Source organism: Ruegeria sp. SAZA006 (assembly GCF_059613465.1).
Window position 1 is genome coordinate 169,154 of sequence record NZ_JBXWSO010000004.1, and the last position, 110,952, is coordinate 280,105.

At 59.9% G+C, this 110,952-nt stretch carries 111 protein-coding genes and 2 tRNA genes (2 of these 113 only partly in view); 54 read left to right on the forward strand and 59 right to left on the reverse strand.

What is annotated here, in order from left to right:
- Positions 1-248, reverse strand: partial view of a GNAT family N-acetyltransferase gene (locus AC2FNZ_RS03475; protein WP_093962703.1) — the 5' portion only. Its footprint begins 238 nt before the window's first position; the window shows 248 of its 486 coding nt (coding positions 1-248); it begins with the start codon at positions 246-248; its stop codon lies beyond the left edge, outside the window.
- Between the two features lie 456 nt (positions 249-704).
- Between AC2FNZ_RS03475 and AC2FNZ_RS03480 the strand changes: the two genes are divergently transcribed.
- Both AC2FNZ_RS03480 and AC2FNZ_RS03485 read left to right on the forward strand, forming a co-directional pair.
- Entirely contained in the window at positions 705-1,055 is a 351-nt protein-coding gene (locus AC2FNZ_RS03480; protein ID WP_496839550.1) for a hypothetical protein, read from the forward strand.
- 43 nt (positions 1,056-1,098) lie between these two features.
- Positions 1,099-1,572, forward strand: coding sequence for a copper chaperone PCu(A)C (locus AC2FNZ_RS03485; protein WP_170368792.1), 474 nt, complete (start codon positions 1,099-1,101; stop codon positions 1,570-1,572).
- Positions 1,573-1,673: 101 nt separating this feature from the next.
- Here the strand turns inward: AC2FNZ_RS03485 and AC2FNZ_RS03490 are convergent, their stop codons facing one another.
- Positions 1,674-2,282 carry an HdeD family acid-resistance protein gene (locus AC2FNZ_RS03490; RefSeq protein WP_496839552.1) on the reverse strand — a complete coding sequence of 203 codons (609 nt, stop codon included), beginning with the start codon at positions 2,280-2,282 and terminating at the stop codon, positions 1,674-1,676.
- A 52-nt stretch (positions 2,283-2,334) separates the two neighbouring features.
- Complete coding sequence (locus AC2FNZ_RS03495) at positions 2,335-3,030, reverse strand: NAD-dependent deacylase (RefSeq protein WP_496832562.1); 696 nt, start codon at positions 3,028-3,030, stop codon at positions 2,335-2,337.
- A 27-nt stretch (positions 3,031-3,057) separates the two neighbouring features.
- Here AC2FNZ_RS03495 and AC2FNZ_RS03500 point away from each other — a divergent pair, with 27 nt between their 5' ends.
- Positions 3,058-3,501 (forward strand): low molecular weight protein-tyrosine-phosphatase, encoded by a 444-nt coding sequence (locus tag AC2FNZ_RS03500; RefSeq protein ID WP_496839553.1) that lies wholly within the window; start codon positions 3,058-3,060, stop codon positions 3,499-3,501.
- Here AC2FNZ_RS03500 and AC2FNZ_RS03505 read toward each other — a convergent pair.
- Positions 3,498-4,460 carry a LysR family transcriptional regulator gene (locus tag AC2FNZ_RS03505; RefSeq protein ID WP_093962697.1) on the reverse strand — a complete coding sequence of 321 codons (963 nt, stop codon included), beginning with the start codon at positions 4,458-4,460 and terminating at the stop codon, positions 3,498-3,500. The genes AC2FNZ_RS03500 and AC2FNZ_RS03505 overlap by 4 nt on opposite strands.
- Positions 4,461-4,527: 67 nt before the next feature.
- Positions 4,528-4,839 (reverse strand): hypothetical protein, encoded by a 312-nt coding sequence (locus tag AC2FNZ_RS03510; protein WP_496832566.1) that lies wholly within the window; start codon positions 4,837-4,839, stop codon positions 4,528-4,530.
- Positions 4,840-5,184: 345 nt separating this feature from the next.
- On the opposite strand from AC2FNZ_RS03510, the gene lepA reads away from it, so the two are divergent.
- The 4 genes from lepA to AC2FNZ_RS03530 all read left to right on the forward strand — a co-directional run bounded on the left by lepA (position 5,185) and on the right by AC2FNZ_RS03530 (position 9,251).
- Positions 5,185-6,984, forward strand: a complete 1,800-nt coding sequence (lepA, locus tag AC2FNZ_RS03515; protein ID WP_496839554.1) for a translation elongation factor 4 — start codon at positions 5,185-5,187, stop codon at positions 6,982-6,984.
- 69 nt (positions 6,985-7,053) lie between these two features.
- Positions 7,054-8,103: a hypothetical protein gene (locus AC2FNZ_RS03520; protein ID WP_496839555.1), complete on the forward strand. Its 1,050-nt coding sequence runs from the start codon at positions 7,054-7,056 to the stop codon at positions 8,101-8,103.
- 257 nt (positions 8,104-8,360) lie between these two features.
- Positions 8,361-8,675, forward strand: coding sequence for a hypothetical protein (locus tag AC2FNZ_RS03525; protein WP_496839557.1), 315 nt, complete (start codon positions 8,361-8,363; stop codon positions 8,673-8,675).
- A gap of 123 nt (positions 8,676-8,798) precedes the next feature.
- Positions 8,799-9,251 (forward strand): hypothetical protein, encoded by a 453-nt coding sequence (locus AC2FNZ_RS03530; RefSeq protein WP_093962693.1) that lies wholly within the window; start codon positions 8,799-8,801, stop codon positions 9,249-9,251.
- Positions 9,252-10,205: 954 nt separating this feature from the next.
- Here AC2FNZ_RS03530 and AC2FNZ_RS03535 read toward each other — a convergent pair.
- The 4 genes from AC2FNZ_RS03535 to AC2FNZ_RS03550 all read right to left on the reverse strand — a co-directional run bounded on the left by AC2FNZ_RS03535 (position 10,206) and on the right by AC2FNZ_RS03550 (position 12,430).
- Positions 10,206-10,343, reverse strand: coding sequence for an entericidin A/B family lipoprotein (locus AC2FNZ_RS03535; RefSeq protein WP_093962692.1), 138 nt, complete (start codon positions 10,341-10,343; stop codon positions 10,206-10,208).
- A 73-nt stretch (positions 10,344-10,416) separates the two neighbouring features.
- Positions 10,417-11,211, reverse strand: a complete 795-nt coding sequence (locus AC2FNZ_RS03540; RefSeq protein WP_093962691.1) for an iron chelate uptake ABC transporter family permease subunit — start codon at positions 11,209-11,211, stop codon at positions 10,417-10,419.
- Entirely contained in the window at positions 11,211-11,954 is a 744-nt protein-coding gene (locus AC2FNZ_RS03545; protein WP_480753721.1) for a metal ABC transporter ATP-binding protein, read from the reverse strand. Before AC2FNZ_RS03545 ends, AC2FNZ_RS03540 begins: the two co-directional genes overlap by 1 nt.
- Positions 11,951-12,430, reverse strand: a complete 480-nt coding sequence (locus tag AC2FNZ_RS03550; protein ID WP_093962689.1) for a transcriptional repressor — start codon at positions 12,428-12,430, stop codon at positions 11,951-11,953. Before AC2FNZ_RS03550 ends, AC2FNZ_RS03545 begins: the two co-directional genes overlap by 4 nt.
- Positions 12,431-12,521: 91 nt before the next feature.
- On the opposite strand from AC2FNZ_RS03550, the gene AC2FNZ_RS03555 reads away from it, so the two are divergent.
- A complete protein-coding gene (locus AC2FNZ_RS03555; RefSeq protein ID WP_496839559.1) occupies positions 12,522-13,592 on the forward strand; it encodes a zinc ABC transporter substrate-binding protein in 1,071 nt (356 codons plus the stop codon).
- A 56-nt stretch (positions 13,593-13,648) separates the two neighbouring features.
- Here AC2FNZ_RS03555 and AC2FNZ_RS03560 read toward each other — a convergent pair whose 3' ends face one another.
- Positions 13,649-13,984, reverse strand: a complete 336-nt coding sequence (locus AC2FNZ_RS03560; RefSeq protein ID WP_093962687.1) for an ArsR/SmtB family transcription factor — start codon at positions 13,982-13,984, stop codon at positions 13,649-13,651.
- 353 nt (positions 13,985-14,337) lie between these two features.
- Between AC2FNZ_RS03560 and AC2FNZ_RS03565 the strand changes: the two genes are divergently transcribed.
- The 6 genes from AC2FNZ_RS03565 (at position 14,338) to AC2FNZ_RS03590 (ending at position 18,085) form a co-directional block, all read left to right on the forward strand.
- Entirely contained in the window at positions 14,338-14,970 is a 633-nt protein-coding gene (locus AC2FNZ_RS03565) for an ATP-dependent Clp protease proteolytic subunit (RefSeq protein ID WP_093962686.1), read from the forward strand.
- Between the two features lie 136 nt (positions 14,971-15,106).
- A complete protein-coding gene (gene clpX, locus AC2FNZ_RS03570) occupies positions 15,107-16,375 on the forward strand; it encodes an ATP-dependent Clp protease ATP-binding subunit ClpX (protein WP_170337591.1) in 1,269 nt (422 codons plus the stop codon).
- A 64-nt stretch (positions 16,376-16,439) separates the two neighbouring features.
- Positions 16,440-16,802, forward strand: coding sequence for a RidA family protein (locus tag AC2FNZ_RS03575; RefSeq protein ID WP_170338037.1), 363 nt, complete (start codon positions 16,440-16,442; stop codon positions 16,800-16,802).
- A 79-nt stretch (positions 16,803-16,881) separates the two neighbouring features.
- Complete coding sequence (locus AC2FNZ_RS03580; protein ID WP_093962683.1) at positions 16,882-17,265, forward strand: NADH:ubiquinone oxidoreductase subunit NDUFA12; 384 nt, start codon at positions 16,882-16,884, stop codon at positions 17,263-17,265.
- 11 nt (positions 17,266-17,276) lie between these two features.
- Positions 17,277-17,729 carry an outer membrane lipid asymmetry maintenance protein MlaD gene (mlaD, locus tag AC2FNZ_RS03585; RefSeq protein WP_496839560.1) on the forward strand — a complete coding sequence of 151 codons (453 nt, stop codon included), beginning with the start codon at positions 17,277-17,279 and terminating at the stop codon, positions 17,727-17,729.
- Positions 17,726-18,085 (forward strand): DUF2155 domain-containing protein, encoded by a 360-nt coding sequence (locus AC2FNZ_RS03590; RefSeq protein WP_170337593.1) that lies wholly within the window; start codon positions 17,726-17,728, stop codon positions 18,083-18,085. Before mlaD ends, AC2FNZ_RS03590 begins: the two co-directional genes overlap by 4 nt.
- On the opposite strand, the gene aat is transcribed toward AC2FNZ_RS03590, so the two are convergent.
- The 4 genes from aat to AC2FNZ_RS03610 all read right to left on the reverse strand — a co-directional run bounded on the left by aat (position 18,049) and on the right by AC2FNZ_RS03610 (position 21,276).
- A complete protein-coding gene (aat, locus tag AC2FNZ_RS03595; protein ID WP_093962680.1) occupies positions 18,049-18,681 on the reverse strand; it encodes a leucyl/phenylalanyl-tRNA--protein transferase in 633 nt (210 codons plus the stop codon). The two genes, AC2FNZ_RS03590 and aat, sit on opposite strands and share 37 nt — an antisense overlap.
- Positions 18,682-18,736: 55 nt before the next feature.
- The gene (gene accC, locus AC2FNZ_RS03600; protein WP_496839561.1) at positions 18,737-20,083 is read right to left on the reverse strand and encodes an acetyl-CoA carboxylase biotin carboxylase subunit; all 1,347 of its coding nucleotides are present in this window, start codon (positions 20,081-20,083) and stop codon (positions 18,737-18,739) included.
- 9 nt (positions 20,084-20,092) lie between these two features.
- A complete protein-coding gene (accB, locus tag AC2FNZ_RS03605) occupies positions 20,093-20,590 on the reverse strand; it encodes an acetyl-CoA carboxylase biotin carboxyl carrier protein (RefSeq protein WP_170337596.1) in 498 nt (165 codons plus the stop codon).
- A 149-nt stretch (positions 20,591-20,739) separates the two neighbouring features.
- Positions 20,740-21,276 (reverse strand): LuxR C-terminal-related transcriptional regulator, encoded by a 537-nt coding sequence (locus tag AC2FNZ_RS03610; RefSeq protein ID WP_093962677.1) that lies wholly within the window; start codon positions 21,274-21,276, stop codon positions 20,740-20,742.
- 220 nt (positions 21,277-21,496) lie between these two features.
- Between AC2FNZ_RS03610 and AC2FNZ_RS03615 the strand changes: the two genes are divergently transcribed.
- The 5 genes from AC2FNZ_RS03615 (at position 21,497) to AC2FNZ_RS03635 (ending at position 27,409) form a co-directional block, all read left to right on the forward strand.
- Entirely contained in the window at positions 21,497-22,792 is a 1,296-nt protein-coding gene (locus AC2FNZ_RS03615; protein WP_496839562.1) for a helix-turn-helix domain-containing protein, read from the forward strand.
- Between the two features lie 78 nt (positions 22,793-22,870).
- The gene (locus AC2FNZ_RS03620) at positions 22,871-23,251 is read left to right on the forward strand and encodes a response regulator transcription factor (protein ID WP_093962675.1); all 381 of its coding nucleotides are present in this window, start codon (positions 22,871-22,873) and stop codon (positions 23,249-23,251) included.
- A complete protein-coding gene (locus AC2FNZ_RS03625; RefSeq protein ID WP_496832589.1) occupies positions 23,248-23,568 on the forward strand; it encodes a hypothetical protein in 321 nt (106 codons plus the stop codon). The genes AC2FNZ_RS03620 and AC2FNZ_RS03625 overlap by 4 nt, the downstream gene beginning before the upstream one ends.
- Positions 23,556-26,234: an ATP-binding protein gene (locus AC2FNZ_RS03630; RefSeq protein ID WP_496839563.1), complete on the forward strand. Its 2,679-nt coding sequence runs from the start codon at positions 23,556-23,558 to the stop codon at positions 26,232-26,234. Before AC2FNZ_RS03625 ends, AC2FNZ_RS03630 begins: the two co-directional genes overlap by 13 nt.
- 77 nt (positions 26,235-26,311) lie before the next feature.
- A complete protein-coding gene (locus AC2FNZ_RS03635; protein ID WP_496839564.1) occupies positions 26,312-27,409 on the forward strand; it encodes a FliM/FliN family flagellar motor switch protein in 1,098 nt (365 codons plus the stop codon).
- A gap of 9 nt (positions 27,410-27,418) precedes the next feature.
- On the opposite strand, the gene AC2FNZ_RS03640 is transcribed toward AC2FNZ_RS03635, so the two are convergent.
- A complete protein-coding gene (locus tag AC2FNZ_RS03640; protein WP_170337602.1) occupies positions 27,419-27,850 on the reverse strand; it encodes a protein tyrosine phosphatase family protein in 432 nt (143 codons plus the stop codon).
- Positions 27,851-28,119: 269 nt separating this feature from the next.
- Here AC2FNZ_RS03640 and AC2FNZ_RS03645 point away from each other — a divergent pair, with 269 nt between their 5' ends.
- Positions 28,120-28,335 (forward strand): hypothetical protein, encoded by a 216-nt coding sequence (locus tag AC2FNZ_RS03645; protein WP_170337604.1) that lies wholly within the window; start codon positions 28,120-28,122, stop codon positions 28,333-28,335.
- 9 nt (positions 28,336-28,344) lie between these two features.
- Here the strand turns inward: AC2FNZ_RS03645 and AC2FNZ_RS03650 are convergent, their stop codons facing one another.
- Positions 28,345-28,563 (reverse strand): hypothetical protein, encoded by a 219-nt coding sequence (locus tag AC2FNZ_RS03650; protein ID WP_093962670.1) that lies wholly within the window; start codon positions 28,561-28,563, stop codon positions 28,345-28,347.
- A gap of 165 nt (positions 28,564-28,728) precedes the next feature.
- On the opposite strand from AC2FNZ_RS03650, the gene AC2FNZ_RS03655 reads away from it, so the two are divergent.
- Entirely contained in the window at positions 28,729-28,995 is a 267-nt protein-coding gene (locus AC2FNZ_RS03655) for a DUF2312 domain-containing protein (protein ID WP_093962669.1), read from the forward strand.
- A gap of 24 nt (positions 28,996-29,019) precedes the next feature.
- Here the strand turns inward: AC2FNZ_RS03655 and AC2FNZ_RS03660 are convergent, their stop codons facing one another.
- A complete protein-coding gene (locus AC2FNZ_RS03660) occupies positions 29,020-29,895 on the reverse strand; it encodes a hypothetical protein (RefSeq protein ID WP_496839565.1) in 876 nt (291 codons plus the stop codon).
- Positions 29,896-30,340: 445 nt separating this feature from the next.
- Between AC2FNZ_RS03660 and AC2FNZ_RS03665 the strand changes: the two genes are divergently transcribed.
- Positions 30,341-30,416, forward strand: a tRNA-Thr gene (locus AC2FNZ_RS03665).
- 536 nt (positions 30,417-30,952) lie between these two features.
- Here AC2FNZ_RS03665 and AC2FNZ_RS03670 read toward each other — a convergent pair.
- The 6 genes from AC2FNZ_RS03670 to AC2FNZ_RS03695 all read right to left on the reverse strand — a co-directional run bounded on the left by AC2FNZ_RS03670 (position 30,953) and on the right by AC2FNZ_RS03695 (position 38,102).
- Positions 30,953-32,242 carry a carbohydrate porin gene (locus AC2FNZ_RS03670; RefSeq protein WP_496839567.1) on the reverse strand — a complete coding sequence of 430 codons (1,290 nt, stop codon included), beginning with the start codon at positions 32,240-32,242 and terminating at the stop codon, positions 30,953-30,955.
- A complete protein-coding gene (locus AC2FNZ_RS03675; RefSeq protein ID WP_496674189.1) occupies positions 32,239-32,640 on the reverse strand; it encodes a hypothetical protein in 402 nt (133 codons plus the stop codon). The genes AC2FNZ_RS03670 and AC2FNZ_RS03675 overlap by 4 nt, the downstream gene beginning before the upstream one ends.
- Positions 32,641-32,701: 61 nt before the next feature.
- Positions 32,702-33,466 carry a DUF3299 domain-containing protein gene (locus tag AC2FNZ_RS03680; protein ID WP_496674192.1) on the reverse strand — a complete coding sequence of 255 codons (765 nt, stop codon included), beginning with the start codon at positions 33,464-33,466 and terminating at the stop codon, positions 32,702-32,704.
- A gap of 62 nt (positions 33,467-33,528) precedes the next feature.
- A complete protein-coding gene (locus AC2FNZ_RS03685) occupies positions 33,529-35,181 on the reverse strand; it encodes an amidohydrolase (protein WP_496674195.1) in 1,653 nt (550 codons plus the stop codon).
- Positions 35,182-35,286: 105 nt separating this feature from the next.
- Positions 35,287-36,678 (reverse strand): metal-dependent hydrolase family protein, encoded by a 1,392-nt coding sequence (locus tag AC2FNZ_RS03690; RefSeq protein WP_496674198.1) that lies wholly within the window; start codon positions 36,676-36,678, stop codon positions 35,287-35,289.
- A 65-nt stretch (positions 36,679-36,743) separates the two neighbouring features.
- Positions 36,744-38,102 carry a metal-dependent hydrolase family protein gene (locus tag AC2FNZ_RS03695; protein WP_496674201.1) on the reverse strand — a complete coding sequence of 453 codons (1,359 nt, stop codon included), beginning with the start codon at positions 38,100-38,102 and terminating at the stop codon, positions 36,744-36,746.
- 184 nt (positions 38,103-38,286) lie between these two features.
- Here AC2FNZ_RS03695 and AC2FNZ_RS03700 point away from each other — a divergent pair, with 184 nt between their 5' ends.
- The 3 genes from AC2FNZ_RS03700 (at position 38,287) to AC2FNZ_RS03710 (ending at position 40,381) form a co-directional block, all read left to right on the forward strand.
- The gene (locus AC2FNZ_RS03700; RefSeq protein ID WP_496674204.1) at positions 38,287-39,312 is read left to right on the forward strand and encodes a helix-turn-helix domain-containing protein; all 1,026 of its coding nucleotides are present in this window, start codon (positions 38,287-38,289) and stop codon (positions 39,310-39,312) included.
- 2 nt (positions 39,313-39,314) lie between these two features.
- Positions 39,315-39,680 carry a DoxX family protein gene (locus AC2FNZ_RS03705; protein WP_496839569.1) on the forward strand — a complete coding sequence of 122 codons (366 nt, stop codon included), beginning with the start codon at positions 39,315-39,317 and terminating at the stop codon, positions 39,678-39,680.
- A gap of 551 nt (positions 39,681-40,231) precedes the next feature.
- Positions 40,232-40,381 carry a type I restriction enzyme endonuclease domain-containing protein gene (locus tag AC2FNZ_RS03710; RefSeq protein ID WP_271950525.1) on the forward strand — a complete coding sequence of 50 codons (150 nt, stop codon included), beginning with the start codon at positions 40,232-40,234 and terminating at the stop codon, positions 40,379-40,381.
- A 245-nt stretch (positions 40,382-40,626) separates the two neighbouring features.
- On the opposite strand, the gene AC2FNZ_RS03715 is transcribed toward AC2FNZ_RS03710, so the two are convergent.
- The 6 genes from AC2FNZ_RS03715 to AC2FNZ_RS03740 all read right to left on the reverse strand — a co-directional run bounded on the left by AC2FNZ_RS03715 (position 40,627) and on the right by AC2FNZ_RS03740 (position 46,436).
- Positions 40,627-40,890 carry a hypothetical protein gene (locus AC2FNZ_RS03715; RefSeq protein WP_496839570.1) on the reverse strand — a complete coding sequence of 88 codons (264 nt, stop codon included), beginning with the start codon at positions 40,888-40,890 and terminating at the stop codon, positions 40,627-40,629.
- Positions 40,891-40,893: 3 nt separating this feature from the next.
- Positions 40,894-42,393, reverse strand: coding sequence for a YfjI family protein (locus AC2FNZ_RS03720; protein ID WP_271950320.1), 1,500 nt, complete (start codon positions 42,391-42,393; stop codon positions 40,894-40,896).
- Entirely contained in the window at positions 42,390-43,283 is an 894-nt protein-coding gene (locus AC2FNZ_RS03725; protein WP_271950318.1) for a DUF7146 domain-containing protein, read from the reverse strand. Before AC2FNZ_RS03725 ends, AC2FNZ_RS03720 begins: the two co-directional genes overlap by 4 nt.
- 119 nt (positions 43,284-43,402) lie before the next feature.
- On the reverse strand, positions 43,403-43,597 hold the full coding sequence (locus tag AC2FNZ_RS03730) for a helix-turn-helix transcriptional regulator (protein WP_271950316.1): 195 nt from the start codon (positions 43,595-43,597) through the stop codon (positions 43,403-43,405).
- Between the two features lie 418 nt (positions 43,598-44,015).
- The gene (locus tag AC2FNZ_RS03735; RefSeq protein WP_271950314.1) at positions 44,016-45,242 is read right to left on the reverse strand and encodes a tyrosine-type recombinase/integrase; all 1,227 of its coding nucleotides are present in this window, start codon (positions 45,240-45,242) and stop codon (positions 44,016-44,018) included.
- A gap of 339 nt (positions 45,243-45,581) precedes the next feature.
- Entirely contained in the window at positions 45,582-46,436 is an 855-nt protein-coding gene (locus AC2FNZ_RS03740; RefSeq protein ID WP_496839571.1) for a LysR family transcriptional regulator, read from the reverse strand.
- A gap of 151 nt (positions 46,437-46,587) precedes the next feature.
- On the opposite strand from AC2FNZ_RS03740, the gene AC2FNZ_RS03745 reads away from it, so the two are divergent.
- From AC2FNZ_RS03745 to AC2FNZ_RS03765, 5 genes are read left to right on the forward strand one after another with little or no spacing between them, the layout of a single operon-like run.
- Positions 46,588-48,000, forward strand: a complete 1,413-nt coding sequence (locus tag AC2FNZ_RS03745; RefSeq protein ID WP_496839908.1) for an aldehyde dehydrogenase family protein — start codon at positions 46,588-46,590, stop codon at positions 47,998-48,000.
- Entirely contained in the window at positions 48,000-48,977 is a 978-nt protein-coding gene (locus AC2FNZ_RS03750; RefSeq protein WP_496839572.1) for a membrane dipeptidase, read from the forward strand. The genes AC2FNZ_RS03745 and AC2FNZ_RS03750 overlap by 1 nt, the downstream gene beginning before the upstream one ends.
- A gap of 44 nt (positions 48,978-49,021) precedes the next feature.
- The gene (locus AC2FNZ_RS03755; RefSeq protein WP_496839909.1) at positions 49,022-50,659 is read left to right on the forward strand and encodes a hypothetical protein; all 1,638 of its coding nucleotides are present in this window, start codon (positions 49,022-49,024) and stop codon (positions 50,657-50,659) included.
- On the forward strand, positions 50,656-51,285 hold the full coding sequence (locus AC2FNZ_RS03760) for a DUF3726 domain-containing protein (protein ID WP_093962663.1): 630 nt from the start codon (positions 50,656-50,658) through the stop codon (positions 51,283-51,285). Before AC2FNZ_RS03755 ends, AC2FNZ_RS03760 begins: the two co-directional genes overlap by 4 nt.
- A 10-nt stretch (positions 51,286-51,295) precedes the next feature.
- The gene (locus AC2FNZ_RS03765; RefSeq protein ID WP_480725890.1) at positions 51,296-52,306 is read left to right on the forward strand and encodes an Ldh family oxidoreductase; all 1,011 of its coding nucleotides are present in this window, start codon (positions 51,296-51,298) and stop codon (positions 52,304-52,306) included.
- Between the two features lie 51 nt (positions 52,307-52,357).
- On the opposite strand, the gene AC2FNZ_RS03770 is transcribed toward AC2FNZ_RS03765, so the two are convergent.
- From AC2FNZ_RS03770 to AC2FNZ_RS03805, 8 genes are all read right to left on the reverse strand, one after another.
- Positions 52,358-53,578: an aminopeptidase P family protein gene (locus tag AC2FNZ_RS03770; protein WP_496839574.1), complete on the reverse strand. Its 1,221-nt coding sequence runs from the start codon at positions 53,576-53,578 to the stop codon at positions 52,358-52,360.
- 163 nt (positions 53,579-53,741) lie between these two features.
- Complete coding sequence (locus AC2FNZ_RS03775) at positions 53,742-54,953, reverse strand: ABC transporter permease (RefSeq protein WP_093962661.1); 1,212 nt, start codon at positions 54,951-54,953, stop codon at positions 53,742-53,744.
- A 5-nt stretch (positions 54,954-54,958) separates the two neighbouring features.
- Positions 54,959-56,233, reverse strand: a complete 1,275-nt coding sequence (locus tag AC2FNZ_RS03780; RefSeq protein WP_496839575.1) for an ABC transporter permease — start codon at positions 56,231-56,233, stop codon at positions 54,959-54,961.
- A gap of 73 nt (positions 56,234-56,306) precedes the next feature.
- A complete protein-coding gene (locus AC2FNZ_RS03785) occupies positions 56,307-57,398 on the reverse strand; it encodes an extracellular solute-binding protein (RefSeq protein ID WP_496839576.1) in 1,092 nt (363 codons plus the stop codon).
- A gap of 103 nt (positions 57,399-57,501) precedes the next feature.
- On the reverse strand, positions 57,502-58,650 hold the full coding sequence (locus AC2FNZ_RS03790; protein ID WP_370797589.1) for an ABC transporter ATP-binding protein: 1,149 nt from the start codon (positions 58,648-58,650) through the stop codon (positions 57,502-57,504).
- Between the two features lie 81 nt (positions 58,651-58,731).
- Complete coding sequence (locus tag AC2FNZ_RS03795) at positions 58,732-59,448, reverse strand: maleate cis-trans isomerase family protein (RefSeq protein ID WP_496839577.1); 717 nt, start codon at positions 59,446-59,448, stop codon at positions 58,732-58,734.
- Positions 59,445-60,590: a M24 family metallopeptidase gene (locus tag AC2FNZ_RS03800; RefSeq protein ID WP_496839578.1), complete on the reverse strand. Its 1,146-nt coding sequence runs from the start codon at positions 60,588-60,590 to the stop codon at positions 59,445-59,447. The genes AC2FNZ_RS03795 and AC2FNZ_RS03800 overlap by 4 nt, the downstream gene beginning before the upstream one ends.
- The gene (locus AC2FNZ_RS03805; RefSeq protein WP_496839579.1) at positions 60,587-61,630 is read right to left on the reverse strand and encodes a pyridoxal-phosphate dependent enzyme; all 1,044 of its coding nucleotides are present in this window, start codon (positions 61,628-61,630) and stop codon (positions 60,587-60,589) included. Before AC2FNZ_RS03805 ends, AC2FNZ_RS03800 begins: the two co-directional genes overlap by 4 nt.
- Positions 61,631-61,867: 237 nt before the next feature.
- Here AC2FNZ_RS03805 and AC2FNZ_RS03810 point away from each other — a divergent pair.
- Positions 61,868-61,953: transfer RNA gene (locus AC2FNZ_RS03810), tRNA-Leu, on the forward strand.
- A gap of 32 nt (positions 61,954-61,985) precedes the next feature.
- Here the strand turns inward: AC2FNZ_RS03810 and AC2FNZ_RS03815 are convergent.
- Both AC2FNZ_RS03815 and AC2FNZ_RS03820 read right to left on the reverse strand, forming a co-directional pair.
- Positions 61,986-62,483: a hypothetical protein gene (locus tag AC2FNZ_RS03815; RefSeq protein WP_496839580.1), complete on the reverse strand. Its 498-nt coding sequence runs from the start codon at positions 62,481-62,483 to the stop codon at positions 61,986-61,988.
- Positions 62,476-63,228 (reverse strand): helix-turn-helix transcriptional regulator, encoded by a 753-nt coding sequence (locus AC2FNZ_RS03820; protein ID WP_496839581.1) that lies wholly within the window; start codon positions 63,226-63,228, stop codon positions 62,476-62,478. Before AC2FNZ_RS03820 ends, AC2FNZ_RS03815 begins: the two co-directional genes overlap by 8 nt.
- 603 nt (positions 63,229-63,831) lie before the next feature.
- On the opposite strand from AC2FNZ_RS03820, the gene AC2FNZ_RS03825 reads away from it, so the two are divergent.
- The 6 genes from AC2FNZ_RS03825 (at position 63,832) to AC2FNZ_RS03850 (ending at position 72,687) form a co-directional block, all read left to right on the forward strand.
- A complete protein-coding gene (locus tag AC2FNZ_RS03825; RefSeq protein WP_170587555.1) occupies positions 63,832-66,186 on the forward strand; it encodes a hypothetical protein in 2,355 nt (784 codons plus the stop codon).
- Between the two features lie 133 nt (positions 66,187-66,319).
- Positions 66,320-68,275: a type I secretion protein gene (locus tag AC2FNZ_RS03830; protein ID WP_496839582.1), complete on the forward strand. Its 1,956-nt coding sequence runs from the start codon at positions 66,320-66,322 to the stop codon at positions 68,273-68,275.
- A gap of 36 nt (positions 68,276-68,311) precedes the next feature.
- Complete coding sequence (locus AC2FNZ_RS03835; RefSeq protein WP_496839583.1) at positions 68,312-70,603, forward strand: type I secretion system permease/ATPase; 2,292 nt, start codon at positions 68,312-68,314, stop codon at positions 70,601-70,603.
- 12 nt (positions 70,604-70,615) lie between these two features.
- Complete coding sequence (locus tag AC2FNZ_RS03840) at positions 70,616-71,956, forward strand: HlyD family type I secretion periplasmic adaptor subunit (RefSeq protein ID WP_093962650.1); 1,341 nt, start codon at positions 70,616-70,618, stop codon at positions 71,954-71,956.
- A gap of 74 nt (positions 71,957-72,030) precedes the next feature.
- Positions 72,031-72,423, forward strand: a complete 393-nt coding sequence (locus AC2FNZ_RS03845; RefSeq protein ID WP_093962649.1) for a rhodanese-like domain-containing protein — start codon at positions 72,031-72,033, stop codon at positions 72,421-72,423.
- Between the two features lie 84 nt (positions 72,424-72,507).
- On the forward strand, positions 72,508-72,687 hold the full coding sequence (locus tag AC2FNZ_RS03850; RefSeq protein WP_496839584.1) for a hypothetical protein: 180 nt from the start codon (positions 72,508-72,510) through the stop codon (positions 72,685-72,687).
- 5 nt (positions 72,688-72,692) lie between these two features.
- Here AC2FNZ_RS03850 and AC2FNZ_RS03855 read toward each other — a convergent pair whose 3' ends face one another.
- The gene (locus tag AC2FNZ_RS03855) at positions 72,693-73,496 is read right to left on the reverse strand and encodes an alpha/beta fold hydrolase (protein WP_254438905.1); all 804 of its coding nucleotides are present in this window, start codon (positions 73,494-73,496) and stop codon (positions 72,693-72,695) included.
- Between the two features lie 47 nt (positions 73,497-73,543).
- Here AC2FNZ_RS03855 and AC2FNZ_RS03860 point away from each other — a divergent pair, with 47 nt between their 5' ends.
- The gene (locus AC2FNZ_RS03860) at positions 73,544-73,918 is read left to right on the forward strand and encodes a hypothetical protein (RefSeq protein ID WP_260063334.1); all 375 of its coding nucleotides are present in this window, start codon (positions 73,544-73,546) and stop codon (positions 73,916-73,918) included.
- A gap of 72 nt (positions 73,919-73,990) precedes the next feature.
- Here the strand turns inward: AC2FNZ_RS03860 and glyA are convergent, their stop codons facing one another.
- Positions 73,991-75,286 (reverse strand): serine hydroxymethyltransferase, encoded by a 1,296-nt coding sequence (gene glyA / locus AC2FNZ_RS03865; protein WP_170458431.1) that lies wholly within the window; start codon positions 75,284-75,286, stop codon positions 73,991-73,993.
- A gap of 168 nt (positions 75,287-75,454) precedes the next feature.
- Between glyA and AC2FNZ_RS03870 the strand changes: the two genes are divergently transcribed.
- Entirely contained in the window at positions 75,455-76,216 is a 762-nt protein-coding gene (locus AC2FNZ_RS03870; RefSeq protein ID WP_170363030.1) for an NAD kinase, read from the forward strand.
- 263 nt (positions 76,217-76,479) lie between these two features.
- Here the strand turns inward: AC2FNZ_RS03870 and AC2FNZ_RS03875 are convergent, their stop codons facing one another.
- The 4 genes from AC2FNZ_RS03875 to AC2FNZ_RS03890 all read right to left on the reverse strand — a co-directional run bounded on the left by AC2FNZ_RS03875 (position 76,480) and on the right by AC2FNZ_RS03890 (position 82,837).
- Positions 76,480-77,919: an amidase family protein gene (locus tag AC2FNZ_RS03875; protein ID WP_496839585.1), complete on the reverse strand. Its 1,440-nt coding sequence runs from the start codon at positions 77,917-77,919 to the stop codon at positions 76,480-76,482.
- Positions 77,920-78,009: 90 nt separating this feature from the next.
- Positions 78,010-79,899, reverse strand: a complete 1,890-nt coding sequence (gene prpE / locus AC2FNZ_RS03880) for a propionate-CoA ligase PrpE (protein WP_496839586.1) — start codon at positions 79,897-79,899, stop codon at positions 78,010-78,012.
- Positions 79,900-80,127: 228 nt separating this feature from the next.
- The gene (locus tag AC2FNZ_RS03885; RefSeq protein ID WP_496839587.1) at positions 80,128-80,517 is read right to left on the reverse strand and encodes a GFA family protein; all 390 of its coding nucleotides are present in this window, start codon (positions 80,515-80,517) and stop codon (positions 80,128-80,130) included.
- A gap of 46 nt (positions 80,518-80,563) precedes the next feature.
- Positions 80,564-82,837, reverse strand: coding sequence for an NADP-dependent malic enzyme (locus AC2FNZ_RS03890; RefSeq protein WP_496839588.1), 2,274 nt, complete (start codon positions 82,835-82,837; stop codon positions 80,564-80,566).
- Between the two features lie 143 nt (positions 82,838-82,980).
- Here AC2FNZ_RS03890 and AC2FNZ_RS03895 point away from each other — a divergent pair, with 143 nt between their 5' ends.
- The 6 genes from AC2FNZ_RS03895 to upp all read left to right on the forward strand — a co-directional run bounded on the left by AC2FNZ_RS03895 (position 82,981) and on the right by upp (position 88,695).
- Positions 82,981-84,066, forward strand: coding sequence for a cupin domain-containing protein (locus AC2FNZ_RS03895; RefSeq protein WP_496839590.1), 1,086 nt, complete (start codon positions 82,981-82,983; stop codon positions 84,064-84,066).
- Positions 84,067-84,172: 106 nt separating this feature from the next.
- Positions 84,173-84,556, forward strand: a complete 384-nt coding sequence (locus AC2FNZ_RS03900) for a cytidine deaminase (RefSeq protein ID WP_170366569.1) — start codon at positions 84,173-84,175, stop codon at positions 84,554-84,556.
- Positions 84,557-84,567: 11 nt separating this feature from the next.
- Entirely contained in the window at positions 84,568-85,875 is a 1,308-nt protein-coding gene (locus tag AC2FNZ_RS03905; RefSeq protein WP_496839591.1) for a thymidine phosphorylase, read from the forward strand.
- Positions 85,872-87,083 carry a phosphopentomutase gene (locus AC2FNZ_RS03910; protein ID WP_496839592.1) on the forward strand — a complete coding sequence of 404 codons (1,212 nt, stop codon included), beginning with the start codon at positions 85,872-85,874 and terminating at the stop codon, positions 87,081-87,083. Before AC2FNZ_RS03905 ends, AC2FNZ_RS03910 begins: the two co-directional genes overlap by 4 nt.
- Positions 87,080-88,066, forward strand: coding sequence for an adenosine deaminase (locus tag AC2FNZ_RS03915; protein WP_496839594.1), 987 nt, complete (start codon positions 87,080-87,082; stop codon positions 88,064-88,066). The genes AC2FNZ_RS03910 and AC2FNZ_RS03915 overlap by 4 nt, the downstream gene beginning before the upstream one ends.
- Positions 88,063-88,695: a uracil phosphoribosyltransferase gene (upp, locus tag AC2FNZ_RS03920; RefSeq protein ID WP_093962638.1), complete on the forward strand. Its 633-nt coding sequence runs from the start codon at positions 88,063-88,065 to the stop codon at positions 88,693-88,695. Before AC2FNZ_RS03915 ends, upp begins: the two co-directional genes overlap by 4 nt.
- A 6-nt stretch (positions 88,696-88,701) precedes the next feature.
- Here upp and AC2FNZ_RS03925 read toward each other — a convergent pair whose 3' ends face one another.
- Positions 88,702-89,715 (reverse strand): hypothetical protein, encoded by a 1,014-nt coding sequence (locus AC2FNZ_RS03925; RefSeq protein WP_496839596.1) that lies wholly within the window; start codon positions 89,713-89,715, stop codon positions 88,702-88,704.
- A 145-nt stretch (positions 89,716-89,860) separates the two neighbouring features.
- Here AC2FNZ_RS03925 and AC2FNZ_RS03930 point away from each other — a divergent pair, with 145 nt between their 5' ends.
- The 3 genes from AC2FNZ_RS03930 (at position 89,861) to AC2FNZ_RS03940 (ending at position 92,390) form a co-directional block, all read left to right on the forward strand.
- Positions 89,861-90,796 carry a DMT family transporter gene (locus tag AC2FNZ_RS03930; protein ID WP_496839597.1) on the forward strand — a complete coding sequence of 312 codons (936 nt, stop codon included), beginning with the start codon at positions 89,861-89,863 and terminating at the stop codon, positions 90,794-90,796.
- Positions 90,793-91,440 carry a sulfotransferase family 2 domain-containing protein gene (locus AC2FNZ_RS03935; protein WP_496839599.1) on the forward strand — a complete coding sequence of 216 codons (648 nt, stop codon included), beginning with the start codon at positions 90,793-90,795 and terminating at the stop codon, positions 91,438-91,440. The genes AC2FNZ_RS03930 and AC2FNZ_RS03935 overlap by 4 nt, the downstream gene beginning before the upstream one ends.
- Positions 91,441-91,625: 185 nt before the next feature.
- Positions 91,626-92,390, forward strand: a complete 765-nt coding sequence (locus tag AC2FNZ_RS03940; protein WP_496839600.1) for a Hint domain-containing protein — start codon at positions 91,626-91,628, stop codon at positions 92,388-92,390.
- A 55-nt stretch (positions 92,391-92,445) separates the two neighbouring features.
- On the opposite strand, the gene AC2FNZ_RS03945 is transcribed toward AC2FNZ_RS03940, so the two are convergent.
- The 7 genes from AC2FNZ_RS03945 to AC2FNZ_RS03975 form a co-directional block, all read right to left on the reverse strand.
- A complete protein-coding gene (locus AC2FNZ_RS03945; protein WP_093962634.1) occupies positions 92,446-94,647 on the reverse strand; it encodes a 3-hydroxyacyl-CoA dehydrogenase NAD-binding domain-containing protein in 2,202 nt (733 codons plus the stop codon).
- 23 nt (positions 94,648-94,670) lie between these two features.
- Positions 94,671-95,882, reverse strand: coding sequence for an acetyl-CoA C-acetyltransferase (locus AC2FNZ_RS03950; protein WP_093962633.1), 1,212 nt, complete (start codon positions 95,880-95,882; stop codon positions 94,671-94,673).
- Between the two features lie 10 nt (positions 95,883-95,892).
- Complete coding sequence (locus tag AC2FNZ_RS03955; protein WP_093962632.1) at positions 95,893-96,531, reverse strand: glutathione S-transferase family protein; 639 nt, start codon at positions 96,529-96,531, stop codon at positions 95,893-95,895.
- A 137-nt stretch (positions 96,532-96,668) separates the two neighbouring features.
- Positions 96,669-96,881, reverse strand: a complete 213-nt coding sequence (locus AC2FNZ_RS03960; protein WP_005981899.1) for a hypothetical protein — start codon at positions 96,879-96,881, stop codon at positions 96,669-96,671.
- A 56-nt stretch (positions 96,882-96,937) separates the two neighbouring features.
- Positions 96,938-98,719: an acyl-CoA dehydrogenase C-terminal domain-containing protein gene (locus tag AC2FNZ_RS03965; RefSeq protein ID WP_496832652.1), complete on the reverse strand. Its 1,782-nt coding sequence runs from the start codon at positions 98,717-98,719 to the stop codon at positions 96,938-96,940.
- Between the two features lie 47 nt (positions 98,720-98,766).
- A complete protein-coding gene (locus AC2FNZ_RS03970; protein WP_093962630.1) occupies positions 98,767-99,168 on the reverse strand; it encodes a MerR family transcriptional regulator in 402 nt (133 codons plus the stop codon).
- A gap of 283 nt (positions 99,169-99,451) precedes the next feature.
- Positions 99,452-99,820 (reverse strand): MerR family transcriptional regulator, encoded by a 369-nt coding sequence (locus AC2FNZ_RS03975; protein WP_093962629.1) that lies wholly within the window; start codon positions 99,818-99,820, stop codon positions 99,452-99,454.
- A gap of 113 nt (positions 99,821-99,933) precedes the next feature.
- On the opposite strand from AC2FNZ_RS03975, the gene AC2FNZ_RS03980 reads away from it, so the two are divergent.
- From AC2FNZ_RS03980 to AC2FNZ_RS03990, 3 genes are read left to right on the forward strand one after another with little or no spacing between them, the layout of a single operon-like run.
- On the forward strand, positions 99,934-100,353 hold the full coding sequence (locus AC2FNZ_RS03980; protein WP_005981910.1) for a PaaI family thioesterase: 420 nt from the start codon (positions 99,934-99,936) through the stop codon (positions 100,351-100,353).
- 1 nt (position 100,354) lies between these two features.
- Complete coding sequence (locus AC2FNZ_RS03985) at positions 100,355-100,873, forward strand: PaaI family thioesterase (RefSeq protein ID WP_496839601.1); 519 nt, start codon at positions 100,355-100,357, stop codon at positions 100,871-100,873.
- A gap of 5 nt (positions 100,874-100,878) precedes the next feature.
- Positions 100,879-102,195, forward strand: a complete 1,317-nt coding sequence (locus tag AC2FNZ_RS03990; RefSeq protein ID WP_496839602.1) for an MATE family efflux transporter — start codon at positions 100,879-100,881, stop codon at positions 102,193-102,195.
- On the opposite strand, the gene arsC is transcribed toward AC2FNZ_RS03990, so the two are convergent.
- The 4 genes from arsC to AC2FNZ_RS04010 are packed head-to-tail and all read right to left on the reverse strand — an operon-like array spanning position 102,192 to position 104,351.
- Positions 102,192-102,533: an arsenate reductase (glutaredoxin) gene (arsC, locus tag AC2FNZ_RS03995; RefSeq protein WP_496839603.1), complete on the reverse strand. Its 342-nt coding sequence runs from the start codon at positions 102,531-102,533 to the stop codon at positions 102,192-102,194. The genes AC2FNZ_RS03990 and arsC overlap by 4 nt on opposite strands.
- Positions 102,530-103,588, reverse strand: coding sequence for a quinone-dependent dihydroorotate dehydrogenase (locus tag AC2FNZ_RS04000; protein ID WP_496839604.1), 1,059 nt, complete (start codon positions 103,586-103,588; stop codon positions 102,530-102,532). The genes arsC and AC2FNZ_RS04000 overlap by 4 nt, the downstream gene beginning before the upstream one ends.
- Entirely contained in the window at positions 103,585-104,016 is a 432-nt protein-coding gene (locus AC2FNZ_RS04005; protein WP_496839605.1) for a DUF1330 domain-containing protein, read from the reverse strand. The genes AC2FNZ_RS04000 and AC2FNZ_RS04005 overlap by 4 nt, the downstream gene beginning before the upstream one ends.
- A complete protein-coding gene (locus AC2FNZ_RS04010; protein WP_496839910.1) occupies positions 104,013-104,351 on the reverse strand; it encodes a DUF952 domain-containing protein in 339 nt (112 codons plus the stop codon). Before AC2FNZ_RS04010 ends, AC2FNZ_RS04005 begins: the two co-directional genes overlap by 4 nt.
- 107 nt (positions 104,352-104,458) lie before the next feature.
- On the opposite strand from AC2FNZ_RS04010, the gene AC2FNZ_RS04015 reads away from it, so the two are divergent.
- Positions 104,459-106,036, forward strand: coding sequence for a bifunctional metallophosphatase/5'-nucleotidase (locus AC2FNZ_RS04015; RefSeq protein ID WP_496839606.1), 1,578 nt, complete (start codon positions 104,459-104,461; stop codon positions 106,034-106,036).
- A 63-nt stretch (positions 106,037-106,099) separates the two neighbouring features.
- Here the strand turns inward: AC2FNZ_RS04015 and AC2FNZ_RS04020 are convergent, their stop codons facing one another.
- On the reverse strand, positions 106,100-107,752 hold the full coding sequence (locus AC2FNZ_RS04020) for a tetratricopeptide repeat-containing sulfotransferase family protein (protein WP_093962622.1): 1,653 nt from the start codon (positions 107,750-107,752) through the stop codon (positions 106,100-106,102).
- Positions 107,753-107,807: 55 nt separating this feature from the next.
- Here AC2FNZ_RS04020 and AC2FNZ_RS04025 point away from each other — a divergent pair, with 55 nt between their 5' ends.
- Together AC2FNZ_RS04025 and mnmH are read left to right on the forward strand one after the other, a co-directional pair.
- Entirely contained in the window at positions 107,808-108,476 is a 669-nt protein-coding gene (locus AC2FNZ_RS04025; RefSeq protein WP_496839607.1) for an SOS response-associated peptidase, read from the forward strand.
- Positions 108,477-108,527: 51 nt separating this feature from the next.
- A complete protein-coding gene (gene mnmH, locus AC2FNZ_RS04030) occupies positions 108,528-109,580 on the forward strand; it encodes a tRNA 2-selenouridine(34) synthase MnmH (protein ID WP_496839608.1) in 1,053 nt (350 codons plus the stop codon).
- Here the strand turns inward: mnmH and selD are convergent.
- Positions 109,571-110,952: the 3' portion of a selenide, water dikinase SelD gene (gene selD / locus AC2FNZ_RS04035; RefSeq protein WP_496839609.1), read on the reverse strand. It continues 778 nt past the right edge of the window; the window shows 1,382 of its 2,160 coding nt (coding positions 779-2,160); the start codon falls outside the window, past its right edge — the gene reads right to left on this strand; its stop codon occupies positions 109,571-109,573. The genes mnmH and selD overlap by 10 nt on opposite strands.

Genomic DNA, 110,952 nt, shown 5'->3' on the forward strand with positions numbered 1-110,952 from the left:
TCACGCTGGAAGCCGCCCCAGCCGACATAGCAACCGCCGGACGTGATCGCCCAGTGCCCAAGCCCGTCGCGTTCCCAACAGGCCTCTTTTGCGCCTATGAACGCCCGCGCCATTGCGATGTCCCAGGACCCCGTCAGCAAAGGCAGATGCCGAGCAACGCGGGGATCAGACATGTGCCGTGCGATTTCAGTCGGCTCAATCTGTGGCAGCCTGAGGAACTGAATTTCTGTGTGCGCTTTGAGTGGCATGACCGCGATCTACGCTTGAATTTCCGCCCAATCCAGACCATCCGGATCACTTTGCCGTTGGGCTGGTGCCGTGCGCGGTCTCGGTGCGGAAGGCAGAGGGACGCGACTACGTGACATTGTTCACATACAGGGTTTTGAATCTGTTTTATGTATGCGGTTATTCTATGGCGGAGTGTGGTAATGTCTGCGAATACTTCAATTATTATTTCCTTCCTTTCGACTCTTCTGGTCGGCTCATTTTCCAGCTGTGCGCGAATGCAGCGGCGGGTGAACCGGCTGCATACCGGTCTCAACACTGGTCCGGATGATCGCGGAAATCTTTGAAGGTCACGATCAAAGCAAATTCAGGGGTCGGCCAGTCAGGCCGGCCCTTTTTTCTTGGTTCGCGCCAAACTGTCTCAGCGTTCACGAAGGCACTTGAAGTCCGTTTTCGTTCGGGCCTAAACCTCTGTCAAGATGACCCGATCCTATCGCCTCGTGTTGCCGTTGCTGCTGTCGCTGATGCTGGTTCTGACAGGCCAGGGTTTTGCGTCGTCACGGGGATTGAATGCAGCGGTCGGTCAAATGGTGCTTTGCACCGGGAACGGGCCTGTGGTCGTGTACATGGACGAGCACGGCCAGCCCACCAAACCACCTCACTTCTGTCCCGACTATGCGCTCAACTTGCTGGGTGCGGTTCTGGATGCCCCGCCGCCGGCACCGAAAGGGCCCGAGCGGACAAAGTCTGACATACCGTTGCGTTCCGACAGCCTTGTTGCGGCTCCGATCCCGCAGCGACCGGCGCGCGCGCCGCCGGCCTCTGTCTGAGACCCTTCGCAACACAATCAGACAGTCAAAAAGGAGAGGCGAGATGCCCTTCAAATCACTCCTGCCCGCCATTTTCGTCGCTGCAATCATGTCCACCGCCGCCCATGCGGAAAGTGTGATCTCGGTCGAGGATGCCTACGCCCGATCCTCGGGGGCCAATGCCAAGGCTGGTGCGGCCTTCATGATGATCCGCAATTCAGGCGACAGCGATGATCAACTCGTTGCTGTCAAATCAGATATCGCTGCACGGGTCGAGCTGCATACGCACAAGATCGACGACAACGGCGTGGCCAAGATGATGGAAGTCGAGGAGGGTTTTGCGATCCCCGCCGGCGAGGCGCATATGCTGCAGCGGGGCGGAGACCATGTGATGTTCATGGGGCTCAAGCAGCCGTTTGAGCAGGGCGCAACCATACCCGTCACTTTGGTTTTTGAGCAGGCCGGTGAGGTCGTTGTCGAGATTCCCGTGGACCTTGAGCGGAAAGACGGCCACGGGCATATGAAGCACTCGAACTGACGGCACGCCTGTTTTCGGGCCGCGATGCGGCCGTCATTCATGCGTCAGGCCGGGTCATGCCCCGGCCTGTTCGCGTTTCGCCTGCCGATCAGCGTTGTTCTTCACTTGTTGACCACGCGCATCGAAACTCGTTCTCCGGCCCGTTTGAAGCGTGCAGCCATGAACAGCATGACGCCGGCAAAGGCCAAGGCGGAGAACGCGATTGCCCAGCCCAGTGCGACAACGCCGCTTCCGGGCCAGAAGATCAGCACCAGCCCGATGATAAGGGCCACGATGCCCGAGTTCCGAACGGTCGCGCGTTCTGGGTCCAGCTGATGCATCTGGCCCAGCGAAATCAACGACCCGATCCCGATGATCAGCGCCCAGGCGCCCAGTAGGAAGAACGTCAGACGTGCTGTGCCTTCCGGCCAGATCAAAAGGACCAGCCCAATCAAGACCGCCCCGATACCCGCGCCTCCGATCAGTCCGCGCCGCCCGAAGCCAAGCAGGGTCAGGCCGCCATCGAGGATCAGCAGCACCCCTACCAGCCGCAGCAAAAGAGCGATGCTGCCGGTTGGCCAGAACAGCGCGGCAATGCCAACGGCACCCGCAAGCAATCCGCGCAGCAGGAACGTCCACCACAGATCCGCGAGGGTGTCGCCCAGCGCTTCGCGGCTGTCGATGCCTTCCTCGTCAACGATTTCGCCACGGGGGACTTCAGGCTCGGTCATCTGTTTCTCCTGGTTCAGGTTCCTTCAGCTTAGACCAGCGGGATGACCCGAGTCACCTGCGGCCCAGCAAGTCATCGACCCAGCGTGGCACGATCTGGGTGGCGGGGCCAAGCAGCGTCTGATCGAAGCTGGATGCACCAACCGAAGGCTTGAGGTTCAATTCGACCGTCTGTGCGCCCGCAGCTATGGCTTCGTGCACGAAGGCCGCAGCCGGGTAGACCTGGCCAGAGGTTCCGATGGCGGCGAATATCCCGGCCTGTGCCAGATGGTCGTAAATCTGATCCATGTGGTAAGGCATTTCGCCGAACCAAACGATGTCGGGTCGGGCGGTTGCCGCGCGGCAGGCGGGGCACGGTTCGCCCACGGACATTTCCGCTGGCGCCGTCCAGCGATGCCCGCAGGAGGCGCACAGCGCGCCGGACAGTATGCCGTGCATGTGGATAACCCCGGTCGCACCTCCGGCTTCGTGCAGGCTGTCCACGTTCTGCGTTACGATCACCACTTCTCCCGGCCAGTCGCGCTGAAGCCGGGCCAGTGCTGTGTGGGCTGCATTTGGGTCGGCACCACCCGCCTGCATCCGGCGCGCGTTGTAGAAGCCATGAACAAGGGCAGGGTTTCGGGCAAAACCTTCGGGTGTCGCCACGTCTTCGATCCGGTGCTGGGCCCACAATCCGCCTTCATCGCGAAAGGTGCCCAATCCGCTTTCCGCCGAAATCCCGGCTCCGGTCAAAATCACGATCTTTTCCATTCGCCCTCCACACGCTAAACCCGAGCCATGTCACAGCGTATCCTGTTTGTCTGTCTCGGCAACATCTGCCGTTCCCCTGCTGCCGAAGGCGTTTTTCGTGTCAGGGCGCCCCATCATTCTTGCGACAGTGCCGGAACGTCCGACTGGCATGTCGGGGATCCACCCTATGCGCCGATGCAACACGCGGCTCGCAACCGAGGGCTGGAACTGAGCGATCTGCGCGCGCGCCAGTTTGCGGTGTCTGATTTCGACAGGTTTGACCTGATCATCGGTATGGACAGCGAAAATCTCGCCAAGATCGAGGCTTTGCGCCCGACCGGCAATCATACACCCGTGCACTTGTTGACCGAATTTGCGCCTCAAACCGGCGCCGATCATGTGCCCGACCCCTACTATACCCGCGATTTCGACGGGGCGCTGGACCTCATCGAAGCCGCCGTGGACCGGTTGGTGGCATATCTGGACGGCTAGCCGCCGATCACCTTCAACTGACCGGACAACCAGGGCAGGCGGGAAAGCGCTGGTTCGATCATCTGGCTTTGCATCAAACGGCGCGTCATGCCCGCGACTTCGCGCGGAACCTGATCTGACCAGTCAGACCGAGTGAAGAGGGAAATAGTGCGCGAGAACTCTCCGAACGGAGCCGGATAGACATCCATGCCTTCGTGGAAACGGGCCGCCCGCATATATCCCAACGGCGTGGTGATCGCCCAGCCAAGGCCACGCGCCACCATCGCCATCAGTGCCAAGTGCGACCCGATCTCGAACCGCTCTTCGAACTGAAGCTGTTGCCGCGCCAGGTGGCTTTCGATTTGCCGGCTGATCAACTGTTCTCGCGCATAACGCAGAAAGGGCAGGGCCTGCAAAGCGGCCTCTACGCCCCCGTTGGTCACACCGCCCTTCGGCGCGACCAGAATGAAAGGATCCTGTACCAAAGGGTACTCCACCACGCCTTCCAGCACCTCGCCGCTATGGGCCGAGACCGCCAAATGCAGGCGTTGCGAAGCCAGCGCCTCGAAAATTTCGAGGCTGGGGAGGGTTATGAGTTTGAACTTGGAACGGGTCAGGCTGTCGGCCAGCAACGTGGCAAGGCGCGGGGTCAGGTCATTGTCGAAATCGTCGATCAGGCCGATCGAAAGAGTGCTCAGGTGACCCAGGTCCATGACGGACAGCTCGCTTTGGGCGATCTGCAACTCGGCTAGTACGGATTCGGCCCGCGCCAGAAAGCTGCGCCCGGCTTGGGTCAGGCGCATGGGTCTGCGCCCGTGATCCACCAGGTCCGTGCCCAGAGCATTCTCGAGATTGCGCAACTGCTGGCTGACCGATGGCTGGCTGAGTCCGGTAATCTCGGCAGCCTGTGCCACCGAACCGGTCCGCGCCAAGGCCTCGAACACTTCGAGACCGCGCAGGGTCAACCCTTTCGTCACCATATGATTTCCCTTTCACTGCGCCATTACTGCGGCGCAGGGCGGGTCAGGTCAAGGATCGCGGTCAGCGTCAGCTGCAGATCGCCTGCGCCATGCGGCCAAAGTTCTGATACCGCTCCCACAGCGCGTCATCGCGAGCGGATTTCGACATCTTCAGCTCTTGGGCCTGATGCGGGTCGGTGAACCACTTGGCCACGGTTTTCTGATCTTTGTTGGTCAAAGCCTGATCGGCCACCCGCTGGATGCACCTGCACCTGTCACGTGTCGCAGCCGAGCGGTCGGACGCCAAACATGCACGTTTGATCTGCGCCGCTTCGGTCATGGCCGGGGCCAAAGTGGTCAGCGACGTGGCGCATAGCGCGATTATGAGGAACTGTTTCATGCTCATGCCTCGTTTTGCCTGCCCGGAGGAGTCTTGTGTCCCTCTCGGCTTGCGGCGCAGTATCGTCCAAGTTTTCCTACCGTTCAACAATTTGCTTTCAGAAACTCCCTACCTGAGTCGAAAGTGCCGCGGTTGGCACTATGGTCGGCCGTGGCATGCCCTTCGCACCCCGTTTTGGGCGGTGTAACGCGGCCGAGTTCGTTCTGTGCACGGCCGCCTCGACACAGCTGAGGCCCTGGAACGAAGCCAACCGCAGCGTCGTGGCTTCATCGCGCTGAAATATGGGGTGTTCGCCGTGCTGTCTCACCTTGACCAGCGCCCGATTTCGAACCATATCCCGACGCTATGACAGACCTCGCTCATATCCGCAATTTCTCCATCGTCGCGCATATCGACCATGGCAAATCCACCCTTGCCGACCGGCTCATCCAAGAGACCGGAACGGTCAAGGATCGCGACATGAAGGAACAGCTGCTCGACAGCATGGATATCGAGCGCGAGCGCGGCATCACCATCAAGGCCAACACGGTCCGCATCGACTATACCGCCGACAATGGCGAAAAGTACGTGCTGAACCTGATCGACACTCCCGGCCACGTGGACTTCGCCTATGAAGTCTCACGGTCCATGCGCGCGGTCGAAGGCTCGCTGCTGGTGGTGGACTCGACGCAAGGGGTCGAGGCGCAGACGCTGGCCAACGTGTATCAGGCCATCGACGCCGACCACGAGATCGTGCCGGTGCTGAACAAGATCGACCTTCCGGCCTCGGACTGCGACCGCGTTGCCGAGCAGATCGAGGACGTGATCGGCATCGACGCCACCGACGCCATCCGCGTCTCGGCCAAGACGGGCGAGGGGATCCATGAGACGCTCGAGGCGATCGTGAACCATCTGCCCGCGCCCAAGGGCGAGCGCGACGCGCCGCTCAAGGCGATGCTGGTGGACAGCTGGTACGACGCCTATCTGGGCGTGATCGTTCTGGTCCGCATCATGGACGGCGTTCTGAAAAAGGGTATGCGGGTCAAGTTCATGTCGAACGGCACCCTGCACCATGTCGACCGCGTCGGCGTGTTCCGCCCCGAGATGCAGATGGTCGACCAACTCGGCCCGGGTGAGATCGGCTTCCTCACCGCCTCGATCAAGCAGGTCCGCGACACCCGTGTGGGCGACACCATCACCAACGACCGCAACGGTGCCGAAACCGCTCTGCCGGGCTTCAAACCCGCGCAGCCGGTGGTGTTCTGCGGCCTCTTCCCCGTGGACAGCGCCGAATTCGAAGACCTGCGCGACGCGATCGAGAAACTGGCCCTGAACGACGCCAGCTTCTCCTACGAGATGGAAACCTCGGCCGCGCTGGGCTTTGGCTTCCGCTGCGGCTTCCTTGGCCTGCTGCACCTCGAGGTCATCCGCGACCGCATCGAACGCGAATACGATATCGAGCTCATCACCACCGCGCCCTCGGTGATCTATCACGTCTACATGAAAGACGGCGAGATGATCGAGCTGCACAACCCCGCCGACATGCCCGACATGTCCAAGGTCGACCACCTGGAAGAACCGCGCATCAAGGCCACCATCCTTGTGCCCGACGAATACCTGGGCGACGTGCTGAAACTCTGCCAGGACCGCCGCGGCATCCAGCTGGACCTGACCTATGCGGGCAGCCGCGCGATGGTCGTCTATGACCTGCCGCTGAACGAGGTCGTCTTCGACTTCTACGACCGCCTGAAATCGGTGACCAAGGGCTATGCCAGCTTCGACTACCAGATGACCGGCTACCGCGAGGACAGCCTGGTCAAGATGTCGATCCTGGTGAATGACGAGCCCGTGGACGCGCTGTCGGTCATGGTCCACCGCGACCGCGCCGAGACCCGCGGCCGCGCCATGTGCGAAAAGCTGAAAGAGCTGATCCCGCGCCACATGTTCAAGATCCCGATCCAGGCGGCCATCGGCGGCAAGGTCATCGCGCGCGAGACCCTCTCGGCCCTCCGCAAGGACGTGACCGCGAAATGTTACGGCGGCGACGCCACGCGGAAACGGAAACTGCTGGAAAAGCAGAAGGCCGGCAAGAAGAAGATGCGCCAGTTCGGGAAGGTGGATATCCCGCAGGAAGCGTTTATTTCGGCGTTGAAGATGGACTCATAGATTAGTGTTATCAATAAATTGTTCCGAAGCTCGTGCGCTTAGAAAGATAGAAATTTTGGAAGTGTGCTGATGAAGCGGACTAAGACGTTTATTGTTGGTGCAGGTGCGAGCGCTGAGTTTGGGCTGCCAACGGGAAACGAACTCGTCAAAAAGATTGAACAGGTCTGTAGAATAGAAGTTGACAATTTCGGAGATTTGAGAGCGGGAGATAAGGAATTTTGTTATGCTTTTAGCTACTTGCCGAGAGTAAAAGAAGCAGGTTGGGATAGAAAGTTTTTTGCATCCATTGCAAAAAGCATTCGTCAAAACATGGGTCTTGCACCATCAATAGATAATTTTCTTGATACTCATCAGGCGAAAGAAGGATGGGCAGAAGTTGGAAAACTGGCTATTGCCAGAGCAGTTCTGGAAGCAGAAGCGCGTTCTAAGCTTTGGTTCGATGCCGAGAATACATATAACCAACCTTCGTTTGCACAGCTGCCGACTAATTGGCTATCGGAATTGTTCCGAATACTTGTTACTCAAAAAGGAGAGAGCGAGTTTTGTTCGGCGCTTTCTTCCTGCCGTTTTGTAACCTTCAATTATGATCGAGTTATCGAACAGTTTTTTCACCAAGCGATTAAGTCTTATTTTGACGTGAGTAACGAAACTGCGAACGATATCTGCGCTAATTCACTGAATATTGTGCATGTCTATGGGAGTTTGGGAAAGGTGAGTTGCTCTTTTCCAAATTCCTTCGGTAACTGGAAAGACCCCAGATACCTCGCAGAAGCTGCGATGGGATTAAGGACGTTCACAGAAGGTGTTGCAGAACCAGATGACCTTGAAATTGCAAAAAACTGGCTTTCAGACTCCGAAGTCGTTTGCTTTTTGGGTTTTGGGTTTTTACCACTGAACATTCGTGCACTATCTTTGGGCAAGGGGCGAGTGTACAGCCACTCAAGAAAAATGGGAACAATCAAAGGTCTCTCGTCAAGCAATCTGGATATCACACTCAATGTGTTGCGCCAACAGTGGTATGATAGGTTGTTGGATGCTTCAATTTTTGAGCCAGTGAGTGCCAGCGAGCTAATCTGGCACAACTCGATGTATCTGTCTGAAGCAGACCTGCTTAACTAGTTTTCCTGACCTTTTTATCTCCAATCAATCCACCGGCCGGACCGCGCCGACCCGACCCCATGGGGCGGCGTCGTCCTCCGATGTGTTGATCAAAGGTTGCAAGCGCGGTTGCGCCCCGAGACTCCACCCGTTCGGCCCAGAAACGGTCCACTGGATCGCTTCTAAACGGGCCTCACCCCGCAACGTGACCCACTTCACAGCCCCACCGACCCGCACCTGCTAAGGTTGACCCAACGGAAACCAATGGCGGAGGCCCCATGTCCATGATCCCCATCATCGCGCTTGGATCGGCGGGTCTCTATTCCGTGGCCATGATCTCGATGAAGTTCTGGTGGAAACTTCCCGGCCCCGGGCTGGGGCTGCTGATCGTCTCCACCTTGCTGGCCGCCGCCACGCTGGAACTCGCCGCGCTGCGCGATGAACGGCTGGGCATCATCTATACCGGCATTCTGGGGGCCGAGGTCGTGCTGATCGCCATCGCCTCGTTCTTCCTGTTCGGCGAGTCCTTTTCCTACCGCGAGGGGCTGGGCATCGCCCTTGTCATCGCGGGCACCGCGCTGGCCTGGGCCTGAGCCCGTCGGTGAGCGCCGCATGAACCCTTCATGAAGTTTCCCTCAGGTAAGTTGTAACGGCCGCGCGCCCTCCCAATCTGTTCAGCAGGCCAGCAAGGCCCGCCGATCAAAGGGAGAGAGCCCATGACCAGATACATGACCGCCGGCGCCGCCGCCGTGGCCGCGACATTGACTATGGGCTCTGCCGCCCTGGCCGATGCAATGCCCGACCTGCGCGGCACGTGGACGGCCAGCCAGACTACGGTGTCGCCCTCGAACGCCAACACCGCCACCGCGCCGCGGTTCAACACCTCGGAATGGGTGCTCGAGATCCAGGCGCAGCACGAAAACGTGTTCTGGGGGCCCAGCATGTGGCGACGCAACGCCATGGATGACTGGACGATGTATGAGGCCACCGGCTCGATCAGCCAGGATGGCTCGGGCAAGATCGGCATTGTCGAAACCGCTGCTGATCCGACCTCGGGCGTCAATGCACTGATCGATGCGCGGTACGAGGACGGCAAGATCTATGCGGATTTCCGTAGCCTGCGGACTGGAACCACCTACAGCACGGTTCTGGAACGACAGGTGAACTGAAGCGTTTCCGGCCCAGGCGGTTGTAGGGGGTAGTTGCCGTTGCCCGATTTTGCGGGAGACGGAGAGTAGTAGGTTGCCTCGTCCGGGTCGGAACGCTTCTCAGTTTGTGGGCTGCACGTTCGTTCACCGTTGCGTGTGGCGACTCATCGATGGCGATTCGAGCGATATGCCCGTATCTGTCACACCGGGTCCGCCACGAGGGCCGGGATTCTCCCTTCGCACCCGCAGAAATCGCCCATTTGAGCGGAGAGAAATCGACCTTCGGCTTTTCCCAGCGCAACCCAGCCCGGTTTCATCATTTCCCGACTTATCCACATCGTCTTCCAGCCGGATATCAACATTTTATCCCCGGCTATTTTTCATGCTGCAGTGCTATTTTCTTGCCGGATGTGAGGGCGAGTGCCAAGGTTCAGTCATCGCCAAGGTTCATCACGATCCAAGGCGGGACGCAAAGGTCAGGGGGTCCTGGCACCGTAGGCAGATCTTAGGATTTTCGTAGGGTTGCAAGGGCTTACCGGTAGGTGACCAGTCAGGAGGGGCGCAAGCCCGGCTTGAGCGGTCAGCTTCTCAAACGGCCAGAGCGGGCGGCAGAGCGCCATCAGGTGCTTTGCGGCAGCGAGGTCCCCTCGGGGGCTGAAGCAACTGGATCGGGGCGTCCCTCGGGCGTGTCGACCCGGCAAGGCGTCAGGGGTGTCCGCAAGGGCACATGCAAAGACCGCGTCTGCGCACCTGGCGCCTTTTCCTTTTGCCGATTTCGGTTTCGTACAGGCTTCCACTCACCGCCCGTCAGAACGGGAACGGGGTTCTTGCGCAATTGCACAAGAACCCCGCAGTCGTGTCAGTAATGCATTACCGCGTCTATGCACCTGTGGCAGGGACCATAGTCCGGTCGCCCGGAACTTTCAACCATATGTTGGTGGTGTTGCGCCGCCGCCCGCTAGATGCTGACGGGTGTCAGAGGCTTTCCTGAACGTCCGTCGCCGCGCCCTGGATGGCGTCGCCGGCTTTTTCGATGTCTTTGCCCGCGCCTTTTGCGGTTTCACAGGCCGTCAGGGCCAAAAGGCTCAACCCGATCAGAATAGTGCGGATCATCGATATCTCCTTGGTTGGTCGACTACCAATCGGTAGCACCATTCAGGCAACGCAGACAAACCTTTTTGGGTGATCAGCCTTTGCGGAAGATGGGGCCAAGGATGGCCGTCGCGACAAAGATCAAAGCGGCCGCGCAAACGATGCTTGGTCCGGCGGGTGTATCCGCCCAATATGCACCGCCCAGTCCACCCAACGCCGCCGTCGAGCCTATAATCGCAGCGGTGAAAGCCATGCTTTCTGGGGTGCGGGCCAAAGGGCGGGCTCCGGCCGCTGGAATGACCAGCAGGGCCGCGATCAGAAGAATGCCGACAACTTTGATGGCGACCGCAACGGCCAGTGCCATCGCCAGAGTCAGCCATAGTTCTTCTCGTTTCGGATCGATCCCGGATGCCTGAGCCAAGTCCGGGTTGAGCGTCGAAACCAGAAGGGCCGACCAGCGCCAGACCATCAACGCCAGAATCGTGGCGCCACCGATCCAGATCGTGGCCAGATCGGGCTTTGTGACGGCAAGGATATCGCCGAACAGAAAGGCATTCAGGTCCAGTCGGACATCGGACAGCAACGCCACGGTTACCAAGCCAGCGGCCAGTGCGGTGTGCGCAATCACACCCAGAAGCGTGTCCATGGCGTAACCGCGACCGCGCAGCAGGCTGACGGACAAGCCCATGGCAAGTGCAGCGGAAATGATCGCGGGCAACAGAGGCAGTGAAAAGCTGAGCGCCAGCGCTACACCCAATACGGCCGCATGAGCAGTGGCTTCTCCGAGATAGGCCATGCGCCGCCAGACGACAAAACACCCCAGCGGTGCCGCGGCGATCGAAACACCAAGCCCTGCCAGGGCGGCGCGAACCATGAAATCGTCCAGCATCAGTGCGACGTATCCTGCGCGTGATTGTGATCGTGGGTATGACTGTGCTTGTGTTGGTACAAGGCCATCGTGCCCCGCGTTCCACTGCCGAACAACGCCCGATATTCCGGCGCGTCTGCGACCATGTGGGGTGCCCCTTCACAGCAGACATGCCCGTTCAGGCACAGAACCCGGTCGGACGCGGCCATGACGACGTGCAAGTCATGGCTGACCATGACTATGGCGCAGCCGAGGTCCGTTCGAACCTGCTCAATGCGTTCATAGAAGGCAGCCGCGCCGGGCTGATCAAGCCCCTGGGTTGCTTCGTCCAGCAGCAGCACCTGAGGCTCTTCCAGCAGCGCGCGGGCCAGAAGGACCCGTTGAAACTGACCGCCGGACAGTCGGGTCATCTGTCTGTCACGCAAGTCCGGCACGCCCGCCAGTTCAAGCGCGGTTTTGGCCTTGCTGGCCGAAACCCGTTTCGGCAGGCCAAGGAATCGTTGCACCGTCATCGGCAGAGCGGCGTCCAGCGCAAGTTTCTGAGGTACGTAGCCGATCCGCAAACCCGGGGCGCGCCGAACAGTGCCCTGAGCCGCGGGAACAGCCCCGATCATGGCGCGCAGCAGGGTCGATTTTCCCGAACCGTTTGGGCCGACAATGGTGACGATTTCACCAGCGGCGATCTGGGCGGATACGTTGTCCAGAATGAGCCTTCCATCTAGGCGAACGGATAGGTTATTTAGGGAAATGAGAGGGGTCGTCATGGCTGCGTTCCAATGCAGTCCGGGCAAAGACCTTCGGCCTCGACCACGATCCTTTCAATGGTGAAACCTGATGTGTCGGCGGCAGCACCAAGCCGGCCCTGAGTCAGCTCGGTTTCAGTTTCAGCCACGGCCTTGCACGCCCGGCAAATCAGAAACGCAGGCACGTGATCGTGGGTAGGGTGGGCGCAGGCCGCATAGGCGTTCATCTGCTCGATACGGTGCACGAACCCATGCTGCACCAGGAAGTCCAGCGCACGATAGGCCACCGGAGGTTGCGACCCCATGCCTTCGGCCGACAGAATAGCCAGAATGTCATAGGCTCCCATTGCCTTGTGCTGCTCCAACAAGATCTCCAACACGCGGCGGCGCACCGGAGTGAATTGAAGCTTCTGGTTGGCGCATTTTTCCTCGGCTTTGCTCAGCGCGGTTTTCATGCAGTGGTTATGATTGTGATGCCTGAAGCCTACTGTGCTCATGTGCGCTCCGAAATTTTTGGCTTGATATGTTATAACGTGGGCAATATCAAGCCGGCTAGCAATGTAATAACATATCATTCTAGGAGGTGACATGTCCCGAAAATTCTTGTTGCTGGCCGGCGTCGTGCTGGCTGGAAAGGCGGCGGCTGATGCGCCCAACGTTGCCGTCGATATCGCACCGGTTCACGCGTTGGTTGCCCAAGTCATGGACGGTGTTGCCGAGCCTTCCCTGATCATCCCGCCCGGAGCCTCACCTCATGATCACGCCATGCGACCGTCCGAGGCGCGAGCGTTGCAATCTGCCGACGTGGTTTTTTGGGTGGGCCCTGAGCTGACCCCGTGGATGACTGGACCACTTGGCGCCCTGTCCGAGGGAGCGACGCAGGTTGAGTTGCTGGAGGTGGCTGGAACTGTGCGGCACGACTTCCGCGACTTGGCCGATCATCATGAGGGCGAAGAGGAGCAAGCAGACCACGACGATCACGACGATCATTCGGACCATGCGAAACACGATGATCACGAGGATCACGCAGAACACGATGATCATGCAGGTCACGACGACCATGCGGACCACGATGAACATCAGAAACATGAAGAGCATGCGGATCACGACGCACATGACCATGACCACGGGCATGACCACGACGGTGTAGACCCGCATGCCTGGCTGGACCCGGAAAACGCGCGCGTCTGGGTGCAGGCAATTGCCAAAACTCTGTCAGAGAAGGACCCGGACAACGCTGCGCGGTACCAAGCCAATGCGGACAAGGCGGTTGAAGGCCTGAGTGCTTTGGAAGCCGAGATCCGGGCGGATCTGGCACAGTCAGAGCCACGGTTTGTCACCTTTCACGACGCCTACCAGTATTTCGAACACCGGTTCGATCTGGCATCGTCGGGCACCGTGAGCCTGGGCGACGCGGCCTCACCCGGACCGGCACGTCTGGCCGAGCTTAAGGCCCGGATTGAAGAAGAGGGCATTGATTGCGCTTTTTCTGAGCCGCAGTTTGACACTCGCCTGATCTCTGCCGCGACGGAGGGGATGGATGCACAAATCCTCGTGCTTGACCCGATCGGGGTTGCGCTCGAGCCGGGTCCAACTCTGTATCCGGACCTGTTGCGCGAAATGGCCGCAAGTTTTCAGGCCTGCAGCGGCAACTCGTGAACAAAGAAGGGCGCAACGATCTGTTGCGCCCTTCGCCATTCAATGGGTTTTCTGTCTTATTCCTCGTCGCAGAACAACTCGTACACCGTTTCCAGCATTTTGCGAGGTCTGTCGTCTGCAAGGCGATAGTAGATTGCCTTGCCTTCGCGCCGGGGCGTGACCAGCCCCTCAAGGCGCAGCCGCGACAGTTGCTGTGAAACGGCGGCCTGTCGGGCGGACAGCAGTGACTCGAGTTCGGTCACCGATTTTTCGCCGGATACCAGATGACAGAGGATCATCAACCGGCCCTCGTGGCTGATCGCTTTCAGAAAATTCGAAGCGCGGGTTGCGTTAGCGGCCATCCGGTCCATGTCGTCGCGCGAGATGTCTTCGGAAAGTTGGGGAAGTGCCATCTTCTTGTCCTTGTTGGCCCCTTGGTGAGTGTGGGGCGGGTATTCCCTTTGTAGTTTCGCTTGAGCGAATTGAGTCTCTATACAGAATGATCAGATATTTCCATATGTATGGATCAAAATGGCGTGATGAAAGCGCTGTGAATGGCGGCGAGGCAAAAAAACAGCCGGGTAATTGTGTCGCGAGCGGTTGTTCGCTTCGTTTTTGCGGCATCCCGACGATGCGGACTGATCCGTATTTCCCAATCGGCGTCGCGTGTCCGCTGCCCCTTGCAGGCCCCCGAAGGCAACACTAAGACTCATGTAACTTCTCATCGGGTATGGTCCCGGTTCACACCAAAGCAGGCAGGTTCCGAATGTTCGATCCAGTTGACACCTACATGAATACGCTCGTCCCGATGGTCGTTGAGCAGACCAGCCGCGGCGAAAGGGCCTATGACATCTTCTCGCGCCTGCTGAAGGAGCGGATCATCTTCATCAATGGCCCGATCCATGACGGGATGAGCCACTTGATCGTAGCCCAGCTTCTGCATCTGGAAGCCGAGAATCCGAACAAGGAAATCTCGATCTACATCAACTCGCCCGGCGGTGTCGTGACCAGCGGTCTGTCGATCTACGACACAATGCAGTACATCAAGCCAAAATGTTCGACATTGGTGATCGGCCAGGCGGCCTCGATGGGGTCGGTCCTTCTGGCGGGTGGAGAGAAGGGGATGCGCTTCTCGCTGCCAAACAGCCGCATCATGGTGCACCAGCCCAGCGGCGGCTACCAGGGTCAAGCCAGCGACATCATGATTCACGCGGCCGAAACGCAGAAGCTGAAGGATCGTTTGTACGATATCTATGCCAAGCATACCGGACAGTCGAAAAAGGCCATTGAAAAGGCTTTGGACCGTGACAATTTCATGAGCCCGGAAGAAGCAAAAGAGTGGGGCCATATCGACGAGATCGTCGAAAGCCGCTCCAAATCCGAACCGACCGAAGCGTGATGCGGAAACCCCGCACCCACGAGTGCGGGGTGCGATTTTGACATTGTAGCTGCCCCGGTGCTGGCCTAAGCTGCACGGACAGGCGGCAAGCGCGGTCCGGATCCGGGCCGCAGGGATGGAGCCCGAAAGGTAGAACATGGCGACGAATTCAGGCGGCGACAGCAAGAACACGCTCTACTGCAGCTTCTGTGGGAAAAGCCAGCATGAGGTGCGTAAGCTTATTGCTGGACCGACCGTGTTCATCTGTGATGAATGCGTCGAACTGTGCATGGACATCATCCGTGAGGAAACTAAAGCCAGCGGGCTGAAATCCTCGGACGGTGTGCCCACCCCCAAAGATATCTGCGAGGTGCTGGATGACTATGTTATCGGCCAGGCTCGGGCCAAGCGTGTCCTGTCGGTTGCGGTGCACAACCACTACAAACGTCTGAACCACGCGCAGAAGGCCGGTGGTGACATCGAACTGGCCAAGTCGAACATTCTGCTGATTGGTCCCACCGGTTGCGGCAAGACTTTGCTGGCGCAGACGCTGGCGCGGATTCTGGACGTGCCGTTCACGATGGCAGACGCGACCACACTGACCGAAGCCGGTTATGTGGGCGAGGATGTCGAGAACATCATCCTCAAGTTGCTGCAGGCCAGCGAATACAATGTCGAACGCGCGCAGCGCGGCATCGTCTATATCGACGAGGTCGACAAGATCACTCGTAAATCTGAAAACCCGTCGATCACCCGCGACGTGTCGGGCGAGGGTGTGCAGCAGGCCCTGCTGAAGCTGATGGAAGGCACCGTGGCCAGCGTTCCGCCGCAGGGCGGGCGCAAGCATCCGCAGCAGGAATTCCTGCAGGTGGACACCACCAACATCCTGTTCATCTGCGGCGGCGCTTTTGCAGGTCTGGACAAGATCATCGCGCAGCGCGGCAAGGGCTCGGCCATGGGCTTTGGCGCCGATGTGCGTGACAATGACGAGCGCGGTGTGGGCGAGATCTTTCAGGATCTCGAGCCCGAGGATCTGCTGAAATTCGGGTTGATCCCGGAATTCGTTGGACGTCTGCCCGTGCTGGCAACGCTTGAGGACCTGGATGAGGACGCGCTTGTTACCATCCTGACCAAGCCCAAGAACGCGCTGGTCAAGCAGTACCAGCGTTTGTTCGAGTTGGAGAACGTCGAACTGGACTTTACCGACGACGCGCTTGCCGCGATTGCCAAAAAGGCGATCGAACGCAAGACTGGTGCTCGCGGCCTGCGTTCCATCCTGGAAGACATTCTTTTGGACACGATGTTCGAACTGCCTGGCATGAAGAACGTGACCAAGGTGGTCGTGAACGAAGAGGCCGTGACGTCGGACGCGCAGCCGTTGATCATCTATGCGGATGCCGCGCCGGAATCGGCATCTGCCGGCTGAACTGTTTTAAATTTAATGCAGATACGGCGCGGCAATGTCCGCGCCGTCTTCATATGAGGGTGTCATGACGATCCAGCGTATTTCTTCGGGGGGTGAGTTCGAAGCCAAGGTCGGCTACTGCCGGGCCGTTGTCGCGGGTGGCTGGGTCCATGTTGCCGGAACGGTCGGGCAGGGCGAAGGCGTCGTCGACCAATGCCGCTCGGCGCTGACGATCATAGGCAACGCCTTGGCAGAGGCGGGCGCCTCTTTTGCCGACGTGGTGCGCGTGACTTACATGCTGCCCGATCGCCGCGAATTTGAAGCGTGCTGGCCGGTCCTGGCTGAGACGTTCGGTGCCAACCCGCCTGTCGCGACGATGATCGAATGCGGGTTGATTGATCCGAAATACCGGATCGAAATCGAGGTCACCGCATTCTTGCCCAAGTAATGGGTGCGCTCTTTGTGGCTCTGGACCTCTGCTCGGCTTTGGTCCATATCTGCAGGGACAGAAATGCCGGAGGCAGCCGATGGGAATCCTGAACACTCTTTTGCGGGCCGTGACTTGGTGGAACGGGGCCACTCTGAACACGCAGATCTACACTGCGCGCAAAGGTATCAAGGTGGGCGAGGACGATCAGGGCAACGTGTTTTATCGCAACGCCGATGACAGCAAACGGTGGGTGATTTTCAATGGAGAGGCCGAGGCCAGCCGGATCGACCCGGAATGGCACGGCTGGTTGCACCGCACTTGGGATGAGCCTCCGACCGACAAGCCACTGCCACACAAGGCGTGGGAAAAGCCGCATCAGGAAAATCTGACGGGCACCGCGATGGCCTATGTGCCGGCGGGGTCCCTGCGCCGTCCCGATCCGATCGAGCGCAAGGACTACGAAGCCTGGAGCCCGGAATAAGCGAGATCCACATGTCGACCCACAACATGACCGAAGTTCTTGTCGGCGGTGTCGTGCTGGCCAGTGCATTGGCCTTTGGTGTCTATGCCAGCCAGTCCACGGGTTGGTCGCGTGAAAACGGCGGCTATCACCTTGAGGCGTCCTTTCGGTCGCTTGAAGGTGTGGCGGTGGGCACGGATGTGCGCCTCGCAGGTGTAAAGATCGGCACCGTGACCGATGTCGAGTTAAACCCTGAAACCTTCCGGGCCGATACGACGATTTCGGTTGCCGATAACATCCAGATTCCGGATGACAGCGCGATCGTGATCTCGTCCGAAGGCCTTCTGGGGGGCAACTTCGTCGAGGTCATGCCCGGCGGCTCTCCGTTCTATTTTGAGCCGGGCGATCAGATTGAAGACACGCAAGGAGCCGTCAGCCTGATCTCATTGCTGGTCAAGTTCGTGGCCGGGGATGGCAGCGAATGATGCGTGCCGCCCTGATGGCGCTGCTGTTGGCCGCGACGACGGCCGGCGCGCAGCAGAAGGTTTCCTCGGGACCGGGGGCCATGCTGCGCGGGCTGGACAAGGTCAGCGGTCAGACGGTGGACGTGCAGGTGCCGACCGGTGATACGGTCGAAATTTTCGGCTTGGATGTCGCCTTGGGTGATTGCCGGTATCCGTCTGAAAACCCGACCGGTGACGCGTTTGCCTATCTTACGATCTGGGAAAAGGGAAAGGCCGACCAGCTGTTCGACGGCTGGATGATCGCCACGTCCCCGGCGCTCAACGCCCTGGATCATTCGCGCTACGACGTCTGGGTGATCCGCTGTATCACCCCCTGAGGGGTCTGACACACCTCGGCGGTGAAATCTGCGCTGGCAGCAGTGGCCTGATCCAGAAGTTGGCGGTATTGCTGTCTGGGGATTTCGATCGCTCCCAGCGAAGCCAGGTGCGCCGTCAGAAATTGTGTGTCGAACAGTTGAAAACCTGTCTGGCGTAATCGGTCGACCAGATAGGCGAGCGCAATTTTTGACGCATCGGTACGGCGCGAAAACATGCTTTCCCCGAAAAATGCCGCACCCAAAGCAACGCCATAAACGCCGCCGACAATCTGCTCGCCCTCCCAAACCTCAAGTGAATGGGCGCGGCCCGAGTGGTGCAGTTGCGCATAGAGCCTGCGCAGTTCTTCATTGATCCAGGTGTCCGCCCGGTCCGCGCATCCGTCTACGACGGCTGCAAAATCCCGGTTTATGGTCACGGAGAATCCGCAGTTCCGGATGCGTCGCGCAAGGCTGCGGGAGATGTGAAACCCGTCCAACGGGAATACACCCCGCAGCTTTGGATCGACCCAGAAAAGATCCGGGTCGTTCCTGTGTTCGGCCATCGGGAAGATGCCGATGGAATAGCCGTGCAACAGCAGGTCAGGCGTCAGGCCCATGGCTCACACCGCGGCGACAAGCCCGAGAGCGCGTGCTCTCGCGGCTTGGTCGATACTAGGCCATGTTCTCCGCAAGCCAGTGCTCCAGCCAGTGGATGTTGTAATCGCCGCTGTGGATGTCGGGTTCCTGCAGAAGTGCGTGAAACAGTGGAACCGTCGTGTCCACACCGTCCACGATCAACTCACCCAAGGCCCGGTTCAACCGTGCCAGCGCTTCGGGGCGGTCGCGCCCGTGCACGATCAGTTTGCCGATCAACGAGTCGTAGTAGGGTGGGATTGAATACCCGTTGTACAGCGCCGAATCCATCCGGACACCCAGGCCGCCCGGCGCGTGATACGCCGTGATCTTGCCGGGGCAAGGCGCGAAGTTCGGCAGCTTTTCGGCGTTGATACGCACTTCGATCGCGTGGCCATTGATCATCAGATCGTCCTGGCCGAACGACATCGGTTCTCCGGCCGCAACAAGGATCTGCTCGCGAACAAGGTCGACGCCGAAAATGCCTTCGGTCACAGGGTGTTCGACCTGCAGGCGGGTGTTCATCTCAATGAAATAGAACTCGCCATTTTCATACAGGAACTCGATCGTACCCGCGCCGATATAGTTGATCTTGGCGACCGCATCCGCGCAGACCTTGCCGATTTGGGCGCGCTCCTCAGGAGTGATGCAGGGGCCCGGAGCCTCTTCGAATACTTTCTGGTGACGGCGCTGCAGCGAACAGTCGCGCTCACCCAGGTGGACCGCATTGCCCTTGCCGTCGCCGAAGACCTGAATCTCGATATGGCGGGGCGTGGTCAGGTATTTCTCGATATAGACTTCGTCATTGCCGAACGCGGCCTTGCCCTCGGCCCGCGCGGTCATGAAGGCGCTTTCCATTTCGGCCGCGGTCTGCGCGACTTTCATGCCGCGTCCACCGCCACCGGCGGTGGCCTTGATGATGACCGGATAGCCGATCTCTTCACCGATGCGCTTGGCGGCCTCAAGATCCGGAACGCCACCGTCCGATCCCGGTACGCAGGGAACGCCCAGATCTTTCATGGTGTCCTTGGCGGTGATCTTGTCGCCCATGATGCGGATGTGTTCGGCGGTGGGGCCGATGAACGTGATGCCGTGGTCCTCGACGATCTGAACGAACTCGGCATTTTCGGATAGAAAGCCATAGCCAGGGTGGATCGCCTGGGCGCCGGTGATTTCACAGGCCGAGATGATCGCGGGCATCGAGAGATAGCTTTGGGGGCCGGGTGCCGGTCCGATACATACGGACTCGTCAGCCATGCGCACGTGCATGGCGTCACTGTCGGCGGTCGAGTGCACGGCAACCGTCGCAATCCCCATCTCGCGCGCGGCGCGGATCACACGCAGGGCGATCTCGCCTCGGTTGGCAATCAGGATCTTGTCGAACATGGGCCCGCCTTACTCGATGATGACCAGAGGAGTGCCGAATTCGACAGCGTCGCCATCCCCGACCAGGATCCGCTTGACTGTCCCGGATTTGGGGGCGTGGATGTGGTTCATGGTCTTCATCGCTTCGACGATCAGCAGCGTGTCGCCTTCGGAAACAGATGCGCCGACGGCAATGAACGGGGACGCGCCGGGTTCCGGCTGCATATAGACGGTACCAACCATGGGCGAGGTCACCGCGCCGGGGTGGCTCGCCGGGTCCTCGACGGCAGCGGGTGCTTCGGCGGGGGCAGCAGCGGGGGCTGCGACAGGTGCCGGCGCGGCAGCGGGTGCCGGAACGGCAACTTGCACAGGCGCGGCGGTCGGGCTCACTCGGCTGACCCGGACGTTCAGGCTGTCTTCCTCGCCATATTCCCGTTTCACCTGCAACTCAGTCAGGTCGTTTTCGCGCAAGAGTTCGGCCAGTGCCTTGATGAACGTCACATCCGCTTCGTGTCTGTTGTCTGTCATGAGTGTCCTCGAAGGTTCCCCTTTGGCCCGTCTGTCTGCGCGGGCTCTGGTCAATTACGCTGCGTTATAAGGCAACCGCGCGGCCATGAAAAGCGCCGACTGGGGCCGTTCTGCCCTGGTTTCTGCGTTATCGACAGGGCCCACGACGGTCAGAGCGGCGTGCCGGACAGTTTGGCGACCAGTTCCGGCAGCTTGCGCGCGCCGAATTTCTCGAGCAGCCGGGCGCGGTAGGCTTCGATGGTCCGGTAGCTGAGCCCCAGTTCGACGCCGATTTCCTTGGCCGACAGGCCGCGACAGGACAGGATCGCGACTTCACGTTCGCGTTTGGTCAATTCGACCAGTGGGCGTTCCTCGGAAATGTCGGAAAAGCTCCAGATTCCATGGCGGAATGGGTCATCGGGTGTCAGCGACCGGCCGCGCGCGCGACACCAGAACAAGTCGCCGTTGCGGCGGCGCATGACCCGCTCGTCCGTGTAGTAGCCGGTGTCCCGCATGACCTGAAGACTTCGCGCGCCAATTCTCTCCCAATCGGCAACGGATGGGTACAGGTGCAGTAAAGGCAGGTTGCGGTAGTCGGATTCGTTGCCCCCGAATGTCCGGGCAAACTGCAAATTGCACCGCCGGATGATGCGGTTTTCAAGCTCGACAAGCCCGATAGGTGCGTATTCGAAGGCCGGATCACTCATTTGCCTATCGTGCCGCCAATTCGGCCGGAATTGAAGAGGGCATTGCAGCGCAGGATTGATTTGGCGTCCGAAAGCGATCAGGGCCCGGCGAAAGCCACGACATTGTCAAGGTTGTAAAACTGCTTTGAAAAGGGCAGCGTAAACCATATAAATACATGAAGTATTCAGAAAATACGGGATCGTTTCGAGAGTAACTCGAACACGTTTCGGCGGGGGCATAATGCGTGATTCATTGACGGGCAGCCGTATCCGCGAAAGGCGGCAAATCTCGGGCTTACGTCAGGCCCAGCTGGCGCGTCAGGTCGGTATTTCGGCGTCCTATCTGAACTTGATCGAGCACAATCGGCGGCGTATCGGGGGCAAACTGCTGGTCGATATCGCTTCGGCTTTGTCCGTTGAGCCTTCGGTTTTGACGCAGGGGGTCGAGGCGACGCTGATCGCGGCCCTTCGTGAGGCAGCGGCGGATGCGGTCGGCCAAGAGGCCGAGGTTGAGGCGCTAGATGAATTCGCTGGCCGGTTTCCCGGCTGGGCCGCTGTACTGGCACAGATGCATCGTCGGGTGGTTTCGCTGGAGCGCACCGTGGAAACCCTGTCAGACCGGCTGACCCATGACCCGCACCTTGCGGCATCCATGCACGAAGTCCTGTCCGCAGCGGCAGCGATTCGGTCGACAGCCGCCATCCTGGCCGAACCGGGCGAGATCGAGGCCGAGTGGCGCGACAGATTCCACCGCAACTTGCACCAGGATGCCGAACGTCTTGCCGAAAGCTCAAAAGCTTTGGTCGCCTTTCTGGACGAAAGCGAGGACACCGGCGAACGGCGCGGGTTGCCGATGGAGGAGGTCGAGGCATTTCTGGAGAAGCGCGGGTTTCATTTGCCGGAACTTGAGTCAGGACAGGACCCGGTATCCCTCGCGCAGGCCGAGATGGCCTCTTCCGCCTCAAGATCTGTCGCGCGTCAGGTGCTCGACGCCTATGCGGCGGATGCTCGGGCCATGCCGCTGGAAGCGGTTTCGCAGGCACTGGAGGTCGAAGGCGTTGATCCTCTGCGTCTTGCTGCGCGGTTTTCGGTCGAAGTGCCGACAGTTCTGCGACGGCTTGCGTTTCTGCCCGAGGATGTCATGCCGCGTCCGGCCGGGTTGGTCATATGCGATTCATCAGGAAGCATATTGCTGTTCAAGCCGGTCCCCGGCTTCGCAATGCCGCGCCACGGTGAAGCCTGTCCTTTGTGGCCAGTCTTCAGCGCGCTGAACCGGCCCCTTGTGCCGATCCGAAAACGCGTGACTTTGCTGGGCCGAACACCGGCGGATTTCGACTGCTTTGCAATCGCCTGGCCGCAGCCCGTCTGCGCCTTCGGTCAGGAGCCTGTCTACAGATCGGCGATGCTGGTGCTGCCGGTCGAAGAGCCAGGCGTGGCCACCGACTTGCCGGTACAGGTCGGCACAAGCTGCAGGATCTGCCCCCGAAAGCCGTGCGACTCGCGGCGGGAGCCGTCGATTTTGAGTGAAGGTTTTTGACAGTTTCCTGACACAGCGATTAATCTGCACTTGGCAGGTGGCTGGAGGTGCGACCGGTCTTGGGGAGGAAGTGAACATATGAGCCGCAAGGTTCTGTTGATCGAGGATGAACCGAACATCACGGAGGCAATCAGGTTTCTGCTGACCCGCGAAGGTTGGCAGGTCGAAACCCATGCCGAAGGTGAAAACGCGGTTCAAACGATACTGTCTGCGCAGCCTGATCTGGTCATTCTGGATGTGATGCTGCCAGGCAAAAGCGGTATGGATGTTCTGCGCGAATTGCGCGAGCACGAGGAGATGCGCGCCCTGCCTGTTTTGATGCTGACCGCTCGCGGTCAGTCGCGGGACCGCGAGATGGCTGAAAAAGCAGGCGTCAGCCGGTTTATGACGAAACCGTTCTCGAATACCGAAGTGCTGACGGCTGTGCGTGATTTGCACGCGCAGGCGTCACAGTCATGAACACACCGGAAAACGAGCCAGCCCGCCCGACAGGCCCGCGTCCGTCGGTGTTTTTGGAACGGCAGAGTTACCGCCGCCGCAGGCTGGCCGATGCGGCCCGAATGCTGCCCTTTGTTGGCGCGGGCCTGATCTGCATCCCGCTGCTTTGGCCGGATCCGGGGCCGGAAAACTCTGGCGTCCCGTTGTCGTCGGCCATTCTTTATATCTTTACATGCTGGGCCGCCCTGATCGTGTTTAGCCTTCTGTTCGGCTTTGCCGCCCGGCGGATGTCGTCCTCGGAAGGGTCCACGGCAGAAAGTGAGCAATGGCCACGCTGAACGTCCTGATCCTTGTTTGCCTGGGCTACGTCGTGCTTTTGTTCGGCGTTGCGTTTGCAGCCGATCGAATGGCCGCTGCGGGGCGAGGCAAATGGCTGCGGTCACCGTTGATCTACACGCTGTCTTTGTCGATCTACTGCACCGCCTGGACCTTCTATGGCGCGGTTGGCAATGCGGCCAGGTCCGGTCTGGAATTCGTGACGATCTACCTTGGGCCGACCTTGGTGATGATCAGCTGGTGGTGGGGGCTGCGCAAGCTGGTGCGGGTAGGCCGTAGCCAGAGGGTGACGTCGGTCGCCGATTTGATCTCATCGCGTTATGGCAAGTCGAACACCTTGGCCATTTGTGTGACCATCCTCGCTGTGCTGGGGGGCACACCCTATATCGCGCTGCAACTCCAGTCGATAACGCTGTCTTTCTCGATTTTCGCCGAGGCCGATCCTTCGGGCCTTTATCGCGAGGGCGCCAGCGTATTCTGGGTGGCCGCGGGTCTGGCCGTGTTCGCCATTCTGTTCGGCACCCGGAACCTGGATGCAAATGAACGGCACCATGGCGTGGTGACCGCCATCGCGTTGGAATCCGTCGTTAAACTGTTCGCTTTGTTGGCGGTGGGCATCTTTGTCGTCTGGGGGGTGGCCGGAGGCGTCACGCCTATGATGGAGCGGATCGACGCGTCGGAAATCGGGCGTTGGAACGTCGATACCGGACGCTGGATGGCCATTTCCTTCCTGTCGGCGGCTGCTTTTGTCTGCTTGCCGCGAATGTTTCAGGTCATGGTCGTCGAGAATGACGACGAGAGCCACCTGAGAACGGCGGCCTGGGCTTTCCCGCTCTACCTTCTTTTGATGAGCCTTTTCGTGGTTCCCATTGCGGTCGTCGGGCTGGATCTGCTGCCGGCCGGATCAAATCCGGACCTTTTCGTGCTGACGGTTCCTCTGTCACAGGGAAATGACTGGCTGGCGATGCTGTCTTTCATCGGCGGTTTTTCGTCGGCCACTTCGATGGTCATCGTGACGGCGATGGCCCTGTCGACCATGGTCTCGAACCACGTCGTGATGCCGATCTGGCTGAATACGCGCGAGAACGCCAGTTCCATGTCGGGCGATGTGCGAAACGTTGTGCTGATGGCGCGCCGGGTGTCGATTGCCGCCATCATGGCCTTGGGGTTCTTCTACTATCGTATGTCCGGTGGCGGCGCCGCACTGGCCTCGATCGGCCTGGTGGCATTTGCAGGTGTGTCGCAGATCCTGCCGGCGCTGGTTGGCGGCCTGTTCTGGCGCGGAGCGACACGTACAGGTGCCCTTGTAGGGCTGAGCGTGGGGTTCTTCCTTTGGATCTACACGCTGCTGCTGCCGGGAATGGGCGGCAGTGTCATGTCCGCCTCGGTCATCGAAAACGGTCCTTTCGGTCTTGGATGGCTGCGTCCTCAAGCGTTGTTCGGCCTTGATGGTTTGGACCCGATGACCCACACGGTGCTGTGGTCGCTGTCACTGAACACATTGGCCTTTTGCCTCGCGTCACTTCTGAGCTTTCCCAGCCCGCTTGAACGATTGCAGGGGGCGCAGTTCGTCAATGTTTTTGATCATTCTGTCGCGCCTGGCGGTTGGACGGGATCCGTTGCCCAGAGTGAAGACCTGATGATCATGACCCAGCGGATCCTCGGGGCCGGTCCTGCTCAGGATTTCTTTCAGGCCGAGGCGGAAAAGCAGGGTGTGCGCGGGCGCTGGCCCGAGCCTACGCCGGGTTTTCTGGAACGGCTGGAACGCGAATTGAGCGGCTCGGTCGGTGCGGCCACGGCTCATGCCATGATCGGGCAGATCGTCGGAGGTTCGTCCGTTTCGGTCGAGGATCTGTTGGCGGTGGCCGATGAATCCGCGCAGTTGCTGGAATACTCCAGCCAGCTTGAGGCGAAGTCGGCCGAACTGAGCCGTACGGCCCGCAAACTGCGCGAGGCCAACGAAAAACTGACCCAGATCTCACGTCAGAAAGATGCCTTTCTGGGGCAGGTCAGCCACGAGTTGCGCACTCCGATGACGTCCATTCGTGCCTTTTCGGAGATCATGCGGGACACTGACGGGCTAAGCGCTGAGGATTCTCGGCGTTATGCGACGATCATCCATGACGAAGCGCTGCGCCTGACGCGGCTGTTGGATGACCTGCTGGACCTGAGCGTTCTGGAAAACGGTCAGGTCAGCCTGAATATGGGTGATGCCAGCTTGCGAACGGTTCTAGATCGGGCCGTTTCAACGACTATGGCCGGGGCGGACAGCCCTTTGACCATTCGCCGCAATCTGTCTGCCGAGCGCATCGCGTTGCATTCCGATCTGGATCGCCTGGGGCAGGTCTTCATCAATTTGATTTCGAACGCACAGAAATACTGTGACGCGCCCGAGCCGGTCCTGACGATTTCAGCCCATGATGTCGGCGGCCAGGCGGTGATCGACTTTGTCGACAACGGCAGCGGCATCCCGCCGGACGCCCAGTCGATGATCTTTGAGAAATTCGCGCGGGTCGGATTCGACAAGGCGGGCGGTGCAGGTCTTGGACTGGCAATTTGCCGTGAGATCATGCACCGGCTTGGAGGAGAAATCACCTATCTGCCCGGGCAGGGCGGCGCAGCTTTCCGCGTGAGCCTGCCATTGCCGCACCGCCAGGCCGCTCAGTAACGGCCAAGTAAAGGTATTCGTAACGAACAATGGGCTAGACCAGTAGCGAGCAGAATCGAAACTGGCGGACCGTTGCGATGTCAAAGACTGTCAGCGCGGCCTTGGCGCGCAAATTGTCGGCAGGACAAGAGGGGACGGGCAGCAGATCCCGGGCGCTGCTGCGGGCATTGCGCCTTGCGATTGCCCGTGCTGCGGTCGAACGGTTCAAGCTATCAGCATCTGTCATTGGCGCGAAACAGGCCAGCAAATGCCAGGAAGTCGTCACGAGCGGGCTGGAAGACGGTCAGATGTTTCTGCTGTTCGCGACCAAAGAGGGCAGGGTGGCCAGTGTTGTCTTGGACGTCAGTTTGGTCTCGGCAGTCATCCAGAAGCAGACAATGGGCGAAGTACTCGCGGACCCACCCCAGCCTCGCGCCCTCACCGACACCGATGCGGCAATGGTGGTCCCGTTGGTCGAGGACATGCTGGAACGGGCCCGGAAACTGGTCGATGATCAAAGCGATGCAGCCCGCCTGAATGGATATGAGTTCGCCTCTAGGGCGGTCGATCGGCGCACGCTTTCTTTGGCACTGGTCGAGGACAGGTATGATGCGTTCGAGTTCACGGTTGAACTCGAGGGCAGTGTGCGGCAGGGAACGGTCCTCATCCTGCTGCCGAAAATCTCGGTGGCCGAGGGGCAGGCCAAACACGCAGATTTGGAACCGCTCAAGACACTGTCGCAAGCGGCAGGCGTGGTTCGGGCCGAACTCAACGCGGTGATTTGTCGGATGCATCTTCCGCTGACAACGCTGTCGGATCTGGGCATCGGGGATCTGCTGCCACTTGCGGGCGCGCGACTTGATCGGATCGACATTGCCGCGATTGATCGGAACCAGGCCACTACAGGACGTCTGGGCCAATGTGGCGGTCAACGGGCCGTGCGGATCAACGAATTTCTGCAGCCACCCGCCCCAACACGACCCGAAGCGCAGAGCTTTATCGAGCACAAGCGAAGGGACGCGCCGGTTGAAATGGCAGATGTTGAATTGTCGCGTCAGGACGCCGTTGCCGAAGACCGATCGCATGCGCAATCCGCAGCGGATGAAGACTTCGCGCAAGCAAGCACCGACCGCCTCGCGTCCGATATATCCGAGTTGGCGGGTCTTCCTGCTTCTGTGGAACGACCCAACGACTGACGTATGAAATCAGGTGTTCGCAGACCGCATCTGCACCAATGCCGGCCGCAAACCGTCCAGCGCGTAGCCCGCCTTTGCCGTGGCTTCGAGAATTTCATCGGGGCTCATTGTGTCACACTGCCCAAGAGCCCAAACGACAGAACAGCGTGTGCCCGAGGCACAGTAGGCAAGAACCGGGCCTTCGCAAGACTCGGCAAGGTCGCGCTGCCGTGCCACGTTCTCGGGCGTCATGGTTTGGTGCGTCAGTTCAAGCACCTCAAACTCGAGACCCGCATCCCGCACGGCCTGGCCGATTACCTCGGATTGCATGGCGGCAGGCACTTCGACATTCGGCCGGTTGCAGATGACCTTGACGAAGCCGGCGGCAACGATGGCGGGCACATCCTCGACCGTGATCTGCGGCGAGACGAAATAGCGGGGCGTGATCTGTCGAATCTCCATTCCGATTTCTTAGGTCGCAGAGTCAGCCCTGTCCAGTTCCACGGCGTGAAGGTACTTGCGCAATGCGATTTCTTCCATTGCGGCTTTTGCGGATTGATGTCTGTCAAGGCAGTTTGGTGGAAATCAGGTTAATATTCGATCGACTCGCGGCCCAGTGCCGGTCGCCTGATAGCGAGCGGGCATTTTTTTGCTGGGATTGGGCGAGTCCTGTGTTGGTCTCAATCCTGTTACCTATATCAGGCAGGATGGCAGCATTTGGGAGGATGGCCATGACCACGAACGAGCTATATTTCGAAGCCGAGCGGCTGGAGCGGAAACTGCACGGGGCAAATCTCGAAACCCGGCTGGCACTGCAGCCCAGCGTCACGAAGGTGATTGAACGCATGCGCGCTCAAGGTATGAGCGTACCATCGCGCTTCAGACGGCTGGACGCTGCCTTGATCGAAGATGCGGTTGAAGCTCAGTTCGACAATATGCCGATCTGACACCGGCGGTCAGCCGAACGATATGCCAAGTATGACCAGCATCAGTCCTATGACGGACAGAAACAGCGCGCCCATGTTCCAAGGTAGCACCCGCTGAACGGCAGCCCGCAATTCGTCGTCAGTCAAGCCTGACCGACGAGCCTTCATCACGCGCAGAATGCACCAGACCAATCCTGCCAGCCCGGCCAATGACAGGCTGGCGCCTCCCCAGATGAACACCTCGAACATTGCGCCCCGCATCGTTCTGTTTCGCTGCCGATGCGCTTAGCGGATCGTTGCCGGCGGCACAAGGCAAGCAACCCTATTGTTCGCTTGCGGCTGATCCGCCGGCACGGTATCCGACATGTTGCCCGTGACCCCGGCTAAAGAGATTTCCACTTGGGAGAGACGCATATGGAAGACATGACTGAAGACCAGGCCGCTGCGAACTACCGCGTGACCGCAGGCGAGCTGCGCCAGTTCATCGAACGGTTCGAACGCCTGGAGGCCGAAAAGAAAGACATCGCTGACCAGCAGAAGGAAGTGATGGCTGAGGCCAAGGCACGTGGCTACGACACCAAGGTGATGCGCAAGGTTATCGCGCTGCGCAAGCGTGACAAAGACGATATCGCCGAAGAAGAAGCGGTGCTGGAAATGTACAAAGAAGCCCTCGGCATGTAAGCCTCGGGCCTTCGGAGGCTTCGGTCAGCGACCCAAAAACCGAACGCCTGGCAGTTTCTTGAGCCGTTCCAGATCCTGTGTGTAAAGCTCGGAAAACGCCTCGTGGATTTCGGCGCTCCACCCGGGGAAGTCCAGTTCTTCCTCGACTTTGTCCGGCAAGGCGTGCTGCGAAAAGACGGCCGCGAGGCGCTCGTGCAGGAGGGTCGGGTCCGCGTGCCCGACCTGCTGTTGGATTTCTTCAATCTCCCGTTTGCCGTCTGCGTCAACCAGCGAAGAAAGCAGCGAAAACTCCTCGGTCAGCGGTATGTCCGCGCTCAGACCGCACAGGCTGCGGATAATGTCTCCCCAGATCAGCGGGCACTCCTCATTGGCCCAGACCGTAATGGAGACGGCGGGGGCAAGATCGTGAATATCCTCGATAAGGGTCAGCCAACTCAGGCAACTCAGGTCCGTTGACGCCAGAATGCTCTCGCGGGTTTCGTCCGGCAATGCCATCAATACCTTGGGAATGAAGCTGCCCGGATTCTGCAGCCCGATAAACAATTCGACCTCGTGTCCTTCGAAAGCCTGATCAAGCAAAGCCAGCCGACGACCTGCATAGGGGTAGAATTGGCCGTCCTTTATGGCACTGTTCAGTTCTCCGATGAAGTCCGCAGTGCTCATGACCACCCGGCCGGTTTCCGGATCGTCAGGAATTTGGGCTTTCAAGCGCTCGCAGGCATCTGGTGTCAGCTTGCCTTCGTCCAGTGCATTCAGCGGCGTCTTGAATGCCTTCCGGAACCGGCGCGGACCAAACAGCACAATGCCGTTTTCCTGCAATACTTTGGCATTCGCCTGAAGCGATTTGAGCAGGAGCCCCCCGTCTGAAAAAACCACACCGGAGTGAATGGCCACATGCATGTCGACCGCTGTCCTTGCCCTTCGATTGAGTACGTTCCGGGGTTACAGGTTGAACGATCGACAGTCAAACCTGCCACTCTTTCGCAATGATAAAGATTGCCTGAGAACGTCCAAACTTGATTGTGGTTCAAGCTCAAAGAACAGAACAGCGCCAGAAACGACTGGGTCGAGATGCCTCGAAATCGTCGTTGCTGCATACCCATCTGCGGCGTCTGTGTTGCAGATGATCGAGGCGATTTGATGTGGCGCAGATTTTCCGCATGTTGTTGCAAAATTCCGTCGCAAACCCGCTTGCCTTTATTGAGGCTTTCACCTAATCACAGCGCCATCGGCTCAATGGAATTACAGGTCTTTCGATAGCCATGTAATCACAGTGGGTTGACAAGGTAGGAGTGGTTGCCCGTTCTTGCCTTTGCCTGCAAAGGTATCTGAAAGCGTATTGCTTGCCCCTATAGCTCAGCTGGTAGAGCAACTGATTTGTAATCAGTAGGTCCGCGGTTCGAGTCCGTGTGGGGGCACCATAACACAAGATAAAATTCTGTAATTTAACGTTTTTCAGAGCGATAGCTTGTGTATCCCCTGATTTATCCCCTGTTTATTTGTTGATGGATGTGAACCCAAAATTTCTTGCCATCGTTTCCGTTGATACGCATTCTTCTAATAAGATTGATGATAGTAAATGTTGGTATTTGTTGGAATTAGGCTGTGAAAATGTCCCAACTTTAACGGGCAACCCGACTTAGGTTTAATACCTAATAACGATGCTAGGCTCCGACGGCAGCTTTCATGAACAACGGACGTTTATCGAAACTGGGCGACTGACCGAGTTGCGGACAAAGTTGCCGTAGGCTCATCGCTTTCTGATGACTGGTCTCAGCCCAAACCGGACATTCGAAACTAGACTTTGCAATTTTCGAGATGCGGAAATTTCGTACTGTTCTGTTTGCAACGGCTGAGCCTACAATTGCCCTAATAGTTGGGGGCGACCCACTCACGTGCCGCCCCCCGCCATTCCGACCAAAATGAAGCCAGAACGGAAACTGCTACGCGGCATGCATCAAAGATTAACCCTCAGTCTCAATCCTAAGACCAGCGGATCGTTCGAATTTGATCCGGGATTTTTCAAGTATTGCACGTCTGCCGTCAGCGCCAGATTGTCAGCCAGGTCCAAACGGTAGAAAGCTTCAAGTGTCGTTTGATTGGGCAATCCTGGTGTCGTCAGCTCAGCAACAGTGGCCGCTATGCCAAAGAGATCATCATAGGTGCCAGGTCGCCACATCAAGCCTGCGTTGACTGCATGCCTGGCCAACGCACCGCCGCCATTGGACCATCCCAGCCGTCCGAAGATCATCAGTTGGTTGTCGAATGTATGGTTGGCAGAAAGTGTGGCTCCATATGTTTCCGGTACGCCAACTTGTTGGCGCGCATCCGTGTGAAACATCCCCAGATGAACGTTTGTCAGAAATCGTTTTGATTTTTCGGGCGTCCAGCCGATCTCGGCGTATTTGAAGAATTCGCTACCCCCGGAAAACCACTCAACGTCTGTGAGAGACCCATTGGCATCACTGACCACCCCTAACGCGTAAATCTGATCCGTCAGATAGCCGCCGACCGTGACACCAAAACCGGGATCGGGGATTGGCAACACCGGGCTAAACAGGATTGAAAAGTTCGAAAAGGTCGTTCGTGGGTTCACGTAACCCAGAATGTCAGAGTAGTCGCCCGGATCGATCCGACCCGCCACCACTCCTCCGCGCCCGTTTGCGAAGGCTTGTTGCCAGTAAGCTACCGACAAGGTCGTGTTTGTGTCCCCAAACGTGACCGCGGTTGCCCCTTGATATCCAATTTGCGCAGGAAGCGCTGAAGGTGCAATGGACTGGTCCAACCGGTGTCGGTTCTCCAGAATAAAGACAAGGCTACCTGGGTTTTCACCACCCCGGTTTGCCAATTCCCACGTCCCGATCATCCTGAGCTGACCGGATGCAGATTCGTCCTGCCCGGTCAGGCTGTGAGAACTGCGTTGGTATAGAGCCTGGTAATCAAAGCTGAGCGCCAATCCGGTGTTTTCCCGAAATCGACCCAAAGCGGTCTCGGCTGGATCAATGGCACGGTCCAAACCGGGCCAACGCGAATCTTCCAGCCGGCGCAACCTGTCTTGCTCCTGCTGCGCGCTGGCTGATCCCGGACCACCCAACGATACCTGGGCTGCGGCCTCCAGTTTCGCCTGAGCAGAATTTTCCTGGGCATCAGCAGCACCGCCAAATAGTGAAAAGGCGCTCAATAATGCAGTGGCAAGGGTCGGTCGTGGTGGAAGGTACGATCTCTGGTGCGACAAACCTCCAATCACTTTACGTCATCCACAGCTTTGATTTCGGGAACACGTTCCAGCGCCACGGCCATGTCCGCACTGCTCATCAGTTCGATCATCTGGTAGTCATCGAGCAGTCCATCCCCAAGACGGCTGACGTAAAACGCCTGAATGAACGTGGAATCGTCCGGAAGTGAGACCGTGATGTAGTTCTTCCCGTTTCCGAGCCCCCAATAGTAACTGAGAAGCTCTCCGCCAAGCGCCTCAATTCCACCTTTGACGCTGGCTGCACGATCGCCCGGATTTGCAATCTGCATTCCCCAAGCGGTACTGTTGGACGCGCCGATGAACAGAAACGTGCGCATTTTTAGGGTGTCTTCTGCAGTGGCCAATGTGGCGCATCCCGCCATAAGAGCCCCCAGGATAAGATGTTTCATTGTACGTCCTTTCGATGGTGAACCTGCAGCGAGACGAGGCAAATCCGGAGGTTGGATGAGGTTATTGGTTCTCTGTTTGAGATTGACGGCTTTGCTTGAGCTTTTCGGCGAGACCTTCCGCCCAAGCCTTGGTGGCGGCTGATGGATCGGTAGTGCCCACTGACTGGCGGACGTCATTTTTACTGAACGTTTGAACGTCAGCAACATCCATTTCGAAGGTGGCACGCATTGAAACGGAACCGTCTACTACCAAAATCCGCTCATCCGACGGCTGGATTTGCAACTGTCCCGTCACAACAATTGGTTCATACATCTCGGTCGGCTTCCAGCCATTGGTCAGACGCAAGCGAACCATCTGGTTTGGCGGTGGTGGTGGTACGTGGCTGCACATTCCCCGCTCTGGAACCAAATAGGCAACTGGCGTACCGTCCGCTGATGCGGGCGCGGGGATGACAAATCCAGCCAGCTTAATGATTGCCCCGTCCTTAGCCGGATTTCCGGCTTCTCCTGCCAGCTTTCTCCGGTCGGCGACAACCCACCTTTGGGAAATAAGCCAATCGGCATCTACACCTTCGTTGGAAAGGGATTTCTTGACCTCGGCCAGCGTCTCCGCAGCATCTGCCGACGGATTTTCTCCTTCCAATTCAGATTGCAATTTCACCACCTGCCGCAAGCCGTCGATCTGTTCGTAACTCAGATCACGGAAAGGGTCCTCGTAGGATTGAACGCCTTGGTCGATTAGGTCGGCCCAATTGATCTGCGCAACCTCTGCAAAAAGCGGGTTTCCTGCAATAATAACAGCAAGGGCAGAAATGAATTGGCGCATGTTAGGTTCTCGCTTTCTGGTTTCCGGGGCTTCCAGCCAACTTGGAAAGCTGGCTGGAGATTTTAATGAACTCTCTTCCCGTCCATCCAGGTTTGCTCCACTTCGATTTCGCTGATTTGTTCGGCGGTTACTTCGCGGGGGTTTTGGGCAAGGATCACGAAATCGGCCAGTTTGCCGACCTCAAGACTGCCGATCTCTTCTTCTGACAAGAGTTGAAATGCCGGAACGCTTGTAACCGCCCGCAGCGCCATATCGACCGAGGCTCTTTCATGTTCGCCCAATACTGTCTCCGGGTCCGTAAAAAGGGATCTTGTGACTGCAGCTTCTACCATTTCCAGAGGAGAAAGAACTGAGACAGAATAATCCGTGTGCAAAGAATAGGGCACACCGGCTCTCTCAAAGCTGCCGGTGCGATCCAATTTTACCGCTTTTTCAGGGCCGAACACGGTATCCCGGAACGCTCCTCCCCAGTAGAGTACGTGTGCAATCAAGAAAGAACACGAGATGTCCAGTTCTTTGAGCTTGGCGATCTGATCGTCTTCGGTGATCGAGCAATGTTCAATACGCGGTCGAACAACGTCAACGCCTTCTGCACGGGCTCTTTCGACCGCAGCGATGATGTTGTCGATGGACGCGTTCCCATTTCCATGCATGGCCATCTGACCGCCGCGTCTTGTCCCGTCATATACCGCGAAGTTGATGTCGTTCTGGAGCATATACGCGAGCCCGTAGTTATCCGAATTCAGATAGGGTTCGCGCTGCAGCCCTGTGTATGCCTGATTTGATCCATCTGCCGAAATCTTCCAGCCGATGACCCGCGCCATGGCATCACCCTGCCCAGGTTCAACGCCCGCTTCGTCCCAAGCGTCGAGTTCTGCCCATTGAAGATAGCTACGTGTACGAATTGGAAACTCAGCGTCAGCACCGAGAGCTTCAAAGACTTCCCAATCTCCGGGATTGGCAACCCCGGCCACGCCAACGGCTGTCAGCCCTTTTGTCGCCCAATCCTGAGCGATTGCCTTTGTGCCTTCGACGCGGTCGTAATTTTGATAAGGCTCAATAACGGACAACGCACCGAACAAAAGCGCCCCACCGGACAAGTTTCCGTCTGGACGGCCGTCGTCGAACCGCCCGAATTGTGCACCCTCGGGATCCGGCGCGTCGTCAGTCACCCCCATCAAGTCCAAAACAACAGAATTTACGGTCATCTTGTGACCACCCGCCTGCCAGATGACCATCGGCGTGTCGGGCGCGATTGAATCCAAATGATCCCGGGTAACAAGGCCATCGGCAAAGGATTGCGTTGCCAGATCGAGGTTCACGAACAATGCCCAATCGGAAGGTCCTTGGCCATCTGAGGCTTCTTTCATGTACTCAAGTGCCTCTTCGACTGTGGAAAAACGGTCAACTCCCACATTGTCAAAGACAGAAGAGGCACCGCCGCCGACAGGATGAGTATGCGCATCAATGAAGCCAGGCATAATTGTGCTTCCTGCCATATCAACAACCGTTGAACCTTCCCCAGCTTCGGCCATCACATCCGCTTCAGCCCCGACCGCTAGAATACGGCTGCCCCGGATCGCCATCGCCTCCGCCACCGAGAATTCGTCATCAATGGTCAGGACGTTGGCATTGGTGAAAACTGTTGTGTCTTGGGCTTGCCCAAATCCAGCGGAAACGCTGAGAACTGCGGCGAGTATCGGAGATATACGCATTGGTTTCTTCCTTGAGTTGGGCGACTACTGTTTGGGCTGTCTGCCTGCGCCAGAAAAGGTTCGATCCGGCGCAGGCATGGGCAGATTGCAAAATGCCTGAGCTTTTCAGTCCAGCGTATTCTTGTAGAACTTGCCGTCCTTCATGATTACGCGGATGGTATCAAAGCCTTCTTGGCGGGGTTCTGCGTCAAACCATTTCGGTTGGGCTCCCAATACGGACAAGTCTTCAAGCGGGTTGCCATCGACGATCAGGATATCGGCATAGGCACCTTCTTCAATCACGCCCAGTTTCTCGGGGTAAGGATTGCGTTGTCCCGTCAATTGCGCCAGCTCGCCCCCCGCCGATGTGGCCGAAACCAGCATGGCGTGATTTCCGAACCAGTCCGCAAACTGGTACTTTTCGAAATCGCGGTGAGCACGGCCCTGATCAAGCGTTGAAAGTACTGTATCAACATTGTGCACAATCTTGGGTTTGTACTTCTTGACCAGTTCAATGAGATCTTTGCTTTGGTCCTGAGCAACCGCGAGTTTGATACCTGCGGGCGTGCCGGGCGCAAAGTTGGGGTGCTCAAACAGGATCGGTGAGAACCCCGCCGTATTAAGCGACCAGATAATACCTTCATCTGCCATGCGCTTTACGGTTTCTTCGGTGACCATCTGGCCGTGGTCAATGACCTTCACTCCGGCATCGAGAGCCAGTTTAACAGTCTCGTCTGTATAGGCGTGTACGAACACATATGTGTCATAAAATGCGGCCGCGTCCACTGCGGCTTTGATCTCTTCCACGCTGTATCCAACGGACCAGAGGGGGTCCAATTCAGAGGAAACACCACCGCCAACCGTAAGCTTGATCTGCGTGGCGCCGAAGCTGAGGTTTCTGCGCGCGGCTGCTCTGATTTCGTCTACGCCGTCTGCGACGACCGCGAGATTAAGTTCCTCGACCTGTGTGACAGGGCCACCTTCGGCGCGGGCACGCGGGCTGCGCCAGTCCGTGTGACCGGATTGCGGACCGATGCAGGCACCGCTTGGGTAAACCCGCGGTCCGACGACTATGTCCTGATCGATTAGTTTCTTCATCGCATCGCCTTGACCACAGGCATCGCGAACCGTCGTGTACCCATCCATGAGGTAGTCACGCGCGTTCGCAGCCGCCATTGCGCCAATACCATCCCAATTGGCATATTCCGCGCCACCAAAGCTTGTGAACAGACCGGTCAGGTTCAGGTGAACGTGGCTGTCGATCAAACCCGGCATCAGCGTGCGTCCGTCGCCGTCGATCACGGTGGCGTCCGGCGCGTCGATGGCGTCGGTCGAAACTTCCTTAATCAGGTTACCTTCAACCAGAACGCTGGCGTTTTCGATCCGCGCTTCGTTCACACCGTCAAAAACATGGACGTTGGTGAACAGTGTTTGAGGCAAAGCGTCCTGCGCAAACGAAACGCTCGCCGCGAATACGAACGCGCTTGCCGTCACTGCAATCTGTTTAAGCTGTTTCATCGAGTGGCCTTTCTTTCAGTGTTTTGGTGCGCGGGATGCCGAGGTAACTTCACCCCGCGCGACACTCAGTCGAGTGTGTTCTTGTAGATCACGCCGTCTTTCATGATCAGATCGAAGTTGTTCTCGTAGTCGGTCATGATCAGGGCATCCTCGACCGGGTTTCCTTCGACGAGCAAAATGTCCGCATAGGCCCCTTCTGCAATCACGCCGAGTGGACCCGCGGGATAGGGGTTGAGTTGACCTGACAGGGCAAGCAATTCACCGGCCTTAGACGTAGCCTGCAAAAGAACTTCATAAGAAGACCACTCTTCGAGTCGATACTTGAATTCATCGTTCTGCTTGGTGAGCGCCGCAGGGTCCCCGATGATGTCGGTGGAAAAGGCGACCTTTTCGATGCCGAATTCCTTCAGAAGTTTCATCTGGTTTCTGGCGCCAGCTTGTACGGCCAGGAACTTGGGGGCGGCGAGCGGCCCAAGCACCTTGATGACGACTTCTTCATCCAACCCCAGAAGAGAATAGTAGGGCACGACCCAGACATCCGCGTCCTTGATCGCCTGCGCGCCGACTTCGGTCATCAATTGCGCATGGTCGATACTCAGCACACCGGCTTCGATGGACCGCAGAATGCTCTCGTCATTGTAGACGTGGACAAGGACGTAGGTATCCCAGTCCGCCGCGGCTTTGACCGCAGCTTCCAGTTCTTCGGGCAGGTATTGCACCGTGTGGAGCGGGTCCACACTGGAGGATACGCCACCGCCCGCCATGACTTTGATTTGCGATGCTCCGAGGCGAAGCGCTTCGCGCGTTGCGCGCAGAACTTCCGGGACACCGTCAGCGAGAAACTCAAGGTGCTGGTTGAAGAACGACGGCGAGGACCCTTCGAAGTTGGGGTGCGGTTCCGTGTAGTGCCTGTGCTCGCCATGTCCGGAGGTTTGCGAGATCACGGGGCCGGACGGATAGATGCGCGGACCCACGGCCTTGCCCCGGTCGATGGCTTTCTGAAGTCCCATCGCCGGTCCACCCGCATCACGGACGGAGGTGAAGCCGCGCAACAGCATCTTTTCTGCTTCGACCGTGGAAACCGCGCCCCAGTACATCCAGTCAAAATTGTCCCTCAGGTCCGCAATCGGCTCGGTGATGGCCATGTGCACATGCGCATCAATTAACCCCGGCATCAGCGTGCGCCCGCCGCCGTCGATGATCTGAGCATTCGCCACAGCCAGAGGCTCGGTCGAGACCTCGGCAATCAGGTTGTCAACAACGAGAACATTGGCATTCTCGATCCGCTCTTCGTTCACGCCGTCAAAGACATGCACGTTGGTGAAGAGGATCGGAAAGCTTTCCTCCTGTGCAACGGCATGGGCTGAAGACAAAAGACCCGCGACAAGGGTCGTCGTCAGAATTTGGGCCAGTTTCGACAGCATTGTGGCATTCCTTTCGGCGAATCAAAGAAGTCGGGTTCCCAATGTGAGTTTAGGGACTGAGCCAAAAAATTGCCTGACACCTTGTCAGAGGTTGAAAATTAGTTTTGGCAATCTGCAAGGTTCGACGCGTTTTCGGTGGAAGTTTCCGGCGCCTCTGTCCTAGTTTCAGCGAACAGGAGGCGCGATGACCGGCGAACGTATCAAGAAATCGGACAAGACACTGCCGCTCGTCAGGGCGTCCGTTGCGGGTCCTGTTGTCGCCGCCCTTCGCAAGGTGAGCATCGAACCGGCGTTCGTCCTCGATCCTCTGGGACTAAATGAAGCCCAGGTGATGGACCGGCAGAATTTCGTGCCCCATGACACGGTTTACCAGATTTTTCAGGCTGTGGCAGATGCCTCATCACCGGTGTTCTGCGCCAAAGTCGGTCAGTCCGTCGACCTTGTTCGGTTTCTGCCACATGGCAACATGTTGGCGGACGCTCTGACTCTCGGAGACTTCTTCACAAGGTTCACACAGGCGGTATCCAAGGAATCCAATGCTGTCACCCAATCGCTCCTTGTCGAAGACGAGCACGCGTATTTCCACGCCAGACGAAACTTTGCCGTTTCTGTTTCACCGGCGCAGGCCGATGCGTTTCTGGCCAGCGTCTGGATATCCCTTTTGCATCGGGTTCTGGATTTCAGATGGGACCCCTACCAGGTCGTTCTGCAAGTCAGTGATCCGGATGCGCTCCCCGAACAGTTTCATGGCGTCAAAGCAATCCAGTGTGCGCCGCAGGGGTTTTCTATCAGGTTTCCATCAAACTGGCTGAGCTACCAGCTGACGCAGGAGGCATTGGAAAACCCGTCAGACCTGAGGATTAAAGAGAATGATCTGGCCGCACCGCAGGACTTTCTTGCCGGACTGGAAGGACTGATACGGGTGCATTTGGCTGAACCGGAGTTTGGTGTCGATGCCTTAGCCGACCTTTGTGGCTTTCATCGCGAAACGCTTAACAACCGGCTGAAACCCTATGGTCTGACGGCCTCGCAGGTGATTGCGCGATTAAGACAGGATGCCGCTGAAAACCTTCTCGTCGAAGGCAACACTTCCGTAGGCGAAACAGCGCGAAGGCTCGGGTATGCCGACCCCACAGCGTTCTCTCGGGCGTTTCGTAAATGGACGGGCCTTTCTCCGGCAGCCTACAAGAAATCAAACCGGAAGGACTAGCATTGCTCCTGAACATCGCCATCGGTCTTCTATCTGCATTTTTTCTCTTTGCTTCATCCATCAAGATTTTTGGGTGGCAAAAGAAGATTTTTGAAATCCAGTTGGGCATGTTCGAAAGCTACGGCCTCAACAGGCAGATCATGTTCCTCGTCGGATGCGGAGAACTTTTCGGGGCAATCGCCATCTGGTTTCAATCGTCCTGGATCGGGCCGCTAGGAGCACTTGCGTTGCTAAGCACATCTGTCGGAGCGATATTTTGCCATCTAGTGTACGATACTTGGAAGCAGGGTATACCGGCGACGATAACAGGGACACTTGCGGCTCTTGTTTTGAGCGCTGAGTATTCGAAACCCCTAAACGTGCTGTAACGACAGCCACCCGACCGATGCCAGGCAGCCCCGGGACAGCGATGGAACGTCTACAACGGGCCCTTATTCTCGAATTTGCGAAGTCCGCTTTCTGCGCATTGCTGTCATTGGGACATCGCGCAGCATCGGTCAAAATGGGCTCGGAGCGGTCATCTAAGTGTTTCTGTCGGACGACAGCTTTGCCGCGCTGAGTGATCTTTGCCGTGCTCAATTCCATTCTATGCCACATCGTGATTCAATGTGGCAGGAGGATTGGCCATGTGGCACTTACCCTGGCTCGACCAAGAGTATCTCAACCGCATTAGACACATATCTCCGAAGTCACGCGGGGTTGGGCGTGTCGATGACCACCGCGCTCCTAGCGGCATCATCCATGTCATTCGTAAAGGCCCACGATGTCCGGGTGCACTATTCAAGTATGCGTCGTATATGACCCACTAAATCGGTTTGTCTTGCGGTCACACCAATGTGTCTTCAAAGACATCTGACATGTTAAGGTTTGCTAAGGTTTGCTAAGGTTGGGTAACGAAGAGCTGCGAAAGATCGCTCATGTGCTGGTTGAACAGCTTCAAAAGAACGTCACCGTCGACTGGCACCTCAAAGAAAGCGCCCGGGCCAAGTTGCGGGTGCTGGTTCGACGCATCTTAAAAAATACGGATATCCACCTGATCTCGCACCAGTTGCGATCAACACGGTCCTAAGTCAGGCGGAAACGCTGTTACGATGGGCGTAGAGGTGTAGTTTTGAATCCGTGAGAGTAACCTAGCTCTACCACCACTTTGTTTTTTTGGCGCTCATGTTATGGTTTCCACTGCCGAGCCAGACCGTTCCACGCCCTGCCGTTTGGGCCGTGGCGTTCCCATTCCGAGAGGCGTCGCCAGTCTTCCAAGCCAACCACCTTACCGGTCCAGGTTATCGGGCGGTCACCAATTGATTTCCTTTCCCGTCAACCGGCAGAAACCGGTAAGAAGGTAGTTTCCCCATTATCTGTTGGGTTTTCAGGCGTGCACTTCTTACTGGTCGAAACCGGCAAAAAGTCCGCAACAGTGTCGTCTGTGGGGCTTTTTGCCGGTTCTTGCCGGTTGCGATCGAATGACGTAATAGCCGTTGAAACGTGGTCTTCGTTCCTTTCTGCCAGTTTCTGCCGGTTGTCGGGAAGAGACATACGACCGACTTCAAACTTACGCGCCAGATCTGACCAACGGCCCATGCCTCAAACCTCCAGTTTTGGATTAACTTCGTAGCTGATCGAGGGTCGCCCGCCAGATTCGGTCTTGACTTCGCGGACCCAATCCGCGTCGATCAGGACTTTCAATGCCGCTCGGACGTGATTGGCGGAACTTAGACCGGAACGACCACGATGGTGGATGTCCCTGACCTTAAAGAGACGAATACCTTCGGTCTGAATGATATCGGCAATAACCTTTGCACCCTCTACTTCAGGCGACAACTTGGAAGTACCGTATGCCCTGAAAGCATGCTTTCTTAGATAGTCCCCGACAAAGTCACAGGCGCGGCCCACGTGGTGCGCTTTAATCTGTTCAGGGGATTGGGGGTTGTCTGTTGCCGCCCAATCCAGATGGGCCAGGACATTTGCAATACGCACCACGAGCCCAGGCATCTTCCCAATATGGCTTTTAAACAGGCCAGCTGCATCGACTTCCCATTCTCGACACTGCTTCCTGAATTGATGGAGAATGTTGGCGGCAGCTTCGTTAAAGTGAACGAGGCTTGGACGTTTCCCGCCTTTCTCACAAACTACATGTGGCAACCCACGTAGACGATTGATGGCATCAATCATTTGCTGGTCATTCAGCCCCTGCGAAGGACGAGAAAGCGGTACGGGGTCAGGAAAAACCACCATGAACCTCGCGAGCAGTCCGTCATCACTTGTTTTTATCAAAAGATCGGACAGGCGATCCGGCTGGGTACCGCCGACAATCGCAACACTTAGGTGATCAACAATAATAGGTTCAGGGTTATTTTTTCGGTCGATTGCATAGCTACGCCCGCCGTATGCTTCCAACCAAAATGGTCGATCGCCACCGCCGTTGTATCTGTCCATGCTAGACAGCCAACCTGACAACTCATCACGTGCCAGCAGCAGGCCACGCCCGGTTGACGACAAGAGGTCAGCGACCTTCTCAGTCGTGATATCGGTAATGCTGATGCGCTCCCGAACAGGAGGATTCCCCGCATCAGCCTCTGGCGGTTTCGCAGGTGGTTCCACACCTTCGATCAAGGCCGTTTTAGCGTCGGATTTCCATTGCGCCAGGGCGAGCGAGGCCAGCTCGTTTTTGGCCTCCCAATCCCCTCGTGCACGGCGATAGTCCTCAGACAGTGAACGTTCAATGTCCTTTACGGGATCAAGCACGCTATCCAGTGCAGGGCTTTTACCTGCCGACGGATCACCAACCAGCATAGCCCAAAGAACAGGGGGCTCTTTCCAGCCATCCCAAGGGCTTGCCCAACGCGAATTGCCGATGGCCGCGCTTGCGGTCGACAGCAACGTGAGTGACACATAGTCGATCGGTGCATTCTTGGCATCGGCGGCCGATCTGATCCAGGCCGCCCATATGCCGAATATCTCGTCAAGGTCGGCCTCGGACATGACGGGCGCTGGTGGTCGCACTGGCTTCGCAATGGTTAGATCGGGATCAGGCCAATCGGCGGCTGCATCAAACGGCACGATATTGGGGTTTAGCTCGTTCATGCCTGGCCGCCTTTCTTTCCAAGCAGAACGTCGTTCCAATCACAACCTTCCGGTGCGGGTAGCAGCGATACCTGCCAACCAAGTGACGATGCCCGCGAAGCAAGAGACTGCCCCGCCTCTATGCCTGCTGGATCCCCATCAGTCGCGATTGTAATTTTTCCTGAATAAGGCGGCAGTTTCAGTGCCTTCATCCCAGACGTGCTGAGTGCGGCCCAGACGGCTGCTGGACCATTGAGAAGCCCAGACAAGAGCGACAGGCCTGTTTCTATTCCTTCGCACACCACAAGCTGCTTTGCGGCTTCTGACAAGACTACAGCGCCGCCACTGCACGGCCCTAGCATCAGTTTCGGGTTCTTGCTTACACGCACGCCTTTCTTGTGGAAGAATGTACGGTGAATGGCCCCTGTAGTGACGTTGGCGATCATAGCCATACACCAAGACGTAGTCGGGCTATGAAACAAATCTGGCGCAAACCGTAGCGACGGCGGCATGGGGCAGGTAATACCCCGATCACGCAGGTACGCTTCAGCCTTAGTGCCTTTTATCGGGCGAGCCGCTTCCCAAATTCCTCGGGCCTGTTGAAGTTTGTTGAACTCGTACGCTTTGAGTTTTTCCTTAGCCTCAGTCCGCGCTGTGTGATCGACACAAGTGTTGCCAGGCGGTACATCGGCTGCGGTTGCAATATCCTTGAAGCGGCAACCGTTCTTGAAGCAGTACAACAGTAACTTGCCTCCCGATTCCGAGATCGAAAGAGCTTGTTGATCGCGGCGGCCTTCAGGCTGGCAAACGGGGCAGGGTGCTGAACCCCTGCCGGCGCGCCAGACACCCCCGAGGCGGAATGTCAGGGTTTCTCCACAAATACGTGAATTGGATTGTATTTCGATAGTCATTTGCTCTGACCTCACCTTGCGCTGAGGGGCCGAACACATTAGATTTCGAGTGTAGATTTCTACACCTCTCAACGAAATCACCCGTGTCCAATGTCATCCCCATTGGCGCGGGTTTCGTTTTAGTTGCTCTGGCTTTCGCCCAAGATCCAGGCATCAATTTGATGCGTGTCCACAAACGCAGCGCGACCCAGGGTGTGCTTTGTAATCGCGCCTGCATTGGCCGCACGATCGAAGGTGGACCGGCTCAACGAATACCGTTCAATAGCGTCCTTGAGTCGGATCAGGTTCTTAGGGTTGGTGATTTGGTCTGCCATGTAATTACCTCATGATGGGCAGACGACCAGGAAAGAGCTTCACACAGTGTCGGAAAACGCTTTGGAACACATCCAATTGCAACGGCGCAATGGGTGTTGCATTTTGCAACAATTCTGTTGATATAGCGGGAGGGAGAAAAAAGCAGGTGACCGCTTTTACCGGCGATACCTTGTTTCTTCCAACGCACATACTATTCCGGGCCTTCTGTAGACAGGTTTCGGTTTCAGCAGCGAGGGCGCTTTTCTCGCCAAAGACAGAGCGCCCTTGCTGTGTTTATGCGTTCTCCCGAGGGATACTGACGCAAGCACGTTATCCCTTTGTTGTGTACAGCTCAATATGTTCATTTCGCGAAGCTACGTTCTTGTAATTTAGTATATTTTTGAGAGTAGCCGATGGTTGCACTGCACCAATCTGCCCTCATTTCACACCTCTCAAATTGAAAATGACATCAGCCTTCTTTCCAGTCACATGCGCTGCCCAGCGTTCCGCCAACAAAAGTCTTTGGTCAATATAGTCGGACCTTTGGTAGGCGCGTGAGACGGCTGACCCAACCTTGTGCCCGATCGCAGTTTCCTTAATTTCATAGTCTGTACTGGTCGCTTCGTCGGCCCAGGTCCTGAAGCTGGCACGGAACCCGTGTGGGCGCGCTTCCAATTCCAACCGCTCCATATGGCGGGACATACTGGCGTCGCTGATTACGCCTTTACGGACGCCGGGGAATAAATATCCATCGCGGGCGGCTTCCCGTGCTTTATCAACGATCCGAAGTGCCTCATTGGATAACGGCACCCGAAAGTCATCGGTCTTGCCCCGCGGGCCTTTGACCATTTCTGCAGGGATCGTCCAGACATTGTTGTCAATCTGGTTCGTCTTTGCGAATCTTATCGGTCGAGATCGCAACCCCGTCAGGATCAAAAGCTGTAAGGCAAGTTGAACCGTGCCACCGCCGTCGAGGCTCTGATAGAACGCTGGAACGTCCCGCCAGTTCATCGATGGTATATTCTTCGCCTTATGTACTTGTTTGCCTAGAAGTTCACGGGCGTCTTCGATGGCGTGGCGGTCAACCTCGTATTTCTTGGCGCTGGCGTAGCTCAGACAGGCTTTCAGGCGCGTCAGAGCTTTCCGGGCGACATCCGTCTTGGTGTGCCATATCGGGCGGAGGGCGTCGGCGATAGCGGTGCCGGTGACATCCTCAACTGGCTTTTCACCCAAGGTGGGCAGGATGTGTGTTTTGATTGGGCTGTACCAACGCCCAGCTTTCCCATCGTCTTTCAACTGCGCTTTGCGGGCTTCGAAGGCTAAAGGCGCAATATTCTTCAACAGTCTCTTTTCGCGGGCCATGGGATCGTTGGCAATCTGGTTGGCGACGGCCTCCGCTTTTTCTGCATTGCGAACTTCAATAGGGTTGCCGCCACGCTTGACGATCCCCCGGTAGGCGTCAGCCATTTCACGAGCCTGTGCCAATGTCACGCCGGGATAACCGCCCAAACCCATCTCTTTGCGCTTACCCGAGTAGGTGAAGCGAAACACCCATTGGTCCCCTGTGTTAAGTCGATAGAGGTACAGCCCCCCGCCATCACTGTGTTTGCCTGATCCGGCACTGCGGACCTTTGCCGCGCTCAACTTGTAGAGTGATCCGGCCATATCCCCTCACAGCAATCTGTATCCCCTGTTTTATCCCCCTTTTTTCCTGCGGTTTCAAGACGCACTTTGAGGCATAGTGATCGTTGAACCGGTTAAATTCATTGTTTTCATTCCTAAAAAAATCATACTAGCGGAATCTTGGTGCATTGTGATGCACATGTTCAATGCCGTGTGGGGGCACCATCTTCTTCGAACACGCTAGAAAAGATTTCCCTTTTCTGAACGCGCAACGGTTTTCCGCTGGTTCAGCACGTATTTTGTCCATCGTATTTAGGAAACGCATTCCGCAAGCTTGCCCCTCCCGAGTGGGTGCGCTTGGCAGGGTTGTTCTCTGGGGTCTCAATCGCGAGGCCAATTCAGGATATGCCTGCGACATTCTTCTGCCACTTCGGGGAACTGTGTTCGCTCGCGGGTGTACAGATAGACATCACGAACGTCCGACAAATCCTCGATCGGACGGAAGGCAGTGTTTTCCGGCAGAAACCGTGCGACCGTTTCGGGCAGTATGGTCACCCACCGCCCGGTTGCGACCATGGCGATCAACGAGTGAGTGTTGTGCACCGTGATCGCAGACTCTGCGATTACGTCTTCGAAACCCGGATTTTCAATGAGTTGGCACAGCGAGTTGTGCACGAACCCCTTGGCCGCGACCTGGTTCAGCGTTGGAGGCTCGTGCGCGGTGATCAGGGCGTGATCGGCGGCGGCCACAAGCCCGAACCTGTCCTGAAACAGCGGCTCGGCCCGTATTCCGTTCAAGGGGTGATGGCCCGAGGCAATCCCCACATCCGCCCGCCCCTCGGCGAGGCTGTCCAAAACCTGCCGGGTGTCGGTGTCCCTCAGCTCGATCTTCAGGCCGGGAAAGGTGCTGGACAGGTGGTCAAGCAGCGATGGAAACAGAAGTGCTGCCACCGAAGGGACGGAAACGATCCGGATCAGCCCTTGGGACGCTTTGGCCAGGGCTTCAATGCTTTGGACCGTGTCGTCAAATTGGCGCACCTGATTTTGGGCGAGGGCAAAGACTTCCGCCCCCAAAGGCGACAGTTGGTTCTTTCGCTCACCCAGAAACAAGCGTTTGCCGAGATGTTCTTCAAACTGTTTCAGGGTCATCGAAACCGCAGACTGAGTGCGACCCAGACGGCTTGCGGCTTCGGCAAGATTTCCGGACTGGGCGACTGTGCAAAAGCAGCGGAGCATTTCCAGTTTCAAAGACAAATTTCAGATTTCCTGAAGTTCATTAAATTTGTTTGAGTTTGCCTGATGTCCGGGCAGAGGTCTATTCTGTTCGTGAAACGTACCGGACCCGAGGCCCCCTGTGACAAAATTGAACCTGATTGCCGGCGAGTGGATGGCCGGCGACACCGCGATCGAGAACCGCAACCCCTCTGATCTGACGGATGTGATTGGCCTGTTCGCCCAGGCAAGCGCCGATCAGCTGTCCGTGACCCTTGATCAGGCACGTAACGCGCAGCTGGAATGGGCGGCTTATGGGTTGGAACGCAAGCAGGCGGTTCTGATGAGTATCGGGACAGAGTTGATGTCCCGCGCCGAAGAGTTGGGGCGGTTGTTGTCGCGAGAAGAGGGGAAGCCGTTTGCTGAGGGCAAGGGCGAGGTTTACCGCGCGGGGCAGTTCTTTACATATTATGCGGCGGAATGCCTGCGTCAGATTGGTGAAAACGCGGACAGCGTACGTGAGGGCGTCGAAATCGACGTGCGCCGCGAACCGGTCGGGGTTGTCGCGGTAATCTCTCCTTGGAATTTCCCGACAGCTACGGCCGCATGGAAGATCGCGCCCGCTTTGTGTTATGGGAACGCCGTTGTGTGGAAGCCGGCCAACCTGACCCCTGCGTCAGCCGTGGCCCTGACCGAGATCATTGAGCGTCAGGACATTCCCAAGGGTCTTTTCAGTTTGGTCATGGGGTCAGGCGGCGCAATCGGCCAAAGACTGGTTGAGAGCCCTCAGGTGGATGCGATTTCGTTCACCGGATCGGTACCCGTCGGCAAGGGCATTGCCGCAGCAGCCATCCAGAACCTGACCAAGGTGCAGATGGAGATGGGCTCCAAAAACGCGTTGGCCGTGATGGATGACGCGGATCTGGATCTGGCGGTGTCACTTGCACTGGGCGGAGCTTTTGGCGGCACCGGGCAGAAATGCACCGCCTCTTCGCGATTGGTGGTCCATGCCGCGATCCACGACGCGTTTGTCGAGAAGCTTGTCGCCGGTGCCAAGGCAATGAAGGTCGGGCATGCCCTGGAGGAAGGCACGCAGATGGGGCCGGTCGTCAGCGAGCAACAACTGCAAGAGAACCTGGCCTATGTCGAACTTGGCCAATCCGAAGGCGCCGAGCTGGCGTGCGGCGGGCAACGGCTGGAGCTGCCGCATGACGGGTATTACATGTCGCCCGGCGTGTTCGTGAATACGAACAACACCATGCGGATCAACAGGGAAGAGATGTTTGCCCCGCTGACCAGCGTGCTCAAGGTCGACAGCTATGATGAGGCTTTGACGATCGTGAATGACACGAATTTCGGCCTGACATCGGGCATCGTGACCCAGAATCTTGCGCGCGCGACGCATTTCCGGCGTCATGCAAGAACCGGTGTCGTGACCGTCAATTTGCCCACGGCAGGCACTGATTATCACGTTCCTTTCGGTGGCCGGGGCGACAGCTCGTATGGACCGCGAGAACAGGGCAAAGCGGCCGCCGAGTTCTACACCACGGTCAAAACCGCCTATATCAGCGCCGGGACCCCGATCTGATGCGGATTGACGGCCTGCAATATGCCAACTGGTCGGAAAAGATCTTCCGGCAATTGCGGGAAGGGGGCGTGGATGCCATTCACGTCACCGTCGCCTACCACGAGAATTTTCGTGAAACGGTTCAGAACCTCGAGAAATGGAACCGCTGGTTCGAGTTGTTCCCGGACCTGATCATAAAGGGGCGATCGGCCAACGACATCGATACCGCGCGTGACACCGGGCGTACGGCCGTTTTCTTTGGTTTCCAGAACCCGTCACCCATGGAAGATGACATTGGGCTGATCGAAATGCTGTACGACCTTGGTGCCCGGTTCATGCAGTTGACCTACAATAACCAATCCCTGCTGGCGACCGGCTGCTACGAGGCTGAAGACACCGGTATCACCCGGATGGGGCGGCAGGTGATCAAGGAGATGAACCGCGTGGGATTGGTCATCGACATGAGCCATTCGGCCGACCGCTCGACGATCGAGGCGGCCGACCTTTCCGCGCGTCCGATCGCCATCACCCACGCCAATCCGCATGAATGGGCGCCCGCCCTGCGCAACAAGCGTGACCCCGTCATCCGCGCCGTGACGGAAAGAGGTGGGATGCTTGGGTTTTCGGTCTACCCTCATCACCTGAAGGACAAGTCCGACTGCACGCTTGAAAGCTTTTGCACCATGATTGCCCGAACGGCTGAAAAATACGGAACACAGCATCTCGGGATCGGAACCGACCTGTGCCAGGACCAACCCGACAGCGTTGTTGAGTGGATGCGTGTGGGTCGCTGGACCAAGGAAATAGACTATGGCGAAGGATCGTCGGCGAACCCGGGTTTTCCGCCGATGCCAAAGTGGTTCCGGGACAATCGTGACTTTGACAAGATCGAGGCCGGCCTTCTCGCGGTTGGGATGACCCCGACCGAAGTCACCGGGATCATGGGGCAGAACTGGTACCGCTTCTTTGCGGACAACTTCGGACCTGTCCAGAATTGACCGGACCGGGGCCGCATATCGCGCGCCGGGATCCGGCAACCGTTATGCGGCTCAGCCGGCTCGGGTCTTTGCACCAGTGCAGGCTCAGCTTCATGCGCGTTCTGACCCGCCGCCTGGCACGCGACAACTGGCGGTTTTCCACGCCGGTGTTCGAGATTGACGAGGCAGGTGTCGGACGAGCCGTCTATGTCGCCCAAGGACCCGAGCGCGCGTATTCTCTGGTGGCCTTCGCCCATGATCTTCCACCTGAAAAACGGTCGGACCGAGTGATCGCGGATGCGTGGGACGCGACCTTCACCCTATTTGACGGAATCCCTTCCGAAGCCGACCTTGACCGGCTGTCCCGCAATGTTCCGCTGCAAGAGGCCGGTCGGATCAGCGAAACCGAACTGTCGCTGTCCCGGGCCAACCGCTCGGTCCGATTGTGGGCGCATGTAGTCGAAGCCCTGGCCGACGGTCGACAGCCGGATCTGGAGCAGATCCAAAAGGTTGGCTACCTGATGCGAACTACGGCTGTGTACGGATCGGGTAAATTCGGCGCCGCGGACCGGGAAAACCTTGCAAACCGTGCGGAAACCGAGGGGCCGTTTCAGGCCGAGATGCTGTCGGTCTTCCTCACCCGCGCCTTCGTGCGGGACCTGGTCGAACACATGGCGCGCGCCAAAGGGGGAAGCAAGGCCGTCAGGATGTCTCCTGATATCGCGCGCCGCTTGGGCATCGGCAATTCCACGGGACTGGGCATGGCGCCCTTCCTGATCAATCATCCGGTCCTACTGAACAACTGGATCATGGCGCGCGAGGAGGCAATTGCTCGGGTTCGGGCCGTGGAAACCGCGACCAAAGAAGAAGTCAGTGTATTCCGGTCGGTGTTTGATCGCAGCCAATTGTCGATTGGCCAATGGCATTCGGAACATCCGATACAAGAGCGGAAACTGTCTGCTCTGAAATCGGACCTCGGGGCGATCGCGGACTTTCTTCGCCATGACGAGCTTACGGGACGAAGACCGTGGAACCGTCTGGTGGAGTGGTCGGAAACTGTTCTGAGCGAGGAGGGGCAGGAGTTGCTTCTTTCCCTGATCCTCGAACCCTATTCAGACTTGGTGGACGGTTTGTCAGGATGCATGGCAGATTCAAGCCCGCATCTGTACGAGATTGACGGCGCCATGCCGCTGGCCGATGTGCAGCAGGCGATCCGCGACAGTTTCGGCTGGGCGTTGGATCTGGACTGGGGCGCCCGGGAAGCCTGCGCACGGGTCTGGTATGTGTCGGAAGAAAAGCTGGAACCCAGACTGGGTGAGCGCTTTGACGAGCCGGTAGCCGAGTACGAACAACCGCTTGCCCCGGCACGGGATGCGGCAGCGGCACATTCGGCAATGGCCGATTGGGACACAGCCGCGACCACAGCGGAATTTCTTCTGCGCCATCCTGAACATCGCCACACGATCCGCCGGGCGCAGATCAGCCGCAAGGCCCCCTACAGCGAGATCCGAGACAACACGATAGGTGCATCGGTTCTGCCGATCGACATGCTCCGCGCCAAACTGTCCTTTTTCGGCGCGACGCATTTCGATCCCCGCTCGGACCGTTGGGTCCGTATCTGCATGTATTCAGGCGCGCCTTACCCAGAGAATCTTTCGCCCGAAAATGCCGATTTCTGGGTTTATCCTGAGGTGCCGGTATGAACCTGTCGCTGAACGAGGTCGAAGGATTGGCAAAACGCGCGGCACGTGGGGCGGGTCATCACTGGGGGGCGGCCGAGGATGCCGCCAAAGCGACCCGCTGGCTATGTCTGCAAGGTTTTGACGGTGCAGCCGCCTTGTCAGCTGTCCTGCGCCAGGAGTTTGCCGTTGGGATTGATGCGCACACGCCGCGGGACCTCGGGGTGAATTGGCGGGCGCATGGGCAGATGTGCCCGTTGGGGGCGGGGATGCTGCTGTCAGATTGTTCGGAACATCTGGGCCGCGGGCCGATCGTTCTGCATGACGTGGCGGTTCCGCTGTTTCTCGTGCCGTTCGCTGGCAACGCTGCACGCCGATTGCAGACCACTGTGACCGTCGTCTGCGCTGAACTCAGTGCCACCACGGATGGGGAGGTCGTTGACGCTCCGGATCTTTGGCCGGAAAGCGCCACAAAGGTCATCGTAAGGATCGGTGGTACACCAAAAAAACTGCGCGCCAAGCGGACGCGCGCCCTGCCGGCGTCTGCGGCTCTGGCTTTTTTGAACACTCTGGCTCAACGCACCTATGCCCCGGCAACCGAGGAGTCTCGCCGGTTGGGTGCCGGTGCTGGTTTGTCCGATAATGACTGAGGAGGCCGAGATGCCAGAAACCCGAACGCTGTCTCTTGCTGAAATCGAGGACCTGTCGCTGCGCGCTCTGATGGCGGCCGGCACGTCCGAGGACAATGCCCGGCCGTTGGCGGTTGCGACCGCCGCGACCGAGGCGGATGGAGTGGCCAGCCACGGGCTGGCCTACATCCCGATCTATTGCGAGCACGTACAGTGTGGCAAGGTAGACGGGCGAGCACAGCCGGTGATGTCTGCCCCCAAACCGGGCGTGGTGGTCGTTGATGCGGCCACCGGTTTCGCGCACCCGGCGATCGACTTGGGGTTCGATGCGTTGATCCCGGCCGCACGCGAGCAGGGGATAGCTGCGCTGGCCATCCGCAACAGTTACAACTGTGGTGTGCTGGGGTATCACACCTATCGCTTGGCTCAGGCGGGCCTTGTTGGTCTGGGGTTCACCAATGCACCTGCATCCATTGCACCGTCGGGTGGTTCACGGCCCGTCGTGGGCACGAACCCTTTTTCGCTGGCCGTTCCGGGTGCTGACGGGCAGCCTGCCGTCTTGATCGACCAAAGTGCCAGCACGATCGCAAAAAGCGAGGTCATGAAGCACGCCCGCGAGGGAAAACCGATTCCGGTCGGTTGGGCGCTGGACCCTGATGGCAACCCGACAACTGACCCGGCCGTTGGCCTCAAGGGCTCGATGGCGCCTTCGGGCGGCTACAAGGGCGTGGGCGTCGCACTCCTGACCGAGGTAATGGCCGCCGCATTGACCGGGGCCACTTTGGGCATCCATGCTTCACCCTTTTCCGGAACTGTGGGCGGCCCGCCAAAAACCGGCCAGTTCTTCATTGCCATCGACCCCGGCGCTACGGCCGGGTCGGGGTTTGCCGCCAATATCGCGGAACTGGTCGAGGCGATCCGGTATCAGGAAGGAGCGCGTCTGCCCGGCGATGGTCGGCGCGCCAAGCGCCTTAAGGCCAACAAGGACGGGGTTGGTGTCAGCGTCGCGACGCTGGACAAAATCCACGCCATCCTGGCCTGACACCCGTTTCCAGCGGAAACAGGGGCAAGGCTGATGCCTTGCCCCCTTGCATCACGCCTTTATGATGTTGTGTTCCGGTCCGTACGGAAAGCCGGTGATATTCTCGGCCCCATCCTCGCCTACGACCAGAATGTCGTGCTCGCGGTAGCCGCCCGCGCCGGGCTGACCTTCGGGAATCCACAGCATCGGCTCGATGGACACCACCATGCCCGGCTCGAACACAGTGTCGATGTCTTCGCGCAGTTCCAGGCCCGCCTCGCGGCCGTAATAGTGGCTGAGGATGCCGAAGGAATGGCCGTATCCGAACGAGCGGTATTGCAGCAGGCCCTGATCGGCGAAGAACCGGTTGATCTCGGCGGTGATGCCGGAACAGGTCGCGCCGGGTTTGATCAGGCTCAGCCCCAGTTCGTGGGCGGCGACATTGGCCTGCCACAGGCGTAGGCTGTCGGCGTCGGGCTCGCCCAGGAACAGGGTGCGTTCCAGCGCGGTGTAATAGCCCGAGATCATCGGGAAGGTGTTGAGCGACAGTATATCGCCTTTCTGCAGCGCCCGCTTGGTGACGGGGTTGTGCGCGCCGTCGGTGTTCAGGCCTGACTGGAACCAGACCCAGGTGTCGCGGTACTCGGCTTCGGGATAGGCGCGGGCGATCTCGATCTCCATCGCGTCGCGGCCGGCCATGGCAATCTCGATCTCGGTGGCACCTTCACGGATCGCGGCATGGATGGCTGCGCCGCCCACATCCGCCGTGCGGGCGCCGCCCTTGATCAGTTCGATCTCCTCGGCCGATTTCACCATCCGCGCGGCCATCGTGTCGGGAGCGATGTCCAAAAGCTCGGGCTGGTTCAGCATGGCCAGGGCCGTGTCGCGCGCAGCCAGCGTCATCTGGTCGCTTTCGATGCCGATCCGGCGGGCATTCCCGATCAGGCTGGCTACGGCGCGCCAGTAGTTGTCGCGCTTCCAGTCGGTGTAGATCACGTTGTCTTCGACCGACCGGCGCCAGGGCTGGCCCGCGTCGATATTCGCCGACACGGTGGTGCAAGTGTCCTGCGTCACCACGCAGCCATAGGGCCGGCCGAAGGCGCAGTACAAAAAGCCCGAGTAGTAGGCGATGTTCTGCATCGAGGTCAGCAGAACGACCGGGATGTCCCGCTGCGCCATGATGGCGCGCAGTTTGGCCAACCGGCGGTCGTACTCGGCCCGACTGAAGGGCAGGGGCGCCTTGTCGCCGTTGTGGCAGGTGAAGAATTCGGGGCGATTTGAAAGGTCTGTCATGTGCTCTCTCGCTTCTTTGCCGGACGTGCAAAGCCCAGCCACATGTCCCGGCGTACAGGACAGGCGGTCTCGGGGTCCGAGAGCCGATCACCCCCTTGGGTGCTGCGACGCCATCGCAGCAGGGGATGAACAAGGAAATCGTTAGATCAGCAAATGCCGCCGGTCAAGCCGGTGTCAGCCCGCGCAGACGTTCCGACCGCCGCCGCAGCAGCTCGACCGTGGTGAGCAGCGCGATCGAGATGACGACGAGGATCGTGGCCACGGCCAGGATGGTCGGGCTGATCTGCTCGCGCAGGCCGGTGAACATCTGCCACGGCAGCGTCTTTTGGCTGGCCGATCCGACGAACAGCACCACGACCACCTCGTCGAACGAAGTGATGAAGGCGAACAGCCCGCCCGAGATCACGCCCGGCAGGATCAGCGGCATCTGAATCTTGAAAAAGGTCCGTACCGGGCCCGCGCCCATATTCGCAGCAGCCCGCGTCAGCGAGCGGTCAAACCCGACCAGCGTGGCGGTCACGGTGATGATGACGAAGGGAATGCCCAGAACGGCGTGGGCCAGAATCACCTTGAGATAGCCCACAAAGGTTTTGTTCATGCCCAAAGTGCCTTCAAGGAAGCGGCCGATGTCGCTGTAGAAGAAGAACATGCCCGTCGCTGAGATGATCAGCGGCACGATCATCGGAGAAATCAGGATCCCCATGATGGCGCGCCGCCCCGGCACATGCGATTGGCTGAGACCGATGGCTGCCAGCGTTCCCAGCGTTACCGAAATGATCGTGGCGATGGGCGCAATGATCAGCGAGTTCTTGAAGCTGCGCTGCCATTCGTTGTTGGTGAAGAAATCCTGGTAATGCTTCAGCGAATACCCTTCGGGGTCCAGCCGCAGCATCTCGGGCGTAAAGGTAAAGAAGTCCTGCGCGTTGAACGACAGCGGAAGAACCACCAGAATCGGCGTGATCAGGAAAACGAAGATCGCGCCGCAGATCACCCGGAACAGGTAGTGATAGAATACCTGCTGCGCCGTCAGATAAGGCAGCAGCTTACGGCGGTATCGGCCCTCGTACAGCCAGAATGTGAACCATGCGAAAAACCAGCCGCCCAAGAAGCCAAGCACACCGCCCATTGGCCCCGAAACCGCGAAGCCGACGGCCGCGAAGCCGATAATGTTGATCCAGTAGGCAAGCCGCTCGTTCTTGAGGACCGAGATGTAGATCCAGGCCAAGAGGGCAGTCAGCGCCGCGCCGCCGATCATTCCCAGGGGAACCGAGCCGTTTCCTGCGCCGACAAACATGCCGGCGAACGCGCCGGCCAGTGCGACGCTGGGCAGGACCATGGATAGGGGCTTGCGCGAAATTGGTGTCAGTGCGGCCATGTCGATTACCCCAGCTTCACGTTATCGATGCCCACGATCTTGTCGTAGACCCAGTAGAGGATCAGAACCACCGCCAGCAGGATCGTCCCCAATGCTGCAGCCAGGCCCCAGTTCAACGACGACGATATGTGATAGGCAATCCGGTTCGAGATGAAGACACCCTTGGTGCCGCCCACGATTTCAGGCGTGATGTAGTAGCCGATGGCCAGAATGAACACGAGGATCGACCCCGCTCCGATGCCCGGGATGGATTGCGGGAAGTAGATCCGCCAGAACGTGGTCCAGTTCGTGGCGCCCATGGATTTGGCCGCGCGAGTGTAGGATGGCGGAATCGTCTGCATCACCGAATACATCGGCAGGATCATGAACGGCAGCAGGATATGCGTCATGGCAATGATCGTGCCGATCTGGTTGTTGATGATGATCAGCCGCGCGTCATCTGCGACCAGCCCGAGCCAGACGAGAGTATCGTTTATGACGCCCTGCTGTTGCAGCATGACCTTCCACGCGGATGTCCTCACCAGAAGCGATGTCCAGAATGGCAGCAGAACCAGAATCATCAGCAGGTTCGACACGCGCATTGGCAGGGTCGCCAGCAGGTAGCTGACCGGATAGGCGAGCAGGATGCAGGCCCCGGTGATTACCAGCGACATGAACAGCGTTCGCCCGAACAGTTTGATAAGAATTTGCTTGTCTTCCGGCTGTGCCTGGGCACCTTCTGGGGTGCGCCGCATGTCGATTGCGTTCAGGAAGTAGCCGTTGGTGATCGGAACCGCATGGGTCTTGATCACGCGCCAGGTCTGCGGTTCCCCCCAGCCGTCATGGATCTCGATCAACTTTTCCTTGAACGGACCGTCGGTTTCAGGGTCCAACCGTTTGATCTTGCGGCCGGACTGGCGGAACAGCGAAGACATGCCGGTTTCTTCGTAGTTCAGACGCGTGCCGAGCCGGGTGTGTTGCTTGTTTTCGATCGCGACCACCATGTCGCGAACGAAGGCATCATAGACGTCCTCGCCCGGCAATTCGCCGCTGGTTTCATCCCAGTTGTCCAGCGCTTCGACCGTCAAGGGCAGGGTTTCCGAGACAATCCCGTTTTCGACCGAACGAAACAGCATCGATGCGATCGGTACCAGGAAGGAAAACAGCACGAACAGAAGCAAAGGCGCGATCAGCATAAGCGCGCGCAGTTTCTGACGTCGCAATGAACGCGCCAGCGATTGCTTGAGCGGCGTTCCGTCCGCTGCCAGCATGGGTCCTGCGGTTTGGCTTGCGTCAGTCATCAGTGCCTCTTGGTTGTGCCAGGGTCAGATGGCGGCGCACCGCCACCTGACGTTTCTTCAGAGTTTCAAGCGCTTATTGCGCCAACCACGCCTGGAATTTGGCGTCGATGTCGTCGCGGTAGTCAGCCCAGAACTCGTAGTTGTAGAGGAACGTGTTCTTGGCGTTTTCCGGATCGGTCGGCATGTGCGGAGCCATTTCGATTCCCAGTTCGGCATGCTTGCCGACCAGCGGAGCCGACGAAGCGCGAGCCGGGCCGTACGAGATGTACTTGGCCTGATCCGCCAGCCGCTGGGTGTCGGTCGCGAACATGATGTAGTCCAGCGCGCGTTGCTTGCGCTCTTCGCTCAGACCGGCGGGAATGATCCAGCCGTCCAGATCGAAGACCTGCGCGTCCCACAGCATGGCGACGGGCTGCTTCTGCTCTTCGATGACGCTGAACAGGCGGCCATTGTAGGTCGAGCCCATAACGACTTCGCCGTCAGCCAGCAGTTGGGGCGTATCGGCACCGGCGGACCACCAGACGACGCTGTCCTTGATGGTGTCCAGCTTCTTCAGAGCACGATCCTGGCCTTCGTCGGTTGCCAGGACGTCATACACTTCGTCCTTCGGGACGCCGTCGCACAGCAGGGCCCATTCCATGTTGTTGATCGGACGCTTTTCCAGCGACCGCTTGCCGGGATAGGTCTCCAGGTCGAAGACCGCGCAGATGTCGGTCGGCGGGTTGTCCCCGACCATGTCGGTCCGATACCCAAAGGTGGTCGAATACACGATCTGAGGGATGAAGCATTCGCTGACCAGCAGATCGCCGAAGTCTTCCGAAGCCGGAGTGCCGTCCGGCGCGGGCGCCAGCTGCGTATCCGGGTCGATTTCCATCGCCAGACCTTCGTCACACAGACGGATCGCGTCCGCGGCAACCACGTCGACCACATCCCATGTGATGTTGCCCGCCTCGTTCATGGCGCGCAGTTTGGCCACGGCCTCGGCCGAGCTGTCATCGTTCAGGATGGTGACGCCGGTTTTTTCCGAATAGGGCTCGTGATAGGCCTTGAGCTGCGACTTGGAATAGGCGCCGCCCCAGGACACGATCGTCATTTCTTCGGCGGAAACTCCGCCTGCTGCAGTTGCCAGTGCAACAGCTGTCAGCATTGTGGTGGTACGTTTCATATGTAGCTCCCAGTTTTTCCCGTTTTATGCTTGGTCGACCAACGCACGGGTTTTCGTCGGTCGGTTCTTTCGGCTTGGGGGCGGATTGCGAAGCCGGGCGCGCCTAGGCGTCCAGAGCGCGGCAATCTTGCGCCAGCCATCCGATCTCGATCTCCTGACCCGGTGTCAGCCTGACGGCGTCAGGAGCATTCCGGGTCTTGACGATGAATTCATCATTGCCGGCCACCGACATGCGGAATCTGAATACATCGCCCATGTAGATGAATTCCTTGACCACAGCCTTGAGCGTATGCGCTTCGGGGCTGAGGCGATCCTTGTTGAATTCCACGCGCTCGGGCCGGATCGAGACCTTGGTCCGTTCCCCCGGTTGGCTGACGTTGATCGGAACCGCATCAATCTCGGACCCATCGTCCAGCGCTACGACGCATTTCCCGCCATCGACGGATTTCAGAACGCCTTCCAGCGTGTTGTTTTCGCCGATGAACTGCGCAACGAAACTGTTTTCTGGCTCTTCATAAAGCTGGTCCGGCGGTGCAAGCTGCTGGATCCGACCATCGTCAAATACCGCTACGCGATCTGACATGGTCAGCGCTTCGGTCTGGTCGTGGGTCACATAGACGGTCGTGATCCCCAATTCATGGGCCAGACGCGTGATTTCAAACTGCATGTGCTCGCGCAGCTGTTTGTCCAATGCGCCCAGCGGTTCATCCATAAGAACCAATTCGGGTTCGAAGACCAGCGCGCGGGCCAAGGCGATACGCTGTTGTTGTCCGCCCGACAGCTGCGCGGGTCTGCGGCTGCCGAAGGCACCCATCTGCACCATGTCGAGGGCGCGCTGGACCTTTTCTTCGCGCTCGGATTTGCCGATTTTTCGGACTTCCAGCGGAAAGGCGAGGTTCTCAGCCACAGTCATGTGCGGGAACAGGGCATAGTTCTGAAACACCATCCCGATGCCACGCTTGTGCGGCGGGATGTTGTTGATCGGTCGCCCATCCAACAGAATTTCGCCATGCGTCGCAGTTTCGAACCCGGCCAGCATCATCAGGCAAGTGGTCTTGCCAGATCCCGATGGGCCCAACATTGTCAGAAACTCGCCCTTTGGCATCGCGAGGTTAAGGTCTTTGACGACAAGATTTTCGCCGTCATACGATTTTTGAACGCGTTGAAATTCGACAAACGCGGCGTCGCTAGAAGTGCCGGTCACAAGACCCCCTGTTGCGTCAATTCTTGATCCGGTTGGTCCGGATTTCATTGATCCCTGAGCACATTAAAGACGCAGCAATGACCGGCTGGCAAGACTCAATGACAAAAACCAATCCCCATTGGGTGGGATTCAGGGATTTTGCGCAGTGTTGAGGCGCCGCATGTGCCACGCAAGGGCCTGATTGCTGGACAGGACCGGTTTGTCGATCTGTTCATGGATCTGCGGGATGGCATCCAACGTGCGAAGGTTGGTGCAGCTGAGAAAAACAGCTTCGACCGCTCTGTCCGAACCCAGTCTTACCGCAGCGTCAACGATGGATTGCGTCGAAATCCGGACGACCTTGGATTCTTCGGAAATCCCAAAGGTGCCGAACACATCCATCAGGACCCCTTGATCGGCGAAGGCCGCGCGAAGCGCCGTGTTGACCTGCTCCACATACGGGGACAGCAGTGCAAAGCGTGACACACCCAGTTCGCGCGCCTGAGCAACCGCAGCGCGCAGCGGGTTGGTCACCGATTGCACGTCACAAGTCTGCTTTACCAGTTCTTCGACCTTTTCCGACCCGATGACCGAGCTTGCCGAGGTGCAGGCGTAACCCACAACCCGGAAGGGGCGCGCCTTGGGCAGTAAATCTGCCGCCGCTGGAAGCGCATGTTTCATGCGGGTCAACGTCTTGGTCGTGACCTGCGGGTCGCTGGTTATGCGCGAGACATAAATGGGTGCAGGGTCGCCGGAAAAAAGCCTGCGGAAATCGCCTTCGATCGTCTCGTCTGTCTGCAGAACGATCAGGCCAAGCGGAGATATGCCAGGGTCATCCGTGTCCAGAGAAAATGGCAGTGTTGTCATAGCTCGGGAATCTCCCGTCCTGCCTTGGGGCTCAGGAACCGCGGCGCGCTTTCGGTGACCAGCAGGTTTTCCTCGTGGACAAGTATTTTGCTACCGACCTCAATACCTGGCTCCAGCGTCAACACCATTCCAGGTTTCAGAACTGTGTGATCCGTTGGGATGAGCGAAGGCCACTCGGTCAATGACATGCCCAATCCGTGGCCCAAGCGCCCGGCTTCGGTCCCGCCGCCGCCACGGGACAGGACCGAGTTCATCGCGTGATACAGGTCCGAGGCCGTCGCGCCCGGTCTGGCCTGCTCGAACGCAGCCTCGGTCGCATCGATCAGCGCGTGGTGCGCCGCGCACACGGCGGGACTGGCCGGGCCGACGGACCAGTTGCGGTCGAAATCGCAAAAATACCCATCCCAGACCAGCCCGGTATCCAACATAAGCACGTCGCCCGGCTTCAACGGTCGTTGGGTTGCTGGTGAGATTACGTCGCCATATCCGCCCTGGTCGGCCGCGCCGGCAAGATAAGGCACCCAATCGGCGCCTTGGTCGAGACACAACATCTGGAATCGCCGAAAAACCTGATCCAGAGGATCACCTGCCGCTGCAATCTCAGGAACCCGCTCAAAAGCTTCCCCTGCGATCCGGCACGCGGTTTGGATCTTTTTGATTTCGGCTTGAGATTTGACCATGCGCAGGTCGCGCAGAATGCCAAGGTCGCCGGTGATCCTGCGGCGGTCGATTTCGGATTTCAGACGCCCGAAATCTGCAAGCGGCATCCGCAGGTGCGTTTCATGCCCGTCGGGGCATCCGATCAAGCCGCCGTCCGGAACGAGTTCGCGTAGGGTTTCGGCCAGCAACGATACTCCGTCGTCTGCCAGATCCGGGGCGGTCCAAGTGCGGATGTCTTCGATCCAGGTCTGCGCCATCAAGGCCGCTCCAATCGACGGGATCACGGCGACAGGTTTACCGGTCGCAGGAACGACAAGGAACCAGGGGCGCGTCGGGCTTTCCCAGAACCGGGTCAGAAAGCCGCTGAAATACCGGACGTCGGGCTCGGTCGTCAGCAGCAGGGCGTCCAGTCCATGCTCTTGCATGAGATCCTGCGCACGCGAAGTTCTGTCCTCGAATTCGGCTTGTTCGAACCCTCTCATGAGGCTTGCTCGGTCACGACGCACAAAACGCGGTCCTGTGGTCCGATTTTGAGCAAGTTGCGGCTATCGGCATCCAGAACGGCAGCCAGTCCGGCCCCGCCTGACGCAGTCGTTTCGAACCCGGCCTCTGCCATGACTGGAAGCTGAGCGGCCACGGTGTCATCGTCCAGCGTCAGAAACAGATCGGCATCCCGCGCCAGTCCATTCAGCGCAATCAGCGATGGCTCCTTGCAATCCAGCCGTCCCATGATGCTGTCCGGACCGTCTGCAAAGACCGGCGCGCCGGCTTGGATGCTGGCCATCAGCGCCGGGGCTGCGGCCGGTTCGACCACGACGATCCTGGGGTCGTCTCCCCAAGCCTTTCGGAAACATGCGGCAACGGCGCCCGCCATGCCTCCCACTCCGGCCTGCAGCAGGATCAATGTCGGAGGTTCGGGACATTGATCAACCGCCTCGACGGCCATTTGAACGTACCCCTCCATCAAGAGATGGGGCAGGTCATAATACCCTTCCCAAGAGCTGTCTGACAGAAGCGTCCAGTCGTTGTCGTTCGCCGCGCGGCTTGCGGCGTTCATGCTTGCGGCGTAATCGACGCCTTCGCGCACCACTCGCGCACCTTGCGCCGCAAGGCGCTGCGCAAAGCTTTCGGGCACGGTTTCAGAAATGAACACCACGGCATTCGCACCAAAAACGCGCGCACCCGCAGCCATGCTGAGGCCGTGGTTCCCGGCGCTGGCCGTAACATAAGTGCGGCCGGCAAGGGATGTGTTGTCGGGTGTCTCGGTGGCTTCGCTCGCTTGGCAGGCGATGACATAGGCCGCGCCCAATGCCTTGAACGACCCGAGATTCATCCGCGTCCGTTCATCTTTGATCCAAAGGCGGGAAACGGGCGCCAAACCCGGCGCTTCGGCCAGTGGTGTCACGCCGGAGGCCGGGCACAGAGACAGAAGCTGTGCCAACCGGTTCGAGTTGGTTGAGGGGAAAGGTGCCTGAGAAAATAGTTTGCCTTTGCCCCGATGCGGGTTGGTGACGGTCTTCATCGCGGCCTCCCTCAACGATCCGGCAGACGTCATAGAAATGCAGTCGATCTGTCAAGGCAAAGGGGCGGAATGCGAGAATTGCGCGCGTCTTGTTCCCTGGGGAAAGTGGCTGCTTGCACTGAACCGCACGGCGTTGATCAGGCTGGCGAATTAACCGCTTGCGGTCTTTGCAATCGGAATGGGTGCGTGTAAGTGTTCGGCACGTGATCCGTTGCCGGTGCACCAGACCGGCCGGATGCGGGCGTGATGGAATGGTAGACATATCGGACTTAAAATCCGAAGGCCCTAGCGCCGTGTGGGTTCGAGTCCCACCGCCCGCACCAAACACAATGGTCGGCTTGGCCGAGGGCGATCGTCAGACCGGATAACCCAGCTTGGAGATCAGCCGCCAGATGTCCTGGTTCGCCGCCGACAGCTGCGCTACGACATCCTCGATTTCCTGCATCGCCTGTTCGTCGACCGTATCTTCGCGCCCCAGCTTGATGTCGGTTTTTCGATCGGCAATGCGCATCAGGATCGTCTTGGGGTTCCCGGTTTCCTGGTCGAAGGAATAGATGCAATGGTTGAACTTGTTGCGGATGCCCGACAGGCGGCTGAGCCGCTGCGTGTGCTCAAGGATCGGATCACGAACCGAGGCCGGCCTTCCGTCCATCTTTGCCAGACGCTCGACCAGATCAATTCGGGCGCGGGTCGTGTTCAGGGTGAGGAAAGTGATGACGGCTACGTCTTTGCTGGTCCCCGAGAGGCCGGCAATCAGATGTATCAGCAGGCTTTCGGTGTTCGTCCAGACATAGTTCAGGCGGCCGACCAAAAGGATCAACCGATCGAACCTGGCTTCGAAGTCGTCAGTCAACCGAAGTTCGGTGCGCGTCTTGCGCCGCCGCCTCAAAGAAGAAATGCGCCGCTGCCGTTCTGTTGCTGACACCGATCTTGCCCGACACGTTGTGCATGTGCAGCTTGACCGTGTGTTCGGTGATACCCAACTGGGCAGCGATAGCCTTGTTGCTTTTTCCTTCGGAGACAAGCTGCAGAACCTGCTTCTCGCGCCTGGTCAGTTTAGACAACAGAGGGCCAGCCGCAGGGGATTTCGGAGTTTCCCGGGCTGCAGTTGGGGTTTTCGCGCACGGCTTCAATGCAACGCAATTGGCTACAAATCCCGGCAGGTACAACTCTTCATGCATCAGCAGCCGCAGGATCGCGCGCCATGCGTCCGGGGCGACGTTCATCGGAAGATACCCGATTGGTCCGTACCGGGATCGGTCCCATCGCTCGAAAACGAAACGGGCTGCGTCCTCTTTGCGGTATGCGAAGGCAAGGCATCCCGGCATGGACGATCGAACATAATCGGAAGGATGGGCCAGCAGATCCTCCATCATGATCTGATCCACGACAACAATCTTGCCGGAACCCTCAGCATTGCTCGCCTCGGACAAGAATGCCGCGAGGGATTCAAACCGATGGGCTGCCACGCCGAATTCGTGCTGAACGCTTCGCAGGGTTTGGTTGGAGTAGAAGAGCTCTTTCCCAACAAAAACAATCATGAAATCTTCACTTTTGTCGATCGTGTTGGAACTGTTACTTAATTCAGAAATGCTCATTTTTGCGCCCCCCTAAATACCCCAGATTACGTCCTGAATTGGCCGTTATTGGCCGGGGTGAAACTGAATAAAAACAATTAAAAATATGTATTGAGTATACCAGAAAGTTCAGTTTTCGACAACTGTACGGCTTTGAGAATCACCAGATTTTAGAACTTTCGATTAAGGCCGTTTGACGGTCGGACCGCTTAAATATCTGGATTCAAAGAACTTAAATTCACCAGCCTTTGTCGCTGGCCAATTCGGCTCCGAACTCGGCCATGAAATGCGTGTTCGAGTAATACATCAAGCAAATCATCCTTTTAGTGATGTTAATACTTTCTGCCAGCTAGGCAGGCCGAACGGCATCTGTACCCTGTGTCGTGCTTCAATTTGCGAAGTGTACTTGTACCTGGCGTGTCTGCGGCCCGCGTATTTTCGCGTGATTTTGAGCAGTCACGGAATCGGCTTGGCCGAGAAAGGGGGGTGACAACACATCATTCGAAAGACAAGGCCGCAGACATGCGCAGTTTCGCGAATGGATGCTCAATAATATTTTCAACCGCGCCGAATATCGCTTTGTAGATGAATGGCGGTCTGGCGCTTCAAAAATGGAAGATTGTTATGCGACGCAATGTGAACAATACCAATGTCACGACCGTTGACGAAGTTAATGTTGAAAATCTCGAAGCTCCGATCTCGGTGGAAATCCCCGTTGAAGAAGCAAATATCGAGGCCGAACTGACCGCGCAGCAACAGCAGCAGGGTCAGGAAGTTCAAAACGCTGCAAACAACGAAGACGAACAGAACCAGGCTCAGGCTCAGGCGACTGAAGTTGCGAACGAGCAGGGCCAGGGTCAGGACCAGGGTCAGGCGCAGCAGCAGGGCCAACAGCAAGGTCAGCAGCAGTCGAACGTAAATGGCGGCGATGACAGCAACAGCATCGCAAACTCGATCAACATCGATTTCGGTGAAGGCGAGTGGATCCCGCGCGACGATGACCAGGTCGATCTGGATATCGGTGACTCGGCATCCATCGGTGATGTCATCACGGCCGGAAACGACGTGAATTATGATCCCGGCGATGATCTGAACCTGTCCATCTCGATGAATGGTGACGGCAACGACATGTCGTCGATCAACAACCAGTTGGCCAGCCTGAGTGACGATGACACGCTGGATTCGCCCAGCCTGTCGAATGACGGCTCGTTCTATCAGAACGGCAGCGCGACGGGCGGTTCGGCCTATGCCGAAGAAGGCATCGGTTCCTCCTCCGGCGGCGGTAACTCGGGTTCCGGCGGAACCAGCTACGGCGGTGCAGCAAGCGGCGAGACCAATGGCAGCCACGCATTCGCGCTGGGCGGCCACACCGGCAATGCCGGCGCGGCTTCGCAAGGCGGCAACGGTGCGGCTTCGGGCGGCGCCAACAACACGAGCCTGGGTCTTGGTCTGTCGGGCGCCGAAGCCAGTGGCGAAAGCACGGCTGGCAATGGCGGCAACGCCAACAGCACCTCCAGCGCCAACAACACCGGCAGTTCGAATGCCAACGGCCAGGGAACTGGCGGTGAAGGCGGTAATGCCGGCTCGATCGGTCTTGGCCTTGGTCTGGGACTGTCCGGCGCCAACTCGGAAGGCAATGCCAACGGTGGTGAAAACGCGACCGGTTCGATCGGCGCGGGCCTTGGCCTGGCCGGAAACGAGTCGGGTGCGAACGGCGCCAATGGTGGCAACGGCGAGTCATCGAACTCGGGTTCTGCATCGAACAATAGCACCGGTACGACCGAAGCGAATGAAGCGACGGCCGGAAGCAACACGGGTGCGGGCATGGCTGGCAGCGGCGCGCAAAGTGGCGCCAATGGCACCGGCGGGCCTGGTTCCGGTGGCACGGGTTCCGGCGGCTCGGGCTCGGGTGGTGAAGGTGCTGGCGGCGAAGGCTCTGGTGGCGAGGGATCCGGCGGATTCTCGGCCATGGTCGAAGCAGCCATCGCGGCGCTGAACCAGGAAATCGCGGATGGTGGTCCGGCCTTGAATGCGGCTGATACCGACGCTGCGACCGGCGGCGGCGGAACCACGGGCAACAACCCGGGTACCGGCGGAGCGGGCACCGGTGGTGCCGGAACCGGCGGCGCAGGAACCGGCGGTGCCGGAACCGGTGGCGCAGGGTCCGGCGGAGCGGGCACGGGCGGCAGCTCGGCAGCCAACTCTGGCGCACAGGGCGTCGGCGATCTGGCCGCAAGCGGTCCGAATATCAGTCAGTCGCCCGGTGACGTGAACGGTGCGGCCAGCAACCCGCAGACGTCGACCGGAACCGGCGGAGCCGGCGGTTCGAACGCGGCCAATGGCGCGGCAAATGGAACCGGTTCGGGTTCGTCCAGTGCAGAAGGCGCTGGCGGAGCCGGTGGGACCACGACGCCAACGTCCACCTCGTCCGGTAACGGTGCGGGTTCTGCGGATGCGGTCAACACGGCAGGTACCGGTGGTGCGGCAGAAGTCTTTGCTGACGCTGACACAAACGGTTCCGCCGACAGCCTGGCCGAAGCCATCGCGGGATACGGCGGCGCGTCGTACACCGACAACGATGCCACCTCGACCGGATCCGGCAGTGCGACTGGCGCGGCCAGCTCGGGAGCCGGTGGTGCAGGCGGTGCGTCTGCGGCCAATGGCGGTACCAGCGGCTACGCCATGGGTAGCGCCATGTCCGGCGATACCACGGGTGGCGCAGTCACCGGTGGCAGCGCGGCCGGTGCCTATTCGGGTGACGGCGGAGCCGGCGGCAATGGCGGCACCTGGGGTTCCAACAATGGTGGCGACGGTATCGTCACTGGTGAATCCTACGCGTCGGCAGCAGCAGTGGTCGATACCTCGGCCTTCAACCAGACAATCGTCATGGGCGCCAACGTGCTTGGCAACTCGGTCGATACCACGATGGTTGGCGGTTCGATGAGTTCGACCTACGCGAGCGACGACACCGAGGCATAATGCCTGACCCCGGAGGCCGCGATTTCGGCCTCCGGTCTTTGATGAAAACACCGGGGCCGTGCTTCATGGCCTCGGTCCAACTTAACCCAGACCCGGAAATTTTCTGCCGGAAAGGGTGACAGGGATAGTCCAGATGTCACTTGACAGCATTACGGAAACGATCGCCCATTTTATCGGTACTTTTCAGCTCACGATGGAACAGGCCATCCTGCGGCAGCAATACGAGGAGTTTACGGCGCTCCGACGGCTGGCCGAAGTTGAAGGCCTGGAGGATCCGATCAGGATTGTCGTCAAGGCCGATCTGGATCTGAAGCCCAAGGACTACGATCCGCTTCCCTACCGTTTCCCCGAACCGCCCGCGGACCCGCAGTTGCCGCTGCCACCAGTCGGCCCGATGCTCGAGTCGAGCATCCAGATCGGTGACCCGTTGGCGCCGGGCGGATTTGTTCCGCAGTCCGAATTGCCGATCTCGGTCGGGCCGCAATTCTTGATGCTGCAGCCTCAGGTCGTCAGCGACCTGATAGGTTCTGCCGTCACTTACACATTCCAGACATTGGTCCTGCGCGACAATGATACCGTCGGCGCGGGCGACTTCCGCGATGCGGCGATGCTGACAGCACAGGCCGAGGCCGCGTTGGACGTGGCGCACTCGCTTCATGCGATGGCGGTGCCTTCACTGGCGATACCGGACTACATGACGCCAGAATACCTGGATACGCTGGTCGAACAGATAACGACACCGATGAATGGATCGGTCCAAGGTGTCACGGTTCACCAATTCCAGGGTGAAGACGCGGAAGGCATCATCGTCAACGGTCAACACGTGTCGGAGGCTCCGGTCTGGAGTGATCTTCTGCCGGCCTACCACCAGCCGGAGGAGGCTGAGGAAAATCTGGTGTCACAGTCCTATCCGGCCGAGTGGAACCAGTCCGAAGGGCCGGAGTCGCACGAGGGTCATTCCGTTGTCACCGGCGGCAATCTTGCGATCAACGAAGTCGCGCTGAACGTCGGTTGGGTGGACGCCCCCTTCATCGCCGTGGGTGGACAAGCAATCAGCCTGACGATGATCAGCCAGGTCGCGCTGGTATCAGATGTTGATGTCGGAAACACCGGCAGCGGTGCGGGCACCAACGTTGTTCAATCCGCCCAGATTGAAACCGAGGCGAATCCTGCGCCCTGGCTTGCCGGAACTTCGGCTGTCGCTGGTGGGGCCGGGCAGCCGTCCTTTTTGACCGTCGACTGGATCCATGGCGATCTGGTGGTTGCCAACTTCCTCAAGCAGGTCATCAACGCCACCGATATCGACCATATCCAGACCGAGATTTCCGCATCTTCGACCATGTATGCGATGGGTGGCAATCAGATGGTCAACGTGGCCGATATTGTTCAACTCGGCAGTTACTATGACCTGATCATGATCGGCGGCGACATGATCTCGGTCGACATGTTGTTCCAGACGCTCGTCCTGATGGATGATGACGTGGTGTCAGGCGGCCTAGCCGGACCTGCCGGAGGTGCGAACGAAAACCTGCTGATGAACCAGGCTTCGGTGATGACCAACGGCTTGGACCTGCAGGAGGCGCTTGAGGAGAACATGGCCGAGGCCATGGCTCTGAATGAAATGAACATGGCCGCGCTCGAGGACGCATTGCTGAACGATCCGATGTTCGCGGGTATGGAGCAGATGCGCGTTCTGAAGATCGACGGAAACCTGTTGCAGGTGAATATTCTTGAGCAGGTCACGATGCTTGCCGATCAGGATGACGTTTTCCTGTCCGGTCCGCACGGTGCCAGTACCGAAGTCGTGTCCGGCAGCAACGCGATGCTGAATGCGGCCAACATCAACAAGCTGGGTGTGGACTCCGTGGTCATGGCCGGGCAGGGCGCATATTCCGAGCTTTTGCTGCACCAGGCCAGTCTCATCGACTTGCCCGAGAATGAGATCAGCCCGGAATTTGCCAATGAAGCCATCGCAATCCTGATGGAGGAGGCAATGATCGCCGGGCAAGCAGTCAGCGGCCCGACCTCTCCTGTCCTGACCCCCGAAGACTTGGACGCCAATGTAGGAATGCAATCCATCCTGACCTGATTTTCCCTTTTTTACGAGTGACCGGAAGGTTTGTTTATGTCGATCGTTTTTTCGTCGCGCCGCACCCGATACGCCAGCCCGCTGGACCGGTCGGGAAGCGGGCAGCCTCTGACTTTGCGACCCAGCGACATGGTGTCTGGCTCGTCATTTGCAACGGAACGGCTGACCGCACGGCTAAGGCTGACCAAGGAGATGCGCGTGCCCGTGACCGAGCAGAGCCAGAACAAGGCATCGCAGGAGGGCCCGGCGACAGCGCAGAAGGAGCAAGAGGTTGCTCGTATTGATGCGGCTCCGGCACCGGAAGCCCAGGACGAAACCGATCAGAAAATAATAGACGACAGCACACTGGAAACAACATTCAGCGCCGCTTCTCCCCGACGGCGCGAAACGCCGGAGACCGTCGCCGTGGAAGGGCGTGCGGGTGACGGCGAAGGGGTGGCCAATGCCGAGGACTCGGAACCGCAAACCGTCGAAAGCCCGACCGCGCGCATGACCCCCTCGTCCCGGTCGGGTGGGACGGATCGCATGGGCACCACTATCGAGGCCGAAGCGAACAAGCCGCTGCTGCGCACTGGTTCAGGCGATGGCGGCGGCAAAGGGCCACCCCAAACTTTTCACAAACGCACGCCGCCCGAAGACTTTCAACGCACCCTTCGGACCTCGATGCGAGCGATATGGCGAAACCTTGCCTTTGTTCTGGTTCTGACCTGCGCGACCAATCTGCTGATCCTGGCGATCCCGATCTACCTGTTCCAGATCAGTGACCGGGTGTTGACCAGCCGTTCTCTGGACACTCTGATCATGCTGACGGCGATCGTGGCCGGGGCAATCATCTTTCAATCTGCTTTCGATGCGGTGCGGCGCTTCATGTTGATGCGCACCGGGGTCGAAGTGGCGGCGCGACTGGGTGCTCCGACCCTCAGTGCCGCGGCGCATGCCTCGTTGCACGGGACGGGACGCGAGTATCAGACGCTGGGCGATCTGCAGCAAATCCGCGGCTTTCTCGTTTCAAGCACCCTTCTGTCCTTTTTGGATGTTCCTTTTGCGCCGTTGTTCATCCTTATGATTTTCCTGGTCCACCCCGAGTTGGGGATGATCGTGGTGGTGACGGCCGTGATCCTGATGGTTATCGCGCTGATCAATCAGCGGATGACGGCCAAACCGTTTGCCGAGGCCAACATGGCCCAGTCTCTGGCCAACCAGCATCTGGATTCGATGTCGCGGAACAGCCAGATCATCAACGCACTTGCAATGATCCCCGAGGCGGTTCGGATCTGGGGACGCGACACCGCAAATTCCCTGACCTGGCAGGTTCGGGCACAGGACAGAAACGTGGTGTTCGCGGCGATCTCGCGCACCGTGCGCCTGCTTACGCAGGTCGGCATTCTGGGATGGGGGGCCTTTTTGGCACTGCAAGGCGAAATCACGGGCGGCATGGTTATCGCGGCCTCTATCATCGCCGGGCGGGCTTTTGCGCCAATCGAAGGGTCAATTGAGGGCTGGAATACATTCCTTCTGACCCGCGGAGCCTACAGCCGCATCAAGGCATTGCTGTCCAACTCGGCGCTTCAGTATGAGAAGCTGCGCTTGCCCCGCCCCGAGGGCCGAGTGGATGTTGAACGCCTTCTGTTTGTACCCGGGGGCACGAAACGCGTGGTTCTCAACGGCATCAGTTTTTCGCTCAACCCAGGCGAGACGCTGGCGATCATCGGCAACTCGGGCGCGGGCAAGACCACGCTGGGCAAAACGCTGGTAGGATCGATTCTGCCGACTTCGGGCAGCGTGCGGCTCGACCTGATGGATATCCGAAACTGGGATCCACGCCAGTTCGGCGAAAGCATCGGGTACCTGCCGCAGGACGTTCAGCTGTTTCCGGGTACGATCAAGGACAACATCGGCCGAATGCGCGCCGATGCGACCGATGAGCAAATTCATGATGCTGCCGTCCTGGCTGACGTGCACAACATGATCGCCACCTTGCCACAAGGCTATGAAACGGTGGTCACTGCCGATGGCTCGCCCCTGTCTGGCGGTCAGAAACAAAGGATCGCGCTGGCCCGCGCCTTCTTTGGCAATCCGCGGATGGTGGTACTGGACGAGCCGAACTCGAACCTGGATGTCGCGGGCGACAAGGCTCTTGCCCGGGCGATCGAGCAGGCGAGGGAAAACAAGATTACTGTGGTTGTGATCACTCAGAAACCAACGCTTTTGAACGTGGTGGACAAGATCATGCTGCTGACGGACGGGCGGGTCGCCCTGTTCGGTCAGCGTGAGCAGGTGCTGCAGCAACTGAACGGGCCGCGCCAGCAGCCCGAGTTGAAAGGGTAGACGGGGGTAAAGATGAACGAGTTGGTACAAGTAGACGATCCCGCCCTTTGGTACGCCGAGGTTCCGAGATCGATAACCAAGTTCATAGTCGTGGGCACCGTTTTGCTGGTAGCCTGTTTCGGCGGGTTCGGCCTGTGGTCGTTTCAGGCGCCGCTCGCGGCCGCAGTGATTGCACAAGGCAGCTTTGTCGCCACCGGGCGCAACAAGATCGTTCAGCATCTTGAAGGAGGCATCATCGAACAGATCCTGGTCACCGAAGGCCAGACCGTTCAGGAGGGTCAGGTCTTGATGACACTGGACCAGACCTCGGCCGAGGCAAATGAGCGTGAATTGTTTATCCGCAAGATCCGCCTTCAGGCGATGGTCGAACGCTTGCTGGCCGAATACGCCGAAAAGGACACTCTGGAGTTCTCACCCGCCTTGATCGAGGCGTCCGACGACGTGGAGGTTATGACCATTCTCGACAATCAGCGCCTCAGTTTTGAAGTCTCGCGCAAAACGCTGCTGAATGACATTGCCCTCCTCGAACGCAATATCGAGGCGCTGAAGATCAGAGCCAGCGGCTTCGAGGCGCAATTGGAAAGCATGGAGCGCCGCAAGGCGATCCTTCAGGAAGAATACGAAACCAAGAACTCGTTGTTCGAAAAAGGGCTTGTCCGAAAGGGTGAGTTGAACACCATCCGACGGGTCCAGGCCGAAGCGGACGGGCAATTGGCCCGACTGGCGGCCGAGGCCTCGGAAACCAGCCAGATGCTGCTGAAATACGAAGAGCAGATCACCCGGACCCGGTCGGCCTATCGCGAAGCGGCACTGGACGAATTGGGTGTGATCGAGGCGGATCTGGAAAGCGTGCGGGAAAAATCGCGCCAGGCCAGCAGTGTTCTTGCCCGCGCGGTGGTGCGCGCCCCGGTTGATGGCACGGTCGTGCGACTGCACTATCACACGCCGGGCGGCGTCATCGAGACCGGCAAGCCGATTGCCGAAATCCTGCCAGCCGATGCCCCGCTGATCATTGAGGCCCAGATCCCGCGCACCGATATCGACAGCGTTGTAACCGGCCAGGCCGCGACCGTGCGGTTGGTGGCTCTAAATCAGCGCACGACACCGGTTCTGACGGGCGAAGTCTTCTACGTCTCGGCGGACGCGATTCTGGAAGAAGCCAGCGGAATACCGCAAGAGGTCTATCTGGCCCGGGTGTCGTTGAAGCCTGAAGAGATGGACCGGGTACGGGGCTTCATTCCGACCCCCGGTATGCCGGCCGAGATCATGATCCAGACCGAAGAACGCACCTTTGCCGCGTATATCGCCAAGCCGATCGTCGACAGCATGTCTCGGGCCTTTCGCGAGCAGTAGGCGCCAACTATTGCGCTTACAAATTCAAAGGGCCCCGTGCTAGCATTCGTGAAAATCCGGAAGGGACCGCACGAATGCCATTGACCGTTCAAGAGATGCTTGAGGCCGCGAATTCCGTTGTTCAACGTATCAGCGCCGCGCAAGCAAGAGAGTTATTGCAGCAGGGTGCGCTGCTACTGGATATTCGCGATGCGCCTGAACTGGAAAAGACCGGTCGCGCCGTTGGGTCTCACCATATCTCACGCGGTATGCTCGAGTTTCGTGCCGATCCTGCGCTGCAGTCGCATGACCCTGAGCTGCGCAAGGATCGCCCGATCATTCTGCATTGCGCCTCGGGAGGACGAGCGGCACTTGCGGGCAAGTTGCTCAAGGACATGGGGTATCAGCATGTCTACAACCTGGGTGGGTTCTCGGACTGGGTAAACGGCGGGGGCGACTATGTCGGCCCGGTTGATTCCGGGATGTAGGAACCCAGCCTGATCTGCATCAAAGCCGATTTTTTCCGCTTCGGCAATCTGAGCGTCAGACGCCATCAATAAGGACGACTGGCCATGATGAGACTTGCAGCGCTACTGTATTCCCTGATCGCGACCGCCCTCGCGGGGACGGCCGTTATCGCCGTGCTGACCGCGGGGATGGTTTCGGCCCTGGCCATCGTGGGCGCCGCAGCCGTCGGAGCGGTCGCGGCTTTACCCGCATCCTGGCTGGTCGCCAAGCGCCTGTACCAATAGAGAGCTTAGGCGGCGTTCAGAAATGTCCGGACGGCAGCTTCGAACTCACGCGGTTTTTCGGCGTGCAGCCAATGGCCTGCGCCCGGAATCTTGGCGAAACGGGCGTTCGGGAACAAGGATTTGATGATTTCGCGGTGACTTGCCTGAACATAGTCCGACTCCGCACCGGCGAGAAACAGCGCCGGACCGTCCCAGTGCGAGGTAAAGTCAGGAAAACCCATGATATTCGGCATCTCTTTGGCTAATACGTCCAGATTCAGCCGCCAACGTTTGCCGGGAACGTCCAGCGACTGAGTGAAGAAGCTCTGCAACGCCTTCTCGACTCCGAGATCGGCCAGTTGCTGTTCCACGTCCGAGCGGCGCGCGACCTGTGTCATGTCCACAGCGCGCATGGCCTCGATATATGGCATTTGCGTATGGCTGTACCGAACCGGAGCAATGTCCGCCACGACCAGCCTGTGGACCATTTCGCCATGCTCGAGCGCCAATGTCATTGCCGACTTGCCACCCATCGAATGTCCGATCACGTCTGCCACGCCGCCCATGCTTTCGATGACCGCAGCCAAATCATCCGCCAATGCCGGATAATCGTGCCGGTCGTCCCAGAAGCTGTGGGCGTGGTTGCGCATGTCGACCGCCACCACCTGACGTTCATCTGATAGCCGACGCGCGATCACCCCCCAGTTTCGGGCCGATCCGTATAGCCCATGGGCAATCAACAGCGGTGTGCGGGACGTCGGTTCGCCATGTGTGATCGTGTTCAGCATGTCTTTCTGATAGCCTCCGGCGCCCCGGACAACCAGCCCCATTGTGACCGCCTGCGCAGACCGTTAGATTGCCCCGTCAGGAGGGGCGCATGGCTCAGGAAACAGAAATTCAGACCCAGATCGCGCAGACGATATTTCTGTTGCGCAAAAAACTGGGCGCAAAGGGCAAGACCCTGGCCGAGTCGGTGCGCCGTGCCAAGCGCCGCTTGCCGCGCAAGGTCTACAAACAGGCAATGGAACTGGCCCGTGCCGAGCCGTTGGTCGAGCATCCCAAGCTCCGGCTGACCCTGGATTCGCCGACCCTGGAAAAGGCGGCGAGGGATGTTCAGTCGCATCTGCGCGCCATCAATCTGGCGGATCGCCGCTGGGGTTGGTTTCTGGGCATGCTCGGGGGGCTGGCCTTCAATATTCTGGCCTTGGCCGCGCTGTTCCTGGTCGTGCTTTGGTGGCGCGGTCTGATCTGATTTGGGCATCTGCCGGCAATGAAAAATGGCGCCCGCTAAAGGCGCCATTTTGTTGTTTCTGACCTTGTGTCGTCAGAGGTTCGGGTAGATCGGGAATTTTGCGCACAGATCTGCGACCTGCGCTTTGACCCGCGCCTCGACCTCGCCGTTGTTGTCTTCGCCATTGGCGGCCAGCCCATCGACCACTTCGATGATCCAGTCGGCGATTTGACGAAACTCGGGTTCGCCGAAGCCGCGGGTCGTACCGGCGGGCGAGCCCAGACGGATGCCGCTGGTCACGGTCGGCTTTTCAGGATCGAACGGCACGCCGTTCTTGTTGCAGGTGATGTGCGCACGACCCAGCGCCTTTTCGGTCGCGTTGCCCTTGACGCCTTTGGGGCGCAGGTCGACCAGAACCACATGGGTATCGGTGCCGTGGGTCACCGTGTCCAGGCCGCCCTTGATCAGCTGATCCGACAACGCCTGAGCGTTGACGACGACCTGTTTGATGTAGTCCTTGAACGAAGGCTGCAGCGCCTCGCCAAATGCCACGGCCTTTGCCGCGATCACATGCATCAGTGGGCCACCCTGGATGCCCGGGAAGATGGCCGAGTTCACCTTCTTGGCGATCGTTTCGTCGTTGGTCAGGATCATGCCACCACGCGGGCCGCGCAGGGTTTTGTGTGTGGTGGTCGTGGCCACATGCGCGTGCGGGAAGGGGCTGGGATGCTCGCCCGCGGCGACCAGACCGGCGAAATGCGCCATGTCCACGTGCAGATAGGCGCCCACCATGTCGGCGATCTCGCGCATGCGGGCAAAGTCGATCTGGCGCGGAATGGCAGAGCCGCCGGCGATGATCAGCTTGGGCTGGTGTTCTTTGGCAAGCGCCTCGACCTGATCGTAGTCCAGCATGTTGTCCTGCTTGCGCACGCCGTACTGAACCGCATTGAACCACTTGCCCGACTGGTTGGGCTTGGCGCCATGGGTCAGGTGGCCGCCGGCATCCAGGCTCATGCCCAGAATGGTGTCGCCGGGCTGCAGCAGCGCCTGGAACACGCCCTGGTTGGCTTGTGATCCCGAATTCGGCTGCACGTTGGCGAATTCGCAACCGAACAGTTGCTTGGCACGGTCGATGGCCAGGTTCTCGGCGATGTCGACGAACTGGCAGCCGCCATAGTAACGCCGCCCGGGATAACCTTCGGCGTATTTGTTGGTCATGACCGAGCCCTGCGCCTCCATGACGGCTGCGCTGACGATGTTTTCCGAAGCGATCAGCTCGATCTCGTCGCGCTGACGTCCCAGTTCGGACGTGATTGCCCCGAAAAGTTCAGGGTCACGATCCGCGAGGGACTGGGTGAAGAAACCGGTATCACGAAGGTTGGCGTTCATGGGCGCTCCGCATGGCTGAGGTTGGTTTGGCGGATTTCCTATAGGAAACGGCTCGGGTGAGGAAGTCTGTAAAGCGACGAAATGGCCCGCTGCGGCGTCACGTCTGGCCTAATGGGGAAAGGTATGTTTGTTTCGGAACCAAATGCGTAGCACCGGAAACCGGAAAACATGACAAAGAGAATCGCTTTTCTCGCCAGCGACGTGGATGTCGCGCAGTCGGCCCGCAACAAACTGGTTGCACGCTATGGCAATGCGGCCCCCCGAGATGCGGATGTCATCGTGGCGCTGGGCGGCGACGGGTTCATGTTGCGGACGCTGCACAACACGCAGCATCTGGATGTGCCGGTCTACGGCATGAATCGCGGGACCATCGGGTTTCTGATGAACGAGTTCCACGAAGCCGATCTGATGGAGCGTCTGAAAGCCGCCGAAGAAGAAGTCATCAACCCCTTGACGATGAAGGCCATGGACCAGTCGGGACAGGTGCACGAAGCCCTTGCGATTAACGAGGTTTCGTTGTTGCGCGCCGGTCCGCAAGCCGCGCGTCTGAAGATCAGCGTGAATGGTCGGGTGCGATTGGCCGAGCTGGTCTGTGACGGGGCGCTATTGTCCACGCCCGCCGGGTCGACCGCCTACAACTATTCGGCACATGGCCCGATTCTGCCCATTGGGTCGGACGTTCTGGCGCTGACGGCCATTGCGGCCTTTCGTCCTCGGCGGTGGCGCGGTGCGTTGCTGCCCAGCACGGCGCACGTGCGCTTTGACGTGCTTGAAGCCGACAAGCGCCCGGTGATGGCGGACGCTGATTCCATATCCTTTCCGGATATTGATTGGGTCGAGATTCGGTCGGAACCCAAGATCCGTCACAGGATCCTGTTTGACCCCGGGCATGGCCTGGAAGAGCGTCTAACGATTGAACAATTTACATAAATTCCCAGTATTCTCGGGCTTATGTGAAGCAGTTCACAGGAAGCCGACTACCTCTCGGCTATGCTGATCCTGCCCGGAGAACACGCCGCGGTGGGAGTGAGTGGCCACCAAATGGTGTTTTCGGATGATTGCGCAGTTTTCGCGCTGGCGAGGGTGGGTGGTGCTACGCTCGTCATCACAATCCGGGCATATTTTAGCACGTGGACCCCGGGCGCTCAGTCCCGGGGTCAATTATTTTGGGGCATTTGAAAGCGGTTGGTGTTTCAGCCCGTGCTTGCCAGATCGGCCCACAGGTGATCAGTCATACGACCAACCCGGGCTTCAATCGCGACGGCTGCGTCCACGGCAAGGTCCTCGCGCCAGCGCTGCGCTGCGATCTGAACGTTGATTGGCTGGCGCCCGCTCGGCAATTCGGCCAAACGCGCCGGAACGCAGGCGGCGGGCAGGCCCAGAAAGTTCATGGCATAGGAATAGACTGCACAGCCCAGCACTTCGTGCACACCTTCCGAGCCTTCTGTGTCGCGGTCGGGTCTGAAAAAGGGCTGCGGCAGGAAAGGAGACAGCACCAGCGGATAGTCCTCCATGAACAGGGACCATTCCCGCGCATGGTGGCTGCGCTGCGCCAGCGCCCGGATCAGGTCCGGTCCGGTGATCGGTGGGAATTCCTGAAAGTAGGTGGCAAAGATGCGTTGGATGGTCTCAGAACCGGCCGCCTCGACATCGGCTTTCATCAGGGTCAGCACTTCGCCCATCAGTGCGCGATAGCCAAGCCGTCCACATTCGAACACGTTCGGAGGGTCGATCTCGTCAACGATGTACCCAGCATCAACCAGTGCATCACGGGCCGTGTCCAGCGCCTTGTCGACCTCGGGGTGGAGATCGTAGCCGAAAGTGTTCTTGGTGAAAGCCACCCGCGGCTGCTGGTCAGCTTCGGCCATGCGCCATGGCAGCGGAACATGAAACGGATCGCGCGGATCCGGCGCGATCAGGCTAGGCATGGCCAGGTGCAGGTCCGCCGCGCTGCGGGTGATCAATCCTTGCACCGACATGGATTGCGCCAGCAGTCCACGTTCGGCGGTTTGGCTGGGGTTCCACGCGGGAACGCGTCCCAGGCCCGGCTTCACGGTCACCGCGCCGTTGGCAGCCGCCGGAAACCGCAGGCTACCGCCGATATCGTTGCCATGCGCCAGGGCACCCATGCCGGTCATCACAGCCACGCCGGCCCCGCCCGAGGAGCCCCCGGGAGAAATATGTCGGCCCCAGGGGTTGTGCGTGCGTCCGTAAAGCGGGTTGTCGGTGTCGGCGCGGAATGAAAACTCGGGCGTGTTGGTCCGGCCGATCACCACCGCGCCGGCCTTTAGCAGGTTCGACACAACGGGCGCATCGCCGGGGGCAATCACATCTTTCAGCGCGGCGACGCCGTTGGTCGTGGCATGGCCTTTCTGGTCGACATTCACTTTGATCGTGACGGGAACGCCGTGCAGCGGGCCGGTCGGTTCGCCGCGCGCCCGCTGGGCATCGAGGGCGCGGGCGCGCTCCTGCGCCTCGGTGCTGAGGTCTTCGACGATGGCATTCAGCGCAGGGTTCAGCGCGTGCATCCGGTCGATTGCGCTTTGGACGGCTTCGGTCGCGCTCAATTCGCCGGAGCGGGTCAGTTTTGCGAGTTCTGCGGCGCTCAGGCGCCAGATGTCGTCATTTGCCATGTGCCCTCCGTCAAGGGCACAGTAGGCGGTCTGCCAATGGTTGCAACCCTGCAGGGCAGGGCGAGCGGCCCAGGGCCGCCCGATGCCCGGTTACTGGGCGTAACCGATTGATTTCAGGGCTTCGGTGATCTCGTCCAGAATGGCCGGGTCGTCGATCGTGGCTGGCATTTTGTAGTCTTTGCCATCGGCGATCGACACCATCGTTCCACGCAGGATCTTGCCAGACCGTGTCTTTGGCAGCCGATCCACTACGACGGCCAGCTTGAATGCTGCTACGGGCCCGATTTTGTCGCGCACCATCTGCACGACCTCTTTCGCGATCTCGGCATGGTCACGATTGCAACCCGCGTTCAGGCACAGGAAGCCAACCGGGGCCTGACCCTTCAACTGGTCCGATACACCGATGACTGCGCATTCGGCCACATCGGGATGGGCGGCCAGAACCTCCTCCATCGCGCCGGTAGACAGGCGGTGGCCGGCCACGTTGATCACGTCATCTGTGCGGGCCATGATGTAGAGGTACCCGTCCTCGTCGATCATCCCGGCATCGCCGGTTTCATAATAGCCCGGGAAATGCTCGAGATAGGATTTCTTGAACCGCTCCTCGGCATTCCACAGGGTCGGCAGCGTCCCCGGGGGCAGTGGCAGCTTGACCGCGATCGCGCCCAGTTCGCCCGGTTTCATCGGGTGACCGCCTTCGTCCAGGATCTGAACGTCATATCCGGGCATCGGCTTGGCGGGCGAGCCCAGCTTGATCGGCAGTTCCTCGATTCCCAGCGGGTTGCCGGCGATGGTCCAGCCGGTTTCGGTCTGCCACCAGTGGTCGACGACCGGAACCTTCAGCGCGTCCTGTGCCCAAGTGATCGTGTCCGGGTCGGCGCGTTCACCGGCCAGGAACAGGGCCTTGAGGCAGGACAGATCGTATTTCGCCAGCATTTCGCCCTTGGGGTCCTCGCGCTTGACCGCGCGGATCGCCGTTGGGGCGGTGAAAAAGCTTTTGACCTTGTGCTCGGATATCACCCGCCAGAAGGTGCCCGCGTCGGGGGTGCCGACGGGTTTGCCCTCGAACACGATGGTGGTGTTGCCGTGGATCAGCGGACCATAGCAGATGTAGGAATGCCCCACGACCCAGCCCACGTCCGAGGCCGCCCAGAACACGTCGCCGGGATCGACGTTGTAGATGTTCTTCATCGTCCAGTTCAGCGCCACAAGGTGCCCGGCCGTGGGTCGCACGACGCCTTTGGGCGCGCCCGTGGTGCCCGAGGTGTAGAGGATATAGGCCGGATCGTTGCCGTCGACCGGGACACACTCGGCCGGCTCAACGCCGTACTGGAAGCCGTGCCAGTTGAAGTCGCGCCCCTCGACCAGCTTGGCCACTTCCTGTTCGCGCTGGAAGATTACGCAGAAATCGGGCTTGTGTTCGGCCATGTCGATGGCACCGTCCAGCAGCGGCTTGTAATGCACCACGCGACCGGGCTCCAACCCGCAGGACGCCGCGATGATCGCCTTGGGCTTGGCGTCGTCGATCCGCACCGCCAGTTCGTTGCTGGCAAACCCGCCAAAGACCACCGAATGCACCGCACCCAGCCGCGCGCAGGCCAGCATCGCCTCGAGCGCCTCTGGGATCATCGGCATGTAGATGATGACGCGGTCGCCCTTTTCGATGCCCTTGGCGCGCAGCGCGCCGGCCAGGGTCGCCACGCGATTGCGCAGCTCCATATACGAGATTTCGCGCTTGGTGTGGGTGATCGGGCTGTCATAGATGATGGCGGTTTGCTCGCCTCGGCCGTTTTCAACGTGGCGGTCCACCGCGTTCCAGCAAGTGTTCACCTTGGCATCACAGAACCATTCATAGAGAGGGGCGTTGTCGTCAAACAGGGCCTTGCTTGGCGGTTGGAACCAGTCGATCCCCTTGGCCGCGTCCATCCAGAAAGCCTCTGGGTCTTTTTGCCAGCTCTCGTAAACGTCCTGGTATGCCATGGGTCCTCCTCCCAAAAATTGCTCGCATTGTGTTAGGCGCGGACGGCTGACCGAGCAAGCGGCGCGCGTGACGGCGCGTCAGTTTATCGCGAAATATTTGCAGAACCGCCCCATTTGTCTTGCAAAGTTTTGCAAATGATCCTTGTTTTCGCGCCTGGGCGGGAAATTTTTGCAGTACTTGCAAATTTGCGAAGCGTCTGGTGCAAAAGTGGCGTTGCCAGATTCGGATCAGGTCGCTGTTCCCGCATATCGGGGCAGACTGTCCTCGATGTTCAGCCAATGCAGATGCTCGGCGTGAAAAACGTGAAACCGGGGCACGGCATCCTCGGGGTTGTCCAACGTGGCGGTATAGAGGTGAATGTTCACCCGATCGCGGGCATTGCGGTATGCCATCGGCGTGCCGCAGGTCCCGCAGAACAGGCGTTCGACATCCTTAGACGAGTTGTACACGTGCGGCGCATCCCCCGACCACGTCACCGAACCGTGGGGCAGCCCGATGAACGCGGTGACCGGGGCGGCGCAGTTGCGCCTGCAATCCGCGCAGTGGCAGTAACAGCTCCAGGCGATCTCGGCATCGCTGGCCCATCGCACGGCGCCGCAGTGGCAGTGACCATTCATGATGACCTCCCTCGGCAGGGCGGCCAGACCGGTCGGGCCGCCGTGTTCAACCGTAATGCGCGACCGGCGTTCCGGCAATTGCCGCCATGTTCAGCAGCCCGCGCGCCGTGATCGAGGGTGTCACGATATGCGCCTTGTTGCCCATGCCCATCAGGATGGGGCCGACCTCGATGCCGTCGGCCTTCATCTTCAGAATGTTGCGCACACCGCTGGCCGCGTCCGCATGGGCAAAGATCAGAACGTTGGCCGCCCCCTCCAGGCGGGAATTGGGGAAAATCCGCTCGCGCAGTTCGGGGTCCAGGGCCACGTCCAGGTTCATTTCGCCTTCATAGATAAAATCTCGGGGCTTGCTGTCCAAAATGGCAATCGCTTCGCGCAGGCGTTTGCCGGACCCCTCGGCCTGGTTGCCGAATTGCGATTGCGAGCAGAACGCGATTTTCGGCTCCAGCCCGAACCGCCGCACATGCCGCGCGGCGCCCACGGTGATCTCAGCCAGTTCTTCCGGGCTGGGCAATTGCCGGACATGAGTGTCGGCGATGAACAGCGGGCCGTCTTCAAGGATCATGAGGGACAATGCGCCATGCGGGCGCAGGTCGCCGTCATTCAGCACCTGCTCGACATAGTTCAGGTGCCACCGATACTCGCCGAAGGTGCCGCAGATCATGCTGTCGGCTTCGCCCCTGTGTACCATGATTGCACCAATCGCAGTGGAATTGGTCCGCATGATCGCCTTGGCCAGATCAGGCGTTACCCCCCGGCGCTGCATGATCTGGTGGTACGAGTTCCAGTAGTCATAGTACCGCGGGTCGTTTTCCGGGTTTACGATCTGGAAGTCCTGCCCAGGGCGGACCGACAGGCCCAGACGTTCGCTGCGCGCCTCGATCACCTCGGGACGGCCGATCAGGATCGGGGTTTCGGTGGTTTCCTCAAGAATCGCCTGAGCGGCGCGCAGCACGCGCTCGTCTTCGCCCTCGGCAAAAACGATGCGGCGCGATGCAGCGGAGGCGGCCTCGAAGACGGGGCGCATCAGGAGGGCGGACTTGAAGACCGTCTGGTTCAGCTTTTCCTTGTAGGCTTCGATGTCCTCGATGGGGCGTCTGGCCACGCCGCTTTCCATTGCGGCCCGGGCCACGGCCGAGGATACCACGCCCACCAGTCGCGGATCGAACGGTTTTGGGATCAGGTAGTCGGGGCCAAAGGTCAGCTGTTCGCCCTTGTAGGCGGCTGCGGCCTCGGCGCTGGTGGTGGCGCGGGCCATTTCGGCGATGCCTTCAACGCAGGCGATCTGCATGGCATCGTTGATCTCGGTCGCGCCCACGTCCAGCGCACCGCGGAAGATGAACGGGAAACACAGAACGTTGTTTACCTGGTTCGGGAAATCGCTGCGCCCGGTGGCGATGATGGCGTCGGGGGCCACTTCGCGCGCGGCGTCGGGCAAGATCTCCGGGGTCGGGTTCGCCAGGGCAAAGATGATCGGTTGTTTGGCCATGCGCGCGACCATCTCGGGCTTGAGCACGTTCGGCCCGCTGAGGCCCAGAAACAGGTCGGCGCCGTCGATCACCTGATCCAGCGTGCGCAGGTCGGTTTTCTGGGCGAATTGGTCCTTGTGCGGGTTCATGTCCTCGGCCCGGCCTTCATAGACCAGCCCGTGAATGTCGCACAGCCAGATGTTCTCGCGCTTGACGCCCAGCTTGACCAGCATGTTCAAGCAGGCGATCCCCGCCGCGCCGCCGCCGGTGGACACGACCTTGATGTCCTCGAACCGCTTGCCGGCTACGTGCAGCGCGTTGCGCGCAGCAGCCCCCACCACGATGGCGGTGCCGTGCTGGTCGTCGTGGAAAACCGGGATGTTCATCCGCTCGCGGCACAGTTTCTCGACGACAAAGCAGTCGGGCGCTTTGATGTCTTCGAGGTTGATCGCGCCGAAGGTGGGCTCCAGCGCGCAGACGATATCGGCCAGCTTCTCGGGGTCGGGTTCGTTCAGCTCGATGTCGAAACAGTCGATGCCAGCGAATTTCTTGAACAGAACGGCCTTGCCCTCCATTACCGGCTTGGAGGCCAGCGCGCCGATATTGCCCAACCCCAGCACCGCGGTGCCATTCGAAACCACCGCCACCAGATTGCCGCGCGCGGTATACATCTCGGCGGTCGCCGGGTCGTTTTTGATTTCCAGGCTGGCCTCGGCCACGCCGGGCGAATATGCGCGCGCAAGGTCGCGCCCGTTGGCCATGGGTTTGGTCGCCTTGATCTCCAGTTTCCCAGGCTTTGGATGCGCGTGGTAATCAAGTGCGGCCTGGCGCAGGCTGGGTGTGTCGGACATGTCAAAACTTCCCGTTTGGAATTTAGTTTAGTGCTAAACTATTTCTGACGCAGGGGAAACCTCGAAATCGTGTGACGGCGGATATGACCCCGACTTGCAAATCTCCCAGCGGCCCCCCACAGTCCCGCGCAGAGGAGACCAGCATGACCGACACCATAGCCGAATTCCGCATTCCGACCCAAGAGCTGCGCGACGACATTCCGTTCTACACCAAGGTTTTGGGCATGCGGATGGACATGATCTATCCGGCGGATGACCCACGGGTTGCGGTGTTTTCGGGGCATGGCCTGCGCCTGCGTGTGGAAAAGGACGCGCCCGAGGCGCCGGGCACCTTGCGCATCCTCACCGATGATCCGGACGGGTTTGCCGGCGGTCAGCGCAGCCTGGTCGCCCCCAACGGCACCCGCGTCGAGATCGAAGAGCGCAACCCGCCCCTGGTGATGCCCGAGACGGTTCATTCGTTCGTCGTCCGCAGGCTCAAGGATCAGGCGCCCTGGATCATCGGGCGCGCGGGCATGCATTACCGCGATCTGGTGCCGGACCGGCTGGGCGGGTCGATCATCGCCAGCCACATCCGCATTCCCGACGGCGGCCCGGTCCCGGACATGGTGCACTTTCACAAGGTCGGGTTCCAGCTGATCTTCTGCATCCACGGCTGGGTGGATGTGGTCTATGAGGATCAGGGCGACAAGATGCGTCTGACCGCTGGCGACTGTTTCATCCAGCCGCCCGAGATCCGGCACCGCGTGCTCGAAGCGTCGGACAACGTGCAGGTGATCGAAATCGGTGTTCCGGCCGAACATGTCACCGAGATCGACCACGAAATGCAGCTGCCCACGCCGCATTACCGCCCCGAGCGGGAATGGCAGGGCCAGCGGTTCGTCTACAACCGGGCCGAAGGGGCAGAGTGGCAGCCGTTCCGCCTGCCGGGCTATCAATGCCGCGACACGACGATTGCCGAAAACACCAAGGGCGTGGCGGGCGTACAGGTGGTGCGCCGGGGGCAGGGCGACCCGGTCTGGGCCAGCCATGATGCCGATATCCACTTTACCTTCGTGATGAACGGGTCAGTCACCCTGGAAGGTGAAGGCCGTGATCCGTTTCGCCTGGAGCAGGGCGACGCCTTTGTCATCCCACCCGGAATGCGCACGCGACTGGCCGACCCCAGCTACGATGTCGAACTGCTCGAGGTCACGCTGCCGGGGTATTTCAAGACCGATCTGGGCTGACGCGCGGGCGCGCTGCGATTCCCGTGCAGAGGGGGCTTCAATTCCCCCGCGGATTTCCAGTAGGGTATGGCATTCTGACCAGATGATCAAAAATCGGGGAATCGCCATGTCGTTGAAAGAAGCAGCCCTCAAGGTGCGTGAAAACGCCTATGCGCCCTATTCGAATTTCAAGGTAGGCGCCGCGGTCCGCACCCCGTCGGGCGCGATGTTCGCGGGCTGCAACGTGGAAAACGTGGCCTATCCCGAAGGCACCTGCGCTGAGGCCGGTGCGATCGCCGCGATGGTCGCCGCCGGAGAAAACAAGCTGGCTGAGGTCTATGTCGTCGCCTCCAGCCCGCAACCGGTGCCGCCCTGCGGCGGGTGCCGGCAGAAACTGGCCGAGTTCGGGGACAAGGACGTGGTGGTCACCATGGCGACGGTGGACGGGGTTGAAACCCGCACGACCATCGGCGAGCTGCTGCCCGGCGCCTTCGACGCCTCGTTCATGTAAGGGCCGCGCCCATGGACGCCCGTTCGATTATCGCGAAACTGCGCCGCCGCGAAGTGCCGGATGCCAGCGAGCTGGCGTGGTTTGCCCAAGGTCTGGCCGATGGAAGCGTCAGCGACGCCCAGGCCGGAGCCTTTGCCATGGCCGTCTGCATGGGCGGTCTGGGTCCCGAGGGTCGCGCGGCGCTGACGCTGGCCATGCGCGACAGCGGCGAGGTTCTGACATGGGATCTGGATGGTCCGGTGATCGACAAGCATTCGACCGGCGGGGTGGGGGATTGTGTCAGCCTCGTTCTGGCTCCGGCACTGGCGGAATGCGGGGCCTATGTGCCGATGATCTCGGGGCGCGGTTTGGGCCATACCGGCGGGACGCTCGACAAGCTCGAGGCGATCCCCGGCGTGTCGACCCAGATCAGCCAGGACCGGTTGGCCCAGATTTTGGCCGAGACCGGCGCCGCAATCGTTGGCGCAACGGCACAGATCGCCCCGGCGGACAAGCGGCTCTATGCGATCCGCGACGTGACCGCTACGGTCGAAAGCCTCGATCTGATCACCGCCTCGATCCTGTCCAAGAAACTGGCGGCCAGCCCGGATGCGCTGGTGCTGGACGTCAAGGTGGGCAGCGGGGCCTTCATGAAAACGCTGGACGAGGCGCGCAAGCTGGCGCAGGCCCTGACCGAAACGGCCAATACGGCCGGGTGCCGGACCTCGGCCCTGATCACCGACATGAATCAGCCGCTGGCGCCCGCCTTGGGCAACGCCCTGGAAATCGCCGAGGTGATGAAGGTACTGACCGGTGGGCAGCCCTCGCCCCTGGCCGAGATTTCGGCCGAGCTGGGCGGCGTTTTGCTGTCTGACGCAGGTATGGTCGGCGATGCGCAGGCCGGGCAGGACATGATCGCCGAGGTGATCCGCGATGGCCGCGCGGCCGAGCGGTTCGGCCGGATGATGGCTGCGGTCGGCGGGCCGTTGGGTCTGGTCGAGGACTGGGCGCGCTATCTCCCCGAGGCCAGCGTGATCCTTGAGGTGACGGCGCAGGATGAAGGCTATGTCTCCGCGATGGACGGCGAGGCGCTGGGCCTTGCGGTCGTGGCGCTGGGCGGTGGCCGACAGGTGGAAAGCGACGTGATCGATCCGGCGGTGGGTCTGTCGGGGCTGGTGCGGCTGGGCGACAAGGTCTCGGCCGGAACGCCAATGGCCGTGGTCCATGCCGCGCGCGAGGATGCCGCACAGCGGGCCGCGCAAGCCGTGCGCGCCGCGATCACCATCGGCCCGACGCCCGTTCCGGTGCCGGACCTTGTACAGGAAAGGATCCTCGCATGAGTCGCGCGTTCCTTGTGGTGATAGATTCAGTGGGCATCGGCGGCGCGCCGGATGCCGACCGGTTCTTCAACGGCGACGTGCCGGACACGGGCGCCAACACGGTGGCCCATATCGCGCAGGCCTGCGCCGAAGGGCGGGCCGAGGATGGCCGGTCCGGGCCGCTGCACCTGCCCAACCTTGATGCGCTGGGGCTGGGGGCGGCGGTGCGACTGGCCTCGGGCGCGGATGTGCCAGGGTTGGAGGCCGACCCGACCGGCCTTTGGGGCTGCGCGCGCGAGCATTCGCCGGGCAAGGACACACCTTCGGGTCATTGGGAACTGGCCGGGCTGCCGGTGCCGTGGGACTGGCACTATTTCCCCGACACGGTTCCCGCGTTCCCTGATGATGTGACCCGCGCCGCTGCACAAGCCGCCGGCACCGAGGGCATTTTGGGCAATTGCCATGCCTCGGGCACCACGATCATTGCCGAACTGGGCGCCGAACATATGCGCACCGGTTGGCCGATCTGCTATACCTCGGCCGACAGCGTGTTCCAGATTGCCGCGCACGAGGAGACGTTCGGGCTGGAGCGCCTGTACCAAATGTGCCGGACACTGGCCCCCATGCTGCACGAGATGAAGGTCGGACGGGTGATCGCGCGCCCCTTCGTGGGTTCGCCCGAACAGGGGTTCGTCCGCACCACCAACCGCAAGGATTTCGCCATCACGCCGCCCGCGCCGGTGCTGACCAACTGGGCGCAGGATGCCGGGCGCAAGGTGCATGGTGTGGGCAAGATCGGCGACATCTTCTCGATGCAGGGGATCGATACGCTGGACAAGGGCTCGGACGCCGATCTGATGGGTCACCTCTCGCGCCTTGTGGACAGCGCCGAGGACGGCAGCCTGACTTTCGCAAATTTCGTCGAGTTTGACAGCCAGTACGGCCACCGGCGCGACATCTCGGGCTATGCGCGCGCGCTGGAGTGGTTTGACGCCCAGATCGGCCGTATCCTGCCCCGGCTGCGCCCGGGCGACCTGTTTCTGCTGACCGCCGATCACGGCAACGACCCCAGCTGGGTCGGCACCGACCACACTCGCGAGCAGGTGCCGGTGCTGATCGCCGGCCTGGGGGCCGGACAGATCGGGCAGGTCAATTTTGCCGACGTGGCCGCCAGCATCGCCCATCATCTGAACATTCCGGCGCAAGGGCCGGGAAGGACCTTTCTATGACCGTCGCAGACCTGCCCAAGATCGAACTGCACCTGCATCACGAAGGCGCGGCCCCGCCCGCCTTCATTCGCCAACTGGCGCATGAAAAGAAGGTTGACCTGAGCGGCATCTTCAAGCCCGACGGCAGCTATGACTTCCGCGATTTCGCGCATTTCCTCAGTGTCTACGAGGCCGCCTGCGAAGTCTTGAAAACGCCCGAGGATTTCCGCCGCCTGACGCTGGCGATTCTGGAAGAAAGTGCTGCGAACGGGGTGGTCTATTCCGAAACCTTCCTCAGCCCCGATTTCTGCGGCGGGGGCGATCTGCATGCCTGGCGCGACTATCTGGCCGCCATTCAGGACGCCGCGGACGAGGCCGAGGGCAAGTTCGAAATCACCCTGCGCGGGGTGGTGACCTGCGTGCGCCATTTCGGGCCCGACAAGGCCAAACGCAGCGCGCAGTGCGCCGCCGAAACCGCCGGTGACTGGATCACCGGGTTCGGCATGGGCGGGAACGAGGCCATGGGCCAGCAGGCCGATTTCAAATGGGCCTTCGATTGCGCGCGCGAGGCCGGATTGCGCCTGACCACCCATGCCGGCGAATTCGGCGGCCCCGAAAGCGTACGCGATGCGGTGCTCGCGCTGGGGGTCGAACGTGTGGGCCACGGCGTGCGAGCCATCGAAGACCTCGATCTGGTACATGAACTGGCCGACCGGGGCATCACGCTCGAGGTCTGCCCGGGCTCGAACGTGGTGCTGGGCCTGTACCCCGATTTCGCGTCCCACCCGATCGCGCGGCTGCGCGCGGCGGGTGTGAAGGTCACGGTATCCACCGATGACCCGCCGTTTTTTCATACCAATCTGCGCCGCGAATATGACATGCTGGCACAGGCCTTCGGCTGGGACGCCGAGGATTTCGCCGCGCTGAACGACACCGCCCTGAACGCCGCATTCTGCGATGAAGAGACCCGCGCAAGGGTCAGGAAAAGACTGGAGAACACATGAGCGAACATCTGACCGTCGTCGACCACCCGCTGGTTCAGCACAAACTGACGCTCATGCGGGACAAGGGCACCTCGACCGCCTCGTTCCGGCAGTTGCTGCGCGAGATCACGCTGCTGCTGGCCTATGAAGTGACGCGCGAGATGCCCCTGACCACGCGCCACATCGAAACCCCTATGGAGGAGATGGATGCGCCGATCCTGGCGGGCAAGAAACTGGCGCTGGTGTCGATCCTGCGTGCGGGCAACGGGATGCTGGACGGCGTTCTGGAACTGGTGCCCTCGGCCCGGGTTGGATTTGTGGGCCTGTATCGCGATGAAGAAACGTTGCAGCCGGTGCAGTACTACTTCAAGGCCCCCGAAGGCCTGAAGGATCGGCTGGTGATTGCGGTCGACCCGATGCTGGCCACCGGCAATAGCTCGGCCGCTGCGATCGACCTGCTGAAACAGGCCGGTGCCACCGACATCCGGTTCCTGTGCCTGCTGGCCGCCCCCGAAGGCGTGGCCCGCATGAAAGAGGCGCATCCCGACGTCAAGATTGTGACCGCCGCGCTGGACCGCGAGCTGAATTCCAAGGGCTACATCATGCCCGGTCTGGGCGATGCCGGAGACCGGATGTTCGGCACCAAATAGGAACGCCTAGTCGCTGCAGATATTCTGCAACCGCACCCAATCGCGGTCGGGCATAACCTGATCCAAAGGCTGACCCGTCATCGGGTCGGCCTCGATCAGACCCAGAACCGTTTCGCCGGTTATATCAACCGCATAGGCATATGGGGTTGAGGGCAAATTGGCGGACGCAAACGCCTCCAGCAAGTCGTCTTCCGGAACTGCGGGGCGGGATTCGGCCAGAACCTGTTCGGTATAGGTGTCCACGATCTGGGGTGTCAGTTCGCCCGTTGTCAGCAGACGAAACGCTGCAGTGGGCCCGGTTTTGTCCAGGAGATCGTCCAACGGATCATGCAGCCTGGCCCGCGTGCGTTCAGCTATCACGTAACCGGCGGCAACCGCGGGATCTTCACTGTCTTCAACCAGCGCTCGGTTCAGCAGCACGATCCCACCGGGAAGTGACAGGCTTTCCTGCACCCCGGCCGGCAACACAACGATCCGTCGCACACCTGTTCTCTGGGCCAGCTTCTGCAGCGCCGGCTGCGCGTCCGCCGAGGCGCAGGCCCGGCCCGAGACCCGCTCGATCCGTTGCAGGATCGTGGTCCCGATGTCCTGCCGTTTGATCTCAGGCACGACCTTTTCGACATGGCTTTGCAGGGCGCCGGGCAGCCAGAACAGCAATACCGCCGCGACCGCCGCAACCACTCCGCCGACGCTGGCCCACCGCAGGCGTCCGGGATGCGGGCGCGCCCGTTCGATGGCGCGTTGCAAGCGGTCGATTGCCTCGATCATGGTGGTTTCGGACTGCTCCAGTTCCAGTGTCTCGTCCGGGTCGCCATCGGGGTTGAATATCGCGGGGTACTTGCCCGGGTTCTGCCTTTCAAGTGCGGCAAGCGACCAGTGCGTCAGCGCGCGATCGTTGAAATCGGTGATGGTCAACGTCGCCTCGCCGATCGAAACAACAACTTCGCGGCGCTGCTCGTCGGGCGACGGGCGCCACAGACCGGTAGCCTCGATCCGCTGGTATTGTTTCAGTGCCGTCATTTCGATGAGGTCTGCTCGTTTTATCTTTCGTCGATTTCTAACACGGAGAGATTAATCCGCGCAAACCTGTTGCGTGGTGAATTGGAAATGTGCTCGATAACCGGGACGCGCAGTTTCGGCCAAAGGGCCCGGAGGCCAAGGCCACATGCAGACAGCACATCCTTCTTCACCGGTTCTTGCATCGGTCCTGATGGTCTCGGCCATGGCAATCATCGGCGTCGTGGACAATTTCGTCATTCGGCTGGCCGAAACGATCGGTTTGTGGCAATTCCACCTTAGCCGGGCCGTGATGATGCTGCCTCTTATCGTGGGACTGTCGTTTCTGGGGTTTGGAGGGCTGCGACCTCAGAGGTTTTGGGCGGTCCTGCTGCGCAGTGTCCTGATCACCCTGGCGATGTTGTTCTATTTCAGCTCACTGGCTTTGATGCCAATTGCTCAGGCCCTTGCGGGGCTGTTCACATCACCGATCTTCGTTCTGTTGATTTCCGCGCTGTTGCTGGACCAAGAGATCGGCCCCTGGCGGGTCCTGGCTGTGCTTATGGGGTTTGTCGGAATCCTCTGTGTATTGCAGCCTGACCCCAATGCCTTTGATGCGACCAGCTTATTGCCGGTGGCTGGCGGGTTTTTCTATGCGCTCAGTGCGATTCTGACCCGAACGCATTGTGCAAGCGAAAGCACCGTCGCTTTGCTGGCCGCGATGATTGTCACGCTTGGGCTGGCCGGCGCTCTTGGTCTCGCCGTTTTTTCGGTTTTGCCGGTGATCGAGTCTGACGGCCCAGCCGGTTTTGTGACCCGGGGCTGGGTCTGGCCGATGGAGGCCGCTCTGCCGTGGGTCGCATTGCAGGCGGTTGGGTCCACGGCTGCGGTATTCATGCTGATCAAGGCCTACCAACTGGGCGAGCCGTCATATGTCGCGGTGTTCGAGTATTCGGTAATGATCTTCGGACCGCTTTTTGCCTGGGTGGTGATGGGGCAGGGGATCGGACCGCTGCAGATTGCGGGCATCGCCCTGATCGCCGCGGCCGGCGCAGTGCTGGCGTGGCGAGCGAGCGTGGTTCCCCAACGGGAACCGGTGCGATGATCCTGTCAACAGGGCGGTCCTACATCTTCATACATATTCCCAAGACCGGGGGAACATCGCTGGCGCTGGCGCTCGAGCAGCGGGCCATGAAGGACGACATCCTGGTGGGCGACACCCCCAAGGCGCAGCGTAGAAACAAACGCAACAGGTCACTGAAGACGGAGGGCCGGCTGTGGAAACACTCCCGGCTGACCGACTTGCGGGGGCTTTTTCCCGACCAGCAGATGCAAGAGATGTTCGTGTTCACGCTGATCCGGAACCCGTGGGACCGGATGGTCAGCTATTACCACTGGTTGAGGGATCAGTCCTTTGATCACTCAGCGGTTCATCTGGCCGGGAGGCTTGATTTCGAGGGCTTTGTTCTGCACCCGGAAATCCAGCAGTCCTTTCGGGAAAACCCGTTCCCGTCCTATGTCAGTGACGCCAACGGAACCGATCTTTGTCGCGCATACATTCGGATCGAAAGCTTTCAGCGGGATGCGGCCCCACTGTTCGATCATCTGGGGTTGCGTCTGGACCTCCCTCACGAGAACCGGTCAGCCAGGCGGGCGGAATACGCCAACTACTACTCGGTTCAGGCAAAAAAGGCGGTGTTTGACGTTTGTCGCGAAGACATAGAGAGATTCGAATATCAGTTCGAATAAGGCTGGTCGATTATTTCCCGAATTGTGCAAAACGCTGACAAATGCAGGCTTTTGTTTATAAAAAACGCGACTAATGGGGCGAAAAAGGCCCAAATTGGCCCCAAATATGGCAAAACTAAGTCACTCCCGAAAACTTCGTGCTAGCCCAATGGGATAGTTTGAAAGTGCCAAAAGGGGGTAGGCACGTGTTGGAAGTAGTGAGTGTTTCGGGGTTTTCCGAAAATAATATCCAGACCGTACCGGGTGACGCCGTTTCGGTCAGGCGTGGCGGATTGCTGCATGGAACGAAGGTTGCCACCACCAATGGCTGGAAGCTGGCCGAGGCATTGATCGCCGGGGATCTGGTCAGAACGATGGACAACGGGTTCCAGGAAGTGAAGCGCGTGTCCCACGACAGAATAGCCGTACCGGCTGGCGAGGTTCGACCTGATTTTCTGCCTGTGCGCGTGCCGTCCCGCGCGGCATACAACGGTCGTGCGGTTTGGCTGATGCCCGAGCAGGGAATGGCCGTAGCCTTGTCTTCTGATGGAAACATAGACGAGGGGCTGGCGATCATTCCGGCGCGTCTGCTGAGCGGGCACTTCAGCTTTTCCTCTCAGACACCGGCCGAGGAATTCCAAGTCACATCGCTGTTTTTTGAGCAGGACGAAGTGGTCTTCATCGAGGGTGGCTTTCAAGCCTTCTGTTCCTCGTGCCGCATCCGTTCGCTGTCTGGTCCGTCCCGACGGTCCTACGCGGTGCTGGAGGAATCCGAGGCGCGGAGCCTCGTCACATCTATCGCAGAGGCGGGCGAACTGTCGGCCATTGCAAACCCGTTGGGTGCACTGCCTGCACCCATCCCGCAGGAACCGATCTTTCCGATCCGTCCCTCATCGGGGGTGCGGCGTCCGGGACGTCCGGGGCGGCCCAACGTGCCGGCCTTGTTTCTGCGGCCTGAATGGCAGACCTGACCAAACACCTTAAAAAAGATGCTGGCGCATGGGATCATGCGCCAGCATCACTTGTTCAGGCAGCTTTGGCTTCGGGGTCGAAGCGGCCGTAGAAGGTCTGACCTTTTTCGGCCATCTCGCGCAGTAGCGGCGGGCAGGCGAAGCGGTCACCGTACTTCTCCGACAACTGGTCACAACGCTCGGCCGCGTAAGGCGCACCGATGATATCAAGCCAGCTGAACGGACCACCTGACCAGGGCGCAAAGCCCCAGGCCAGGATGGCGCCGACATCGCCTTCGCGGATGTCTTCCAGAACACCTTCTTCAAGCGCGCGCACGGCTTCAAGAACCTGTGCGAACATCAGGCGTTCCTGCACCTCGATCAGGTCGGGCTGCTGCTCGGCCAGCGGATATTTGTCCTGCAGACCTTTCCAGTAGCCGATGCGCTTGCCATTTTCGTCATAATCGAAGAACCCGGCCTTGGACTTGCGGCCCAAGCGACCCTGTTCTTCCATCCAGAAGATCAGATCGTCCGCAGGGCTTTCCGGGTAGGCGTCGCCCATTGCCGCCTTGGTCGCCCGCGCGATCTTGGCGCCCAGGTCGATCGAAGTTTCGTCGGTCAGCTGAACCGGACCCACCGGGAAGCCCAGTTGACGGGCGGCGTTATCGACCAGAACCGGGCTGACGCCTTCGGTGATCATCCGCGCACCTTCGTTGATGTAGGGGATGATGCAGCGGTTGCAGTAGAAGAACCGCGCGTCATTGACCACGATCGGCGTCTTGCGGATCTGGCGGACATAGTCCAGCGCCTTGGCCACGGCCCGGTCACCGGTTTCCTTGCCCTTGATGATCTCGACCAGGAACATCTTCTCGACCGGCGAGAAGAAGTGGATGCCGATGAACTGATCGGGCCGCTTGCTGGCCTTGGCCAGTTCGGTGATCGGCAAGGTCGAAGTGTTCGAGGCAAAGATGCAGTCCTCAGGGATGATCGCCTCGACCTTCTGGGTCATCTCGGCCTTGACCTTGGGATCCTCGAACACGGCTTCGATGATCAGATCGCAGCCTGCCAGTTTCTCAAGATCCGGCGTGGCGGTGATGCGGGCCAGCATAGCCTCTTTCTTCTCGGCCGTGACCTTGCCACGCTTCATGCCCTTGTCCAGATAGGCTTCGGTATAGGCCTTGCCCTTGTCGGCGGCGGCTTGATCGCGGTCGATCAGCACGACCTCCATCCCTGCCTGCGCCGAGACCAGCGCGATGCCCGCGCCCATCATGCCGGCACCCAGAACGCCGATCTTCTTGACCGACTGATCCGGAATACCTTGCGGACGAACGGCGCCTTTTTCCAGCGCTTCCTTGTTCAGGAACAGCGAGCGGATCATCGCGCCCGAGGACGGGTTCATCAGCACCGAGGTGAACCAGCGCGCCTCGATCTTCAGCGCAGTGTCGAAATCGACCAGTGCGCCTTCATAGACCGCGCTCAGCAAGGCTTTGGCTGCCGGGAAGGCGCCTTGGGTCTTGCCGTTTACCATCGCCGAGGCGCCCACGAAGTTCATGAACCCCGCAGGGTGATACGGTGCGCCGCCGGGCATCTTGTAGCCCTTGGCGTCCCACGGTTTGACCAGATCGGCGTCCTTGGCGTTCAGCACCCATTCCTTGGCCGCGGCCAGCGGATCGGCTGCGATCTCGTCGATGTAGCCTGCGCCCTTGGCCTTTTTCACGTCCAGCATCTTGCCTTCCAGCAGCAGCGGAGCCGCCGCGATGGCGCCCACTTTGCGGACCATACGCGTGGTGCCGCCTGCGCCGGGGAAGATGCCGACCATGATTTCCGGCAGGCCGTATTTGGCCTTGGGGTTCTCGGCGGCAAAGATGCGGTGCGTGGCCAGCGGCAGCTCCATCCCGATGCCGGCGGCGGTGCCGGGCAGGGCGGCCGCGATCGGCTTGCCACCTTTCTTGGTCTTGGGGTCCATGCCGGCCAGCTCGATCTTGCGCAGCAGGGCGTGCATCTTCATCGTGCCTTCGAACAGGCCCTTGGCCGGGTCGTCGCCCGCCTGTTCCTTCATCACCGCCAGCAGGTTCAGGTCCATGCCGCCGGCGAACGAGCCTTCCTTGCCGCTGGTGATCACGATACCTTTGATCTCGTCATCGGCCAGGGCCTGATCGATGCAGTCGTTCAGTTCGGACAGGCCGTCGAACGACATCACGTTCATGGTCTTGCCGGGGACGTCCCAGGTGATGATGCCAACGCCGTCGGCGTCTTTGGTCAGTGTAAAATCAGCCATTTTTCTTCTCCTGATCCCCGCCGTTACACACGTTCGATGATGGTTGCCGCGCCCATGCCGGATGCGATGCACAAGGTGGCCAGACCGGTTTCCTTGTCCTGGCGCTCCAGCTCGTCCAGCAGGGTGCCGATGATGATCGCGCCGGTGGCGCCCAGCGGGTGGCCCATGGCGATCGAGCCGCCATTGACGTTGACCAGCGCCGGGTCGACGTCAAACGCCTGCTGGAAACGCAGCACGACCGACGCAAAGGCCTCGTTGACCTCGAACAGATCCAGATCGCTGATCTTCATGCCGGTTTCGGCCAGGATCTTTTCGGTCACCGGAACCGGGCCGGTCAGCATGATGGTCGGGTCGGTGCCGATCTTGGCGGTGGCCTTGATGCGGGCGCGCGGCTTCAGGCCGTATTTCTCGCCGAATTCCTTGTTGCCGATCAGAACGGCCGCCGCGCCATCCACGATGCCCGAGCTGTTGCCGGCGTGGTGGATGTGGTTGATCTTTTCCAGATGCGGGTATTTCAGCATCGCCACCTTGTCGAAACCGGGCATCTGCTCGCCCATCATCTGGAACGAGGGGTTCAGCGCGCCGAGGCTCTGCATGTCGGTGCCGGGGCGCATGTATTCGTCGCGGTCCAGAATGGTCAGACCGTTGCGGTCCTTCACCGAGATCACCGACTTGGCAAAGCGGTTCTCTTCCCACGCCTTGGCCGCGCGTTTCTGAGACTCGACGGCCAGCGCGTCAGCATCGTCGCGGCTGAAACCGTATTCGGTGGCGATGATGTCGGCCGAAATGCCCTGCGGGACGAAATAGGTCTCCATCGCCAGCGACGGATCGACTGCGATCGCGGCGCCATCGCTGCCCATGGGCACGCGGCCCATCATCTCGACGCCACCGGCGATATAGGCCTCGCCCGCGCCGCCCTTGACCTGGTTGGCGGCCAGGTTCACGGCCTCCATGCCGGATGCGCAGAACCGGTTGATGGCCAGACCGGGGATCGATTCATCCAGGTCCGAGGCCAGAACCGCCGACCGCGCCAGGCAGCCGCCCTGTTCCATTACCTGGGTGACGTTGCCCCAGATCACGTCCTCGACGGCGTGGCCTTCCAGGTTGTTGCGTTCCTTGATGGCGTTCAGGGCCACCGCCGACAGGCGCACCGAGGTCACCTCGTGCAGGCTGCCGTCCTTGCGGCCCTTGCCGCGCGGGGTGCGCAGGGCATCATAAATGTAAGCTTCGCTCATACTTCTCTCCTCAAGCTCGATCCGACGGATTGCCGGGCATCAGGTCATAGGGGTGTTTCCAGCCGGGCTGCTCGGACAGGCGGGTCAGCCAGGCGTCGATATGGGGCCATTCGGCACGGTCAAAGCCGAACGGTTCGGGGTAATAGAGGTAGCCGCAGCAGCTGAGATCGGCGTTGGTCACGCTGTCGCCGACGATCCAGTCGCGCCCCTCAAGATGCGCGTTCAGCACCTGATAGGCGGCTTTCAGTCGGCCCTGGTTGAAGGCGATCACATCCGGGTTGCGGTGCTGTTCGGGCAGAAAGTTGATCAGGAACCGGGTCATGCCTGCCATCGAGCTGAACTTGTGGTTGTCCCACAGCACCCAGCGCAGGATGTCATAGTTCTCTTCCCGCGTCTTGCCGCCGAATTTTCCGGACTTCTCGGTGACATAGGCCTGAATCGCGCCCGACTGGCTGGTCCGGAAATCTCCGTCGATCAGAACCGGCGCTTCGCCCATTTCGTTGACTTCGGCGCGGTATTCGGGGGTTCGGGTCTGGCCGTTGAAGAAATCGACAAAGACCGGCTCCCATTCCAGCCCCGACATCTCAAGTGCCAAGGCAGCCTTGTATGAGTTTCCGCTTTCTCCGAAGCAATGCAGTTTTATCGTCATGCACTCACCCCTCCCAAGGCGGTTTGTACGGTTTCGTCACGCACGTGTTTCAAGAAAGACCTGTCTCGCGGGCCGCAGCCGCGTTCGGACTTGTCTTGCTGAAAACACGCCGGGCCTGGGCCAGGCATCGGGGGCGTTTAGCGTTTGCGCGCCTCAAGCTCGGAATTGAAAATGCGCAGCCGGTGGGTCAGGTTCTCCTCGTCGATCACGCTGTTGAAATTCTCGAACAGGAATGACAGCGCCTCTCCTTCGTCCAGCCCGGCCTCGCGGGCAAACCCCTTGAGTTTTCGATACCCGTCCTCGGTCATGGCGACGGGAAAGCGGCGGGTCAGGCGAAAGCGTTTGGGCATGTCATCTCCTCCATGAGCGCTGGTTCCGGGCAGGGCCGCCCGGAACCAGACTGGGATCAGAAGTTCGCCGCGTCCAGTGCCATCACCGTGTCGGCGCCGGTCTGGATCCGCGCCAGGTGCATGCCCGTGGCCGGCAGACGGCGCGCCATGTAGTAGCGGCCGGTGGCGATCTTGGTTTCGTAGAAGTCCTTGTCGGACGCACCGGCATCCAGCGATTCCTGCGCGGCCTTGGCCATCTGAGCCCACATCAGGCCCAAGCAGACATGACCGAACATGTGCATGAAGTCATACGAGCCCGACAGAGCGTTGTTCGGGTTGGTCATGCCGTTCTGCATGAAGTACATGCCGGCGGCCTGCAGATCCTTCGACGCGGCCTTCAGCGGTTCGATGAACGCCTTGTCATAGGCTTCGTCCTTGCCGCTGTTTTCCTTGCAGAAGGTTTTGACCAAGTCGAAGAAGGCCATAACATGCTTGCCGCCGTCCTGCGCCAGCTTGCGGCCCACCAGATCCAGCGCCTGAACGCCGTTGGCGCCTTCGTAGATCATGGCGATGCGGGCGTCGCGGGTGTATTGCGACATGCCCCATTCCTCGATGTAGCCATGGCCGCCATAGACCTGCTGGGCCTGAACGGTCATGTCATAGCCCTCGTCGGTCAGAAAGCCCTTGATGACCGGGGTCATCAGCGAGATCAGCCCGTTGGCGTCCTTGTCGCCTGCGCGGTGCGCCTTGTCGATCAGGGTCGCGCCCCACAGGATGAAGGCCCGCGCGCCTTCCACAAAGCTTTTCTGGTCCATCAGGCTGCGGCGGATGTCGGGATGTACGATCAGCGGATCGGCCGGACCGTCAGGGTTTTTGGTACCGGTCACGTCGCGGCCCTGCAGGCGGTCCTTGGCGTATTCCAGCGCGTTCTGATAGGCGGCCTCGGCCTGAGCCAGACCTTGCATACCGACACCCAGACGCGCTTCGTTCATCATGGTGAACATGGCGCGCATGCCTTTGTGTTCCTGACCCAGCAGGTAGCCGGTTGCGCCGTCATAGTTCATCACGCAGGTCGAGTTGCCGTGGATGCCCATTTTTTCTTCGATCTTGCCGACCGAAACGCCGTTGCGCTCGCCCAGGCTGCCGTCTTCGTTCACCAGGAACTTGGGGACGATGAACAGCGACACGCCCTTGATGCCCTCGGGTCCGCCGGGGATCTTGGCCAACACCAGGTGGATGATGTTGTCGGCCATGTCGTGATCGCCGGACGAGATAAAGATCTTCTGGCCGGTGATCTTGTAGCTGCCATCGCCCTGCGGCTCGGCCTTGGTGCGCATCAGGCCCAGATCGGTGCCGCAATGCGGCTCGGTCAGGTTCATGGTGCCGGTCCATTCACAGCTGACCATCTTGGGCAGATATGTGTCTTTCTGCGCGTCGGTGCCATGCGCCAGGATGGCCGAGGCCGCGCCGTGGGTCAGGCCCTGATACATGGTGAAAGCCTGGTTCGCGGCCGAGAACATCTCGCCCACGGCCGTGCCAAGAACATAAGGCATGTTCTGGCCGCCATATTCCTCGGGCATGTCCAGACCGGTCCAGCCGCCTTCCTTGACCTGCTCGAACGCATCCTTGAACCCGGTCGGGGTGTAGACGACGCCGTTTTCCAACCGGCAGCCTTCGGTGTCGCCGACCACGTTCAGCGGGTGCAGCAGGTTGACGGCGACCTTGCCGGCCTCTTCCAGAACGGCGCCCGTGAACTCGGGCTCCAGCTCATTGTAGCCCGGAATATCCGAGGCCGAGATTTTCAGAACGTCATGCAGAACGAACTGCGTGTCTTTGGTAGGCGCGTTGTAAACGGGCATTTGAAGCTCCCTTAATTCAGATGTCCGGGTGGCAGGCGGGCGAGGAGTTACTCGGCCGCCTTCTTTTCCTGTTTCATCGAGGCGATGACCTTCTCGCCCCAGCGCAACTGCTCCTTCAGATCGTCAATGGCCTGAGTCAGTTCCTCGCGGCGGGCTTCCATGTCCGCCAGACGTTCGCACGCGATTTCATAGGTGCGGGTCATCTGGGTCAGTTGCTGGTCGCCGACATGGTACAGATCCAGAAGCTGTCGAATCTCTTCCAGGCTGAAACCAAAGCGTTTGCCGCGCAGGATCAGCTTGAGTCGCGCCCTGTCACGTTTGGTGAACAGCCGTTTCTGGCCCTCACGGATCGGAAACAAGAGCTCTTTGGCTTCGTAGAACCGCAAGGTCCGCGGCGTGACGTCATAGGTCTCGCACATCTCGCGGATGGTCATAAGATCTTCGGTCATTGGTCACCCTCTCGTCGCTGGCGTCATGAGAAAGTTGCGCAGTCGATGGCCGCTTTACAACATGAGATTGACGTTTACGTAATCCAGACGCTGCGTCACTAAGAAATTGACGTAACTTCCGGTCGCGTAAAGCGGCGGGTTGGCAATTTTCTTTCCGTTGGGCCAGCCAAATCCACTGTACCCGCGCGGTTCGACTCCGACGGGCAGGCGGCAGGGCGCCAGCGGAAAAATGCAGATTTCCGGTGAAATGAAGGATGGATTTGGGGGGATCGAACTGGCCGATTTAGGTCAGCGAGTTGGCCGTTTGATCGCGAAGGCGCTGCAACTCGTCCATGGCTTCGTCCAGTTGCTGACGCTGCTGACGCAGTTCTTCCATCTGGCGGTCGGCCATTTCGACAAAGGTGGCCATCTGGGCCTTGTTGCCTTGATCTTCGTAGATCAGCAACCACTGCCGGATTTCCTCAAGTGGGAAACCGAACTTTCGGCCACGCATGATCAGCTTCATCCGCGCACGCTCGCGCGGACCGTAAAACCGGGACCGTCCTTCCCGGTCTGGCTGCAGCAGCTCGATATACTCGTAGTAGCGCAGGGTGCGCGGAGTCACGTCGAACTCGGCGCACATCTCTTTGAATGACAAACGCTTGTCGGACATTCCTGTTCTCCTCGGTTGCAACCTAGGGCGTTGTGCGGACAAGCGCAACAGGCGGGCTTGCCCTTTGCGCGCAGAGCAGATCATAAAGGGGCAGGACAACAGGACTGAACCTCATGGTCGACAAAACAGTACTCGCCCGCCAGTTCATCGAGGCGATCCCCCATGCGCGGGCCCTGGGCCTGACCCTGACCCATATCGGCGAGGGCGAGGCCGAAATCACCATGCCTTACAACGAAGATCTGATCGGCGATCCCCGCACGGGCGTGATTCACGGTGGGGCGGTGTCGGCCAGTCTGGATACCTGCTGCGGGGCCGCGGTCATGAGCCACCCGGCCGCGCCCGGCGGCACAGCCACCATCGACCTGCGCATCGACTACATGCGCGCCGCAACACCCGGCCAGACGATCACCACCCGCGCGACCTGCTATCACATCACGCGCAACGTGGCCTTCGTGCGCGCGACCGCGACGGACGACGATCAGGATCGCCCGGTGGCCACCGCCTCGGGCGCCTTCACTGTCGAGGGGAAGTGAGATGGCAAGACCCCGCCCCGAACCGATGCAGGTGGTGAAACAGCGGCGCGACGCGGCCCTCAAGGCGCTGGTCGAGGGGGTCCCGTATATCCGGTTCCTCAACATCAGCTTCGACCGGCGCGGAGACGAACTGACCGGAGTTCTGAATTTCGACGAAAAGCTGATCGGCAACCCATTCCTGCCGGCGATTCATGGGGGCGTCACGGCGGCCTTTCTCGAGGTGACGGCGGTGATCACGCTCAGCTGGGAGCACCTGTTCTCGCGCATCGAAAGCGGTGAGATCGATGCCGAGGACATCATCTCCGATCACAATATCCGCTTTCCCAAGACCATCGACTTCACGGTGGACTACCTGCGCTCGGGCCTGCCGCGCGATGCCTATGCACGCGCCTTCATCAGCCGGGCAGGGCGGCGGTATGCCTCGGTGCGCGTCGAGGCCTGGCAGGACAACCACGCCAAGCTGTTCGCGCAGGCCACAGGGCATTTCCTGATGCCGCAAGAGCCTTCGGCCAAGGGCTGAGCAAAATGCGGGACGCCTCGGCACCCATTACGCACAGACGGGTGCTGAAGATCGCGGTGCCGATCGTGCTGTCCAACGCGACGGTGCCGATTCTGGGCGCGGTGGATACTGGCGTGGTCGGCCAGATGGGGCAGGCCGCCCCGATCGGCGCAGTTGGCATCGGTGCGGTCATTCTGGCCACGATCTATTGGGTGTTCGGCTTTCTGCGCATGGGCACGACCGGCTTGGCCGCACAGGCCCGAGGCGCGGGAGACACGGCGGAAACCGGTGCGTTGCTTATGCGCGGTCTGCTCTTGGGCGGCGCGGCGGGGCTATTCTTTATCGTGGCGCAGGTGGCGATTTTAGCCGGGGCTTTCGCGCTGTCGCCCGCCAGCCCCGAGGTCGAGGCGCTGACGCGCGATTACCTCGAGATACGCATCTGGGGCGCACCGGCCACCATTGCGCTTTATGCCGTGACGGGCTGGCTGATCGCGGTCGAACGCACGCGCGGCGTGTTCGTGCTTCAGGTCTGGATGAACGGGCTGAACATCCTGCTGGATTTATGGTTCGTGCTAGGCCTGGGCTGGGGCGTCGAAGGTGTGGCGGTGGCCACTCTGATCGCCGAATGGACGGGTTTGGCGTTGGGCCTGTGGCTGTGCCGCGATGCGTTCGGGGGCAATCAATGGCGCGATTGGGCGCGGATCTTTGACCCCGCCCGCCTGCGCCGGATGATGCAGGTCAATGGCGACATCATGATCCGGTCGGTCCTGCTGACCGGGTCCTTCACCACCTTTCTGTTCGTTGGCGCCGATCTGGGCGACGTGACGCTGGCCGCCAACCAGGTGCTGCTCCAGTTCCTGGAAATCACCGCCTTTGCACTGGACGGGTTCGCCTTTTCCGCCGAGGCGCTGGTGGGCAGCGCCGTTGGGGCCAAGGACCGATACCAGGTCCGGCGCGCCTCGGTCATGGCGTCGCAATGGGGCGTCGGTGGGGCTCTGCTGCTGGGGGTCACGTTTTTTGTAGCGGGGCCCGCGTTGATCGACCTGATGGCCACCGCGCCCGATGTGCGGGTCGCGGCGCGCGAATACCTGATCTGGGCGGCACTGGCCCCGGTGATCGGCGTTGCCAGCTGGATGTTCGACGGCATCTTTATCGGCGCCACCTGGACCCGCGCCATGCGCACCGCCATGATCCAGTCGGTGGCGATCTATGTGGTGGCGCTGTTCCTGCTGGTGCCGACCATGGGCAATCACGGGCTGTGGGCCGCGCTGATGGTGCTGAACACCGCCCGCGCGGTGACGCTGGGCCTGCGCTACCCCCGGCTCGAGGCGCAGGTGGCCTAGAGCAGGGTCAGCAGGTTCTCGGGCGGGCGGCCGATGGCGGCTTTGTCGGCGGTGATCCCGACGGGGCGTTCGATGAGGATCGGGTTCTCGGCCATGGCCTGAACAAGGGCTTCCTCGGGTGTATCCTTGCTCATCCCCAGTTCCTTGAACCGCGCCTCGCCCCTGCGCATCATCTCGATCGCCGGGATGCCCAGCCGGGACAGCACCGCTCGCAGCTCATCCGCGCTGGGCGCGTCCTCGAGATATTTGCGAACGGTGACTTCGGCGCCGCGGTCCTGCAGCAGTGCCAGCCCGGCGCGCGATTTTGAACAGCGTGGGTTGTGCCAGTATTCGATCACAGCCAATCCTCTCGTTTGCTGCCGACGGCGTCAGCCACCGACTTGAACCCGTCCCGCGCCAGCAGGGCATCCAGCCCTTGCGCGATCTCGGCCGCCAGTGACAGGCCGCCATAGACCATCGCGGTATAGAACTGCACGGCCGAGGCCCCGGCGCAGATCTTGGCATAGGCCTGTTCGGCCGTGCCGATGCCACCCGCGCCGATCAGCGGGATCTGCCCGTCGGTCAACTGGCTCAGCCGGGCCAGAACGCGGGTCGATTTCCCGAACAGAGGCGCGCCGGACAATCCGCCGGCCTGATCCTTGTGCGGGCTGCGCAGTCCTTCGCGCGACAAGGTCGTGTTGGTGGCGATGACACCGTCGATGCCCGTGTCACGGGCGACATCGGCGATGTCCCGCAGTTCGTCATCCGTAAGGTCGGGGGCGATCTTCAGAAACACCGGGATCGGCCGCGCCAAGGCTCCGCGGGTTTCCAGCACACCTGCCAGCAGGGCGCTCAGCGCCTCTTTTCCCTGCAGGTCGCGCAGCCTTTCGGTGTTGGGCGACGAGACATTCACCGTGGCGAAATCCAGCCATTGCCCGCAATGGGCCAGCACCTGCGCAAAATCCCGCGCCCGGTCGGTGCTGTCCTTGTTGGCGCCCAGGTTCAGGCCGATCACCGCGTCCTTGGGGCGGTACGCCAGACGCCGGGCCATCGCCTCCATCCCTTCGTTGTTGAAGCCGAACCGGTTGATGGCGGCGCGGTCCTCGGTCAGGCGGAACAGGCGCGGCTTGGGGTTGCCCGGCTGCGGGCGCGGGGTTACGGCACCCACCTCGATAAACCCAAAGCCTGCGCGTGACAGCGGGCCCAGGACTTCGCCATTCTTGTCGAACCCGGCGGCCAGCCCCACCGGGTTGGGCAGGTCGAGCCCGGCCAGTTGCGTGCGCAAGCGCATCGAGGTAACGGGACCGGGCGCCGGGGTCAGACCCGTTTTCAGCGCCGTGATCGAAAGACCGTGCGCGGTTTCGGGGTCCAGGCGATGCAGTGCGACCAGGGCCAGTTTCTCGGTCAGTTTCATCCGAAGGACGCTCCGGTTGGGGCAGGGGCGGTGCGGATCAGGCGCGAGTCGGCCACCGCCGCCTGCCGGTGAATGACCGCCGCGCGATAGGCCGGGTCGGTCACCATCGCGAGAAACGCATGGGCCGAGGGGTAACGGGCGATGAACATCTCGTCCCACGCTTCGCCCTGCGGGCCGATCAGCGTTGTCTGGAACGTGCCGCGCCAGATGATCGAGGCCCCCAGCCGCGCAATGATCGGGGCGGTTTCGGCCCCGTACCGGCGATAGGCTTCGGCGCCGCTCAGCCCCGCGCCGGCCAGGTCGTGGCCTGCGGGATAGACGGCCTTGGCGCGGAATCGTACCAGGTTCAGCATCTCGATCGGGTGATCGCGGTCCAGCGCCTTGAACGCCTCGAAATGGGCGCGGTCGGGGTCGATATGGCCGGTCATCGCATCTCCTTGGGGAAGCGGTGCGCGCCGTTTTCCAGCGGCAGCGGCTTGGCCCAGATCACATCCGCCATGCGCATGTTGCGATAGAGATGTGGGAACAAGGCCCCGCCGCGCGAGACCTCCCATTTCAGATCATCGCCCATTTTCTGGGCATCGCAGGCCAAGAGGGTCAGGTTTTCGGCCCCGGCAAAGTGTTTGGCCGCGGTCTCCGCCGCCTGTTCTGCGGTGGAGAAATGCACGAACCCATCCGCCACATCGATGGGCGCGCCCTGAGTTTCGCCCTGTGCCTGCAGGGCCGCCCATTCCTCGGCCCGGAATATCTTGTAGATCAGCATGGCGCCGTGATGCCCCGCGCGCGGGGTAGAATCAAGCCGCATTTCCCCCTTTGACTCTTTGCCGCCCTCGGCGCACGATCCTGACAATCAATAACAGGGAGTTTCAAATGATTACCCGTTTCCTGACATCCGTGGCGGCCCTTGGTCTGACTGCAGGCATGGCGGCGGCCGACTACAAGCTGACCATTCTGCACACCAACGACTTCCATTCCCGGTTCGAGCCGATCAACAAATATGACAGTGGCTGTGGCGCCGAGGACAATGCCGAGGGCAAATGCTTCGGCGGTTCGGCGCGACTGGTGACCGCGGTCAACGACGCCCGCGCGCGGGCCGAAAACTCGATCCTCGTGGACGGCGGCGACCAGTTCCAAGGGTCCTTGTTCTATACCTACTACAAGGGCAAAGTCGCGGCCGAGTTCATGAACAAGCTGGGCTATGACGCGATGACCGTGGGCAACCACGAATTCGATGATGGCCCCGAGGTTCTGGCGGGCTTCATCGACACCGTCGATTTCCCGGTTCTGATGTCCAATGCGAATATCGAGAACGAGGAACTGCTGACCGACCGGATCATGCCCTCGACCGTGATCGAAGTGGGTGGAGAGAAGATTGGCCTGATCGGCCTGACCCCCGAAGACACCGACGAGCTGGCCTCACCCGGGCCGAATGTCGTGTTCTCTGATCCTGTTCCCGCGGTTCAGTCCGAGGTGGACAAGCTGACGGGGGAAGGCATCAACAAGATCATCGTGCTCAGCCATTCGGGCTATGGCGTCGACCAGCGGGTCGCGCAGGAAACCACGGGTGTTGACGTGATCGTGGGCGGACACTCGAACACCTACCTGTCGAACACTTCGGACAAGGCCGCCGGGCCGTACCCGACCGTGGTGAACGGGGTGCAGATCGTTCAGGCCTATGCCTACGGCAAGTTCCTGGGCGAGCTGAACGTGACCTTCGATGACGACGGCAACGTGGTTCAGGCGGTCGGTGAGCCGCTGATCATGGACAACACCGTGACCGAGGATCAGGCTGCCCTGGATCGCATCGCAGAACTGGCCAAGCCGCTGGACGAGATCCGCAACAAGGTCGTGGCCAACGCCGCGGCTCCGATCGAAGGTGATCGGTCGATCTGCCGCGTGCAGGAATGCGAGATGGGTAACCTGGTGGCCGATGCCATGCTGGCGCGGGTCGCCGATCAGGGCGTTCAGATCGCCATCGCCAACTCGGGTGGCTTGCGCGCCTCGATCGACGCGGGCGACGTGACCATGGGCGAGGTGTTGACCGTTCTGCCCTTCCAGAACACGCTCTCGACCTTCGAGATCAGTGGGCAGGGTATCATCGATGCGCTGGAAAACGGCGTCAGCCAGGTAGAAGAGGTCAAGGGTCGCTTCCCGCAGGTGGCCGGGCTGAAATTCACCTGGGATCCGTCGGTTGCTCCCAACGAAGGCCGCGTGACCGAGGTCATGGTGGCCGAGGGTGATGGCTATGTACCAATCGATCCGGCCAAGACCTATCTGGTGGTGACCAACAACTATGTCCGCAACGGTGGCGACGGGTACAAGGTGTTCTCTGGCGAGGACAAGAATGCCTACGACTTCGGTCCCGATCTTGCGGATGTGACCGCTGAATACCTTGCGGCCAATGGGCCCTACACGCCCTATCTGGACGGACGTATCCAGCAGAAGTGATTGCTGACACAAAGAAAGAAAAGGCCGCATCCCCGGATGCGGCCTTTTTTGTTGGGTTTCGGCTTAATCGAATTCGTACTCGGGCCACAGTTCGGGGTCGAAACCGTCCAACATGGGCCGGATATAATCCGCAACCTGACGCCAGCCGCCAACCGATTTGGTCGAGATTTTGTTGCGCACTTGGTCGATACTGGCCGTACGCACCTGTTTCTTGTTTTCTTCCGGGTGCATCATGCTTTCGCGCCATTCGATCCCGCAGAATTCTGCGACCTGCTTGCTGTAGGTCTCGGGATCGGCCACCAGTTTTTCGTAGGGCACCGTCAGGATGCGATCACCGAAGATGGCGTCCCAATGCTGCATGTAGCGGCGATACATGTTGGCCGAGTGCGCGATCGAGTTCAGGTTCGATGCGTACCGCATACCTCCGGCAGGAAAACGCCGGATCCATTTCGACAGGCCGACGTCCCGCGGGTCGCGCAGCATGTTTATGATCTTGGCGTTGGGGAACGCTGCCAAAAGAAAACCAACCCGCTGGTAGTTGTGCGGCATCTTGTCGACGAAAGCAATCGAGCCCTCGGGGATCGGAGGCATCAACTCGCGGAAATGCTTGGCGAATTCCGCGGCTTCTGCGTCCGAGAATGCCTTCTTTTCGTTCGAGTATGGCGCCGACAGGTCGGACCCGAGGTTCAGCTCTCCACATCCCGCGATGTCGGGGGCGGAACTCAGCATCATTTCCATCAAGGTGGTACCCGACCGAGGCTGTCCGATCACGAAAATCGGCAGGGGCATTTCCTCGATCCCGGAACTTGGGACCGACGCGCTGTCGGGGAACAGGGCGCATATGCGGCGTAGTTTGCGCTCTTCTTCTTCGAAATCGTATGGGTTTTCGTCGTGCTGCACCCTGTTTGCGACTGCAAACTGCGCAAGAGCGGCCTCCAGCCCACCGATCTTCGATTGAAGCTGTGCCAGCGTGAATTCCAGAGTCGAATTGGGGTGTTTCCGCTTTGCGATCGCAGCCTCGACCCGGGGCAACAGTGCTTCGGCCTGTTCGGCGTCTACCATCGACGACAATTGGAACAACGCCGATGCGTGATACGGATCCTTGTCCAGGACGCGCCACAAGAGGTCAGTACAGCCTTTCTTGTCGCCGGCCTGGTGCAGGTCTACCGCTCGGCGGAAGGCGATTTCGATGTTGTCGGGATCCAGCTCATATGCACGCGCAATATCGGCCGAGGCCGCATCCACGAAGCCGACGCGCCCATAGGCCCTGCTGCGGGTGGACAGCAGCTTGGGGTTGTCTGGATCGGTCATCAGTCGCTTGGTGGCGTTCTCGATGATGCTGCGCCAGTTCTTGCCCTTGAGCGTGATTTCATCAATCACCCGGACGATCTCGCGGTTGCCGGGCATCTTTTCGGCCATCTTTTCGGCATAGGCCAACGCTCGCGCGATCTGGCCGGTCTGCATCAGTGCATTCGCGATGTTTTCGACGAATTGCGGGTCGTCCGGTTTCAGGCGGGCGGCTTCCTGGAAATGCGGCAGCGATTTCTTGTACTGCTTCATCTCGGTCAGAACGAACCCGGCAATCGCGTGGTAGTCCGCGTCTTTCGGGAATTTCTTGATGCCGAGGGTAGCTTTCTTCAGAGCCTGAGGAAGCTTGCCGGAGTCCAGATCCGCCACCGCCTTGGCCTTGAGGGAATTTGGTGCTTGATTTGTCATCTGACTGCGCGAGACCCTGTGCCTGATTGAAACTTTTGTTGTTGGTTCATTACCCATGTGCGGACGGTTTGCAATAACTCTTCCCAACGATGCCATGGCGCAGCTGTTTGCTGCGCGGCCTTCAAACGCATTGCCGGCGGTGCCCAACTACAACATCTGCCCGACAAATCAGGTGCATGTCGTGCGCGCCGGAGAGGGAGGGCGGCAGTTGGACCCGCTGCGATGGGGTTTCTTGCCACATTGGTACAAAACCCAAAATGACGGTCCGCTGCTGATCAACGCGCGCGCCGAAACTCTGGCCCAGAAGCCGGCCTTTCGCGCAGCCTGCCGTGATCGGCGCTGTCTGATCGTAGCCACGGGTTTCTACGAATGGACCAAGACACAGGACGGTGCGCGGCTGCCTTGGTACTTTCACCGCAGCGATGGTGCGCCCATCGCCTTTGCCGGGATTTGGCAGAACTGGGGCGAGGGCGAGGCGCGGCAGGCGACCTGCGCGATCGTCACGACCGCAGCCAACGACAATGTGCGTGCGGTGCATCACCGGATGCCGTTGATCATCGAACCGGCGGATTGGGCCTTGTGGCTGGGCGAGGTCGGCAAGGGGGCAGCCCGCCTGATGAAACCCGGCGCCGAGGATGTGTTGCAGTTTCACAGGGTCGGCACGGCCGTTAACTCCAACCGGGCTAGTGGGCCGGACCTTATCGCGCCAGAAACCAATGAATGACATCAGCGGGGCCTTCTTTTCTTTTGCCATCCTGCGCGCTAAACCCCTGTCATGGCCCTGAAATTCTCAAACCTGCCGCAGCTGTACGCGCATCCGTTCGATACGATCATCGATGTGCGCAGCCCGGCCGAGTTTGCCGAGGACCATCTGCCCGGTGCCATCAACCTCCCGGTTCTGGACAATGAGGAACGCGCACGTGTCGGCACGATCTACGTTCAGCAGAGCCCGTTTTTGGCGCGCAAGCTGGGGGCCGCGTTGGTGTTTCGCAATGCCGCCAACCATATTGAGACACAGCTCAGCCTCCACGAGGGAGGTTGGCGACCTCTGGTCTATTGCTGGCGCGGCGGTCAGCGGTCAGGATCCTTCACCTGGATGCTGCAGCAGATAGGCTGGCGAGCCGAGGTGATCGAGGGCGGATACCGCAGCTATCGGCGTCTGGTGAAGCAGTACCTCTATGATGACCCGCTGCCGTTCAAGCTGGTGGCGTTGGATGGCTACACCGGCACTGCAAAAACGGAACTTCTGGCCCGGTTGCAAACGCGCGGGGTGCAGGTTCTGGATCTCGAAGCGTTGGCCAATCACCGCGGATCGTTGCTGGGCGAGCAACCTGGCGGACAACCCAGCCAGAAAGCGTTCGAATCTGCCTTGGCTTCGGCCATGTGCGCCCTTGATCCGGCACGGCCCGTATTGGTCGAGGCCGAGTCGTCAAAAATCGGTTCGTTGATCCTGCCCCCAGCGGTCTGGCAGAGCCTGTGCCAAGCGCCGCGAATCCTTGTCACGGCAGATATCGAGGCGAGAACGGACTATCTTGTCGCTGCCTATGACGACATCCTGTCCGATGCTGAGCGTTTGCAGGACCGCCTGTCGCCGCTGCGGTTTCACCGGGGGCATGATGTCGTGGATGCGTGGATGGCGCAGATTGCCGAGGGCAACAAGACGGCCCTGACGCGCGCCTTGATGGAGCAGCACTATGACCCGGCTTACGAAAAGTCGCGGAGAAACCACCAGTGTGATGTGATCGCGTGCGTTCATGCCGCGTCCTTGACCACGGACGGGCTGGATCAGGTCGCGTCGGAAATCGAAGGGGTTGTGGTTCAGCTCTGAAGGCGCAGGCCGGGTGTGTCGCTCAATACACCGATGACTGCAGCCGGGTAACCAGCGGCACGCAAATGGTCGCAGATATTTCGTGCGTCGTCGGCCGAAACGGCAGCCAGCAACCCACCTGCGGTTTGAGGATCGAACAGCAGATCGGCCTTGCCGCCGATTGAAACTTCGGGCGCGATGGAACGATTGTCGTTGAACAAGCTGGACCGAACACCTTGCTGGCTAAGCTCGAGCGCGCCCTCCATGACCGGGACTGCGTCCAGGTTCAAGACTGCGCCACAGTTGGATGCCTCGCACAGGCCAACAAGATGCCCGGCCAGTCCGAACCCGGTGACGTCAGTCATGGCTTGGGCCTGGGCCAGAATGCGTGCGGCGTCACCCTGCGGCCGCGTCATGTGGTCATAGGCGGCCACTACCCACTCGCCGTTGGCTTGCCTTGCCATTTCCGCGGCCATCAGGACGCCGCTGCCAATCGGTTTGGTCAGGATCAACACATCACCGGGCCGCCCGCCGGACAGGGTGATCGGATCAGACTGGCACAAACCTGTGATGGTGAAGCCGATGGTAAGCTCATCGCCCATCGAGCTATGGCCGCCGACGATCTCAGCCCCGGCGCCGCGCATGACTTCGGTCGCGGTTTGCATGATTTCAGCCATGGTGCGGTGTTGCAGCTGGGAGGACATGCGCGGCAGGATCAGAGTGGTTGTCGCGGCCTGTGGGGTCGCACCCATCGCCCAGATGTCCCCTAGAGCGTGATTGGCCGCGATGCGGGTCATCAGAACAGGGTCCGGAACGAAGCTGCGCAAATGATCTGACGTCAGCACCTGCCGGACGCCTCCAAAGGTCAACATCGCTGCATCATCGCCGGGTAGTGGCGTGACATCCGGACGATCGGATCGCTGTACCGCGGATAGCGCGGCCTGCAAGGCGCCGCGACCTACCTTGGCGCCGCAACCGCCGCACATGGGCTTGTCGCCCAGAGCATCGCGCAGTCCATCCGCATGGTGACGGGGAATTGCGGGGGCTGACATCTGGGGCAGCTCACGAAAGCGACGCATGAACTTCTGGTCGATATGGTTTTTCCACCGCCACATCACAGGTCCGCTGAATGACGTCCCAAAGCGCTCGGCCAGTGCCGAGCGTTCCCCCAGCGAGACCAGCTTCAGGTAATCCTTCTGCGGCTTGTACCGGCGCATGGTTCCAGCCCCGAGAGCTGCGCGCAGGTTGTTGAAGAGAACGGGAGCCTCTCGTACGGCAAAGACGCCAGCCTTGGGGCGCGGCGTGTCATCCAGATGAGCGCAGTCGCCGACTGCGAAGACCGATGGATCGCTGGACTGCAAATACCCGTTCACTCGGATAAAGCCGTCTTGCA

Bases quoted from the DNA above. Each gene is read 5' to 3' on its own strand.
- AC2FNZ_RS03480 (WP_496839550.1), top strand. From the start codon at position 705: ATGACCCGATCCTATCGCCTCGTGTTGCCGTTGCTGCTGTCGCTGATG.
- AC2FNZ_RS03485 (WP_170368792.1), top strand. From the start codon at position 1,099: ATGCCCTTCAAATCACTCCTGCCCGCCATTTTCGTCGCTGCAATCATG.
- AC2FNZ_RS03490 (WP_496839552.1), bottom strand. From the start codon at position 2,282: ATGACCGAGCCTGAAGTCCCCCGTGGCGAAATCGTTGACGAGGAAGGC.
- AC2FNZ_RS03495 (WP_496832562.1), bottom strand. From the start codon at position 3,030: ATGGAAAAGATCGTGATTTTGACCGGAGCCGGGATTTCGGCGGAAAGC.
- AC2FNZ_RS03500 (WP_496839553.1), top strand. From the start codon at position 3,058: ATGTCACAGCGTATCCTGTTTGTCTGTCTCGGCAACATCTGCCGTTCC.
- AC2FNZ_RS03505 (WP_093962697.1), bottom strand. From the start codon at position 4,460: ATGGTGACGAAAGGGTTGACCCTGCGCGGTCTCGAAGTGTTCGAGGCC.
- AC2FNZ_RS03510 (WP_496832566.1), bottom strand. From the start codon at position 4,839: ATGAAACAGTTCCTCATAATCGCGCTATGCGCCACGTCGCTGACCACT.
- lepA (WP_496839554.1), top strand. From the start codon at position 5,185: ATGACAGACCTCGCTCATATCCGCAATTTCTCCATCGTCGCGCATATC.
- AC2FNZ_RS03520 (WP_496839555.1), top strand. From the start codon at position 7,054: ATGAAGCGGACTAAGACGTTTATTGTTGGTGCAGGTGCGAGCGCTGAG.
- AC2FNZ_RS03525 (WP_496839557.1), top strand. From the start codon at position 8,361: ATGTCCATGATCCCCATCATCGCGCTTGGATCGGCGGGTCTCTATTCC.
- AC2FNZ_RS03530 (WP_093962693.1), top strand. From the start codon at position 8,799: ATGACCAGATACATGACCGCCGGCGCCGCCGCCGTGGCCGCGACATTG.
- AC2FNZ_RS03535 (WP_093962692.1), bottom strand. From the start codon at position 10,343: ATGATCCGCACTATTCTGATCGGGTTGAGCCTTTTGGCCCTGACGGCC.
- AC2FNZ_RS03540 (WP_093962691.1), bottom strand. From the start codon at position 11,211: ATGCTGGACGATTTCATGGTTCGCGCCGCCCTGGCAGGGCTTGGTGTT.
- AC2FNZ_RS03545 (WP_480753721.1), bottom strand. From the start codon at position 11,954: ATGACGACCCCTCTCATTTCCCTAAATAACCTATCCGTTCGCCTAGAT.
- AC2FNZ_RS03550 (WP_093962689.1), bottom strand. From the start codon at position 12,430: ATGAGCACAGTAGGCTTCAGGCATCACAATCATAACCACTGCATGAAA.
- AC2FNZ_RS03555 (WP_496839559.1), top strand. From the start codon at position 12,522: ATGTCCCGAAAATTCTTGTTGCTGGCCGGCGTCGTGCTGGCTGGAAAG.
- AC2FNZ_RS03560 (WP_093962687.1), bottom strand. From the start codon at position 13,984: ATGGCACTTCCCCAACTTTCCGAAGACATCTCGCGCGACGACATGGAC.
- AC2FNZ_RS03565 (WP_093962686.1), top strand. From the start codon at position 14,338: ATGTTCGATCCAGTTGACACCTACATGAATACGCTCGTCCCGATGGTC.
- clpX (WP_170337591.1), top strand. From the start codon at position 15,107: ATGGCGACGAATTCAGGCGGCGACAGCAAGAACACGCTCTACTGCAGC.
- AC2FNZ_RS03575 (WP_170338037.1), top strand. From the start codon at position 16,440: ATGACGATCCAGCGTATTTCTTCGGGGGGTGAGTTCGAAGCCAAGGTC.
- AC2FNZ_RS03580 (WP_093962683.1), top strand. From the start codon at position 16,882: ATGGGAATCCTGAACACTCTTTTGCGGGCCGTGACTTGGTGGAACGGG.
- mlaD (WP_496839560.1), top strand. From the start codon at position 17,277: ATGTCGACCCACAACATGACCGAAGTTCTTGTCGGCGGTGTCGTGCTG.
- AC2FNZ_RS03590 (WP_170337593.1), top strand. From the start codon at position 17,726: ATGATGCGTGCCGCCCTGATGGCGCTGCTGTTGGCCGCGACGACGGCC.
- aat (WP_093962680.1), bottom strand. From the start codon at position 18,681: ATGGGCCTGACGCCTGACCTGCTGTTGCACGGCTATTCCATCGGCATC.
- accC (WP_496839561.1), bottom strand. From the start codon at position 20,083: ATGTTCGACAAGATCCTGATTGCCAACCGAGGCGAGATCGCCCTGCGT.
- accB (WP_170337596.1), bottom strand. From the start codon at position 20,590: ATGACAGACAACAGACACGAAGCGGATGTGACGTTCATCAAGGCACTG.
- AC2FNZ_RS03610 (WP_093962677.1), bottom strand. From the start codon at position 21,276: ATGAGTGATCCGGCCTTCGAATACGCACCTATCGGGCTTGTCGAGCTT.
- AC2FNZ_RS03615 (WP_496839562.1), top strand. From the start codon at position 21,497: ATGCGTGATTCATTGACGGGCAGCCGTATCCGCGAAAGGCGGCAAATC.
- AC2FNZ_RS03620 (WP_093962675.1), top strand. From the start codon at position 22,871: ATGAGCCGCAAGGTTCTGTTGATCGAGGATGAACCGAACATCACGGAG.
- AC2FNZ_RS03625 (WP_496832589.1), top strand. From the start codon at position 23,248: ATGAACACACCGGAAAACGAGCCAGCCCGCCCGACAGGCCCGCGTCCG.
- AC2FNZ_RS03630 (WP_496839563.1), top strand. From the start codon at position 23,556: ATGGCCACGCTGAACGTCCTGATCCTTGTTTGCCTGGGCTACGTCGTG.
- AC2FNZ_RS03635 (WP_496839564.1), top strand. From the start codon at position 26,312: ATGTCAAAGACTGTCAGCGCGGCCTTGGCGCGCAAATTGTCGGCAGGA.
- AC2FNZ_RS03640 (WP_170337602.1), bottom strand. From the start codon at position 27,850: ATGGAGATTCGACAGATCACGCCCCGCTATTTCGTCTCGCCGCAGATC.
- AC2FNZ_RS03645 (WP_170337604.1), top strand. From the start codon at position 28,120: ATGACCACGAACGAGCTATATTTCGAAGCCGAGCGGCTGGAGCGGAAA.
- AC2FNZ_RS03650 (WP_093962670.1), bottom strand. From the start codon at position 28,563: ATGTTCGAGGTGTTCATCTGGGGAGGCGCCAGCCTGTCATTGGCCGGG.
- AC2FNZ_RS03655 (WP_093962669.1), top strand. From the start codon at position 28,729: ATGGAAGACATGACTGAAGACCAGGCCGCTGCGAACTACCGCGTGACC.
- AC2FNZ_RS03660 (WP_496839565.1), bottom strand. From the start codon at position 29,895: ATGCATGTGGCCATTCACTCCGGTGTGGTTTTTTCAGACGGGGGGCTC.
- AC2FNZ_RS03675 (WP_496674189.1), bottom strand. From the start codon at position 32,640: ATGAAACATCTTATCCTGGGGGCTCTTATGGCGGGATGCGCCACATTG.
- AC2FNZ_RS03680 (WP_496674192.1), bottom strand. From the start codon at position 33,466: ATGCGCCAATTCATTTCTGCCCTTGCTGTTATTATTGCAGGAAACCCG.
- AC2FNZ_RS03685 (WP_496674195.1), bottom strand. From the start codon at position 35,181: ATGCGTATATCTCCGATACTCGCCGCAGTTCTCAGCGTTTCCGCTGGA.
- AC2FNZ_RS03690 (WP_496674198.1), bottom strand. From the start codon at position 36,678: ATGAAACAGCTTAAACAGATTGCAGTGACGGCAAGCGCGTTCGTATTC.
- AC2FNZ_RS03695 (WP_496674201.1), bottom strand. From the start codon at position 38,102: ATGCTGTCGAAACTGGCCCAAATTCTGACGACGACCCTTGTCGCGGGT.
- AC2FNZ_RS03700 (WP_496674204.1), top strand. From the start codon at position 38,287: ATGACCGGCGAACGTATCAAGAAATCGGACAAGACACTGCCGCTCGTC.
- AC2FNZ_RS03715 (WP_496839570.1), bottom strand. From the start codon at position 40,890: ATGGGCCGTTGGTCAGATCTGGCGCGTAAGTTTGAAGTCGGTCGTATG.
- AC2FNZ_RS03720 (WP_271950320.1), bottom strand. From the start codon at position 42,393: ATGAACGAGCTAAACCCCAATATCGTGCCGTTTGATGCAGCCGCCGAT.
- AC2FNZ_RS03725 (WP_271950318.1), bottom strand. From the start codon at position 43,283: ATGACTATCGAAATACAATCCAATTCACGTATTTGTGGAGAAACCCTG.
- AC2FNZ_RS03730 (WP_271950316.1), bottom strand. From the start codon at position 43,597: ATGGCAGACCAAATCACCAACCCTAAGAACCTGATCCGACTCAAGGAC.
- AC2FNZ_RS03735 (WP_271950314.1), bottom strand. From the start codon at position 45,242: ATGGCCGGATCACTCTACAAGTTGAGCGCGGCAAAGGTCCGCAGTGCC.
- AC2FNZ_RS03740 (WP_496839571.1), bottom strand. From the start codon at position 46,436: ATGCTCCGCTGCTTTTGCACAGTCGCCCAGTCCGGAAATCTTGCCGAA.
- AC2FNZ_RS03745 (WP_496839908.1), top strand. From the start codon at position 46,588: ATGGCCGGCGACACCGCGATCGAGAACCGCAACCCCTCTGATCTGACG.
- AC2FNZ_RS03750 (WP_496839572.1), top strand. From the start codon at position 48,000: ATGCGGATTGACGGCCTGCAATATGCCAACTGGTCGGAAAAGATCTTC.
- AC2FNZ_RS03755 (WP_496839909.1), top strand. From the start codon at position 49,022: ATGCGGCTCAGCCGGCTCGGGTCTTTGCACCAGTGCAGGCTCAGCTTC.
- AC2FNZ_RS03760 (WP_093962663.1), top strand. From the start codon at position 50,656: ATGAACCTGTCGCTGAACGAGGTCGAAGGATTGGCAAAACGCGCGGCA.
- AC2FNZ_RS03765 (WP_480725890.1), top strand. From the start codon at position 51,296: ATGCCAGAAACCCGAACGCTGTCTCTTGCTGAAATCGAGGACCTGTCG.
- AC2FNZ_RS03770 (WP_496839574.1), bottom strand. From the start codon at position 53,578: ATGACAGACCTTTCAAATCGCCCCGAATTCTTCACCTGCCACAACGGC.
- AC2FNZ_RS03775 (WP_093962661.1), bottom strand. From the start codon at position 54,953: ATGGCCGCACTGACACCAATTTCGCGCAAGCCCCTATCCATGGTCCTG.
- AC2FNZ_RS03780 (WP_496839575.1), bottom strand. From the start codon at position 56,233: ATGACTGACGCAAGCCAAACCGCAGGACCCATGCTGGCAGCGGACGGA.
- AC2FNZ_RS03785 (WP_496839576.1), bottom strand. From the start codon at position 57,398: ATGAAACGTACCACCACAATGCTGACAGCTGTTGCACTGGCAACTGCA.
- AC2FNZ_RS03790 (WP_370797589.1), bottom strand. From the start codon at position 58,650: ATGAAATCCGGACCAACCGGATCAAGAATTGACGCAACAGGGGGTCTT.
- AC2FNZ_RS03795 (WP_496839577.1), bottom strand. From the start codon at position 59,448: ATGACAACACTGCCATTTTCTCTGGACACGGATGACCCTGGCATATCT.
- AC2FNZ_RS03800 (WP_496839578.1), bottom strand. From the start codon at position 60,590: ATGAGAGGGTTCGAACAAGCCGAATTCGAGGACAGAACTTCGCGTGCG.
- AC2FNZ_RS03805 (WP_496839579.1), bottom strand. From the start codon at position 61,630: ATGAAGACCGTCACCAACCCGCATCGGGGCAAAGGCAAACTATTTTCT.
- AC2FNZ_RS03820 (WP_496839581.1), bottom strand. From the start codon at position 63,228: ATGAGCATTTCTGAATTAAGTAACAGTTCCAACACGATCGACAAAAGT.
- AC2FNZ_RS03825 (WP_170587555.1), top strand. From the start codon at position 63,832: ATGCGACGCAATGTGAACAATACCAATGTCACGACCGTTGACGAAGTT.
- AC2FNZ_RS03830 (WP_496839582.1), top strand. From the start codon at position 66,320: ATGTCACTTGACAGCATTACGGAAACGATCGCCCATTTTATCGGTACT.
- AC2FNZ_RS03835 (WP_496839583.1), top strand. From the start codon at position 68,312: ATGTCGATCGTTTTTTCGTCGCGCCGCACCCGATACGCCAGCCCGCTG.
- AC2FNZ_RS03840 (WP_093962650.1), top strand. From the start codon at position 70,616: ATGAACGAGTTGGTACAAGTAGACGATCCCGCCCTTTGGTACGCCGAG.
- AC2FNZ_RS03845 (WP_093962649.1), top strand. From the start codon at position 72,031: ATGCCATTGACCGTTCAAGAGATGCTTGAGGCCGCGAATTCCGTTGTT.
- AC2FNZ_RS03850 (WP_496839584.1), top strand. From the start codon at position 72,508: ATGATGAGACTTGCAGCGCTACTGTATTCCCTGATCGCGACCGCCCTC.
- AC2FNZ_RS03855 (WP_254438905.1), bottom strand. From the start codon at position 73,496: ATGGGGCTGGTTGTCCGGGGCGCCGGAGGCTATCAGAAAGACATGCTG.
- AC2FNZ_RS03860 (WP_260063334.1), top strand. From the start codon at position 73,544: ATGGCTCAGGAAACAGAAATTCAGACCCAGATCGCGCAGACGATATTT.
- glyA (WP_170458431.1), bottom strand. From the start codon at position 75,286: ATGAACGCCAACCTTCGTGATACCGGTTTCTTCACCCAGTCCCTCGCG.
- AC2FNZ_RS03870 (WP_170363030.1), top strand. From the start codon at position 75,455: ATGACAAAGAGAATCGCTTTTCTCGCCAGCGACGTGGATGTCGCGCAG.
- AC2FNZ_RS03875 (WP_496839585.1), bottom strand. From the start codon at position 77,919: ATGGCAAATGACGACATCTGGCGCCTGAGCGCCGCAGAACTCGCAAAA.
- prpE (WP_496839586.1), bottom strand. From the start codon at position 79,899: ATGGCATACCAGGACGTTTACGAGAGCTGGCAAAAAGACCCAGAGGCT.
- AC2FNZ_RS03885 (WP_496839587.1), bottom strand. From the start codon at position 80,517: ATGAATGGTCACTGCCACTGCGGCGCCGTGCGATGGGCCAGCGATGCC.
- AC2FNZ_RS03890 (WP_496839588.1), bottom strand. From the start codon at position 82,837: ATGTCCGACACACCCAGCCTGCGCCAGGCCGCACTTGATTACCACGCG.
- AC2FNZ_RS03895 (WP_496839590.1), top strand. From the start codon at position 82,981: ATGACCGACACCATAGCCGAATTCCGCATTCCGACCCAAGAGCTGCGC.
- AC2FNZ_RS03900 (WP_170366569.1), top strand. From the start codon at position 84,173: ATGTCGTTGAAAGAAGCAGCCCTCAAGGTGCGTGAAAACGCCTATGCG.
- AC2FNZ_RS03905 (WP_496839591.1), top strand. From the start codon at position 84,568: ATGGACGCCCGTTCGATTATCGCGAAACTGCGCCGCCGCGAAGTGCCG.
- AC2FNZ_RS03910 (WP_496839592.1), top strand. From the start codon at position 85,872: ATGAGTCGCGCGTTCCTTGTGGTGATAGATTCAGTGGGCATCGGCGGC.
- AC2FNZ_RS03915 (WP_496839594.1), top strand. From the start codon at position 87,080: ATGACCGTCGCAGACCTGCCCAAGATCGAACTGCACCTGCATCACGAA.
- upp (WP_093962638.1), top strand. From the start codon at position 88,063: ATGAGCGAACATCTGACCGTCGTCGACCACCCGCTGGTTCAGCACAAA.
- AC2FNZ_RS03925 (WP_496839596.1), bottom strand. From the start codon at position 89,715: ATGACGGCACTGAAACAATACCAGCGGATCGAGGCTACCGGTCTGTGG.
- AC2FNZ_RS03930 (WP_496839597.1), top strand. From the start codon at position 89,861: ATGCAGACAGCACATCCTTCTTCACCGGTTCTTGCATCGGTCCTGATG.
- AC2FNZ_RS03935 (WP_496839599.1), top strand. From the start codon at position 90,793: ATGATCCTGTCAACAGGGCGGTCCTACATCTTCATACATATTCCCAAG.
- AC2FNZ_RS03945 (WP_093962634.1), bottom strand. From the start codon at position 94,647: ATGGCTGATTTTACACTGACCAAAGACGCCGACGGCGTTGGCATCATC.
- AC2FNZ_RS03950 (WP_093962633.1), bottom strand. From the start codon at position 95,882: ATGAGCGAAGCTTACATTTATGATGCCCTGCGCACCCCGCGCGGCAAG.
- AC2FNZ_RS03955 (WP_093962632.1), bottom strand. From the start codon at position 96,531: ATGACGATAAAACTGCATTGCTTCGGAGAAAGCGGAAACTCATACAAG.
- AC2FNZ_RS03960 (WP_005981899.1), bottom strand. From the start codon at position 96,881: ATGCCCAAACGCTTTCGCCTGACCCGCCGCTTTCCCGTCGCCATGACC.
- AC2FNZ_RS03965 (WP_496832652.1), bottom strand. From the start codon at position 98,719: ATGCCCGTTTACAACGCGCCTACCAAAGACACGCAGTTCGTTCTGCAT.
- AC2FNZ_RS03970 (WP_093962630.1), bottom strand. From the start codon at position 99,168: ATGACCGAAGATCTTATGACCATCCGCGAGATGTGCGAGACCTATGAC.
- AC2FNZ_RS03975 (WP_093962629.1), bottom strand. From the start codon at position 99,820: ATGTCCGACAAGCGTTTGTCATTCAAAGAGATGTGCGCCGAGTTCGAC.
- AC2FNZ_RS03980 (WP_005981910.1), top strand. From the start codon at position 99,934: ATGGTCGACAAAACAGTACTCGCCCGCCAGTTCATCGAGGCGATCCCC.
- AC2FNZ_RS03985 (WP_496839601.1), top strand. From the start codon at position 100,355: ATGGCAAGACCCCGCCCCGAACCGATGCAGGTGGTGAAACAGCGGCGC.
- AC2FNZ_RS03990 (WP_496839602.1), top strand. From the start codon at position 100,879: ATGCGGGACGCCTCGGCACCCATTACGCACAGACGGGTGCTGAAGATC.
- AC2FNZ_RS04000 (WP_496839604.1), bottom strand. From the start codon at position 103,588: ATGAAACTGACCGAGAAACTGGCCCTGGTCGCACTGCATCGCCTGGAC.
- AC2FNZ_RS04005 (WP_496839605.1), bottom strand. From the start codon at position 104,016: ATGACCGGCCATATCGACCCCGACCGCGCCCATTTCGAGGCGTTCAAG.
- AC2FNZ_RS04010 (WP_496839910.1), bottom strand. From the start codon at position 104,351: ATGCTGATCTACAAGATATTCCGGGCCGAGGAATGGGCGGCCCTGCAG.
- AC2FNZ_RS04015 (WP_496839606.1), top strand. From the start codon at position 104,459: ATGATTACCCGTTTCCTGACATCCGTGGCGGCCCTTGGTCTGACTGCA.
- AC2FNZ_RS04020 (WP_093962622.1), bottom strand. From the start codon at position 107,752: ATGACAAATCAAGCACCAAATTCCCTCAAGGCCAAGGCGGTGGCGGAT.
- AC2FNZ_RS04025 (WP_496839607.1), top strand. From the start codon at position 107,808: ATGTGCGGACGGTTTGCAATAACTCTTCCCAACGATGCCATGGCGCAG.
- mnmH (WP_496839608.1), top strand. From the start codon at position 108,528: ATGGCCCTGAAATTCTCAAACCTGCCGCAGCTGTACGCGCATCCGTTC.